Source organism: Acinetobacter sp. S54, assembly GCF_016624945.1.
Lineage (GTDB): Bacteria > Pseudomonadota > Gammaproteobacteria > Pseudomonadales > Moraxellaceae > Acinetobacter.
The window spans coordinates 1-115,343 of record NZ_JACVUI010000005.1 but is presented as its reverse complement, the minus strand read 5'-3'; the positions used below and the strand labels follow the sequence as shown (position 1 = coordinate 115,343).

General features: G+C 39.6%; 111 protein-coding genes, 1 rRNA gene and 1 other RNA gene (1 of these 113 running past the window's edge). 42 read left to right on the top strand and 71 right to left on the bottom strand.

All coding sequences use genetic code 11. The features are described 5' to 3' along the window. The 17 genes from IAE20_RS09945 to IAE20_RS09865 all read left to right on the top strand — a co-directional run. A protein-coding gene (locus IAE20_RS09945; protein WP_200482228.1) for a DUF3102 domain-containing protein crosses the window boundary here: on the top strand, positions 1–193 show its end. The gene continues 692 nt to the left of window position 1, outside the view; only the last 193 of its 885 coding nucleotides appear in the window; its start codon lies beyond the left edge, outside the window; its stop codon occupies positions 191–193. 2 nt (positions 194–195) lie between these two features. Further along, a complete protein-coding gene (locus IAE20_RS09940) occupies positions 196–1,935 on the top strand; it encodes a DDE-type integrase/transposase/recombinase (RefSeq protein WP_200482227.1) in 1,740 nt (579 codons plus the stop codon). A gap of 3 nt (positions 1,936–1,938) precedes the next feature. Then, entirely contained in the window at positions 1,939–3,117 is a 1,179-nt protein-coding gene (locus IAE20_RS09935) for an ExeA family protein (protein WP_227610977.1), read from the top strand. Between the two features lie 85 nt (positions 3,118–3,202). After that, positions 3,203–3,421, top strand: a complete 219-nt coding sequence (locus tag IAE20_RS09930) for a TraR/DksA C4-type zinc finger protein (protein WP_200482226.1) — start codon at positions 3,203–3,205, stop codon at positions 3,419–3,421. Between the two features lie 4 nt (positions 3,422–3,425). Beyond that, positions 3,426–3,776: a hypothetical protein gene (locus IAE20_RS09925; protein ID WP_200482284.1), complete on the top strand. Its 351-nt coding sequence runs from the start codon at positions 3,426–3,428 to the stop codon at positions 3,774–3,776. Further along, positions 3,773–4,267: a hypothetical protein gene (locus IAE20_RS09920; RefSeq protein ID WP_200482225.1), complete on the top strand. Its 495-nt coding sequence runs from the start codon at positions 3,773–3,775 to the stop codon at positions 4,265–4,267. Before IAE20_RS09925 ends, IAE20_RS09920 begins: the two co-directional genes overlap by 4 nt. Further along, positions 4,257–4,937 (top strand): DUF2752 domain-containing protein, encoded by a 681-nt coding sequence (locus IAE20_RS09915; RefSeq protein ID WP_200482224.1) that lies wholly within the window; start codon positions 4,257–4,259, stop codon positions 4,935–4,937. Before IAE20_RS09920 ends, IAE20_RS09915 begins: the two co-directional genes overlap by 11 nt. Continuing rightward, positions 4,937–5,440 carry a host-nuclease inhibitor Gam family protein gene (locus IAE20_RS09910; protein ID WP_200482223.1) on the top strand — a complete coding sequence of 168 codons (504 nt, stop codon included), beginning with the start codon at positions 4,937–4,939 and terminating at the stop codon, positions 5,438–5,440. Before IAE20_RS09915 ends, IAE20_RS09910 begins: the two co-directional genes overlap by 1 nt. Before the next feature lie 26 nt (positions 5,441–5,466). Then, positions 5,467–5,739: an HU family DNA-binding protein gene (locus tag IAE20_RS09905; RefSeq protein ID WP_200482222.1), complete on the top strand. Its 273-nt coding sequence runs from the start codon at positions 5,467–5,469 to the stop codon at positions 5,737–5,739. Next, positions 5,739–5,981: a hypothetical protein gene (locus IAE20_RS09900; RefSeq protein WP_200482221.1), complete on the top strand. Its 243-nt coding sequence runs from the start codon at positions 5,739–5,741 to the stop codon at positions 5,979–5,981. The genes IAE20_RS09905 and IAE20_RS09900 overlap by 1 nt, the downstream gene beginning before the upstream one ends. After that, an RNA gene (locus IAE20_RS09895) (hammerhead ribozyme type II) lies at positions 5,981–6,049 on the top strand. Before IAE20_RS09900 ends, IAE20_RS09895 begins: the two co-directional genes overlap by 1 nt. Before the next feature lie 5 nt (positions 6,050–6,054). Next, positions 6,055–6,366, top strand: a complete 312-nt coding sequence (locus tag IAE20_RS09890) for a hypothetical protein (protein WP_200482220.1) — start codon at positions 6,055–6,057, stop codon at positions 6,364–6,366. Continuing rightward, a complete protein-coding gene (locus IAE20_RS09885; RefSeq protein WP_200482219.1) occupies positions 6,367–6,516 on the top strand; it encodes a hypothetical protein in 150 nt (49 codons plus the stop codon). It abuts the gene before it with no gap. Positions 6,517–6,577: 61 nt separating this feature from the next. Further along, positions 6,578–7,300, top strand: coding sequence for a DUF2786 domain-containing protein (locus IAE20_RS09880; RefSeq protein WP_200482218.1), 723 nt, complete (start codon positions 6,578–6,580; stop codon positions 7,298–7,300). After that, positions 7,297–7,524: a hypothetical protein gene (locus tag IAE20_RS09875; RefSeq protein WP_200482217.1), complete on the top strand. Its 228-nt coding sequence runs from the start codon at positions 7,297–7,299 to the stop codon at positions 7,522–7,524. Before IAE20_RS09880 ends, IAE20_RS09875 begins: the two co-directional genes overlap by 4 nt. Next, entirely contained in the window at positions 7,524–7,970 is a 447-nt protein-coding gene (locus tag IAE20_RS09870) for a gp16 family protein (protein ID WP_200482216.1), read from the top strand. The genes IAE20_RS09875 and IAE20_RS09870 overlap by 1 nt, the downstream gene beginning before the upstream one ends. Before the next feature lie 20 nt (positions 7,971–7,990). After that, a complete protein-coding gene (locus IAE20_RS09865) occupies positions 7,991–8,440 on the top strand; it encodes a Mor transcription activator family protein (RefSeq protein WP_200482215.1) in 450 nt (149 codons plus the stop codon). A 252-nt stretch (positions 8,441–8,692) separates the two neighbouring features. Here the strand turns inward: IAE20_RS09865 and IAE20_RS09860 are convergent, their stop codons facing one another. The 11 genes from IAE20_RS09860 to IAE20_RS09810 all read right to left on the bottom strand — a co-directional run bounded on the left by IAE20_RS09860 (position 8,693) and on the right by IAE20_RS09810 (position 23,871). Then, positions 8,693–9,679, bottom strand: a complete 987-nt coding sequence (locus IAE20_RS09860) for an AraC family transcriptional regulator (RefSeq protein WP_200461015.1) — start codon at positions 9,677–9,679, stop codon at positions 8,693–8,695. Between the two features lie 303 nt (positions 9,680–9,982). Next, complete coding sequence (locus tag IAE20_RS09855) at positions 9,983–10,909, bottom strand: DUF6160 family protein (protein ID WP_200461014.1); 927 nt, start codon at positions 10,907–10,909, stop codon at positions 9,983–9,985. Between the two features lie 95 nt (positions 10,910–11,004). Continuing rightward, on the bottom strand, positions 11,005–12,342 hold the full coding sequence (locus IAE20_RS09850) for a hypothetical protein (RefSeq protein ID WP_200461013.1): 1,338 nt from the start codon (positions 12,340–12,342) through the stop codon (positions 11,005–11,007). A gap of 10 nt (positions 12,343–12,352) precedes the next feature. Beyond that, positions 12,353–14,710, bottom strand: a complete 2,358-nt coding sequence (locus tag IAE20_RS09845; RefSeq protein ID WP_413784493.1) for a DUF6160 family protein — start codon at positions 14,708–14,710, stop codon at positions 12,353–12,355. Positions 14,711–14,750: 40 nt separating this feature from the next. Then, a complete protein-coding gene (locus IAE20_RS09840; protein WP_200461011.1) occupies positions 14,751–15,395 on the bottom strand; it encodes a hypothetical protein in 645 nt (214 codons plus the stop codon). A gap of 11 nt (positions 15,396–15,406) precedes the next feature. Beyond that, the gene (locus IAE20_RS09835; RefSeq protein WP_200461010.1) at positions 15,407–16,822 is read right to left on the bottom strand and encodes a hypothetical protein; all 1,416 of its coding nucleotides are present in this window, start codon (positions 16,820–16,822) and stop codon (positions 15,407–15,409) included. A gap of 258 nt (positions 16,823–17,080) precedes the next feature. Further along, a complete protein-coding gene (locus IAE20_RS09830) occupies positions 17,081–18,382 on the bottom strand; it encodes a hypothetical protein (protein WP_200461009.1) in 1,302 nt (433 codons plus the stop codon). Positions 18,383–18,595: 213 nt separating this feature from the next. Next, positions 18,596–19,984, bottom strand: coding sequence for a hypothetical protein (locus IAE20_RS09825; protein WP_200461008.1), 1,389 nt, complete (start codon positions 19,982–19,984; stop codon positions 18,596–18,598). Between the two features lie 806 nt (positions 19,985–20,790). Further along, on the bottom strand, positions 20,791–22,344 hold the full coding sequence (locus tag IAE20_RS09820) for a hypothetical protein (RefSeq protein WP_200461007.1): 1,554 nt from the start codon (positions 22,342–22,344) through the stop codon (positions 20,791–20,793). A 262-nt stretch (positions 22,345–22,606) separates the two neighbouring features. Further along, the gene (dcd, locus tag IAE20_RS09815) at positions 22,607–23,176 is read right to left on the bottom strand and encodes a dCTP deaminase (RefSeq protein WP_200461006.1); all 570 of its coding nucleotides are present in this window, start codon (positions 23,174–23,176) and stop codon (positions 22,607–22,609) included. 101 nt (positions 23,177–23,277) lie between these two features. Then, positions 23,278–23,871 (bottom strand): LysE family translocator, encoded by a 594-nt coding sequence (locus IAE20_RS09810; protein WP_200461005.1) that lies wholly within the window; start codon positions 23,869–23,871, stop codon positions 23,278–23,280. 457 nt (positions 23,872–24,328) lie between these two features. Here IAE20_RS09810 and IAE20_RS09805 point away from each other — a divergent pair, with 457 nt between their 5' ends. After that, on the top strand, positions 24,329–24,910 hold the full coding sequence (locus IAE20_RS09805; protein WP_200461004.1) for a DUF2062 domain-containing protein: 582 nt from the start codon (positions 24,329–24,331) through the stop codon (positions 24,908–24,910). Between the two features lie 3 nt (positions 24,911–24,913). On the opposite strand, the gene IAE20_RS09800 is transcribed toward IAE20_RS09805, so the two are convergent. From IAE20_RS09800 to IAE20_RS09790, 3 genes are all read right to left on the bottom strand, one after another. Then, positions 24,914–25,816 carry a 5'-methylthioadenosine/S-adenosylhomocysteine nucleosidase gene (locus tag IAE20_RS09800; RefSeq protein ID WP_413784492.1) on the bottom strand — a complete coding sequence of 301 codons (903 nt, stop codon included), beginning with the start codon at positions 25,814–25,816 and terminating at the stop codon, positions 24,914–24,916. A gap of 86 nt (positions 25,817–25,902) precedes the next feature. After that, on the bottom strand, positions 25,903–27,129 hold the full coding sequence (gene apbC, locus IAE20_RS09795; RefSeq protein ID WP_200461002.1) for an iron-sulfur cluster carrier protein ApbC: 1,227 nt from the start codon (positions 27,127–27,129) through the stop codon (positions 25,903–25,905). A 178-nt stretch (positions 27,130–27,307) separates the two neighbouring features. Beyond that, positions 27,308–27,772 carry a hypothetical protein gene (locus IAE20_RS09790; RefSeq protein WP_200482517.1) on the bottom strand — a complete coding sequence of 155 codons (465 nt, stop codon included), beginning with the start codon at positions 27,770–27,772 and terminating at the stop codon, positions 27,308–27,310. A gap of 657 nt (positions 27,773–28,429) precedes the next feature. Here IAE20_RS09790 and metG point away from each other — a divergent pair. Both metG and IAE20_RS09780 read left to right on the top strand, forming a co-directional pair. Next, entirely contained in the window at positions 28,430–30,496 is a 2,067-nt protein-coding gene (gene metG / locus IAE20_RS09785) for a methionine--tRNA ligase (protein ID WP_227611072.1), read from the top strand. Positions 30,497–30,610: 114 nt separating this feature from the next. Next, on the top strand, positions 30,611–31,579 hold the full coding sequence (locus IAE20_RS09780) for an MBL fold metallo-hydrolase (RefSeq protein ID WP_200482516.1): 969 nt from the start codon (positions 30,611–30,613) through the stop codon (positions 31,577–31,579). 95 nt (positions 31,580–31,674) lie between these two features. On the opposite strand, the gene IAE20_RS09775 is transcribed toward IAE20_RS09780, so the two are convergent. After that, complete coding sequence (locus IAE20_RS09775; protein ID WP_200460999.1) at positions 31,675–32,433, bottom strand: alpha/beta fold hydrolase; 759 nt, start codon at positions 32,431–32,433, stop codon at positions 31,675–31,677. Continuing rightward, on the bottom strand, positions 32,426–33,376 hold the full coding sequence (locus IAE20_RS09770; RefSeq protein WP_200460998.1) for an isopenicillin N synthase family dioxygenase: 951 nt from the start codon (positions 33,374–33,376) through the stop codon (positions 32,426–32,428). The genes IAE20_RS09775 and IAE20_RS09770 overlap by 8 nt, the downstream gene beginning before the upstream one ends. A gap of 192 nt (positions 33,377–33,568) precedes the next feature. On the opposite strand from IAE20_RS09770, the gene IAE20_RS09765 reads away from it, so the two are divergent. Both IAE20_RS09765 and IAE20_RS09760 read left to right on the top strand, forming a co-directional pair. Continuing rightward, the gene (locus tag IAE20_RS09765) at positions 33,569–34,939 is read left to right on the top strand and encodes a nucleobase:cation symporter-2 family protein (RefSeq protein ID WP_200460997.1); all 1,371 of its coding nucleotides are present in this window, start codon (positions 33,569–33,571) and stop codon (positions 34,937–34,939) included. A 208-nt stretch (positions 34,940–35,147) separates the two neighbouring features. After that, positions 35,148–36,500 (top strand): 8-oxoguanine deaminase, encoded by a 1,353-nt coding sequence (locus tag IAE20_RS09760; RefSeq protein WP_227611056.1) that lies wholly within the window; start codon positions 35,148–35,150, stop codon positions 36,498–36,500. Positions 36,501–36,541: 41 nt separating this feature from the next. Here the strand turns inward: IAE20_RS09760 and IAE20_RS09755 are convergent, their stop codons facing one another. Next, positions 36,542–36,736, bottom strand: a complete 195-nt coding sequence (locus IAE20_RS09755; RefSeq protein ID WP_200460996.1) for an NF038215 family lipoprotein — start codon at positions 36,734–36,736, stop codon at positions 36,542–36,544. A gap of 177 nt (positions 36,737–36,913) precedes the next feature. Between IAE20_RS09755 and IAE20_RS09750 the strand changes: the two genes are divergently transcribed. After that, positions 36,914–37,372, top strand: coding sequence for a DIP1984 family protein (locus IAE20_RS09750; protein ID WP_200460995.1), 459 nt, complete (start codon positions 36,914–36,916; stop codon positions 37,370–37,372). 207 nt (positions 37,373–37,579) lie between these two features. On the opposite strand, the gene IAE20_RS09745 is transcribed toward IAE20_RS09750, so the two are convergent. Further along, on the bottom strand, positions 37,580–38,170 hold the full coding sequence (locus tag IAE20_RS09745) for a LysE family translocator (RefSeq protein ID WP_200461065.1): 591 nt from the start codon (positions 38,168–38,170) through the stop codon (positions 37,580–37,582). A 79-nt stretch (positions 38,171–38,249) separates the two neighbouring features. Next, positions 38,250–39,014 carry a class I SAM-dependent methyltransferase gene (locus IAE20_RS09740; RefSeq protein ID WP_200460994.1) on the bottom strand — a complete coding sequence of 255 codons (765 nt, stop codon included), beginning with the start codon at positions 39,012–39,014 and terminating at the stop codon, positions 38,250–38,252. 179 nt (positions 39,015–39,193) lie between these two features. On the opposite strand from IAE20_RS09740, the gene IAE20_RS09735 reads away from it, so the two are divergent. The 5 genes from IAE20_RS09735 to IAE20_RS09715 all read left to right on the top strand — a co-directional run bounded on the left by IAE20_RS09735 (position 39,194) and on the right by IAE20_RS09715 (position 44,769). Next, positions 39,194–39,763: a TetR/AcrR family transcriptional regulator gene (locus tag IAE20_RS09735; protein ID WP_200461064.1), complete on the top strand. Its 570-nt coding sequence runs from the start codon at positions 39,194–39,196 to the stop codon at positions 39,761–39,763. Beyond that, a complete protein-coding gene (locus tag IAE20_RS09730; protein WP_200460993.1) occupies positions 39,756–41,414 on the top strand; it encodes an MFS transporter in 1,659 nt (552 codons plus the stop codon). Before IAE20_RS09735 ends, IAE20_RS09730 begins: the two co-directional genes overlap by 8 nt. A 23-nt stretch (positions 41,415–41,437) precedes the next feature. Beyond that, complete coding sequence (locus IAE20_RS09725) at positions 41,438–42,607, top strand: HlyD family secretion protein (RefSeq protein WP_200460992.1); 1,170 nt, start codon at positions 41,438–41,440, stop codon at positions 42,605–42,607. 62 nt (positions 42,608–42,669) lie between these two features. Then, on the top strand, positions 42,670–43,542 hold the full coding sequence (locus tag IAE20_RS09720; protein ID WP_200482515.1) for a 1-aminocyclopropane-1-carboxylate deaminase/D-cysteine desulfhydrase: 873 nt from the start codon (positions 42,670–42,672) through the stop codon (positions 43,540–43,542). A 30-nt stretch (positions 43,543–43,572) separates the two neighbouring features. Further along, complete coding sequence (locus IAE20_RS09715; RefSeq protein ID WP_200460990.1) at positions 43,573–44,769, top strand: NAD(P)/FAD-dependent oxidoreductase; 1,197 nt, start codon at positions 43,573–43,575, stop codon at positions 44,767–44,769. A 2-nt stretch (positions 44,770–44,771) separates the two neighbouring features. On the opposite strand, the gene IAE20_RS09710 is transcribed toward IAE20_RS09715, so the two are convergent. From IAE20_RS09710 to IAE20_RS09700, 3 genes are all read right to left on the bottom strand, one after another. Further along, positions 44,772–44,945, bottom strand: a complete 174-nt coding sequence (locus tag IAE20_RS09710) for a hypothetical protein (protein WP_200460989.1) — start codon at positions 44,943–44,945, stop codon at positions 44,772–44,774. A 101-nt stretch (positions 44,946–45,046) separates the two neighbouring features. Next, on the bottom strand, positions 45,047–46,720 hold the full coding sequence (locus IAE20_RS09705; RefSeq protein WP_200461063.1) for a mechanosensitive ion channel: 1,674 nt from the start codon (positions 46,718–46,720) through the stop codon (positions 45,047–45,049). A 225-nt stretch (positions 46,721–46,945) separates the two neighbouring features. After that, positions 46,946–47,182: a hypothetical protein gene (locus tag IAE20_RS09700; RefSeq protein WP_200460988.1), complete on the bottom strand. Its 237-nt coding sequence runs from the start codon at positions 47,180–47,182 to the stop codon at positions 46,946–46,948. A 153-nt stretch (positions 47,183–47,335) separates the two neighbouring features. On the opposite strand from IAE20_RS09700, the gene IAE20_RS09695 reads away from it, so the two are divergent. Continuing rightward, positions 47,336–47,758, top strand: coding sequence for a hypothetical protein (locus tag IAE20_RS09695; protein ID WP_200460987.1), 423 nt, complete (start codon positions 47,336–47,338; stop codon positions 47,756–47,758). A 116-nt stretch (positions 47,759–47,874) separates the two neighbouring features. On the opposite strand, the gene IAE20_RS09690 is transcribed toward IAE20_RS09695, so the two are convergent. Next, positions 47,875–48,636 (bottom strand): ferredoxin--NADP reductase, encoded by a 762-nt coding sequence (locus tag IAE20_RS09690; protein ID WP_200460986.1) that lies wholly within the window; start codon positions 48,634–48,636, stop codon positions 47,875–47,877. Between the two features lie 84 nt (positions 48,637–48,720). Between IAE20_RS09690 and gigC the strand changes: the two genes are divergently transcribed. Continuing rightward, positions 48,721–49,608, top strand: a complete 888-nt coding sequence (gene gigC, locus IAE20_RS09685; RefSeq protein ID WP_200460985.1) for a LysR family transcriptional regulator — start codon at positions 48,721–48,723, stop codon at positions 49,606–49,608. A gap of 62 nt (positions 49,609–49,670) precedes the next feature. Here the strand turns inward: gigC and IAE20_RS09680 are convergent, their stop codons facing one another. The 16 genes from IAE20_RS09680 to ndhC form a co-directional block, all read right to left on the bottom strand. Further along, a complete protein-coding gene (locus IAE20_RS09680; RefSeq protein WP_200460984.1) occupies positions 49,671–51,791 on the bottom strand; it encodes a TonB-dependent receptor in 2,121 nt (706 codons plus the stop codon). A 141-nt stretch (positions 51,792–51,932) separates the two neighbouring features. Then, entirely contained in the window at positions 51,933–54,110 is a 2,178-nt protein-coding gene (locus IAE20_RS09675; protein WP_200482514.1) for a TonB-dependent siderophore receptor, read from the bottom strand. 277 nt (positions 54,111–54,387) lie between these two features. After that, complete coding sequence (gene upp, locus IAE20_RS09670) at positions 54,388–55,023, bottom strand: uracil phosphoribosyltransferase (protein ID WP_200460982.1); 636 nt, start codon at positions 55,021–55,023, stop codon at positions 54,388–54,390. Between the two features lie 106 nt (positions 55,024–55,129). Beyond that, complete coding sequence (gene nuoN / locus IAE20_RS09665) at positions 55,130–56,626, bottom strand: NADH-quinone oxidoreductase subunit NuoN (RefSeq protein WP_200460981.1); 1,497 nt, start codon at positions 56,624–56,626, stop codon at positions 55,130–55,132. A gap of 3 nt (positions 56,627–56,629) precedes the next feature. After that, positions 56,630–58,237, bottom strand: coding sequence for an NADH-quinone oxidoreductase subunit M (gene nuoM / locus IAE20_RS09660; RefSeq protein ID WP_200460980.1), 1,608 nt, complete (start codon positions 58,235–58,237; stop codon positions 56,630–56,632). A 1-nt stretch (position 58,238) separates the two neighbouring features. After that, positions 58,239–60,134 (bottom strand): NADH-quinone oxidoreductase subunit L, encoded by a 1,896-nt coding sequence (gene nuoL, locus IAE20_RS09655; RefSeq protein ID WP_200460979.1) that lies wholly within the window; start codon positions 60,132–60,134, stop codon positions 58,239–58,241. After that, a complete protein-coding gene (gene nuoK, locus IAE20_RS09650) occupies positions 60,131–60,439 on the bottom strand; it encodes an NADH-quinone oxidoreductase subunit NuoK (protein ID WP_004987386.1) in 309 nt (102 codons plus the stop codon). Before nuoK ends, nuoL begins: the two co-directional genes overlap by 4 nt. 2 nt (positions 60,440–60,441) lie before the next feature. Further along, positions 60,442–60,957: an NADH-quinone oxidoreductase subunit J gene (nuoJ, locus tag IAE20_RS09645; protein ID WP_200461062.1), complete on the bottom strand. Its 516-nt coding sequence runs from the start codon at positions 60,955–60,957 to the stop codon at positions 60,442–60,444. After that, the gene (gene nuoI / locus IAE20_RS09640; RefSeq protein WP_004987388.1) at positions 60,957–61,499 is read right to left on the bottom strand and encodes an NADH-quinone oxidoreductase subunit NuoI; all 543 of its coding nucleotides are present in this window, start codon (positions 61,497–61,499) and stop codon (positions 60,957–60,959) included. The genes nuoJ and nuoI overlap by 1 nt, the downstream gene beginning before the upstream one ends. 18 nt (positions 61,500–61,517) lie before the next feature. After that, positions 61,518–62,534: an NADH-quinone oxidoreductase subunit NuoH gene (gene nuoH, locus IAE20_RS09635; protein WP_200460978.1), complete on the bottom strand. Its 1,017-nt coding sequence runs from the start codon at positions 62,532–62,534 to the stop codon at positions 61,518–61,520. A gap of 3 nt (positions 62,535–62,537) precedes the next feature. Continuing rightward, positions 62,538–65,219: an NADH-quinone oxidoreductase subunit NuoG gene (gene nuoG, locus IAE20_RS09630; RefSeq protein WP_200460977.1), complete on the bottom strand. Its 2,682-nt coding sequence runs from the start codon at positions 65,217–65,219 to the stop codon at positions 62,538–62,540. Positions 65,220–65,230: 11 nt separating this feature from the next. Continuing rightward, positions 65,231–66,562 carry an NADH-quinone oxidoreductase subunit NuoF gene (gene nuoF, locus IAE20_RS09625; protein ID WP_200482513.1) on the bottom strand — a complete coding sequence of 444 codons (1,332 nt, stop codon included), beginning with the start codon at positions 66,560–66,562 and terminating at the stop codon, positions 65,231–65,233. Further along, complete coding sequence (nuoE, locus tag IAE20_RS09620; RefSeq protein ID WP_200460975.1) at positions 66,559–67,068, bottom strand: NADH-quinone oxidoreductase subunit NuoE; 510 nt, start codon at positions 67,066–67,068, stop codon at positions 66,559–66,561. Before nuoE ends, nuoF begins: the two co-directional genes overlap by 4 nt. A gap of 12 nt (positions 67,069–67,080) precedes the next feature. Next, a complete protein-coding gene (gene nuoC / locus IAE20_RS09615; RefSeq protein ID WP_200482512.1) occupies positions 67,081–68,868 on the bottom strand; it encodes an NADH-quinone oxidoreductase subunit C/D in 1,788 nt (595 codons plus the stop codon). A gap of 86 nt (positions 68,869–68,954) precedes the next feature. Continuing rightward, complete coding sequence (locus tag IAE20_RS09610) at positions 68,955–69,632, bottom strand: NuoB/complex I 20 kDa subunit family protein (protein WP_004987404.1); 678 nt, start codon at positions 69,630–69,632, stop codon at positions 68,955–68,957. Between the two features lie 6 nt (positions 69,633–69,638). Beyond that, positions 69,639–70,190 carry an NADH-quinone oxidoreductase subunit A gene (ndhC, locus tag IAE20_RS09605; RefSeq protein WP_200460973.1) on the bottom strand — a complete coding sequence of 184 codons (552 nt, stop codon included), beginning with the start codon at positions 70,188–70,190 and terminating at the stop codon, positions 69,639–69,641. A 693-nt stretch (positions 70,191–70,883) separates the two neighbouring features. Between ndhC and IAE20_RS09600 the strand changes: the two genes are divergently transcribed. Continuing rightward, the gene (locus IAE20_RS09600; protein WP_200460972.1) at positions 70,884–71,240 is read left to right on the top strand and encodes a hypothetical protein; all 357 of its coding nucleotides are present in this window, start codon (positions 70,884–70,886) and stop codon (positions 71,238–71,240) included. 23 nt (positions 71,241–71,263) lie between these two features. Here the strand turns inward: IAE20_RS09600 and bfmS are convergent, their stop codons facing one another. Further along, entirely contained in the window at positions 71,264–72,925 is a 1,662-nt protein-coding gene (gene bfmS / locus IAE20_RS09595; RefSeq protein ID WP_200460971.1) for a sensor histidine kinase BfmS, read from the bottom strand. A gap of 47 nt (positions 72,926–72,972) precedes the next feature. Further along, the gene (bfmR, locus tag IAE20_RS09590; RefSeq protein WP_004881343.1) at positions 72,973–73,689 is read right to left on the bottom strand and encodes a response regulator transcription factor BfmR; all 717 of its coding nucleotides are present in this window, start codon (positions 73,687–73,689) and stop codon (positions 72,973–72,975) included. Positions 73,690–74,236: 547 nt separating this feature from the next. Here bfmR and IAE20_RS09585 point away from each other — a divergent pair. From IAE20_RS09585 to add, 6 genes are all read left to right on the top strand, one after another. Then, complete coding sequence (locus IAE20_RS09585) at positions 74,237–77,059, top strand: ribonucleoside-diphosphate reductase subunit alpha (RefSeq protein WP_200460970.1); 2,823 nt, start codon at positions 74,237–74,239, stop codon at positions 77,057–77,059. A gap of 180 nt (positions 77,060–77,239) precedes the next feature. Continuing rightward, complete coding sequence (locus tag IAE20_RS16865; protein WP_265092547.1) at positions 77,240–77,365, top strand: hypothetical protein; 126 nt, start codon at positions 77,240–77,242, stop codon at positions 77,363–77,365. 60 nt (positions 77,366–77,425) lie between these two features. Then, positions 77,426–77,557, top strand: coding sequence for a preprotein translocase subunit YajC (locus tag IAE20_RS09580; protein ID WP_200461061.1), 132 nt, complete (start codon positions 77,426–77,428; stop codon positions 77,555–77,557). A 141-nt stretch (positions 77,558–77,698) separates the two neighbouring features. Further along, positions 77,699–78,982: a ribonucleotide-diphosphate reductase subunit beta gene (locus tag IAE20_RS09575; RefSeq protein WP_200460969.1), complete on the top strand. Its 1,284-nt coding sequence runs from the start codon at positions 77,699–77,701 to the stop codon at positions 78,980–78,982. A gap of 504 nt (positions 78,983–79,486) precedes the next feature. Beyond that, positions 79,487–80,767: a carbohydrate porin gene (locus IAE20_RS09570; RefSeq protein ID WP_200460968.1), complete on the top strand. Its 1,281-nt coding sequence runs from the start codon at positions 79,487–79,489 to the stop codon at positions 80,765–80,767. 169 nt (positions 80,768–80,936) lie between these two features. Further along, positions 80,937–81,953, top strand: a complete 1,017-nt coding sequence (add, locus tag IAE20_RS09565; RefSeq protein ID WP_200460967.1) for an adenosine deaminase — start codon at positions 80,937–80,939, stop codon at positions 81,951–81,953. 59 nt (positions 81,954–82,012) lie between these two features. Here the strand turns inward: add and IAE20_RS09560 are convergent, their stop codons facing one another. The 9 genes from IAE20_RS09560 to rpe all read right to left on the bottom strand — a co-directional run bounded on the left by IAE20_RS09560 (position 82,013) and on the right by rpe (position 89,558). Next, entirely contained in the window at positions 82,013–82,642 is a 630-nt protein-coding gene (locus IAE20_RS09560; protein WP_200460966.1) for a nuclease-related domain-containing protein, read from the bottom strand. Between the two features lie 43 nt (positions 82,643–82,685). Next, positions 82,686–83,171 carry a methylated-DNA--[protein]-cysteine S-methyltransferase gene (locus IAE20_RS09555; protein ID WP_200482511.1) on the bottom strand — a complete coding sequence of 162 codons (486 nt, stop codon included), beginning with the start codon at positions 83,169–83,171 and terminating at the stop codon, positions 82,686–82,688. Between the two features lie 11 nt (positions 83,172–83,182). Continuing rightward, entirely contained in the window at positions 83,183–83,503 is a 321-nt protein-coding gene (locus IAE20_RS09550) for a DMT family transporter (protein ID WP_200460965.1), read from the bottom strand. A 126-nt stretch (positions 83,504–83,629) separates the two neighbouring features. Then, positions 83,630–84,181, bottom strand: a complete 552-nt coding sequence (locus tag IAE20_RS09545; protein WP_200482510.1) for a hypothetical protein — start codon at positions 84,179–84,181, stop codon at positions 83,630–83,632. Between the two features lie 18 nt (positions 84,182–84,199). Further along, positions 84,200–85,144, bottom strand: a complete 945-nt coding sequence (locus tag IAE20_RS09540) for a hypothetical protein (RefSeq protein ID WP_200460963.1) — start codon at positions 85,142–85,144, stop codon at positions 84,200–84,202. Between the two features lie 82 nt (positions 85,145–85,226). Continuing rightward, a complete protein-coding gene (locus IAE20_RS09535) occupies positions 85,227–85,928 on the bottom strand; it encodes a copper resistance protein B (protein ID WP_227611063.1) in 702 nt (233 codons plus the stop codon). A 163-nt stretch (positions 85,929–86,091) separates the two neighbouring features. After that, positions 86,092–87,945 carry a copper resistance system multicopper oxidase gene (locus IAE20_RS09530; RefSeq protein WP_200482509.1) on the bottom strand — a complete coding sequence of 618 codons (1,854 nt, stop codon included), beginning with the start codon at positions 87,943–87,945 and terminating at the stop codon, positions 86,092–86,094. Positions 87,946–87,991: 46 nt separating this feature from the next. Continuing rightward, positions 87,992–88,522: a hypothetical protein gene (locus IAE20_RS09525; protein ID WP_227611053.1), complete on the bottom strand. Its 531-nt coding sequence runs from the start codon at positions 88,520–88,522 to the stop codon at positions 87,992–87,994. 349 nt (positions 88,523–88,871) lie between these two features. Further along, a complete protein-coding gene (gene rpe / locus IAE20_RS09520; protein WP_200460960.1) occupies positions 88,872–89,558 on the bottom strand; it encodes a ribulose-phosphate 3-epimerase in 687 nt (228 codons plus the stop codon). Between the two features lie 194 nt (positions 89,559–89,752). Here rpe and IAE20_RS09515 point away from each other — a divergent pair, with 194 nt between their 5' ends. Beyond that, a complete protein-coding gene (locus IAE20_RS09515; RefSeq protein WP_200460959.1) occupies positions 89,753–90,028 on the top strand; it encodes a DUF2218 domain-containing protein in 276 nt (91 codons plus the stop codon). 72 nt (positions 90,029–90,100) lie between these two features. Here IAE20_RS09515 and fghA read toward each other — a convergent pair whose 3' ends face one another. From fghA to IAE20_RS09480, 7 genes are all read right to left on the bottom strand, one after another. Further along, on the bottom strand, positions 90,101–90,940 hold the full coding sequence (gene fghA, locus IAE20_RS09510; RefSeq protein ID WP_200482508.1) for an S-formylglutathione hydrolase: 840 nt from the start codon (positions 90,938–90,940) through the stop codon (positions 90,101–90,103). Continuing rightward, entirely contained in the window at positions 90,909–92,342 is a 1,434-nt protein-coding gene (locus tag IAE20_RS09505; RefSeq protein WP_200460957.1) for a C13 family peptidase, read from the bottom strand. The genes fghA and IAE20_RS09505 overlap by 32 nt, the downstream gene beginning before the upstream one ends. Before the next feature lie 119 nt (positions 92,343–92,461). Next, positions 92,462–93,262: a class I SAM-dependent methyltransferase gene (locus tag IAE20_RS09500; protein ID WP_200460956.1), complete on the bottom strand. Its 801-nt coding sequence runs from the start codon at positions 93,260–93,262 to the stop codon at positions 92,462–92,464. A 22-nt stretch (positions 93,263–93,284) separates the two neighbouring features. After that, positions 93,285–94,109: an undecaprenyl-diphosphate phosphatase gene (locus IAE20_RS09495; RefSeq protein ID WP_200460955.1), complete on the bottom strand. Its 825-nt coding sequence runs from the start codon at positions 94,107–94,109 to the stop codon at positions 93,285–93,287. 8 nt (positions 94,110–94,117) lie between these two features. Continuing rightward, a complete protein-coding gene (gene tsaB, locus IAE20_RS09490; RefSeq protein ID WP_200460954.1) occupies positions 94,118–94,789 on the bottom strand; it encodes a tRNA (adenosine(37)-N6)-threonylcarbamoyltransferase complex dimerization subunit type 1 TsaB in 672 nt (223 codons plus the stop codon). A 124-nt stretch (positions 94,790–94,913) separates the two neighbouring features. Further along, positions 94,914–95,444 carry a gamma carbonic anhydrase family protein gene (locus tag IAE20_RS09485; protein WP_200461059.1) on the bottom strand — a complete coding sequence of 177 codons (531 nt, stop codon included), beginning with the start codon at positions 95,442–95,444 and terminating at the stop codon, positions 94,914–94,916. 31 nt (positions 95,445–95,475) lie between these two features. Continuing rightward, positions 95,476–96,081 carry a CoA pyrophosphatase gene (locus tag IAE20_RS09480; protein WP_200460953.1) on the bottom strand — a complete coding sequence of 202 codons (606 nt, stop codon included), beginning with the start codon at positions 96,079–96,081 and terminating at the stop codon, positions 95,476–95,478. Between the two features lie 122 nt (positions 96,082–96,203). Between IAE20_RS09480 and IAE20_RS09475 the strand changes: the two genes are divergently transcribed. Beyond that, positions 96,204–96,752, top strand: a complete 549-nt coding sequence (locus IAE20_RS09475; RefSeq protein ID WP_200460952.1) for an NUDIX hydrolase — start codon at positions 96,204–96,206, stop codon at positions 96,750–96,752. A 75-nt stretch (positions 96,753–96,827) separates the two neighbouring features. Here the strand turns inward: IAE20_RS09475 and IAE20_RS09470 are convergent, their stop codons facing one another. The 6 genes from IAE20_RS09470 to IAE20_RS09445 all read right to left on the bottom strand — a co-directional run bounded on the left by IAE20_RS09470 (position 96,828) and on the right by IAE20_RS09445 (position 104,870). Further along, positions 96,828–98,753: a hypothetical protein gene (locus IAE20_RS09470; protein WP_200460951.1), complete on the bottom strand. Its 1,926-nt coding sequence runs from the start codon at positions 98,751–98,753 to the stop codon at positions 96,828–96,830. Between the two features lie 20 nt (positions 98,754–98,773). Next, entirely contained in the window at positions 98,774–100,039 is a 1,266-nt protein-coding gene (filE, locus tag IAE20_RS09465) for a putative pilus assembly protein FilE (RefSeq protein WP_227611051.1), read from the bottom strand. 2 nt (positions 100,040–100,041) lie between these two features. Then, complete coding sequence (locus tag IAE20_RS09460; protein WP_200460949.1) at positions 100,042–101,706, bottom strand: OmpP1/FadL family transporter; 1,665 nt, start codon at positions 101,704–101,706, stop codon at positions 100,042–100,044. A 14-nt stretch (positions 101,707–101,720) separates the two neighbouring features. Then, positions 101,721–102,887 (bottom strand): hypothetical protein, encoded by a 1,167-nt coding sequence (locus tag IAE20_RS09455; protein WP_413784491.1) that lies wholly within the window; start codon positions 102,885–102,887, stop codon positions 101,721–101,723. A 29-nt stretch (positions 102,888–102,916) separates the two neighbouring features. Then, positions 102,917–103,750, bottom strand: coding sequence for a C39 family peptidase (locus IAE20_RS09450; protein WP_200460948.1), 834 nt, complete (start codon positions 103,748–103,750; stop codon positions 102,917–102,919). Positions 103,751–103,967: 217 nt separating this feature from the next. After that, entirely contained in the window at positions 103,968–104,870 is a 903-nt protein-coding gene (locus tag IAE20_RS09445) for a DUF6160 family protein (protein WP_200460947.1), read from the bottom strand. A 263-nt stretch (positions 104,871–105,133) separates the two neighbouring features. On the opposite strand from IAE20_RS09445, the gene pabB reads away from it, so the two are divergent. Beyond that, a complete protein-coding gene (gene pabB / locus IAE20_RS09440) occupies positions 105,134–106,465 on the top strand; it encodes an aminodeoxychorismate synthase component I (RefSeq protein WP_200460946.1) in 1,332 nt (443 codons plus the stop codon). A gap of 21 nt (positions 106,466–106,486) precedes the next feature. Here pabB and hisC read toward each other — a convergent pair whose 3' ends face one another. Both hisC and hisD read right to left on the bottom strand, forming a co-directional pair. Beyond that, positions 106,487–107,569: a histidinol-phosphate transaminase gene (gene hisC / locus IAE20_RS09435; protein ID WP_200460945.1), complete on the bottom strand. Its 1,083-nt coding sequence runs from the start codon at positions 107,567–107,569 to the stop codon at positions 106,487–106,489. Positions 107,570–107,731: 162 nt separating this feature from the next. Continuing rightward, positions 107,732–109,048, bottom strand: coding sequence for a histidinol dehydrogenase (gene hisD, locus IAE20_RS09430; protein WP_200460944.1), 1,317 nt, complete (start codon positions 109,046–109,048; stop codon positions 107,732–107,734). A 245-nt stretch (positions 109,049–109,293) separates the two neighbouring features. On the opposite strand from hisD, the gene IAE20_RS09425 reads away from it, so the two are divergent. Together IAE20_RS09425 and IAE20_RS09420 are read left to right on the top strand one after the other, a co-directional pair. After that, entirely contained in the window at positions 109,294–109,725 is a 432-nt protein-coding gene (locus tag IAE20_RS09425; protein WP_200460943.1) for a carboxymuconolactone decarboxylase family protein, read from the top strand. Between the two features lie 5 nt (positions 109,726–109,730). Continuing rightward, entirely contained in the window at positions 109,731–110,603 is an 873-nt protein-coding gene (locus tag IAE20_RS09420; RefSeq protein WP_200460942.1) for a sigma-70 family RNA polymerase sigma factor, read from the top strand. 45 nt (positions 110,604–110,648) lie between these two features. On the opposite strand, the gene hisG is transcribed toward IAE20_RS09420, so the two are convergent. The 6 genes from hisG to rrf all read right to left on the bottom strand — a co-directional run bounded on the left by hisG (position 110,649) and on the right by rrf (position 115,251). Beyond that, complete coding sequence (gene hisG / locus IAE20_RS09415) at positions 110,649–111,338, bottom strand: ATP phosphoribosyltransferase (RefSeq protein ID WP_200460941.1); 690 nt, start codon at positions 111,336–111,338, stop codon at positions 110,649–110,651. After that, entirely contained in the window at positions 111,338–112,594 is a 1,257-nt protein-coding gene (murA, locus tag IAE20_RS09410; protein ID WP_200460940.1) for a UDP-N-acetylglucosamine 1-carboxyvinyltransferase, read from the bottom strand. The genes hisG and murA overlap by 1 nt, the downstream gene beginning before the upstream one ends. Positions 112,595–112,600: 6 nt before the next feature. After that, complete coding sequence (gene ibaG / locus IAE20_RS09405) at positions 112,601–112,852, bottom strand: BolA family iron metabolism protein IbaG (protein WP_200460939.1); 252 nt, start codon at positions 112,850–112,852, stop codon at positions 112,601–112,603. 133 nt (positions 112,853–112,985) lie between these two features. Then, positions 112,986–113,324, bottom strand: a complete 339-nt coding sequence (gene hpf / locus IAE20_RS09400) for a ribosome hibernation-promoting factor, HPF/YfiA family (protein WP_200460938.1) — start codon at positions 113,322–113,324, stop codon at positions 112,986–112,988. A 167-nt stretch (positions 113,325–113,491) separates the two neighbouring features. Beyond that, positions 113,492–114,940 carry an RNA polymerase factor sigma-54 gene (locus tag IAE20_RS09395; RefSeq protein WP_200460937.1) on the bottom strand — a complete coding sequence of 483 codons (1,449 nt, stop codon included), beginning with the start codon at positions 114,938–114,940 and terminating at the stop codon, positions 113,492–113,494. A 196-nt stretch (positions 114,941–115,136) separates the two neighbouring features. Next, positions 115,137–115,251: ribosomal RNA gene (gene rrf, locus IAE20_RS09390) — 5S ribosomal RNA — on the bottom strand. Positions 115,252–115,343: the final 92 nt, after the last annotated feature.

Below are 115,343 nucleotides of genomic sequence, written 5' to 3'. Positions count from 1 at the left end.
CACAGCCATTGAAGAACATGGCTTATACAACATACAAGAACAACTTGAAGCCAATGTTGTCGCTGCATTTCAGCAAATCGCACAAACTAGTGTAGACCTTGGTATTCAGATTGATTTTGAAGCAATGGTCAATCCTGAGTGGATGTCAGTCAGCCAAACTCAACTCGATCCAGCATCAGAATTGGAGTCTTAATCATGACGACTCCAAACTTAGCAAAACAAGACTATATACGTGATATTGCAGCCAAACTTACTGCTGCTAAGTTTGGTGAGAAAGCTGACATCGTTAAAACTGCATGTGAGACTTTAAAAATCAGTCGTCCACAGCTTTACCGTGAATTAGAAATAGTTGGATTCAAGTCAGAGCGTAAACAACGTTCAGATAAAGGCAAATCAGTAGTTTCTGCCGAAGTTGCCGAGCAGATCGGCGGTATGGTGCATGTTGCCACCCGTGCCAATGGTAAAAAAACGTTACCCGTCACTACCGCTTTGGAAATCTTGGTGGCCGATGGTAAAGCGCCTAAAGTTTCTGCTGCAACCGTTGCACGCGTCATGAAACAAAACATGTGTCATCCAAAGCAACTGGCGACACCGACAGCGCACACTCAGCAAAAGTCATTGCATCCGAACCATGTTATGCAAATTGATGCCTCAGTTTGTGTCCTGTTTTATTTACCACGCGGTGGTATGCAGGTCATGGACGAGAAAAAGTTCTACAAAAACAAACCTGCGAATATTAAGAAAATCGAAAATGACCGTGTGATTCGCTATGTCATTACCGATCATTTTAGTGGCTCGATTTATGTTGAATATGTTTACGGTAGTGAAAGCTCAGAAAATCTGATTCAGACATTTTTAAACTGCATCCAAAAACGTTCGGTTCAAGAACCGATGCATGGTGTGCCTTTTATTCTGTATGCAGATAAAGGTTCAGCCAACACCGCAGGCTTGTTTACCAATCTATTAGATCGCCTTGATGTGACATTTATTCCACATGCCACAAGCAACTCACGTGCAAAGGGTTCAGTTGAAAATGGTCAGAATATTGTCGAAACCCAATTTGAAGGTCGTCTTCGTTTTATGGAGATTGGCAATATTGGTCAGCTTAATGCAGCAGCTGAACAATGGCGCATGATGTGGAACGAAACCAAGATTCATAGCCGTACTCGACGTACTCGTAATGCAGTTTGGCAAACCATTTCACCACAACAACTTCGCATAGCACCACCTTTGGAACTCTGCCAAGAGCTACTTAGCACAACACCAGTCGAGCGTACTGTCACAGGCAACCTCACAGTTAGCTACAGCATTAAAGGTTATGGTCAACATGACTATGACGTGCGCCATATCGATGGTGTCTATCCAAAAGCCAAGCTCAAAATCGTGGTCAATCCATACCGTGCGCCAGCCATTGATGTACTCATCATTAACCAACATGGTGAAGAAATTGCCATCACTTGTGAACCGATGCAAACCGATTGGGTCGGCTTTAGAGATGATGCAACCATTATTGGTGAAATACCAACAGCGATGCCACAAAGTTCTATCGATGCCAAGCGTAAAAGCATTCTTAAGAAAGCTTATGACGCAGACACATTGGAACAAGTCGACAAAGCCATTGCAAAAAAACATACCGCCTATAAAGGCCAAGTCGATGTCATGGCAGATGTCAAAGCAGTAGAAGTTCCAACCTATATCACCCGTGCTGGCGAACAAATGACGACACCACAGCAACGTCGCCAAGCAGCACCAGTCACCATTTTTGAAGCAGCAAAAGAAATCCGTGGTCTAGTCGGTGATCTTTGGTCACCCGACCACTACAAAGCGCTGCAAATGACCTATCCAGATGGACAAGTTCCAGCAGATGTAATTCGAGAAATCGCCAATGAAATTAAAACACCTAAGCGTCCTACGCTCAAAGTTGTGGGGGGATAAAACATGTCACCAAAAATCAAGACATTAAAAGAACTTATTGAGGAAACGGGTTGCAGTCAAGTCGAAATTGCAAAGCTTATTGGGCTATCAAGCGCAGCACTAAGTTTGTTGATTCATAAAGCGATTTTTCCAAAACGAACTAAAAATGTTCAACACCTCATTACAGACATTTTAGTAAACAAAGGCATCGAACAAACCAGCATTGATGCTGCCTTTGCCTTACTCAAACCAATACCAACAGTTTCAGCCCAACGCGAGAATGCTAAAGAGGAAGAAGAAATCATGCTACTGGCAAAACAAACATTGACCAAAGAAGCCAGAAAGGCTTTTGGTTTACTTTCTAACCCATTCACTGGTGAAGTTCAGTCGCATGATGAGCTTTTTCTCAATGACGACATTAACTATGTTCGTCAAGCCATGTACCAAACTGCCAAGCTCGGTGGCTTTGTGGCTGTAAGTGGTGAATCTGGGTCAGGCAAGACAACCTTGCGCCTTGATCTTGAAGATCGGATTCAACGTGAACATTTACCGATCATCATGATTGAACCGTACATCATTGGTACAGAAGATAATGACATCAAAGGCAAAACCCTCAAATCTGGTCATATTGCCGAGTCAATTATTGAAACTATTTCAAGCGGTCAGGAACGTCCGTTGCGCTCGGCTGAAGCGCGATTTCGCCAAGTCCATAATCTTCTTAAAGAGTCATCACTCGCAGGCAATAGTCATGTGATCTTGATTGAAGAAGCCCACAGCCTTCCAATCCCAACATTGAAGCACCTTAAACGCTTCTTTGAACTGAAAAGCGGTTTTAAAAATCTGGTTTCGATCATCCTGATCGGTCAAACCGAACTTGCCAACAAACTTTCAGAGCGTAATCCGCATGTGCGCGAAGTCGTTCAACGCTGTGAAAACATCACGCTTGAACCACTGACCAGCACAGGTCTTGAGCAGTACTTACAGCATCGCATCAAAGCTACGGATAAAAAGTTATCAGACATCATCACAGAAGACGGCATCTATGCGATTGCAGAACGTCTGACTCAAGCCAATGGCAACGGCAAAGTTGAGCGTTCACTTTTATATCCGCTGGCTGTGGGCAACTTGATCACAGGTGCAATGAATGCCACAGCTGAATTGGGCGCACCTGTGATTGACCGTCACGTGATCATGGGAGTGTGATCAATGACCCTAAAAAATGTACTTGTTTTGAATTTTTGGTTCGCAGCTGCTGCGGTTGTGCTGATCAGTTCAATGGGAGGTTGTCATGGCTGATTTTGCAGATATTGCTGAACAACTCAGCGAAGAACAACTTCAACAATCACTTGCTAATCGTGCGCAGTTTACAGCGCACAGCTACTACGAATGTGAAGACTGCGGCGTCGATATTCCAGAACAGCGCAGAAAAATTGGCGGTGTCACACGCTGCACCGAATGTCAAACCTGTTTTGAAGCACAAAACAGAAACTTCAGAGTCAGAGGATAAGTCGATGAAAATTGAACTGATTGAACAATTTAAAACTGCTTTTACAGATTCTCTTGTTTATGCAGACCTTGCGACTGAGTACACATCATTTGAAATTTTTGAAATCAATAATGGCAAGTTTGAGCTAGAAGCGGTTCAACAGGCTTATCAAAACTGGTCTAAACAAAATACGGTAGATGAAAAACGCGCCCACTTTGCCAAGGATTTAGACAAGTTGGTCAGCGGTGATTATGTGCTTGTACCTAAGAAACCTACTGCTGAAATGGAAAGAGCTGGCATGAGTGCTGGTGGCGGCTTTTTAACATGCCATGTTTTTAAAGCGATGTGTGCAGCCGCTCAAGGGGCAACTGTATGAAAAAAACACTGAAGTTCACTGAGGAATTGCATCAAGCGATTTTGGATGGTGAAAAATTTCAAACTCGTCGAGTGATTAAACCCGAGTCAAACGGAACAATTATTGGATGGGGTGGCGATGGTATTGCAATTGAAGAAATTCCAACGGATTTACTAGATACCCAACATGTTCGCACAGTCATATGTCCATATATGGATGGCGATGTTGTTTGGGCAAATGGCAAAACAGCATTAAAAATTACAAGTATCCGTGTTGCTTGTTTACATGACATTTCACATGAGGATGCGATTGCTGAAGGATGCGTCAAATATGGGCCTTTTGATGAATATCGTGGCGCGCCACATCCTCAGGCATGTATGCGTTTTCGCGCATATAGAAACCCTAAAGATGCCTTTAAAAATTTATGGGAACACATAAACGGCAGTGATTCATGGAAAGAAAATCCGTGGGTTTGGGTGATCTCTTTTAAGGTGCTCGGCCATGAAGACTAATTGCCCAACATGCGGAAGTACCACCAGCCTTGATGCCTTACTTGCTTTTAGTGAAGCATCAAAGGCATTTGCAGCTGCTGTTAAATTACACGGCAAACTTGGTACGCCATTAATTAACTATTTAGGTCTATTCCGTTCTCAAAATCGCGCTTTGAAGTTTGAACGTGCTTTAAATCTCTTAAATGAAATTACACCACAAATTCAATCTAAGCAGATCCAGTTCAATCGCCAGACTTTTCCTGCGCCAGAGTCTGCTTGGGTATGGGCAATTAATATCATGCTTGAACGTCGTGATCGTGGTGAATTGGATACCCCCCTTCAAAATCACAACTATTTATATAAGGTCATTACCTCATACAAACCAGACCAACATGTTGCACCAGTTGCTAAAACTTGGACAAAAGAGCAACCACCTTTAGTCACTGAAAAATCTCTCTATGAACGTGAGCAAGAACTTAAGGCACATGAGCGTCTCAAAACTGAACCCGCAGCAGTATCAATGGCTGATCTGGTTGCCAAAGCAAACGCGGACAAGCCTAAAACCAACCGCACTTTAAACAATATTCCACAGTCTCAGGTTTTTGCTCACGTCACAAAAAACCGTCGTGAAAATGAGACCCACAACCAATGTTTTGAACGCCTATTGGCAGAACAGGAGCAATCAAACTAATGGCACGTACAAGTTTAAAAGAGCCTCAACTACAAAGTTGGGAGGCAGTTGACCAGACCCTAGCACAGTTAGCCGACCTCAAGCGCGACATCGCACTTGAAGACGCTGCCTGCAATGAACAGGTCGATCAAATTAAAAATCAAGCTAAAGAAAAAATGGCTCCACTTTTGGAACGAGTCAAAGCCCATGAACTTCAACTGAAGGAGTTTTGTGACCACCGTAAAACCGAATTTACCAAAGTCAAAACCAAAAAATTGACACATGGTTCTGTTGGTTATCGTCTATCAACCACAGTGTCAATTCCAGACCCAATTTTTACATGCCAAGTATTAAAGCAGCTTCAGCTAGAAGAATGCATTCGTACAAAAATCGAACCTGATAAGGAGGCAATTAAACAACTTACACCAGAGCAACTCGCCGAAATAGGCGCAACTGTGAAACCCAAAAATAGCTTTGGCTATGAAATTGAAACCGTTGACCCAGCTGCAACAGCAGCACATTGAATCTTAAATAACAGGAAATTTTACCCATGAATAAGTCAGAACTTATTAACCACATCGCAACAACCGCAGGCTTAACCAAAGCACAAGCAACAGCTGCTCTTCAGGCAGTTGAAACAGGTGTGATTGACACCTTGGCAAATGGCGGAGAAGTCGCCTTGGTCGGCTTCGGTACATTCAGCGTAAAAGACCGCGCTGCGCGTACAGGCCGCAACCCTAAAACTGGCGAAGAACTACAAATTGCGGCAAGCAAAGTACCTTCTTTTAAAGCAGGTAAAGCATTTAAAGAGGCGGTGAACTAATGTCAACGATAGATATTAATGATTTTTGCACACAGTTACGCAAAGGTGAGCTGGATGAGCAAATCTCTGATTTAGAGGAAATAGCTCAAGAGCAGCTTGAATATAACCACCCTCTTAAACCACAAACAGTTGCTGAACAACATTTTTGGGGGAATTACAACGTTAAAGCGGTTGAGCTTTTTAAGCAATTAAAGGCGCACATAGAAAGTGGTGAACGTGCTGTAGATGAGTTTGAAGCATGAAGCGAAACATAGGCATTAGTGCCTATGTCTGCCAGTCGTCGTTGACTGGTACTGACGAGCAGCGGAGAAGAATATGGGTGTTAAAAAATTAGTGACAATAACTGTTCAGGCTCAGATTGAAATAGAGCTTGCTGAATGGGCATCAAATCCAACACCAGAAGATATCGAAGGAGTATGCGACTGTGGATACTACGTCGAAAATTCTGATGATATTTACAAGACAGCAGCAAGACTCGTACTTAACGGTTATGCCAGATCAAATAGCGACGTTTTTGGAGTAATTCACCCTTCATGGAAAAAGGACTCAATAGAAAATTCAGAAAATGAGTCCTTTTATGACATTGAAGATATTGAAATTGAAGATTTTAAAGTGGAGGCACGCTAAATGAAAAAATGTACTTTAGGCAATCGCCATAAATGGAAATTTATCAAAAATTTAGAAATCACTAGAGTTTCTGCCCACACAGCTAGTTTTCACTTGAAAGGTTTTTATCAATGTGAATGTGGTGCAAAAAAATATGGTGAACATCAATGATTGAAATTGAAGATTTAGAGAATTTACCTGAAGACATCAAATTAAGTATTGGAGAAATTCCATGAATAAAAAAGAAGTCATTGAAAAAATTAAAAAGTGTTTGGCTTTAAGTAAATCAGCCAATCAACACGAAGCAGCTACCGCTTTGCGTCAGGCGCAAGCATTAATGGAGAAGTACAACATCGATGCAGATGATGCTGAATTACTAGGTATTGTCGAAAATCAGATTTTTGGTAGTGGCGCACATAAACCACCTGTATTTGAAACCTTACTGGCTCAATCCATCGCTAAACTTATGGGGTGCAAAGTGTTTTTAAGCTATACAGTAAAGCGTTCAGCTTCAGGTGCGAAAGTCTCAGCAATATGGACATTTGTTGGCTTCGATCCAGCATCAGAAATTGCAAGTTATGCATTTGATGTTTTATTCCGCCAATTGAAAAAGGCACGTGCAACATTTATCAGCACAACTTTAAAGCGCGTAACTATTCGCGCTAATAAGATTAAACGTGCTGATCTATTTTGTGAGGGTTGGGTTTTAGAAGCTTCAGAGCAAGCACGTCGTATCAAACCAGACATGGAAAAATTGAAACAGATTGACGCATATCTCAGTAAAACGACAGAGCTAAAAAAATTTGAGCCTAAAAACCGTAATGAGAAAACCAATAAAAACTCATCGCGTAGCTTAAATGATTTTTGGGCAGGTCGTGAGGCTGGTAAAGATGCACAAATCAATCATGGGATGAATGCAGGTCAACAGTTTGAAAAGTTGGGAGCAGGATCATGACCGAAATTATGAATTGCTTGAGTGTATTAGCTTTGTTTGCTGTATTTGCAATCGGTTTGGTGACTTGCTGCACTGAAGCTAAAAAAGCGTGGTCTGCACGAAAAATTACTGGTCAAACTGTTTTTGAACGTAAAGCTTATGGTCTTAAAGCTGGATCATCCTTGTGTCTCGCAGTACTGGCTTTGATGGGACTTGCTGATGCAGCTAAAGGAGTATTCTGGTAATGGCTAAATTCAATAAAAAATCCAAACTGATCCAGCTTATTCATGTGGGCAAGACTCAACTAGGTCTGGACGACGAGCTTTACCGTGAAATTTTAGAAAGCTGCACAGGTAAAATCAGCTCAAAACAACTATCGATCCCACAGCTTGAAGCTGTGCTGGATCGTATGAAACAACTTGGCTTTGTGGTCGATTCAAAGCCTAAATCTGAAGTTAAAAATCTGGCCAACGATCCACAAAGCAAATTAATCCGCCACCTATGGCTACAACTTCATGAAGCTGGTCAAGTTCGTAACAGTAGCGAAAAAGCTCTGGCTAAATTTGTTGAAAATAAAGTAGATGTCAGCGCACTTCAGTTTCTGAGCAGCAAGCATGCAGACATGATCATTACTCACTTACGCCAATGGTGCAAACGTTGCGGCATTGAACGCCTAGAACCAATCGAATAATAAATCTAAGGAGGCTTAAAATGTCATATCGTCCACACATTACTGATGCACAGCAAGTTTTTACAGACGAAGAAATCATTTCGCTTATGCCTAAAAATTTTGCATTCATTGCAAAGTTAGTGGGCATTCCTCAAGCCTTAAATTTAATTGATACCTATGGCGGTACTAGCATTTTTATCCCGCATAAACATGCTTTAGGCATTCAGCATGATATTGCTGGAGTAATAGGCCTAAATAAGCTCCAGTTGCTTGCAGAGCAACTGGGGAATAACACCATTGAAATTCCAATGGGACGGCCTATTACAATGGCTATGCGTAACCGCATGATCCGTGATATGTCAGATAAGAAAATTTCTAAACCAAAAATCGCTCGCAAATTTGGCATAACCATGCGTAGAATACGATCAATTGTGAATAATGATGAAAAGCTAAAATTTCACGAGGATCATAATCTGGATTTGTTTGATTAAAAAAGCGGACTTTTCCAGCCCGCTTTTTTTCTTCATAATATGAAAAAGCCTTTCAAATTTCATCCCACTTAATCCCAGCTTATCCCACCAAATCCCACAATTATCTCAAAATTCTCTATTACTTATATTATTAGGTATCAGTCCATGCACCTATCCAGAGTTACTCTAGCGCACGTAGTGAATGATTTATTTCAGGAACTTAATCTGGATATTCAGCTATCAGAAGGCAGTAACAGCTTGCCTTTATTCTAATCACAATTTTCGACGCTTGGTGTCACTTGGGCTTTCACCAAACTCTTCACGATACGCACTCGAAAAACGGCCTAAATGTGTAAACCCCCAATCATAAGCAAGCTTTGAAATTGAAATTTTTTGATCTTCAACGGCCCGATTTAACACTTTATAAACCTGTTGCAAACGATATTTACGCAAATAGGACATCGGGCTCATGCCATAAAACTGTTGAAATTCATCATGCAACTTTGATTTAGATATGCCCACAAACCCATATAGATCTTCTATAGTCAGATCCTCACAGGCATGTTCTACGATAAAAGCTTCAACTTTCTTAAGATACGCAGGAATATATTGACCTGATAATGCCTTTAAAGCCGCAGAATAATTATTTTCCTGCGATAAAAGTAAAGCCTTAATAATAAAATTTTCATAATCCTCAGATAACATCTGTAAACCATAAAAATGATGATACTGCGACTTGAGCTGTAAAAAATTTTGAATATTACTCCACCACGTCCCGATCAGCTGTTCTGAATCAAGATGCATTTCTGGATTAAAAATAACAGGCTTATCAACCGGTTGTTTCAGCAAATCAGCTAAAACTACATGTAAACTTTTTTCTGGAATAACAACCTGTAATTTTTTGCAGTCTTTATCTATCACCAGATCTTGCCATTCAGCGTTGGAAACGATCAATCCACTTTTCTCATTTGAAAGGTAATGAACACCGGCCTTGGTTAAAGTTTGCTGTCCATGAATAGGCAGGCTAATACTATACGCCTTTAAATGAGAAATATTGATGGCAACGTTCGCACCATAGCTAATTGTACCTATTGCCAATTTTTTATGCGGTAAGCGCATCCCATCATAATGGAAATTGAGAGTATCGCGAGATATGGTATCCAGACGATGTTCGCCACAAATATTTGACATTAAACTCTGTGCAAAATCTGCTTCACATGAGCGATGGCTTAAATCCATTTCTTGGCTGAGTGGGCCCATAACCTTTCACCTAGCTAATTTACGTACTATCCCTGATAAAGCAAAATGTCTGCCATAATAACCCTAAATTTTTATTCTTTTGATTTTCACTCATCCACTATATTCAATGAATATACTTTAAATCCTAAATCCCAAGATAACTGAGTATCAGAAATGATTCAATCAAGTTTAGCCAAATCTTCTATTCATCTTAAATAGCAGCTCAAAAACTTTATGGGATAGAATACCGTTATAAATTTCTTTAGCTATTATTCAATGGTATAAATATACGTTCAATTTATAACAAAATAAATCAACGAACTGCTACATACCACTGATTTTTACTTTTAAATCAGTAACAGATGCCCCTACTGCACCGATATTACCGATCGGGCCATTTTGTATACCATTAAAAACAGTAGAACTACTCTGCCCAGTCGTACCTAAGGTGACCGTACTTAAACTTGCATCCAATTTACTTGAAGTACCCGTGTTTCCAAATACAAAACCACCTGATTCTATACCTGCATAAAAGTTATTTAGTAAGAAACCATTGGTTGTATCATTTGCTTTTAAAGCCACTGTAAAAGAAGCACCAGCACCTGAATTATCTGAAATGAGTGTAATCGGACACCCCCCACTACAAATAGAGCCAATGGCGCCGCCAAACTGGATCATATGCCCCTGCGGAGCATTGCCGAGCTGAATATTCATTTTTGGCGAATTACCAGAAATAAAATTTACATTAACACTACTACCAACCCGTATTAACTCTTTGATATCACTATTTAGACTAGTTCCAGTAAATATAGATTTGGAGCTACTTATACTCGAAGTTGAATTAGTTCCCACTAAATAAATTGAAAATGGTGAAAGCGTTAGACCTGTAATTTGATTGGCAAATGAAATAGCTAGATTTGCAAATGCTTTATTATTGGCACCAGCATCTGTATCTACCACGATATTAAAAGTCGGAGAATTATTAGCGCCGCTAAAGTTAAGTGTTACTGGGGTATTGGTTGTACTCGCGAGGGTCATTCCAGCCCGAGATCCATAAGATGTATTGGCAATACCATTGGTATCAATCAGAGAAATCTGATTAAACTGGACTTTACTCATGCCTACACCAATGTTAATCCCGTCCTGTCCTGTCGTTGCTGAAAGACTTTGGTCATCCATTGGCTGCATAGCCATAATCATAGGTGCAAAGCATATTAAACTTATACATCCCAGTATTTTATTTTTTTTCATTGTCCTAATCCTTAAGACAAATACAATTTGGTTACTTCTTACACATACTACAGTAATTGAAGTAGTGTGTAAGTTTTTATCCGACTAAAGGCTGATCAACAAAACTTCAAACTTCCATAACAGTTTGGTTTAAAATTTTGACCTGTTAAGGTTAGATTTGTAAGAGGAAAGTCTAGTGTTGTAGTCATAGGAACATTACCTACTACCAGATCAGATCCTCCAACACAACCAGTCAAAAGATTACCACAATTACGTGGATTATTAGTTAAATCAGCATTAATACCAGCAATCGTTTGCTGTAGTACCGCATTGGTAATAGCTACTTGAGTTGTAGGGCTAAGACTTCCGAGTTCAACTTGATCTTCCATAGCCAACCACCATCCTTTTTGTGAAGCAGCAGCAGCTCCAGGCCAAAGCACAGCGCTCTTTTGTAAGGATAAAGAAGCAGGATTTTGTAGGTATAATGCATGTATTAATCCCAAGTTTTGATTAACTGTAATATCTGTTTTCAGACCAGTAATATTACCGGTAACATTTTTATTCAGATTTAAAAATCCAGCTACCGTAGCAACTAAGTTTCCTGAAAAGTCTATACGTTCAACAGTTCCACTACCTTTTAAATTAACTGTAGTTAATCTATTTCCAGAAACTACAGTAGAACCTATTGTAAATGGAGCATTTGTTGAAGATAGATTTAGATTATAGTCTTTAGAGGAATACGATATATTATAACAAGGGTCCAAAAAACCATCTTTACAAGTTGTTCCTGAGCTACTGCCTAATAATCGACCTTGCACTATACCATTTATTGCCATATTCGTATCATTATAAGTCATGGTGCGGGCTCCTGTTGTTGCAACCCCACTTGCTTCTTTTGTCTTCATATATCCACTGAATCTATTTAATCCATTTGGTGTAGATGAATTTTCTGTTCCTAATGTTAAAAGACCTTCAATTTGCTCTGCGCTTAAACGAAAGCCTAAAACTTCCCGAGTTGCAGCACTACCAGGATTTTTAATAGCAAATTGAATAAAAGGATTGGTAATCTTAGCTGAAGAAGATGTTCTATCATTGGATGTGTAATTATAATTAATTGTACCATCAGAGTTTTTGGGCAATCCACTTAATGCTAGATTATCAATATCCAAATCACATGCCCCTGCACCATTATCCCCCCCACAGCCTAATTGTAATTTTTTAATATTTGCATTTAACTCAACAATAGCTTCCATACCTAATTTATAAAAGCCTAAATTGCTCTGATTGTAGGTATTACCAAGACTGTCTGTTAAATTCGTCCCTTGTTGATATTGTAAGGTTAATAAACCTTGGCCAACTTCTTTGGATAATTCATGATCGGAAAGAGCAGTAAGTTCATTTCCATGGGTATAGGGGGTTAAAATTAACAATAGTACTAATAATTTTTTATTCATTTTACTCTCCCTAAAAAGTCCCATCCCTTGGCGTGATTTTCATTTCGCTTGTCAAACGTCCACCTGTAATTGCAAGCTCCCCTAAACGCTGCGCACTCCCTACCGTTCCGCTCACTGAAGGATAGAAGTCTACATTCTTAACACGAAAAACCTCAGCGGCAGTTTTATTCGGATTAAAGTTAAAACCCAAATTAAAGCCAACGTTATTACTATTCACAACTATTTTATTATCAAACGCTACTGTGCCAACAATATTATCCAAACCCATCGTTGAACCATCGATAGGATCAACAAGCTGAATTGAGTTATTTTGAGTTTTATCTAATTCCAATAGACCGATAAAGTTAAGTGCATTTTTATCTTCTTTAGGAGTGCCATCGCTATTGTAGTCTGAAGCAGCTAAAGAAAGAGGAATAATGGAAAAGTTAGCTTGGCCTGCGAGCCTTAACTTAATAGCAGCCAATACATCATAATTTTTGGTAAAACTATCAGAAGAAGCATAGCATCCACCACTCGTTGGACACGTCTTATATTTCGCTCCTGGTAAATAACCTGCTGCTAACTGAGCTGACATTGCCATAAGCAGTTTAGGCATACTGACATTAATTCTACCATTCTCAAAGCCCATACTACCTGTACCATTGAGTAGCATGTCAATGTTCCTCAAACCAACATAATAATCTGTTGGGTTATTATTATCGTTGGCATTTTTTCCACCATCAATTAAGATAATTGACGTTGTTTTTGAGCCATCTGTGCTTACGCCTTGAGTACTAATAGAACCACTAAATCCAATGCGTTCAGAACCACTGACTGCTGTTTTTTGAATAACACCATTATTATAAGCAACCAAGTAATCACCACTGGTTGCTCCATTACTTAAACGTGGACTAAATGCAAAGTTAGCATTTAAATTATAAATAGGTAGACCCAAGCCCCACTGTGTTGTTCCAGAAACGTTATTAACGACACTATTTGCATCCGTATAAATAAATTGTCCACGGCGAGACAATGCTGAAAAATTCATACCACGTATCGCCAACACCGTATAAGGGGTATTATTAGACGAGAGTGTTTGAATATAATCTGCGGCGGTCACTAATCTATTGGTATCTACAGAGTTCCCTAAATAAGTTGAAGTGAGCGCAGTATTGGTTGGCAGGGTAATTTGGTTAGCATTTACTAGATTGAAATATATACCATCCATGCTTAAACCAGCATGATCACTATTTAGCGCGACTCCAGAAGTCGTTTCTGTACCTGTCATATTTTTACGTGTCAACAAAGGAGTAATGTTGGCGAATCGTAATCCGTAGGTTTGATTCCCCGCTCCGCCCAATTCCAAACTCGTTGCCTCCACTCCTGACAAATTATCACGATCACTTGTGAATTCACCATTTAGACGAAATGCAAGACCAGTATCACCAGCAATTGAGTTACCATTTGTCACACCTAAAATAGTCGATGCAGTGTCTTTAGTACCGCGTAACTGCAATACACCATTGATCATACGACCATTAGCACCAGCACGTATTACTCCTTTTGCAGAATTAGCATTGAGAGTTGTTCCACTGCTTGCCACATTCGGTTGCACCATAAATTCTAGATTTAAACCAGATTTTCCATTTGCATCTCTTTTAAAATCAACATAACCAATGTCGGTTGCACCACTTCCTGAAACAGGATTGGTTCTTAAAACCAGACCTTCTGTTGGGTCAACATACATGTAGCCTTTGGCGCCAAAATTAAAATTAAAATCATTCATAATGAGTGCATTATAAGATGTACCTACATCTTTTTGGCTTAACCCAATATCTAGACCTTTAATACCTAAATCTAGTGAAGAAAATCCTGTTTTACTAAATAGTCCATCCGCAGTGGTTATATGCATGGTTAATGGGGTATTTGCAGTGTTTTGTATAGTTACTTTTCCAAATGATGCCGCATTAGAACAAGTAGTCATCGAATCGGATGTCTTACACAGCGTAAATTTGTCTGCCTGCACGGTTCCCAAATTAGCAGCAACGTCCAAATCAAGCCCAGTTTTACTGCCATTTGATAAACTTCCCGCATTCATTTTAAGCGTGATATTAGGCTGGGAAGGGTTTGCGGACGTTATTTTAACGCCAGTTAAACTCGCTCTTAAGCTATCTTGTGTACTGGCTGCTGTAGAACTTCCTGTTTTATCATCCCAATAAATCTGATCAAATCCAACTGAACCATAACCAACTTCGGCTACTATCCCATCCTGCCCATCAACTGCTCGCATATCGCTATCATTCATTGCTTGCATGGCATAACTATTTTGCATAGAAAATAAAATGCTACAGGTAAGAACCTTCAAGAGAAATTTTTTTTGTCTATCCATTTTAGCTGTCATTTTCAAACTCCCTTTTTTTATTTTTTACTCAACAACGTGGATGAGTTGAATCACAACTAAAAATCATGACTTTGCCGTTCAATGCAAGGTTTCCTGTCAGTTTCATTCCTGTGAAACCGACCTCTCTTCCATTGTCATATCCACTAACAGTATATATACCGTTTGAATATGAGTTTACATTAGCAGTTCCCCCAGATGTATTTGCCAAATAACCCGCTTTATCATCGCCTGTACCATTATCGGTTTCAATGGACATTGTATCAAAGCCAAAATTACGAAAGAGTATAGGACTGTCATATTTTGCGCCCAGCTGGATTGCTGGTTTTACGACCCCCACTCCACTTTTATTGTTATATTGTAAATCAACACCATCCAACCCTAATTTTTGAATATTAATTGTGCCCTGAACACCTTTGAAGACAAGCCATTGTCTATTTCCAGCGGCCTCCGTTCCTCTGTTATTAAAGTTTAATGCTAAACGACAATATCTCAAATCTGAACACAGAGTTGAATCAAACTGTCCGGTTGATGTTTGATTCAAAGTAACTTTTAAAGAAAGATCAGCACCAGCTTGACCTTCTATCTTTTGCAATTCGGTGTTATTCAATTGTTCGAGTGCAGCATGACTCTGTAATGAAATTAGAAATGCCAAACTCAATAAAATTTTTTGCATGTTTGACCCCTTTACAAACCTTTGGTCGTAATTTTCATATGCTGAATAAGCACACCATCTATTGCAGCGGATCCCAAATTAACCGCTGTACCAGTACCATCTTTAAAAGTAATACCTTTTGCTGTTGCTGAGGTATCAGCGGTAATTGATTTTGTGGTGGTGCTATATGCCACATCTCCCACTGTAATACTGCTGTGAGTTGGATTACGGGTTGTTGTACCCGAAGTTCCACATTCAAATTGACTACAAGTAGACCCCAGATAGGTCGTGCTACTGGTATTGCTATAGTCTGTATAAATCTGATTATAGACAGCCGCTACATTGGGTATACGAGTTACTTCTAAGACAATATTTTTCCCATCATCAGCCACACCTAAAATCACAGGTTGGTATAAGCTCCCCAATGCCAAGTTTATATGTGCATTATATAAATATAGGCCTTCCAATGAGTTAAAAATAGGAACCACACCACCATCTATTGCCGGGGTATTTAATAAATTATTTAAATTTGGGCTTGCAGTAGTTTCTTGAGTACTGAGTCGTAAAACACCATTATCATTGGTGGTATTTTTTTGTGTAGTGCCACTTGTAGTTATGGAACTTAAAGTATTAAATCTTAATAAAGCAGCTAGACCCAACGTATTATTATAACTAGTGACTGTAGAACCATCGAGCGTTTGGAATAATTTTAGATTACTACCATTGACACTTAAACCATTCCACACACCTTGTAAACGAATTCTATTCGCCCGCATATTTGTGCTATTAGTCTTACAATCCGCAGAACCATTTAGACAAAATTCTGCGGCATTCCCTTCTACTTTACTTGGATCCCGAACAAATGCGTCCGCCCATAAACCTAATTTGAGATTATAATCATCACTCGTACCGCTACTATCATACAAAGGTGCTTCATAAGTAAGATAACTTACATTTTTATTTGTTCCTGCAAAATTAGGAATATTGGATGCTGTTAATACTTTTAAAATCCATGGATTTGCCGCTGTACCCCAGCTTGAAATATTGGTTCCGCTATAGCGCGTATTTACATTATTATCATTCTTGGATAATGCTAAACCATATAGATAAATATCCGCTTTACCTATCTTGTTGGCTGCTGTCTGGTTATAAGTCTGTATGGTGGAGCTCAAAGGACCTACAGGCACAATATGCAAGTAACCGGTGCCTGGATTACTGTTATCAGAAATATCCGTTTTTGATATAGATGTACTGGTAGTACTCGTTGCACCATTTAATTGGAAAGAAAAATCAGTAGGTAATAAGGCAATTCCTTCACCTGTAGTTTGACTTAGATTTTCATCAGAAATTTCTTGCAACGCAAAACAAGATTGGCTTAAACATAAGCCTATTACACTTGCTAGAACGGTTTTCTTTAAATTTACCGTATAAGTAATTGCCGTCATCATTGACCATCCTTTTATACGATGCTCCGCACCATATTTCTTTTTCTATAAAATCCTTTAACTTAAGCAATCCAAGCTTAAGAGAAAAATATTGGCATCTTTTGCCAACTTTTACTCAATTTCTATTATGCGCATTAATTACGCAAATGCAAAAAAAAACATGTAAAAAAAAACTTTTCCGACAAATGAAAATATTAAAAAGCCAACCATTTGCTATAAATGATTGGCTTTTTTTAGATATGAAAAATTAAATAAAATGACTTAACAAAATTTTAAACTACCATAACAGTTAGGCGTAAAAGTCTGATTTGCAAGCACCAAATTTGTCAATCCCATTGATACAGCAGAGGAGTTTGATAAATTAACTGCGCCTGTATTAATGGTACCAGCCAAACAACTTGTCGCAAGAACTCCGCAGTTAATTGGATTATTTGTTAAATAATTGCTGACTTGACTTAATGTCTGTTTTACTACATCCGAAGTAATAGTGACAGTGTTAGCAGGCGTAACATCCCCAATATCAATTGGGTTTGAGAGCTCTAACCACCATCCTGTCTGAGCGGTGGATTTAGCATCAGGCCAAATTAAATTTTGCTTCTGCATGGATAATGATGCTGCAGTTCCGTTCAAATTTACTTTATGAAAATATCCCAAATCTTCACTTACAGCTACGTTAACACCTAAATTATTTACGGTGCCGCTTAATGTACCTGAAATTGAAATAGGTATAAAACCATAGACTTTCGCATCTGCATCGACCGTTCCACCTAACTGAATACCACTTACAACGGCAGTACCTGTTAAATTTGCACTTGTAATGCGTTTACCCGTTATAACTTGAGAAGGAAGCGAAAGAGAACCCGAGGCCGAGCTTAAAGTTAGATTATAATTTGAAGAAGTGAAATCAGCAGTAATAAGACCACTTGAACTTTTAATTTTACCAGTAATTGCCTGATTTAAACTACTTTGAGTTAATCCTGAATTTACAGCACCTGTGCTTACAGTACCAGTGGTATCCTTTGTAACCATATAGCCACTAAAGGAGTTTATGCCACTTTTAGCGTCTCCATTTTCCAAGCCAAAAGTAAGTAATCCTTGTATAGATTCAGCACTTAAACGAAATCCAGCCACCTCACGTGTAGAAGCTGAATTCGGATTCTTAATGGCAAATTGAATAAACGGATTAGTAATGGTAGCGGATGAACTTGCCCTGCCTGTACTTGTATCGGCTACTCCGCTTAGACTTAGATAATCAATATCAATATCACATGCACCCGCACCATTTACGCCGCCACAGCCTAATTGTAATTTTTTGATATTCGCATTTAAATCAACCTGAGCTTCCATCCCTAATTTATAAAAGCCAATATTACTCCCTGTATTCTGATTTTGTGAATCTGTTGGGGAAATATAGGAAAGTGTCATCAATCCTTGCCCTTCTATATTCCTCATTTCTCCATCATTTAAAGAAACAATAGCGGCATGAGTATATGAAAAAAAAGAAAGTAGACTGAAAGACAGAAAAGAGAGCGTGATTGCTCTCTGGTTTTTATTTTTCTTCATCTTGAGATTTCCTTGTAACTCATTTGACTTGCCTGTCATTTGAAGAAGAATAGTACTCTATGAGTTTTTTCGACTCATAGCCGTACATTTAACAATCAATTCAAGATTAAATGACCAAACAAAAACTAGATACATTGATTCACAAAAAAACAAATATGATGGAGAAAGAATGAAGACCGATGAACGTTAAATACAGCCCGTGATTTTACAAAATTAGCAGAATTTTAAATTTCCATAACAATTGGGAGTAAAGCCTTGTTTAGCCAATTGTAGATTATTTAAAGTCATACTCGCATGCGGTGCATGTTCTAAATCAACCGTACCGACAGGAATAGTATTTCCAGCTAAACAATTGATGGCCAGTATCGCACCACAATCGACGGGTTGCTTGTTCGTTAAATAGTCACCTACCTGAGTCATAACTTCATTTAATGTAGATTGGGGAATATCAACTTTAAGCGACGGGTCAATTTTTCCAATGTCAATTGGATTAGAGAACTCTAACCACCATCCTTTTTGAGCAACAGAAACCCCTTGAGTCCATTGGATATCTTGAGATTGTAAAGATAGTGAAGCTGCTGTTCCATTTAAACTTGCCTTATGAAAAAAGCCCAGCCCTTCATTTATCGTAGCATCAACTGTTAAATTTTTAATTGTTCCAGTTGCTTGCTTATTCAAATTTAATAGACCTGCGACCTGAGCAACAATATTTCCGGATAAGTCAATATTATGCACAACTGCTGAAGCCTGTAGAACAGCAGTATTAATACGTTTACCCGTAATAGGTTGCTGTTTCAGAATCAAATCTCCTTTTAAAATATTACTTCCTGTCTCTTGATCTCTAAGATTTAAATTATAACTTGTGGTTTTAAACGGTAAATTACCTGCAAATAAAAGACAGCAAGCATTACCACTAATTGCATTATAACCATCGGACTGTTTAAGTTGTCCCCTTGCTTCTTCTCCACTTACAAGACTAGTTCCATAACCGTTTACTAAAGCAGTTCCTGTTGTAGGAGCAACTTGCATGTAACCGCTTAAAGAATTAATACCATTCGGTTGCCCTGTATTTTCTGTACCAAATGTAATGAGTCCTATCGCTTTTTCAGCACTCAAATTAATTCCTACAACTTGTCGTGTTGCAGCAGTATTGGGGTTTTTAATGGCAAATTGGATAAATGGATTAGTTAAAACCGCTGAAGATCCTGCTCTTGCGTTACGATCAATAGCTGTATCTGTATTAGAAGTTGCAGAGTTTCCCAAGCCACTTAAACTTAAATTATCAATATCAATGTCACAATTACCTGCCCCATTTGCTCCCCCACACCCTAATTGAAGTTTCTTAATATTAACGTTCAATTCCAGATCAGCTTCAAGTCCAAGTTTATAAAAGCCGATGTTACTATTGGGGTCACGTTTTCTTTCTAGGTTTGCCGGGTCGGTAGGAGCAATATAAGATAAATTCATTAATGCCTGCCCTTGTATTTGAGCAAGTTCACTATCGTCCATAGGAACTAATGTTACTTCCGATTTTGCCTGAGTACTTAAAGCAAACCACACTAAAATACCCAAAACAAAAAACCGAAGTTGGTAATTCTGCATGTTATAATTCCTCTTACATCCTTATAAAAGTATCAACTTTTATATCCATTACTTTTTGTTTTTTATAAAAGTAATCATACTTTTATTTTTAAATAACCAACCAAACAACTTATAAAGTTGAGCTCCTATTTAATCAAACATACTAAAATTACTGATAGCAAATACAATCAAAATAAATAGAAGAATGGAATTTTATGCTACTAGAATCGCTTTACTCATTAATTTATTTTAGAAATATTATTACTTATAGAAATTTTATAAGAAATTAAATTAATAAAAATCAATATTTAAACTATGTATCCACCTATCAGATTTACTCCTATATACGCTAAAATTTTATTTTATCACTTTCACTCAGTAACATTAATAATACACTGTAATTTAAATACACTAAAATTTTTCAACTGTTCATTTATTAAATCAAATAACTCAAGTTTTTCGATAAAATTAATCAACTCTAGTTAAGTATTTAATTCTTAAAAACATAAAATTATCAAAATATCTTTGGTATTAAGTACTTAATCATGAAATTAATTCCATAAAACATAAAAAGATTATATCATTTTATAAAATCAAATCTCTTTAAATGTACTAACACTGACAGCATGAGTACAGAAAATATTTAAAATAATAAGCTAAATAATTGTTATATAATTTAAATACACAAAAATTTTTCTTAATTTATCATTTAAGATTTTTTCAAATGTGACAAGCTAAAGAAAAAACATTTTTTTATACTTTAGCTTGTATATTGATAACACATTCTCATTTAGAGCAAGCACTTAGCTAAAATCTCGAGCAATAATCTAACAAAATTTTAGACTACCATAGCAGTTGCTTTTTATATATTGGGAGGTTAATTGTAAGTTATTTAAAGTAAGATTTGCAGTTTGACTACTTACATCAATATTGAGTTTCTTTTCAATTGGGCTATTTGCAACAGCTCCCAAAGCCTGACCAAAATCAACAGAAATATCAGATCCAGTCATTAGCGCCTGAGTTACAAAACCTGCAACCTGCGGTAATACAGCCGAAATATCTGCTTTATTTGTAGAGGTCAAATAACCTAAATCAATCGGATCTTTAAAAGACAACCACCACCCTTTTTGTGCAATATCATCACTATTTGCCCCAGGCCAACGCAAGACCTGACTCTGTAATGCTAAATAACCTCCGGTTCCTCTAAGTGGAATATTATGAAACATATTTAATGCTTCAGCAAAAGTTACGTTTAAATTTAAGCCATTTAAACTAGAGCCCGAAGCCATCTTAAATTTCGCAGTAGACACGAAGCATATAATAATTCTCACACAGCTCGAACTGTCACCATTAGGAGATACACTTTGTCCTGCTGAATAAGCTGCATAATCAATCAAATCCACGCCTAATTGATTTACATAACTACTTGTTGCGACATTACCACAAGCGGCAGCACTTGCTCGATCTGAACGTGCACAATCTAAGGGAATACTAGAGATAGCGACATTAATATTATTAACTATCGCTGCTGTCATACGATTGCCTGTAATAACTGAAGTCGTATTTTTAGTAAATGGCACTGTCATGCTGGGTACCGAAATACCTTGCGTATCACTAGTATGAGCAGATGTATAACTAACAAAATCACGTGAACCAAAGACCCCTAAGTCCAACTTACCTGCAATTGCTTGACATGTTCCATTTGCCCCTCCCACTTTTGCCGCACACCCATCACTACCCGCTGCACCAAAAGTTGACGCTTGTGTTGACACTTCCCCTTTTAACGCAGCTAACTGTAAATAACCACTCAAACTTTGAATACCATCCGTAGAAGACAACGAATTGTTATTATCCAATCCAAGACTTAATAAGCCCTCTATAGCTTCAGCACTCAAACGGAAACCAACCATTTGACGCGTGGAAGCAGTTTGTGGATTTTTTATAGCAAATTCAAAAAAAGGATTTGTAATTTGTGCACTCGTTGATGCACGGGGATTTGTAAAAGTAGGGCTACCCAATTGAGTGCCACTTGCTACGGTGCCATCATTTAAACCACTAAGTGAAACGTTTTTGATGTCGATATCACAAGTATTGGCACCATTTGCGCCGCCACAACCTAATTGTAGATTAGCAATATTTGCATTTAGCTCAACTTTTGCTTCCATTCCCAATCTATAGAAACCAATATTGCTACTACTGTCTCTTATTTTCTCCAGATTCGTACTATCATTTGGAGCAATATAAGATAAGCTCATTAAAGCCTGACCTTCTGTAGCTGCAAGTTCTGAATCAGACATTGTGATCAGACCACTAGCTGCATGTAAACTACCAACACTAGCAGTTGCACATACAGCAAGCAGTAGAGATATAAATTTTGTCATACCGATATCCATATCCTTTAAAACAATATAACAATTTGTTTTTATTTACTTATTCAAAAAATAGTATGTGTATCTCAATGACAATAAATATCTCTACACATTAAAACACAAATATTTTTAACTATTTTACAACATAAAAACCTAAAAAAATCCATCATTCATCGGTTTGTTACGAAAGTTATGCAACTGGACTAATAAAAATGTTGCTTATTGAAAATAAAAAAACGGCTTAAATTAAGCCGTTTTTACACAAAGTTTTGATTTAAGCTTTTGGCAGCGTCACGCCCACTTGCCCCTGATATTTGCCACCACGATCTTTATATGACGTTTCACAGACTTCATCACTTTCAAAAAATAGCATTTGCGCTACACCTTCTCCTGCATAAATACGTGCAGGTAAATTGGTGGTATTAGAAAATTCAAGAGTTACATGACCTTCCCACTCAGGTTCTAGTGGAGTTACGTTTACAATGATTCCGCAACGTGCGTAAGTCGATTTACCTAAACAAATGGTTAATACATTGCGAGGAATGCGGAAATACTCAACAGTACGCGCCAACGCAAAAGAATTCGGAGGAATGATGCAAACATCTGACTCAATATCGATAAAACTCTTTTCATCAAAGTTTTTTGGATCAACAATGGCAGAATGAACGTTGGTAAAAACTTTAAACTCAGGAGCGCAACGCACGTCGTACCCATAGCTTGACACGCCATAGGAGATCAGTTTTTCGCCTTGTTTATTAAAACGAACCTGATTTTCAGCATACGGTTCAATCATGCCGTGTTTTTCGCTCATCTCGCGAATCCAGCGATCAGACTTAATTGCCATTTGTTTATCCCAATACTTAAGATTTTACTGTCGGCTACTTTAACGTAATTCAACTCTAATGAAAATCATTCGATGAAATGAACAACGTATTGACAGCAAATTTAAAACTTTAAAATTGCAGAATAACTTAGTGGAATAGAAAAGCTAACGAGAACCAAAGACGCCGTACGCTGTAAGTTACGGGCATTAAGCCAATAAATTTTATTAGATGCAAGCAAAGAACCAATAAAAATCCAGAATACTGCAATCGGTAAAATCATAGCTAAAAAAGCCAAAATATGAACTAAATACGTTTGCATATTTATCCATGCACTGGCTGGAAAAATAGCCGAAGCAAATAACAAAGCTTTAGGATTCAATAAAGTTGCGCAGAATAACTCGCGGGGACGAATTGTAGGCTGATTTAAATTTAATTCGATATCAGCAGTGCGCCATAATTTAATCGCAAGATACAAGATATAAAATGCGCTTAAAAGTTTTAAGATCGTGGGCAAAAGTGCAAATGTTTTGGCGACATGATCAATCATCATCCCCCACGTGCTGATTGCAATAATATAACCAATGGCTTCAGCTGGAATAAGTTTAATTGAACGACGCACGCCCATCTGTATACCAGATGATGCCAATAAAGTATTAGTTGGGCCGGGAGTGAGAAGCAGTGCAGCCACAAGGCCGACAAAAATCCATGAAATCATAAAATGACCTCACCATGTAATTTCGCCAGACTAATCCAAACTGTTGAAAGAAGCAAAATAAACTTGAATAAGCCTTTGAAAAAATAATCAGAAATTTTTAAAAAGATTATAAAATCACGTAATTAATTGATTAGACTGCGGAGTCAATATTTTATGAGAAATCCTTTCGATTAACTTTTAATGTAAAACAGTCTAAGTACATGATAGCAATACGCTTATTTTTTAATCTTGAATTTTGGCACAAAGGCCTAACATATATAGGGAATTGACTTCGGACAGGTTAAGGCGTAATTTATAACCATCAGTCTTTAGTGTTTTCTTTTTAACCCATACTTAAATCTTGTTTTAAGCTTTGGCTAAGTTTTCACTCTCACTATGTCTGTATTAGAAACTTATAATCAATCTAGTTCATTGATTTATAAGATATACACAGGCAACATTCTCCGAACATCAGTCTATGGCAAAGCAATTTTTTCAATCCTGGCTTCCTTCTCCACAGAAAGTCTCCAGCCTGAAATTTATGCGGATTTTTGGTCAAAAAACCTTAAATCCTGTGCTTTGGTATGTCAATCGCAAATCCATTGCTAAAGCAGTCTTTATTGGAACATTTTTTGGATTACTGCCTATTCCATTTCATAGCATTTTTATTGTAGCCGCTATTTTATATTTTGAAGTAAATTTACCTTTAGGCTTGGCACTGGCCTGGCTAAGTAATCCTTTTACTCTTGTCCCGATTTTGTATATTGGTTTTTGGATTGGCTCACAAATTTTTCATGTACACATGATCAATAAAGAAATGATGTTGGGCGTATTACACCAGATTTGTAATTGGGTCAAACACTTTGGGCATGGTCATATTGATCTGAGTCTTGCCAAAATTTTAATGTCCGGGTTAGTTATAGAAGCTTTTGTTGTCGCTGTGCTTTTATATCTTCTCACTGAAATTTTTTGGCGTTTAAGTGTCTACCGTCATTGGAAAAAACGTAAGACAAATCACGTTAAATCTTTATCGATTACCCATCACAAGACCACATCTTAATTTTTATTGATATTGGCTTTTCATATATTCTTCGGCGACCTGTAGTACAAAATCCTGACACGCTTCTCCGGTCCCTACATCGTATCCTCCTTGATTGACCATATGATTGGATACCACTCGAATACTCATAAATGGAACTTTAAATTGACTGGCAATTTGTGCCACTGATGCAGCTTCCATTTCTTCAACAGACGTTCCATAGTGATTATAAAAAAAATGGATACGATCGAGTTCACTATTCCAGACATCAGCTGAACCAATCGTTCCTTCAACCACTTTACCTTTGGTGTAAAAATGTTGAATACGATGAGCCGCTGCCATTAATTTAGGATCTGCCTCAAACCTACGAATGGCAATGGGTTCTGGATCCGTTTCATCTTCAGGCAATACGTCAAATGCTTCAATCCAGTCAAGTGTGCTTGATCCCTTTCCAACAAGTTTCGATGGCGTTTTAAATGCGCCGATATTGATGGAATATTTGCCTAAAACAATGTCGTAAACATTTAATTTAGGATCATGTCCCCCCGATGTTCCCTGATTAATGATCGCAATTGGATGATAACGTTCTATGGCAATCGCCGTTGCAGCAGCAGAGTTGCTCATGCCCATCCGTGTTTTAGAAATAATCATAGGATAACCTTGATAACTTCCTCGCCAAAACGTCCAACCACCGATGGTTTCAATCAAAACATTATTTAGTTTGGATGCCATACGTTCGGATTCGACGGGTAAGGCTCCCTGAATAATAATCGGTGCTAATTGTTGTTCTAGTTTATGATGATTCATAACCGAATATCCTTTCTTACACAGCTTGGTGAGAGGAAAACATATAAAATCGCAGCAGGGCGCATTTTTAAAGGATTTTTCCGAAATATTTTTATTCGATAAATATTTAGCAATTCTCATACCATGCTATATCTTAAAAATGTGTTGTATTTATATCTAAAATAAAGCCTGAAATCTTATGTTTTCAGGCTTTTGAATAAGGGTGCTTAAAAAATTCGTTTATCATCACGCTGACGTTGGGGTTGTTTTTGTAGCTGCTGCCACACTGCATCTGCGATTTTGATATAACTCTCAGCCGTATCATCCATTGCAATGACACTCGGTTTACCAATATCTGCATTTTCACGAATTTGCACATTTAAAGGTAATCGACCCAATAGAGGAATGTGATATTGAGCAGACAGTTTATCCCCCCCCCCTACCCCAAAGATTTGTTCTTCATAACCACAATTTGAACAAATATGGGTCGACATATTTTCAATTACGCCCAAAACAGGAATATTCACTCGGTTAAACAATTCGATACCCTTGGTTGCATCCATAAGTGCAACATTTTGTGGTGTAGTGACAATCACTGCACCCGTCACAGGAATACGTTGTGCCAGTGTGAGTTGAATATCGCCAGTACCCGGTGGCATATCAATAACCAATACATCCAGATCTGGCCATAAGGTTTGGTTGAACAATTGCATCAATGCCCCAGTCGCTTTTGGCCCACGCCATGCCACAGGTGTATTATGGTCACCTGTAAGATGGCCAATTGAAAGTACCGCCATACCATAAGCATCTAACGGAACAAAATGTTCATTTTCAATCATAGGAGTTTTGCCAGCATTGCCCAACATAGTTGGAATGCTAGGCCCATAAATATCGGCATCCAAAACCCCAACTTTAAGCCCTCGTTGCTGTAAAGCTAATGCAAGATTTACTGTTGTCGTTGATTTTCCTACCCCACCCTTACCAGACGATACGACAATCACATTCTTAATACGCGGATGCGCAGCGACATCACGCTGTTTAGGTGCAGCTTTTTGAATAGGTGGATTATTCGGATCATTTGTGATTTGGGCAGAAGCATCAACAACTGGAGGTAAGTGTGTAGCTGGGGCGAAGTTATGAGTATTGTGTGATTGATCCTGTCCCAACTTCGCTGATTTTTGCTGGATAACATGTAAATTCAGTTCTTCGATTCCACATTTGTATAATGCAGCCGCAAGATCATCATGGATTTGTTGTAGATGATCAGCTTCTTGCGGATAGGTATTAATCGTTAACTGTAATATACGACCTTCAACATTGACCTGCGTAATTCGATCTTTAAGAAAGTATTCAGATTGTGGAAGCTGGTAGTGCTGTAAAATGGTCTGGATTTCTTCTTCTTTTACCTCTTGCGCAGGTGAAAAAGCTGATTTTAATGAAGAAAGCCACGACATATATTTTACTCCATATATGGAATTTTAAACTGAACGACTGATAGTTTAGCAGTATTATTTTATAGGCGCGTACTTGATTTTACTGATATGGTTTGAATAAATATTTTATAAACAAACTGCCCATATCAATATGAGCAGTTATTTAAGACAATTTCGTCATGTGGGAGATAGACGAACATTAGGTTTTATCGTCGCCCTTAATTTTGTGAAGCACATCAGTTGCACTTTTTTTAAGCTCATCAAATTTGTGGCTAGCCTGAGCTTTTAATTCATCAAACTTTTCCGCAGCATCATGTTTAAGTTCATTCGCTTTCAATTTAGCTTCATCTAGTTTATGACTAGCTTCCGTTTTAAACTGATCATATTTTTCCTGAGCATCCTGTTTGGTCTCATCCCATTTGTTTTTAGCCTGATCAATCTTTTCATCGGTGGAGGCTTTATTTTCAGCATAGTGTTCAGATGCATCATTTTTTAAGTCATCCAACGCTTTTTCGCCTTTCAGTTTAGCTTCTTCGGCTTTATGCTTAAGATTGTCCAACGCTTTTTCACCTTCGATTTTCGCTTCTTGCGCTTTGTATTTAGCTTCATCACCAAGCTCACTTGCTTTGGCTTTTAAATCATCGAGTTTATTTTCAGTTGTCATTATTTCGCCCTCATTGTTGATTTTAAAATTTTAGGAACATGCTCAGTTGCACGGTTCAATGTGATTGAATCTAATTTAGTTATACATGGGTTTAGATTTTTTTTAAGTGAAAACTGCAATTTGAAACAAAGCACATACAGGATGTATCTAAGCTTTTTCGAGTATAAATAATGCATACAAAGCTTAAAATCTTATCGGTTCGATTTAGTCATTTTTACAATAGAATATTCACTTATCAGTTAAAATATTTAGAACTTAAAACCGTGAGTACCGATCCGCTATACGACTGTCATTAAGAAAAAAAATTATCCACTTGAGTGATGAAAAAATGACTAAAAAGGGAAAATATCTGTCTGGCTTTTTCGGCATTTTTTAACCATAAAAACCACGATTCAGAATGATGGATGGAAGCAGCAGAATAATGGATCAAAAACTACCCATTAAGTTACTTTGAAAAGCAGTTGAGATTAAAAAACTTATTTTAGCTCAAAAGTAAATATTTCCATTTTAACTCCCTTAACCAAGTTAAACCTATAAACCCATGATTAAAATATATTTTTTACTTCTTACTTATTAATTCCAACACGGGACAAATCTTGCTTTGTTTTCCCCTGCTCAGTTAGAATCATTGACCTTCTGATGAATACGAATGAGAGAATGAAATCCGTGCGTAAAATTTTAGTCACCAACGCTCTTCCTTATGCCAATGGCCCGATCCATATGGGTCACTTACTCGGTTATATCCAAGCGGATATCTGGGTTCGTGCCATGCGCGCTATGGGACATGACGTGACTTATGTCTGCGCGGATGATGCTCATGGCACAGCGATTATGCTACGTGCTGAAGCCAATGGAATTACACCAGAACAGCAAATTGCCAATGTCCAAAAAGAACATGAACGGGATTTTGCTGGTTTTGGTATCAGTTTTGATCATTATGATTCGACACATAGCGAGACTAATAAATCCCGCTCTCAGGAAATTTATTTAAAAAACCGTGATGCTGACAATATCGCTATTCGCCCTGTAACCCAACTTTTTGATCCTGAAAAACAGATGTTTTTATCGGATCGATTTATTAAGGGTACGTGTCCTAAATGTAAATCACCGGATCAATACGGCGATAGCTGTGAAGTATGTGGTACGACCTATAATGCGACTGAATTAATCGATCCACGTTCGACTCTAAGTGGTGCAACACCTATAGAAAAATCTTCAGATCATTATTTTTTTAAGCTACCCAATTTTTCTGAATATTTACAAAAATGGACGCGAGACACAGGCCGTTTGCCTGTATCTATTGCAAATAAACTGGATGAATGGTTTGAAGCAGGTCTAGCAGATTGGGACATTTCCCGTGACGCACCCTATTTCGGTTTTGAAATTCCGGATGCTCCCAACAAATATTTTTATGTGTGGGTCGATGCACCGATTGGCTATATGTCAAGTTTTGAAAATTACATCAAAACTAAACGTCCCGATTTAAATTTTGATGATTACTGGAAAAAAGACAGTGAAAATGAGGTTTATCACTTCATTGGTAAGGACATTGTTTATTTTCATGCTTTATTCTGGCCTGCTATGCTCGAAGGCGCAAACTACCGTACCCCTACTGGTTTGTTTGTGAATGGATTCCTGACTGTAAACGGTCAAAAAATGTCGAAATCGCGTGGCACGTTTATTAAGGCAGAAACCTATCTGGAACATTTGAACCCAGAATATCTACGCTATTACTTTGCATCTAAGCTTTCTGACAAAGTTGAAGATTCAGATTTAAATCTGGATGATTTTATTCAGAAAGTAAACTCAGATCTGGTGGGCAAAGTCGTAAACATTGCGAGCCGTTGTGCTAAGTTTATCAATAAAGACTTTAATCACACTTTGTCAGGGAATTGCGCTGAATTAGAGCTGGTACAAAGCTTTATTGATGCAGGTGATTCCATTGCCAAAGCTTATGAAGAGCGTGAATTTAGCGCGGCAATTCGTGAGATTATGTCGTTGGCAGATCGTGCAAATCAGTATATTGATGAGAAAAAACCTTGGGCCTTAGCTAAAATTGAAGGCGAAGAACAGCAGGTTCATGATGTATGTTCTGTCGGGATTAATCTGTTCCGTCAATTAGCAATTTATCTGGCGCCAGTGTTACCAAAACTTGCAAACGAAGTTCAAACGTTTTTACAACTTGAAAGTTTTGATTTTGCATCTCGTAAACAGGTCTTAGTAAATCACGAAATTGCTCAGTTTGAGCCATTGATGCAACGTGTTGATCCAAAAGCTGTGACTGCAATGGTGGATGCATCAAAAGATTCTTTAGCTGCTGCCGAAGCACCAAAAGCAGAGAAGAAAAAAGAAAAGAACGTTGTGGATAAAAAGCCTGAGCCTAAAGTGGGTGAAGCAGAAATTATCGGCATTGAAGATTTTATGAAAATTGATCTTCGTGTGGCAGAAGTTTTAGATGCTGCAACTGTTGAAGGTTCTGACAAACTTCTGCAACTGACTTTAAATGTCGGCGAGGCTGAACCACGTAATGTGTTTAGTGGTATCCGCGGTTCTTATGCACCAGAGGACTTAAAAGGTAAACTGGTAGTGATGGTAGCAAACCTCGCGCCTCGTAAAATGCGTTTTGGTATTTCAAATGGAATGGTACTGGCTGCGGGAAATAGCGAAGCAATTTTTGTGATTTCGCCTGATAGCGGTGCAAAACCTGGCGATAAAGTTTCTTAAGATTTAGTTTTAAACAAAAAGCCTTTACACCCGTGTAGGGGCTTTTTTACTTTTCATCTTTACGATTACATGCTAAAAAATAAACAAATCAACTAGATTAGCGAATATTTATAAATGAATAAAACACTTGCATTAGCTTTGTTAGGCTCAAGTTTCTTCAGTTTTTCAGCATTAGCAGTCAGTCCACAAATACCAGCTCAGCAACAAAAACAGGTGGCAGGTTTTTATCAATATCAAGCAGGTGATGTACAAATTACGGCGCTTCTCGATGGTACAAACTTTATGTCACCTGCCCTTTTTAAAGACATTTCGCAGAAGCAAGTGCTTGAAATTTTAAAAAAATATTATGCGGATCAAGCTAAAGGTGTGCAAACTTCCATCAACGCATTTCTTGTCAATACAGGGAAATCTTTGGTATTAGTGGATAGTGGTGCTGCAAGCTGTTTTGGACCACATCTGGGTTCGATTATGAAAAATTTAATTGCTTCAGGATACAAGCCTGAACAAGTCGACACGATTTTACTGACTCATTTACATCCAGATCATGTTTGTGGCATTAGCAAAGATGGAGTCGCAAATTTTCCAAATGCTACAGTATACGTATCACAAGATGAAGTTGATTATTGGCTAAAACCAGATCAAGTTAAAAAATTACCTAAAGAAAAACAGGATGGTTATTTAAATACAGTCAAAATGATTCAACAAGCGGTCGCACCCTATCAAGCTAAACAGCGTTTTAAAACTTATAAACTTGGCGATGAAATTCAAGGGTTTAAAGTAATTAATACCGCGGGTCATACACCGGGGCATTTTAGCTATGAGCTCAAAACTAAAGATGAAACGGTAGTTTTTATTGGTGATATTGTGCATTCTCATACGGTGCAATTTGATCAGCCTACAACAGCAATTGAATATGATATAGATCCCAAACAAGCCGTCCAAACCCGCTTAAAACAGTTTGCCAATTTTGCTAAAAATGGCCAGACCATTGCTGCTCCACATTTACCATTTCCAGGAATTGGACATATTTATTCGGCAGATGGTAAAAGCTATCAATGGGTTCCTATACATTTCAAAGATTGATTTATTATTTTTGCCTCAACACGCATCTTTCTAAGCATGTGATGCTGACAGGGAAATCAATTCACGATATTGATTTTCCTGTCAGGCGATCTGCTTTATGCGTAAATAGTTTCAGTAAATCTCTGATTGAGCTTTTCCACCAACAATTTTGGCTGAACTGCTTGCGGCACATGTCCTGTGCGCATGGTAATCACCTGTAAATTTTTGGGTTGCAACTGTTGCATCAAACGCTGCATATTAATCGATAAAGACTGATCATAGACGGCTTCCACATAAATACGAGGAACTGTACCAAAGCGCTCAAATGTTAAAGTGGGTTTTAAATCGCGCCCAGTTTCAGGCTGTGGTCTAAGTTTATCAATTAAGTGTTCTGCTAAAACAGCCTCACAATCTTGCAAAAAGATTTTTTTTGCACCTTCATGACTCACAATGCTATAGCCCTCTTCAGTAAACGTCAGATAAGGTGAAATTCCTGCAAAATCCTCATCTGGAAAATATTGTTCGCACAGTTTTTTAAAATCTAGAAAACTCATTTCAGAAGGCAGCATCATTCCAACTAAATAGACTAGGCTTTTAATTAAGTCAGGGATTCGTTCTGCCACTGCTGAAATGGTTAAACCACCCCCACTATGTCCGAGTAGTACCACTGGCTCTCCAATCTGTTGAATCGCCTCTACCACGAACTCACAATAAGAAGTTTGATTGGCAGGAAATTGTATTTTGGTATTCCAACCATTATCAGGTAAATCAAGTGCGTGTACAGTCCAGCCTGTTTGTTCCAATAATGGCTTAATCAAATCAAATGACCAACTGCCCTGCCACGCGCCATGTACCAATACTATATGTTTAGCCATAGGTTCTCCGGTACATTTCAATATGATGCTGTTCCACTGTAGTCGGTGCAAATAGTGCAGGTTCCTTTTCAGTTTTACAGTTGGGTAAACATTCCACTTGATAATCTGGATTACCACCAAAGAAAAAAGGAACGGAATATCGTTGCTTACCTGATTTATTAATCACCCGATGCAAAGTTGATTTAAAATGATTATTCGTCCAACGTGCGATTAAATCCCCTAGATTGATGACATACGTCCCTTCAATCGGCGGAGCATCGATCCAGCTTTCACTATTTTTATCCCACACTTGCAGTCCTCCTTGCTGATCTTGAAGCAATAAGGTTAATGCCCCAAAATCAGTATGTGCGCCGCACCCTTTTTCATTTGGTTCAGGGTTAGCAGGCTGAGGTGGATAATGCAGTAACCGCAAAGTCACGAGAGCATCCTGACAGAAATCATCAAAGTAATTTTCTGCTAGTGACAACGACAATGCCAAACCTCGCATGAGATATTTTGCCAATACTTCAAGTTCAGCCTGATAATGCTGCATAGTGTTTGCAAATTCAGGAAACTGTTCAGGCCATTGATTTGGTCCGTGATTAAAACGCTTTGCTAAAACAGCCTGACTGTCTAATGCATATTCGCGTCCTGCATAGAAACCTTCTTTTAAATCTGCGGGAGTTCCTGCTTCTAGCGTTTGATTTTTTAAAGGTTCATAACCACGATTGGCAATTGAATTTTTCTTATGTACTTTTTCTTTTTCATCCATCGATAAATCAAAGAATTGTCTGCTTTGTTCAAAGACCACCTGCTGTAACGCTGTAGAAATTCCATGATTTGAAATATAAAAGAAGCCTTTATCTTGGCAGGCTTGTTTCATTTGTTGTGCTACTGCCTGACGGTCTTGCAAATCTGAACTAAATAGACCTGATACATCAATCACAGGAATTGAAACACGCATAGCTTACTCCATCATCTAGACTTATTTATTGCTCTGACTCAGTCCAGATTGAGCAATTGCTGTGCCACGAATAGAGACTGTCTCTGTTATATGTATTTTCATATTTTTAAATTTATGTTTATTTAAATAATTAGAAGATGGCATGCATGTTGCAAATTTTACCCTGTCACACAAAGTTAAAAGGGTTTTGATATGCACAGTGAATCTAAAGCAACCTCTCCTGAACATGAACATCTTGGAGTGGGTAAAAACTTAACCTATGGTTTTCAGCACGTACTGACTATGTATGGTGGTCTGATTGCTGCACCATTAGTTGTAGGTCTTGGTATTGGGTTATCTCAGGCAGATATCGGTCTACTGATCACTGCGTCAATTCTGGTTGCTGGCTTGGCAACTTTGCTACAGACACTTGGCTTTAAATGGTTTGGTTCAAAACTGCCTATCGTACAAGGGACATCTTTTGCTGCCGTGGCGAGTATGATCGCGATTGGATCAAATGGAGGAAGTTTCCAGTCCATTCTTGGTGCAATTATGGTCAGTTCTGTTTTTGGAATCATTATTGCACCATTTTTTTCCAAAATCGTGCGTTTCTTCCCGCCAATCGTGACAGGTTCCATTATTGCCATTATTGGAATCTCACTGCTGCCTGTGGCAATACGTTGGATTATGGGCGGTAACCCCAAAGCAGAAAACTGGGGTTCTATTGAAAACTTAGGCTTAGCCACCTTAACTTTAGTATTTCTGTTGTTATTGACTAAGTTTGGTTCGGCAGCGATTAAACGTTTAGCCGTTTTACTGTCTATCGTGTTTGGTGCGGTTTTCGCATTTGCTTTAGGCTTGGCTGATTTCTCTAAAGTCGGTGACGGCGCATGGATGGCATTTCCTAATATTTTAGGTTTTGGTATGCCTGTATTTGAGTGGCCTGCGATTTTATCAATGTGTATTGTCACCATTGTCATTTTGACAGAAACCACAGCAAGCCTTTTAGCCATTGGTGAGATTGTGGATACCAAAGTAGATAATCATCGTATCGCGGATGGTTTACGTGCAGATATGCTTTCCTCAGCACTTGCGCCTTTTTTTGGAGCATTCATGCAATGTGCATTTGTACAAAACGTGGGCTTGGTTGCTATTACAGGCGTTAAAAGTCGTTTTGTGGTCGCCACGGCGGGAGGTATCTTAGTAGTACTTGGCTTGCTGCCTGTATTTGGTCGTTTGGTGGCTTCTATTCCAATGCCTGTATTGGGTGGTGCCGGTTTAGTGCTATTTGGTAGTGTTGCGGTCAGTGGAATTCGTACCTTATCTAAAGTAGATTATCAAATCCAATCCAATTTAATTATTGTGGCTGTTTCACTTGCCTCAGGTCTGATTCCCTTGATTAGTCCAGAATTTTTCCACGCAATGCCAAGTGCAATTCAAACGCTATTCCATTCAGGTATCAGTATTACCTGTATCATGGCAGTTCTGCTTAACCTGTTCTTTAATCACTTAAATGTAGGGAAAGAAGTGGTTTTAAAACAGGCATTAAATGAAAATCCATCCACGATTCAAAACCGTTCTTAATTGAATTAAAAAAATAATCCTTCAAACTTTGTGGAATGCCAGTCAATTCATGTGACTGGCATTTAAATTTTTAGATATATAAAGCGAATTAAAACACTTTTATCTTCTTTATATCTTTTTATGTATATCAATTATATCCACGCTCAAAATCGTACAAATTGGTACATGCATTGCTTTTCTCACATCAATCAATCAATGAGAAATCAACATGTCACGTCTCTGGATCAAGCACCCTCTTGCGATTTTTACCGCAAATCAACATGATGGAAGTCATGGCATAGTCATTGAAGATGGCAAAATTGTCGAACTCGTTGCTCAAGGTAAAATACCGACTCATCCGATTGACCACGTCTTTGATGCACGAGAGTGTGTGGTCATTCCAGGGCTAATTAACTCACATCATCATTTTTATCAAACACTTACTCGAGCATGGGCTCCTGTAGTCAATACTCCGTTGTTTCCGTGGTTAAAAAATTTATATCCAGTTTGGGCAAAACTTACCCCTGAACAGTTGCATCTTGCAACACAGGTGGCTTTAGCAGAATTGGTCATGTCTGGCTGTACCTTTGCCGCTGATCATCATTATTTATTTCCACAACAATTAACAGATGCGATTGATATACAAGTACAAGCCGCCCAGATGTTAGGTATTCGTGTAATGCTCACACGCGGTTCAATGAGTCTGGGAGAAGAATCAGGCGGTTTACCTCCTCAGCATACCGTGCAGCAAATGGATCAAATTTTGCTGGATTCAGAACGTCTGGTGCAAAAATATCATCAACGTGATGCAACTGCGATGGTTAATATTGCACTTGCCCCGTGTTCTCCATTTTCAGTCACCCCAGAAATTATGCGCGAAAGTGCAGCAATGGCAGAGCGTCTGGATGTACGCCTACATACCCACCTCGCAGAAACATTAGATGAAGAAGCATTTTGTCTAGAGATGTTTGGAATGAGAACGGTAGACTATCTGGAAAGTGTAGGCTGGTTAAATGATCGAACATGGCTCGCGCATGGCATCCATTTTAATACTGAAGAAATACAGCGTTTAGGCGGTGCAGAAGTTGGTATTTGTCACTGCCCCCATTCCAATATGCGGCTCGCGTCTGGCATTTGCCCCACTTTAGATTTAATGCGGGCTGGTGCAAATATTGGTTTAGGCGTAGACGGTTCTGCTTCTGGAGACGCTTCAAATCTAATTCTGGAAACCCGCCAAGCTCTGTATTTACAGCGTTTAAAATACGGTGCAGAAAAAATCACGCCAGAACTGGCACTCGGCTGGGCAACAAAAGGCTCAGCAAAACTTCTAGGGCGTCATCAACATCTTGGAGAAATAACGGTGGGTCATCAAGCCGACTTTGCATTTTATAAACTAGATGAACTAAAATTTTCAGGAAGCCATGATCCAATTGCCGCTTTATTACTGTGTGGTGCAGATCAAGCTGAACATGTTATGGTCGGTGGCAAATGGATCGTCAAAGATCGACAATTACTTCATATTGATATAGAGAAGTTACAAGCTGAACATCGTAAAGCAGCCAAGAAATTATTAGCGGCTTAAGCGCATTCTCAGAGACTTTTAAAAAGTCTCTTTTCCTCAGTTTAATGACTGGTCTCTTTTACTTCAATGTTATTGGCCAATAATGGCTGCAGTTTGAAATCTTTCTCATATACTGGCATTCCCGCAATACTCATACTGCGAGCTGCTTTCGGAGGCTGCACATTATCTTTGAAGTCACACCCCATCAAACCAGCACCTGAACTCACGACAAAGACATATAGAAATATCCTTTTCATATGACCACCTGATTGTTCTGATTATTTTTAAAGTCAGCTTAGCACAAACTGATTAAAGCATGAGCAAAAAAGCATTTCAAATTATATAATTCACATGCAGATTTATACGCTCTGAAACGGACAGAGATTTTTTTTCATTCTATGATCATGTTATTTAGACCAAGATACTGAGTTATTATGAAACTTGCCGAAGCATTATTGCTTAGAAGTGATTTACAGAAAAAACTTCTTTCCTTGCAACAACGTATTCAAAAGAATGTTTTAGTGCAAGATGGCGACACACCCAGTGAAGATCCTAAACAATTACTACAAGAAGCTGTCATGGTGAACAGACAATTATTTCAACTTATTCAAAAAATCCATCAGACCAATGCACAAGCTCAGGCCAACAATGGAAAACCGTTGCTGGATATTCTTAATCAGCGTGATCAGTTGACGGCTGAACATCGGATTATTCAGCAAGCCATAGACAATACTCAAAAAGATACAGACCGCTACAGCGTTCGTGAAATTAAATGGATCAAAGCAATTTCTGTTTCAGAACTACAAAAACAAGCCGATGGAATCAGCCAAAATTTACGTTTAATCAATCTTGAAATTCAGGCATCCAATTGGCAGATAGACTTAATTGAATAATCTGGATATGATGAATCTGGGCATATTGGGCGAGTACACGACCTTTTTATACGGTTTGTAAGGTCTAAAATTCACAAACCGTCTGATAGAGGTAGTGCGCCTGCTTCGCCAAATTTTTACATTTTAGGCGCAGCACATTGCATCTATGATCTATTATTATTTACTGATGACGACCATGTACTGACAATATGCCCACCCATTTTTAACTTAACGACTTGAGAAAATTAGCTTTAAACCAAGTACCGTCACGATTCCACCAGTGACTCGATCAATTAAAGTTTTGCCTTTTACATACGCACGACGTGGTTTTTCAGAAGATAAAAGTAAAGCCACCAGCGAGTACCAGCCTGCATCAATCACAAAACAGATCACTGGTAAGGCAATATAATAATAATTTGGAATTTCTTTAGGCAACAACGCCGTAAACACACTGGCCAATACTACTGCAATTTTGGGATTACTCAGCTGGGTAATCAAGCCATAACGATAAGCGCTTTTATAGGTCATACTTTGTTGCTGCTTGGCATCCATTTCAATCGGAGATTTGGCATGTTTGATAATTTTATAAGCCAGCCAAAGTAAATAGAGTCCACCACCAATTTTTAGCATTAGATAAGCCGATGGCACTGCCAATAAGATCGCCTGTAAGCCCATAACTGCCAACAGACCAAAAATCGCGGCACCCGTCCCTGTTCCTAAAGCGGTAAATAAACCATGCTTACGTGATTTCCCGATTGAGTTCTGGGCGACATAAATAAAGCTTGGACCAGGACTAATTGCGCCTAGCATCAATGCCATGGCAATAGAAAACAAAGGTAGTAAACTATCCACGTGTGTATCCTGTGCTTAAATCATCGTAAACATGAATTTTAGCGCATTAGTCGGGCTTTGTAAGAACCAAATACAATACTTCACTTTGAAATGAACCATCCGATTGGATTTGATAGTAATTTTTTACCATATCCGATACCTTTTTTTGTAAATAATGTAATGTAGCTACTGCTTCAGGCGGTGTATTCATTCGTTCAACCCAGCTTTTAAAATCCAGTTTCAAACTTTGTTTCTCTACCTGCTCAATTTTAAATCCCGCACTTTCTGCAAAATTCATCCACTCTGCAAGTGAATAATCTCGTACATGGCTCGGATCGCGAATGATTTCTATACTCTGTAAAAATGTATCAAGTACAGGTTGCTGATTTCCCAAAATATCAATAAAAATGACTTTGCCACGAGGTTTAAGTACCCGATAAATTTCATTCATGGCTTGAGGGACATTTTGCCAATGGTGCGCTGAATAACGGCTCACTACTGCACATAAGCTCTGATCTGCAAAAGCAAGGTTTTCCGCTGCGCCTTGTTGTCCTGTGACATTATTTAGACCGCGTTCTTTAGCTTGCTCAACCACCAACCCCACCATTTCAGCAGTCAAATCATAAGCGATGACTTGCTCAACATACGGTGCGATATGATAAGTAACATGTCCTGCACCACAGCCCAAATCCAGAACACGTTTGAATGACTGCTTCTCTAAAGTTTTACAGATTTTTTCAAATTCAATACCTTGCGCGTGTACCTGACTATTTAAATAAGCTGATGACTTATCTTGATATTGTTGTTGATTAACGTCATGTTGCGTTGTCATATTCGAGTTCTCTGTAATTCAATTAATCTAGCTTAGTCCTAATCATTTAAAAAATAAAATAATGTATTTTTAAATAATTAATAACATTTAGTTATAATTACAATTTGATAAAAATTCCACTGGAAAATCGGACAAAAATGTCCGTAAAATATGCTGATCAAATTCAACTTACAGTACTTATGAGTAAACATGTCAAACGCGCAGCTAAAAATCGGGAAGACCTACTCGATGCAGCGGTTGAAATGTTTAAAATTCATGGTATGAATGTACCGTTACAAGTCATTATTGATCATGCGGGCGTTGGCCGTGCGACTTTTTATCGAAATTTTACTGATCGTAAAGCTTTAGTTTATGCTCTGCTCGAACAAGCGGTTTTACATCTGGAACTTCGTGCCGAACAATATCGCCCATTTGATGATGGTTTAATTCGACTCATTAAAAGTCATGTTTATAATTTAAATAATTTGTCCGCTTTGATGGAATATTGGCGAGTATTGGATCGTAACGATGAAGTGCTGATTCCGTTAGTGCAGCATCACCAGTTAATCGTGCAACCGCTGATTGATCAGGCGATTGTCAAACAAATTTGTCGTCCTGATTTTAATTTTGAAGATTATCGCAGTATTGTTTCCATGCTATCTTCCTCTTTTCGCGGACATGATGAAACTGAAAGAGTTCGATTTGCCAATCGTGCAGTCGACTTATTACTTAATGGCATCTGTTTAAACGGGGGGGCATATCATGGCTGATCATCCTCGTTATCTGGAAACCCCTCCTGACTGGACAGATGATGAACGCCCTGTTCTACCAGGTTCTCCCCCCTCCATTGAACATCCCTCTCATAAAAGATATCTATATTTTATTATTGGTACTTTTATTGCGTTGACCGCAGGTCTAAGTAATGGGTTTATCACAGCTAATTTACCGCAATTACAAGGTGAATATGGCTTAACACCCATTGAAAGTGCATGGCTTCCTGCCGCCTATGTTATGGCAAATGTCAGCTCTAATCTGATCTTGTTCAAAGCCAGACAACAATATGGTTTACGTATTTTCACAGAAATCGGGCTGCTGGCTTTTATCGCAGTAATGATTCTGCACATCTTTGTACAGAATTATCATATGGCTATTTTTGTACGTTTTATTAGCGGTATGGTCGCGGCTCCTCTTAGCTCTTTGGGCATGTATTACATCATGCAGGGTTTTACCAAAGAACATCGATTGAGAGGGCTATATATTGGCTTTGGTTTTGGTCAACTGGGTGTGCCACTGGCATGGATTATTTCGCCTGCATTGGTCACAGTAAATGACTGGACGGTTTTATATACTTTTGAGTTAGGTTTAGCAATTTGTTGCTACGCCATGGTGGTCTCGCTTAAATTGCCACGCAGTTTGCGTATAGCGGTTTTTGAACGCCAAGATATATTTACTTTTTTATTGCTGGCGCCGGGTTTTGCCTGTATTTGTGCAGTTTTAACACAAGGGCCTTTGCTGTGGTGGTTTGATTCACCATGGTTGGCGTATGTGTTGATGACTGGTTTTATACTGTTGGTCTTTGGTTTTATTTATGAACACCACCGGAGTAATCCTCTCATTATGACCCGATGGCTGGGTACCTTTGGGGTGATTCGGTTTGTATTCGGTGCTTTATGTCTGCGCTTTTTGCTTTCAGAACAAAGCTATGCTGCTGTTAATTTTCTAAAAACCATGGGCATGGGTCCAGATCAATTTGTCGGATTATATAGCGTTATCTTTTTTGGTATGTTGGCAGGTGTATTGTTTAGTGCGGTTACATTTTCCAGAGAAAGAACATTATTACATCTGGTACTGGCTTCTTTTCTAATTCTGGTTGCCAGTAAACTGGACGCGCATTTGACTAGTGATATCCGCCCACAGAACTTCTATCATAGCCAGTTTCTCATTGCATTTGCCAATGGGCTATTTATTGGTCCCCTGCTTTTGGTCGGATTTGGACGTGCCTTGAAAGAAAGTCCCGCGCATGTCGTAACTTTTATTGTGCTGTTTTCTGCAACCCAAAACTTTGGTGGTTTGATTGGATCATCATTTTATAACACCTATCAAAAGCGCCAGACTCAAGTTTATCAAATGGATATCAATAGTAATCTTGAACAAACAGACCCAACTGTAGATCAGCGATTAAAACAATATCAAGCAAAATTTAGCCCCAATATTACCGATCCACTTCAGGATCAATTACAGGCAACCAAAACCTTAGCGCAAACAGCAAACCGTGAAGCACAGGTACGTGCCTATAATGATGTGATTAATTTTAATAGCATCGTGGCGATTGTGTTATTTCTTTGGGGATTATGCAATATTATCTGGAGCAAGTATCTCGCCTATCGGGAGAAACTTGCAACCTCATCGACATCATCCTGATTTGGAGTGTTTGAGTATAATTTATGAGTGAAGAGCAAAAACCCAACACATCGAATAAACCAGATTCGAATGATACAGCTCAGGCGCCTACTAGTGCAGCCTCATCTGCAATGTCTCAGCCTACTCCGCTTAAACCTGTGCAACGAGTTGGGAAACTTATTCCCACCAAGAAATCGACACTGGCCATTATGTTGGTCGTACTATTGGTTGGTGTGGGACTGATTATGTGGGCATGGCGAATTGGGCCATTTCATACCGTAATCGAACAAACTGACAATAGTTATGTTAAAGGCAAGACTACGGTGCTTTCCTCACAAATTAATGGTTATATCAAAGATGTGCTAGTTAAAGATTTTGACTACGTCAAAAAAGGTCAACCGTTGATGCACATTGATGCCACCACTTATGACCAAAAAGTGACTCAGGCACAATCAGCTGTTGAACAAGCCAAAAATAATCTGACGAACCAAACTCAGACTATCGCCCAGCGACAAGCAGACATTGCTGCTGCTCAAGCTAAAGTTGATCAAGCACAAGCGCAATATGATTTGTCGGTGACACAACTGAATCGTTACCAACAGCTAGGTGATAGTGGTGCAGCCTCTAAATCAGAGAGTGATAAAGCAGCCGCTGATGTAAAAAATAATCTAGCATTACTCAAACAGGCCGAAGCCAATGTCAATGTCGCACAGGAAGCTTTAAAAACAGCGCAAGTTGCACAAACAGGTTTGGAAGCACAAGTCACGAATGCACAAGCGCAATTGGATCAGGCAACGACCACCAAAGACTATAGTGTAATTACTGCGCCGATGGATGGACAATTAGGCGAAGTAAATCCACGTGTTGGTCAATATGTCGCAGCTGGTTCACAATTATTGTATTTAATTCCACAACAAACATGGGTCATTGCTAATTTTAAAGAAACTCAAATCGCCAATATGAACATTGGTCAGAGTGCAACATTTACAGTGGATGCACTTAATCATCAAAAATTTACAGGGCATGTTGAACAGATTTCTCCAGCAGCTGGTTCAGAATTTAGTGTGCTAAAAGCAGACAATGCAACCGGAAACTTTACCAAAGTAGTTCAACGAATTTCAGTACGTATTGCGATTGATCCAGATCAAAAAGGACTAGAACGCTTACGTCCGGGTATGTCTGTAATTACATCTGTTGATACTTCCTCAAAATAATCCCATCTTTTTTGGTGGTCAGTGTTTTATACTCTTGATCACCGAAAATTATCATTTTTAATATGTTTGATTCCCTTGCCCATCCTATTTCTTATCAAAATCTAATCGATTACAACGCTATAAAACTGGATATCAAACGTCTAGATCTCATCCATCCACAAATTTCAGGCAATAAATTTTATAAACTGAAATATAACTTACAGCATGCAAAAGAGCTTGGGTTGGATACTATCATTACCTTTGGGGGTGCATTTTCCAATCATATTGCTGCAACTGCTTATGCAGCCCATTATTTTGGCTTTAAAAGTATTGGAATTATTCGTGGTGAAGAACTTGCTCATCAAACCCTAAATCCAACCCTGGCGACTGCCTGTCAGTTTGGGATGCAATTGCAATTTATCAATCGGCAGGAGTATCGCAATAAAGAGCAATCAGATTTTATTGATAAATTACGGCGACATTTCCCAACGGCTTATATTATTCCTGAAGGAGGAACCAATGCCCTTGCCATTCAGGGTTGCAAAGAGATTTTGACTGCGAAAGATCGTCAAAATTATGATGTGATTTGTTGCGCTGTGGGTACAGGCGGAACAATTACAGGGCTTATTGAAGCAAGTGATGCTCATCAAACCATATTGGGTTTTTCTGCACTGAAAGGTGATTTTTTACAACAACAGGTTGCCAGTCTCACACACAAAATGAATTGGAATATTCTGGAGGATTATTGTTTTGGAGGATATGCCAAGACTTCAATTCAATTGCTTGACTTTATTCAATCTTTTGAAAAAACGTATCAGATTCCTTTAGAACCAATTTATACGGGGAAAATGCTCTTTGGTGTTTTTGAATTAATTGAACAGGGACATTTTGCTGCTAATACCCGAATTTTAGTGATTCATAGTGGTGGATTACAGGGCAGACAAAATCTTTTATAATGTCGCGCTTTTATATCGCTGAGTATGTTTATGTCCATGCAGTATGATGTCATTGTTTTAGGCGCAGGTGCGTCTGGACTGATGCTGGCCGCGCAGGCTGCACGGCGTGGACGCAAGGTTTTAGTGGTCGAAAAAGCCAATAAAGTGGGTAAAAAAATTCTGATGTCTGGTGGTGGTAAATGTAATTTTACTAACTTATATGTCGAGCCTGAAAATTTTATTTCACATAATCCACATTTTGTAATCTCGGCCCTATCGCGTTATAGCAACTGGGATTTTATTGGATTGGTAGGTGACTATGGGATCGCTTATGAAGAGCGAAAGCATGGGCAACTTTTTACCTTAAATGGCTCAAAAGATATTTTAAATATGCTTCTGGCTGAGTGTGAAAAAACCAAGCAAGTGACCATAAAAACAGATTGTGAAGTAAAAACAGTCAAGCAATTGCACAATCAATATTTTGAAGTCAATTCCATACTCGGCACTTTTACCTGCGAATCTCTAGTCGTTGCATCAGGTGGTCTTTCAATTCCTACTCTGGGTGGTTCTGGTATTGGCTATGAACTGGCAAAACAATTTGGTCATCAAGTTTTTGCGACTCGCGCAGGACTGGTTCCTTTTACCTTTTCTGATCAATTCAAAGAGGTCACCACTCGCTTAAGTGGGAATGCACTTGAAGCCACACTATCAAATCATCAAAATAGTTTTACCGAAGCTTTACTCTTTACTCATCGCGGTTTAAGTGGTCCGAGCTCTTTACAGCTTTCAAATTATTGGCAAGCTGGTGAGTGTTTTGAAATCAACTTTTTTCCTACGCAAAATTTAGCTGATTATTTTAAACAGAAAAAACAGCAACAACCTAAAGTATTATTACGCACGTTAGTTTCAGAATTTACGGCAAAAAGTATTGTGCAGGAACTTCAACAATTAATTTGGCCAAACTATGCAGAAACTGCAATCAGTCAACTCAGTGATACAACCTTAGAGCAAATCGCCGAACAGTTACATGGCTTTACAGTTAAACCATCAGGCACAGAAGGTTATCGTACCGCTGAAGTCACTTTAGGAGGAGTCGATACAGCCGAAATCTCATCCAAAACCATGCAAAGCCAACGTGTAGAAGGACTTTATTTTATTGGTGAGATTCTGGATGTCACTGGGCATTTGGGGGGCTATAATTTCCAGTGGGCCTGGTCATCTGCCTATGCTGCTGCACAATACGTATAAGTCTAAGGGGCTGCATCTATTTGCTCGTCTTTAATAGAAGCCGTTTCTTCTCCTGTTTGCTCTGTCTGTTCAGATTTCGGCTTGGCAAATACAAACTTATAGGCACTCACTAAAAAGCCTACGGTTATTCCCGCAATAACAATCGGTGCGATAAAACGATTGGGCTGCTTTTGCATATTGCACTCCTCTATTATTTTTATGAGTCATTCATTTTACCAGTCATTAAAGAAACGACCACTCTGGATAGAGTGGCCGATTCTGATTCAAAAATCAAAGTTTATTTAGGCAGATCGTCGGGTTTTGGAGTTAGATCATCCTCCCCCTCACCTTTAGAACCATATGGATTATTTAACGGTTTATGAGCTGGATCGACATCAAAGGTTGTCGGCACATTATGATCGGTGGCTGCTTCTTGCGGAGTCACGGGGGTTTCAACCACAACCGCCGATTGTGTTTTGGCGATTGGATTTGGCTTATTTCCTTCCGCTTTGGCTTTATCAATTAAGTCAGTCAGTACACGTTCTGCTGGTTGACGACCGCCCAAACCAAAGGCTAGAGCAAAAGCCACGGCAACAGAGCCCAATGTTAAACCAAAAGCCAAATTGACGATTGAATCGGCAATGCCCATCGCACGTAAACCCATTGCTAAAACGAGTCCCATAATCAGGATACGAACCAGATTCCCTAACCAACGTGAGCTGTTATATTCTCCACGTTGCACCACATTTGCCACGATATTAGCTAACCAGAAACCAATCACCAGAATCACTGCACCCAACAGGATATTGGCGCCAAATGCAATAAAGATAGCTATTAAATGACTAATCTGATCAAAACCTAGACGATTCGCTGCTTCTGCAACAGCAAACAGCATGGTAAAGAAAACAATTAATACACCAACCACGTGTGAGATTTTAGTCGTTCCCAAAAAACGCTGTAAATCGAATTTTGCTGGAACTTCATCCACTCCTGTGCCTGCCAGAATATCTTCAACCAGCTTTGCGACAAATCGAGATACCACGTAGGCAATAATAAGAATCAAACCAGCTGCAATAATGTTGGGAATTGCAAACATGATTTCATTAAGCATTGAAGTCGCAGGTTGCGAAATCGATTCGATTCCCAATGCTTCAAAAGCAATAATTAATGCTGTAATGAAGATTAAAGCAAAGACCAATGAACCGAATACATTACTCACATTACTGTTTTTAAACAGGCCAATTTTCTCAGCTTGTGCTTGTAGTCCCACACTATTAACCAAACCTTCAATAATGCCACGTACAATTTTTGCCAGAATATAACCGACAAAAATAATCACGCCTGCAATAAAGATATTTGGAAGATACCCAACAACGTCAGCCACCATCGCTTGTACAGGTAACAGTAGCCCTGAAAGACCTAAAATCGAAAGGACAATTGGCAAAAATAAAAGCAGAATCAACCAATACACAATATCTGCAATGTTTTCACTGAGTGGTCGTACTCCAACCTCTGTACTTAATTTTTCATCCAGTTGAGTTTTTGATAATACTTTGGACAGTCCAGCCCGTACCAAACGCGCCAATATCCAACCAACAAAAGCAACCACAGCCGCAGCAATGATATTTGGAACAAAAACTAATACTTGAGTGATCATGGCGCTAAATGGACCACTAACACTATAAATATTTAGGACATTTAAAGCAGCAATGAGCGCAATAATCAGAACAAACCAAAATACAAACCTTGAAATGATCGATTCAAAATCTGGTGCTTTACCTGTTGCTGAAGATAAATGACGATTGGTTCCGATTAAATTTAATAATTTTTTGATGCCAGCAGCGATAATCAGCGCCAAAATCCAACCAATAATAAATACTGCAATCGCAGCGATAATGGGCTGAAACATATCCCAATAGTACATAAATCCATAATGGGCTTGAGTAGGCCCATTTCCAAAGTAATCATTCATATGTGTCATGCCCTCTTGTTATATTTTTCACGGCTTAATTAAGCTAAGCAGTAAAATGAAATAGTTTTAGGAATTGATCTCATTTGTGATATTTATCACCATATTTTGTGCTTATTTTTTATTCAAGGTGCAATATAAGAACTACTACAAAAATGATGCAAAAGATTGCAAAGAAGCCATCCAATGTAATTGGATGGCTTCTTAAAAACTTGAATAAATAGCACATTAAGACTCATGACTATTTGCTGTCGAATTGTTCGGTGTCGCAGGCTCTGCATTTGGATTTGGATGGTTAGGCGGTGCATCACTCGCATCTGGCTTTTGATCCGCCACCATATACACAATAAGTGCTATCAGAAAAATACCGACAATCGCCAATATATAAACAGGTAAACGGCGTTTCTTTTCAGTTTCTTCCGGCGTTGATGTATGTGGTGATGGTTTATTGAAATCATGTGTCATTGGATTCCCCTCTTTTTATTTTCCATGTTTCTTATCATAACAAGCACTTATGTAGCATTGTGTGACAAAGCATAGCGCTATCGTGTTCTTTGTTTCTGCGTTGTATATAAAAGTGGGCTATAATAGCCCACCCATTTTTTTACTTAGGTCTTTATGTCGTATCGTCAGCAAAATGTTACTCTGGATTTAGACACTGACGTCACACATGAATGTTCTTTACATTACACTCGTGATGAGCATCTGATCGGCATCATTAATTTTAATAAATCCAGCTATAGCCTGAAATGGGGTGATCTGGAATACTTTAGACGTCGCACTGAAGAATTTTCAGTGATGCCCTTTCCAGATTGTATCAATGCTATGATCATTGATATTCGCAACGTTAATTCATTTCTGGACAATGAAGTTCCGATTCTGCCATGGCGATTACTGGAAGAAGAATGTCCAATTCGTCTAGTTGTTCCCCAAGAACGTCTTGAACATTACGCAGGTTTTTTTGAGCCCACATGGCTCAATACGGATCTAGATACAGCAATTCAGGAACTACGTGAATTCATGGATATGTTTGTGCATTAAAACCATATTCTTGAGTGCATTGGGTTCTGAGTTATCTTAAATCATCAATAAATTTTTTATTTTGTACAATTTTTACAGTACCTTAGTCACCCTTGTGCTGTTTTAGTCACCCCTCATTACCAATAATTTTCGACTGCAATATTGCCTTCGCCACGGCGATTCATACTTAAACCACGACGTTTTAATGCTTCTTTAGTATCTTCGACCATTTGAGGATTACCACAAAGCATGACATGACTCGTTGCAGGATTCAGCGAATATCCAATGACTTTTTCCAGTTCCCCATTTTCAATTAAGACAGGTAAACGCTCATGTAACTCAGCATGAGGATCACGGGTAATGACTGGAATAAACTTAAAACCAGTATGCCCTTCGCCAAAACTAGCAGCAATCTCGTGTATACGATCAACATAAGCCAGTTCAGAAGCTGTACGAACACTATAGACTAAATTAATCTGCGAATAATTTTGCCATGTTGCAAAATCCTGCAACATTGAAAGAAAAGGCGCCAGCCCTGTACCCGTTGCTAATAGCCATAAATCTTGAGGTAAAGGTAATTGATAACGGGCCAATGTCAAAAAACCATAGGGAATTTTTTCTAAATAAAGTTCATCGTCTACTTTTAGATGTTGCAGGTTTGACGTAAATGCACCATTTGGAACAACAATTGAAAAAAACTCCAGTGTTTCATCAAAGGGTGATGACACAACAGAATAAGCACGTACCACTAAATCATCACCGACTTTTAATCCAATTCTGGCAAACTGACCAGCGGTAAACTTAAAATGTGCTGGGCGTGTCATGGTAAAACTGAATAAATTGGTAGCCCAACGATGTACGGATAAAACTCTCTCTACGCTAAATTTCTCAATTGACATAATTTCAACATGGCACGACAGGGTATGCTCATGTTAGCATGACAGCAGAAATTATGACTACTTTTCAAGGGTAAGGCTTGATTCATGCGCATGACATTACGTCAGTTGGCTGTCTTTGTGGCAGTCGCTCAAGAGGGAACAGTAACAAAAGCCAGCGATGCAGTACGTCTCACTCAAAGTGCTGCCAGTATGGCACTGGCCGATCTTGAAGATGGATTAGGTGCTCCACTATTTGATCGTCTAGGTAAACGTCTACAACTGAATGATTTAGGGCGGTTTTTACTTCCTCAGGCCTTGGAAATTTTGGGTCGTTGTGAAGCTTTTGAACAAGCCGCCAAAGGTGAATTACAAAGTATAGATCTGCGTTTAGGCGCAACGTTGACCATCAGCGATTATTTAATACCAGATCTAATGGCAGATTTTCTTCAAATTCATCCGCAGGCCCATTTACAGTTGCAAGTAGGCAATACACGCCAGATGATTGAAGCAGTGAATCAATTTCAGCTTGATCTGGCATTGATCGAAGGTTCATGTCATTTACCCCAACTACAATGCATTCATTGGCGTAATGATGAACTTGCTGTGTGCTGTTCACCCGAACACCCCTTGGCGAAATTAGGTCGGCCTTTAACGCCTCAGGATTTTTTAAACGTAGAATGGATTTTACGCGAAGAGGGTTCAGGTACACGTGAAGTGTTTGATAATGCTATTTTGCAGGATGTTCCTGATGCCAATATACGTTTGACATTGGGTCATAATGAAGCAATTTTAAAAATAGTAGCAGGCGGTTTGGGTATGTCTTGTATTTCCCGACTGGCCATTGAACCTTTGATTGAGAAAGGTCAACTGGTGATTTTAGAAACTCCTTTCTGGGAGTTAACCCGTCCGCTGCATGTTTTGGTGCATCGTCAAAAATATCAGGGGCCAGGTTTAAAGGCGTTTATGCAGTTTTGTGAGAATCGTGTAAATTAAATGTTCTAGATCAGGCAATAAAAAACTCTTCATTAAGAAGAGTTTTTTATTGCGATAATTATTTAGAAATCAAATGTTACGCCGAGTTTATAAGTTCGCGCTTCACCAATAATAGCGTAGTTGTCATTAAACACACCCGCCCAATACTTTTTATTCGCGATATTATCTACATTTGCTCTAAATGTGGTATCTACTCCGCCTACTTTGACTTTATAGCTTGCACCCAAATCAAAGATCGTATAGTCAGGCAGTTTAAGAGTATTGGTGCTGTTTAAATATTGATCGCCCACGTGAGTAACACGCGTATTTACATTTACACCTTCGAGTACAGGAATAGCATAATCCAAACCTAGAGATGCTGTAAATTTAGGGATGCCGTAGATCGTATTACCTTGGTTAGTTAGAGCTTTTTTATATTCAGCATCAATATATGCTAAATTACCAATTACATTTAAACCATCAATAATGTTTCCTGAGAAAGACCATTCAATACCACGACTACGCGTTTCAGCATCATCTGTCGTAATTTGAGTTTTTCCATTTGCATCAGCGCTCGCAAATTTAGTTGTCATCAGGTCTGGTTTTTCGATTTGATACAATGCAAGAGTATTTAACCATGAACCTAATTGATATTTCGCTCCAAATTCATACTGTTTAGTCTGAAAAGGGGCAAACGTCTTTCTGTAATTCACATCTGTTGCATAAAGAGTGTCTGACAAATCTTTGCCTTGAGACAATCCTTCTACATAACTACCATAAAGTGAAAAATTCTCTCCAAAAGGTTTAACTACAATACCAACACTTGGTGAAACTTTGTCATCACTGTATTTAGTATTTGTGGTTAACGCTTTAATATCCATGTCTTGATAACGTGCTCCTAAAATTAGTTGCAATTTATCATCCAGCATAGAGAGTTGATCCGTCAGCGTGTAACTAACATACGTGTTATCAGCGTAAGGTACAATGACTGGATAGGCAGATGGCATCATGCCATTCGTACTAGGATTATATAAATTAGTATTGAAATTAGAGCTTGTAGCAGCTTTATGCTGACTGTACTCACGAGATAAATAATCTGCACGTAGCCCTAATGTATGCTTAATAAAACCTGTTTCAAATTTACCTTCAAAACCAGTATTTGCAGCAAAATCATGTTCCTTTGATCCTACACGATAGTACTGTGAGGTTGCATCACCAGTAGCCGCATTTTGTACAATCATACGTGTACCGAAAAGATGACCCGCGTATTCTTTTTCAGCATACCCAGTTCCAGCAAAAACTTTCCAATTAGGGGTAAACTTATACTCTCCTGATAATCCCACGTATTCACTATTTTGTTGACCGTGAATATTAGAAAAGTAGTTACTATCCCCTGCTGGCGCGGCAATTACTTGTTTAATTGTCCCCATAGAAACCATGGCTGGTGAACCATTATCACGTTTGTCACGTAAAGCATAAGCATCAAAATTAATTTTTAACTTATCGGTTGTATAGTCAAGGGCAATAACACCTGAAGCATTCTTATCTTCCATTCCCTCAATAATATGTTCACCTTGGCCATAAGATGCGCTGGCACGAGCACCAAATTCTTTATTTTCACCAAAACGGCGGGCTACATCAAAACCCGATTTATAATAACCACCATCTTCGTACATCGCTGAAACTTGAGTAAGGTCTTTATTCGCACGCTTAGTCTGAGCCATTACAACTCCGCCCACACTCCCTGCTGGTGCCATACCTGCTACCAATGCATTGGGGCCTTTAAGCAAAGAAACAGAATCAAGGATATCTGTTGGAATACGTCCTGTCGGAGCCATTCCAAATAAACCATTAAGGTTATAATCCTCAAAGCCTACAGAAAAACCACGAATCTGCACATTTTCATTTAAGTGTCCAGCATTTGTTGTTTCACGAATACTTGGATCATTTCGAAGTACTTCTGAAACAGTCGAGGCTTGTTGATCCTGAATTAACTTATCCGAATATGTCGTTACAGAGAATGGGGTATCTATAGTTGATTTTTCACCCAAACTTCCTAAATTAGATTTTTTCTTTAATTTTCCAGAAGCATAGTTATCTTGTTGATCCGCTTTAACAGTGATAGTCGGCAGCACAACATTTTCTTCTGCAAAAGCAAAAGCTGGAAGTGCGATAAGAGACAAAAATAATATATTCTTTTTCACGTTATTTCCCCATAAAAATTGGGGGCAATTATATAAGATAAAATCCTAAATGAGAATAAAAATGATTACGAATTAAAATATCTTTTCTTTTTTTCTAAACAGCAGCACGTAAAAAAGTTGCTGCTGTCTAGTTGAATTATTTTAGAACTTATAATTCAAGGACACAATGTAGGTACGTGGATCACCATAAGTTCCATTTGATACATTCAGATGGTATTCTTCATCGCCCACGTTATTAACATTAAGACCTAAAGCAAAATCACGGGTTACTTGGTATTTCGCCATCAAATCTATTACTGCAAAAGAATCTTGTCTATTTGCATCGTAAGCAGTACCAGATAAAGTTGCATCTACGATTTCACTTTGCCATCTAATGCCCCCGCCCAGTTTAAGCCTCTGATCAAGAACTGGCAGATTGTAAGTTGTATAAAGTTTAAATTGTTGTTTTGGATAATCACGATTGATAGTTTGGCCAACCGATGTGGTTTTGGCATAGGTATAACCCGTCTGGATGTTCCAATGAGGAAGAATTTGCCCATTTGCCTCTATTTCAAAACCTTCTGTTTTGGCTTTTACGCCCTCATAAATACTTTCTCCAATATGCGGACCATCAGCAAAACTGCCTACATAGTTTGCAAAATCCTTGAGATTGGATTGAAAGTAAGCAGCAGATAAATTTAGCTGATTCTCATAAAAGGCTGCTTTTAAACCGCCTTCATAGCTATCCCCTTGAACAGGCTCTAATACCGAATAATCCGCATTTCGCTCAGCTTGCGGCATAAAAATATTGGTGTAACTTACATAGGCAGTAAGATATGAGGTCAAATCGAATGTCAGCCCTGCGTAAGGCGAAGCTTTATCTTTTGAAAAATCAGCTGTCGATTCGCTGGCAGTGGTTTCTTTATAGTCATAACCTAAACCACGCACACCTAATATAAGGTGCAATCTATCTGTCGGATTTAAACGTGTTGCCGCATAGTAGCCATATTGCGACATATCAGTTGTATTTGTTTTTCCAGTCGTATTATACAACGTTGCTGGAACAGGAATATAACCGTTCCACGTATCCAGATTTACCCAATCTGAGCCAATCGCTCGATCATAATAAGGGTCATCTGCTTGCACATTTTGATAGCTCACACCAACCATCATCTGCTGTTCACGACCCAAAAGCTGATAAGGCCCTGACGCAGAAATATCCAGACCATGTAACTCTGGATGAAGTTTCTGGTAACCAGCCGTCACTCGGCCTGTATTATCTACATAATTTGCGGTACGTCCTGGATTTGAACCGACAACAGCATAAACCGCATCAGTATCCTGCGTTAAATAATTATAGTTAGTCTGTACTTTCCAGCCATTATCAAAGCGATGTTCCAATTCAATAAATGCATTAATCGTATCAACATTCCCATAAGCCCAACGTGCTGCTGAGTTATCTTCTCGATCGCGAGTACTCAAGACACCATTACTATAATTGGTAAATGCATGCACACTTAAACCTTTAGATTTGGCTCGTTGATATAAAGCACCCACGTTTAGAGTCGTGTTAGCGTCTAAATCAGCTCCCAAAGTGGTATAGAATAATCCAGAATGAGAATCTCCCCAATTCATAAATGAATCGTAGTCATCATAAGAGATGACTGTGCGACCGCGCACTGTTCCAGATTCATTCAACGGTGTTTGAGCGTCTACAATTGTACGAAAACCCGCCCATTTATCATCAAATGAAGACGTACTTAAGTTGAGACTCCCTGTAGATACTTTTGACGTTGCAAGCTTTCTATTTAAATTAATTGATGCACTTGGATATCCCACTCCAGAAGTTAATCCTGTTGCACCTTTTACTACAGTAACATTTTCATAAATCGAGGGATCCAGCGTACTCATCGACATACCTGTTCGACCCGTTGTTACTGGTGTTGAAATCACGCCATCAATCAAGAAATTATTTACTTTGGAGCCTCGTGCATAATAACTTGCATATTCTCCACCTGTCCCTACAGCGCCAGCAGCACCATAACGCTGTTGATAAATACCTGGTGTTTGATCTAGCACTTCGCTCAGTGCTTTTAGTTGTTGATCTTGTATTTGCTCGGCAGTAATTACACTTACTGACTGTGGCGTATCTTTAAGTGCCAAATCCATTTTTGTAGCAGCATTGGTCTTTTTTACCGTATAACCGTGTTGATCCTGCCCCTCGGCTTTCAGTTTGATTATAGGTAAAACATCATCAGCATGAAGAAAACTGCTGCTTGCTGCCATGAACATCATGACTGAAATTATTTGTGCTAATTTTTTGGGTTGAGTATTAAACATTTAAGTACCCCTGTATAAAATTAGCGCAATACTATAGCAATTAATAACGATTATCACTAACATTATTCATATTATCTCCACAATTGTGATTGTATTTTTTTATGTAATTTGATTAAAAAATAGTTATTTTCACTGAATGTTTATTAAAAATTTAAGGTTTTTTTAATTTTTATAAAAAAATTTTTCAACAAGGTTTATGCCCATCAATTAAATAATAGTGACGGTCATCATTATTCACATAAAAAAGCCACCAAAAATGGTGGCCCGTAGTAGGATTTTAATCTTTTTGTACACTTCCAAAGATTTTATCTCCCGCATCTCCCAACCCAGGTACAATATAACCTTGGGCATTAAGACCCTCATCAATAGAAGCCGTATAAATTTCAACTTCAGGATGCAATTCCTGCACTTTTTTGACGCCTTCAGGGGCAGCAACGAGAACCATAACCCGTATATCTTTACATCCACTGGCTTTAAGGACATCAATAGCTGCAACTAAAGAACTACCAGTCGCTAGCATTGGATCAATAATCATAGCAATACGATTCGCGACATCAGGAACTAATTTTTTATAATAAGTACGCGCCTGTAAAGTTTCTTCATCACGCTCTAGTCCCAATACACTTACTTTGGCACTAGGAATCAGGTTAAGTACGCCTTCTAGCATACCAATACCTGCACGTAAAATCGGAACAATCGTAATTTTTTTACCCGCAATGCGTTGAGTTGTTACTTTACCAGCCCAACCATCAACATCATGATCAACCAGTTGTAAATCTTTCGTCGCTTCATAGGTCAGAAGCATCGTAACTTCTTGCGCAAGTTCACGAAAATTTTTTGTGCTGATATCCGAACGACGCAATAAGCCAAGTTTATGACGAATCAGAGGATGACGGATTTCTTGAATGGGCACGGGAGAACACCTAAAACAACATTAAACTTTTTATATTATAAAGAATTTTGCTCACGAAAATTAAAAAACCTCCACGAATGGAGGCTTTTTTTGTTAAAACTTAAACTTAGTGTTGTTGAGATAACACAAAATGTAAAGGAGATAAAATCTCGCCTTCTAACGCCAGTTTAATCACTGGATCTGGATAGATACCAATAATTAAGACCAGTGCAGCTGCAGCCAAGACCATGATACCACCTACTTTTTGGCCCCAATGCTTATCCGCATCGATACGTGGCACATCTGGCGGCGTCATATACATGACTACCATAACGCGTAAGTAATAATACAGACCAATACCACTACCCACGATAATCATCGCGGCAAGGAACCAGTGCTGGGTGGTTACCGCAGCCATTACGACAAGAAATTTACCAATGAAGCCAGCGGTCAATGGAATACCAGCCAAAGACAACATCATTACAGTTAAGGTTGCGGTTAATACTGGACGACGCCAGAATAAACCACGATAGTCAGCCAGACTTTCTGCTTCATCAACATTATTGTAGGGGCTAGACATCAAAGCAACTGCACCAAACGCACCAATTGTCGTCAATACATAAGTCACAACATAAACGGTAACGCTACCCAAACTCGCATAGGTCATGCTAATAAGCGCAATCAACAAATAACCAAAATGAGCAATGGATGAATAACCCAAAATACGCTTCAGATTTACTTGACGAACAGCCAACAAGTTACCCACTAAAATCGATAGTACCGCAATAACCGTTAAAATCGTAACCAGTGAATCAACGAGGATTGCACCTGAAGTCAACATATAACGAACAAAGAGACCAATCGTTGCTACCTTGGCAGCGGATGCCAAAAAAGTAGCCATAGGGGCTGGCGCACCTGCATAAACATCTGGTGTCCATTTATGAAATGGTGCCAATGAAAGCTTGAATGCAACAGCAAAGATAATCAGAGCCAGGCCTAAAATCACCATTGGCTGGCGAATAGCATTAAATAGTGCCTGTACAGAATCATAGAATGACAATGAACCTGTATATGAATATATATATGCCATACCCATCAATAGCATCGCAGATGCAGTGGCCGAAAGTACAAGATACTTCACCCCTGCTTCTAGTGAACGACTACGTTGATAAGTGTATGCAAGCATGCCATAAACTGGAATCGACATTAACTCAAGACTAATGAAGAAAGAAGCATAATGCGCACTTGCAACCATCAGCATTGCACCTGATACCGAAATCAGAAGCAACAAATAGAGTTCTTCGCGATTATCTTTGTAGGTTTCAATATAAGCATGTGACAAAGTACAACATGCAAGTGAAGCCACAATAATGAGTAATTGGTAGATCAGCGTAAACGGATCTACCATAAACATTCCCATGACATTGGAAGGCACAAAATGCCCCCCAAACATCGTGAAGAGAATATAAGCTGCTGCAAGATTTAGACCCACCACCGAAGCCGTTGCAATTAAATTATGGTTACGTTTAATTGCAATCAGGATCATCACGACAACTGCAGTCAAAGCCACAATCATCACAGGTGCCAAAGGCATGAGCTGAGAAAAAGACATTGTGAAGTTCATGATTTATTGGATCTCCACATTACTAAGCTGAGTCGCTGCTTGCTGAGTCAGATCAACCGCAGGTTGTATAGGACTATAGCTATTGGCTAACCATTGCATGCTTGAGTGAGACATGTCGAGGAAAGTTTGAGGGTAAAGACCTAACCAGACTAAACCAATCAAACAGATCATTAGAATACTCAATTCACGCAAATTCAAATCTTTGAGTGGTTGAGTATAATGCTGTTTTTGTTCAGGATTTGGTTCACCAAACAATGCGCGGTGAATTAAAATCAGACCATATAAACCTGCTAATACAAGGCTAACCGCAGCGAGGATCGTGAATACAGGATATTTGTTGAATGAACCCATAAGGATCAGGAATTCACCAATAAAGTTACCAAGTCCTGGGATACCAACCAAAGCAGCCACAAAGCACATCAGGAAGAACGGTAAATATTGAAGCTGTCCGCGCAGACCACCCATCAAACGCAAGTCACGCGTATGCAAACGTTCATACACTTGACCAGACATAATGAATAAAGCCGCAGATGATAAGCCATGTGCCAGCATCATGATCATAAGACCCTGATACGTCAGGATATTACCTGCATAGATTGCCAGAAGTACGAAGCCCATATGCGAAATAGAGGTATAAGCAAGCAAACGTTTCATATCTGTTTGCTGATACGCACACCACGCACCATAGAAGATACCAATCAAACCAAAAACAATCGCGATATCTGCAAACTGTGCAGAAGCCGCTGGGAAGAATGGAATCACAAAGCGCAGTAAACCATAAGCAGCGGTTTTAATCAAAATACCTGCCAAATCGACAGAACCCGCTGTAGGGGCTTGAGCATGTGCATCGGGTAACCAGCCATGTAATGGAAATACTGGCAACTTAACCGCGAAACCAATAAACATACACACCATAAAGGCATAAGCAACAGCTGGTGCTTGCTGATCAAGAGTATTAGCAACTGCAAGCAAGTAGTTATAATCAAATCCGATTGAACCCGTCATCATGTAGCCATAAACCACAAGACCCAGAATACCAATCAGCATGATTAAACCTGCAATCTGGGTATAAAGGAAGAATTTGGTTGCCGCGTAGACACGTGAACGACCATTTGAACCTTTATGACCCCAAAGTGCGATCAGGAAGTAGATTGGAACCAGCATCATCTCCCAAAAGAAGAAGAATAGGAACAAATCAACCGCAAGGAAAACCCCGATTACCCCACCTAATGACCACAATAGGTTTAAGTGGAAGAACCCGACATTTTTTTGGATTTCGCCCCAAGAACAACCGACTGCTAACACACCTAGCAATGCAGTTAATCCCACCATTAACAGAGAAAGTCCATCAACAGCAAGGTGAATGTTAATCCCTAAAGTTTGAATCCAAGGAAGATTAAACTCCGCTGACCACGTTGGAACTCTAGCACCTAGTTCATAATGAAATTGGCCGCTTTGCCACAATGCAAGCGTCAACCCCAAAGTCACTAACATACCAATTAACGCAATCCAGCGCGGTAAATGCTGATCAAGCTTATCGACCAGCCAGCAAATAAAACCAGCAATGAAAGGAATTAAAATCAGCGCGGGTAAAATTAAATTGTTTTCCATTTTATTTCCCCACCACTTGAATAACGATAAGGATCATCAACAGTACCACTATACCAAGCGACATGCTGGATGCGTATTCACGCAATGAACCCGTTTGACGTGAACTGGTAAAGCTATTACCACCTTTCACCAGTGCAGGAAGCACCAGCCACAGTCCATCAATTGGATCACGACCTACAAGTTTCGCAATAAACAGATAAGGTTTTACAAACACGATGTTATACAGCGCATCGAAACCAAATGCAGTACGGCAAATATGCGCCAATCCTGCACCTAAACTGGTTTGAGCAAAAGATTTCACCCCAGCATAAGCAAATACAAACAATAAGATACCGACAATTAACCCTACAATCGCGACACCGCTTGCCAAATGCTCAGCATGAGAAACTGCAGCTTCCAAATTTTCTGGAATCATAAATGCAGGAATATTAGCGCTGCTTAATAGCTTCAATACTGGAGCTTGTAAGAAATAACCAAAACCAGTTGATAAGAATGCAAGAATCGCCAAAGGTCCCCAGTAAGTCACGCCATGAATAGCATGCGCTTCTGTTTTCTCTTCGCCAAAGAATACCACCCAGATTAAACGGAAGGTATAGATTGACGTTAAGAAGGCACCAGCAACACCTACCCAGTACAACGTATGGTAAAGCGGTAAGTTTGCAATTGTCGATTGTGCATATACTGCACCTAGAATTGCATCTTTAGAGAAGAAACCTACTGTCACGATTGGGAGCGCCGCAAGCGCACCACCACCGATCACGAAACACCAGAATACAAATGGAATCTTCTTACGTAAACCACCCATTTTGAAGATATTTTGTTCGTGATGACACGCCAGAATCACCGCACCAGATGACAAGAATAATAAAGCTTTAAAGAACGCATGTGCCAACATGTGGAACAGACCCGCTTGATAAGCTTCTGCACCCACAGCCATAAACATATAGCCCAACTGACTCATAGTTGAGTAAGCTAGAATACGCTTGATATCGGTTTGAACCAGCGCTGCAAAACCTGCTACCAACAACGTTACTGCACCTGTAATTGAAATGAACTGCATTACCGCAGGTGCCATTTCAATCACTGTATGCATACGGCTTGTCAAATAAACACCCGCTGTTACCATCGTTGCAGCGTGGATCAATGCTGAAACAGGTGTTGGGCCTGCCATTGCATCTGCTAACCATGTTTGCAATGGAATCTGTGCAGATTTACCCGCGGCACCCAAGAACAACATCAACGCTGTCCAAATCGAAAGTGATGAACTTTGTGTCATCACCGTTGCAGCATTTTCAACGATGTATTGAGTATTTAACGTACCAAACTGTTGATAAAGCAGAAATAATGCGATTAGTAAAAATACGTCACCAATACGCGTTACGGTAAATGCTTTAATAGCCGCCCAACCATTATCTGGATTTGAATAATAAAACCCAATCAATAGATATGAACACAGACCTACGCCTTCCCAACCCAGAAATAATAATGCAAGATTATCACCAAGAACCAACACCAACATGCTGGCAACAAACAGGTTGAAATACGAGAAGAAACGTGCGTAACCTTCTTCACCACGCATGTACCATGAAGCAAAGATGTGGATCAGAAAACCTACACCCGTGATCATACCTGTCATAAGTAATGACAAACCATCTAGATGCAGCGTAATACCAGGCGCAAAACCACCAACATTAAACCACGTCCAAAGATGTTGAACAAAAATAGGTTGCCCACTACTAGTAAATGCCAACCCTGCAATTAACGCAAATAATGCAGAGAGTCCAACAGAACCCACACCAATAATCGCAGCTACATTTTCAGAGAGCTTATCGCGCCCTGCCGCTAAAAGAATAAAACCGATTAGCGGAAAAAGAATCGTTAAATATAAAGTACTCATCCGCGCATCTCACTAGCAGCATCCACATCCAAATGATGGAAGCGATGGTAAAACTGAAGGACGATCGCAAGACCAATACACGCCTCTGCCGCAGCAAGGGTCAAAATCAGAATAAACATAATCTGACCATCAGGTTGTGCCCATGCACTACCAGCCAAAACAAATGCCAATGCAGCAGCATTCATCATGATCTCAAGGCTCATGAGCATAAAGAGAAGATTGCGTCGCACCATGACACCGTAAAAGCCCAGTGCAAAAAGAATGGTTGCAACAATCAAACCATGTTCTAAAGGGATATTGCCCATTGTTATTGTTCCCCTTCCGCACTTGGTTCACGTTTACCTAAGTGGAATGCTGCAACCAAGGCTGCAAGCAATAACATCGCGGCAACTTCAACCAATAATAAATAATGAGTAAAAAGTGCTTGACCGACTGCTTTTGGACCGATCACTTCACGTCCCATAACTTGCCCTGGTATTGTGTAATCACTGGATAACATCCACACCAAGATCAAACCGAGTAAGAAACTCATGAGTGCGGGAACAGCCCATGTTTCAGAGCTTAACCATTTACGTTCCTGTTCAACGGTATGCTGACCTAAATTCAGCATCATTACCACAAACACAAACAAGACCATGATTGCACCTGCATAAACGATGATTTCAAGCGCACCCGCAAATGGAGCGCCAACAATCATGAAAATACCAGCGACTGCAAGGAGTGAAACAATCAGACTAAGTAAAGCATGTACTGGATTCGCATTGGTCACCACGCGAATCGTAGAAACTATGGCCACGAGAGCCATCAAATAAAACGGCCACATCATGGTAATAAACTCCGTACATCAATAGGTGCACTTTCTTTTTGCGCCTGACCTTTACCTTTACCATCAATTGCCATACCAGCAACACGGTAGAAGTTATAGTCAGGATATTTGCCTGGCCCAGAAATCAGTAGATTTTCTTTTTCATAAACCAAGTCCTGACGTACGTACTCACCTAACTCAAAGTCAGGAGTAAGCTGAATGGCTGTCGTTGGGCAGGCTTCCTCACACATTCCACAGAAAATGCAACGCGAAAAGTTGATACGGAAAAATTCTGGATACCAGCGACCATCTTCTTTTTCTGCCTTTTGTAATGAAATACAACCGACTGGACAAGCCACCGCACACAGGTTACATGCTACACAGCGTTCTTCACCATCTGGATCACGGGTTAGAATAATACGGCCACGATAGCGAGGCGGTACAATTTCCTCTGCTGGGACTTCAGGATAAAGAATTGTGTCACGTTTACGTGTTATGTGGGTAAATACCATCCACAAAGTACGAACGATTGACCCAACTCCAGCTAGAACTTTATACATTTTGTACTCCCTGCTGTCTTAGGCCTGATTCATCAGAATCACAGCACCAGTCACGAGTAAGTTGACTAACGCCAGCGGCAAACAAATTTTCCAACCAAAGTTCATCACTTGGTCATAACGCGGACGCATTAACGAACCACGAGCCAAAATAAACATCATCATAAAAAATGCTGTTTTAATAATGAACCAGAACACAGGTGGAACAAACGGAATTTCAAGGTTAAATGGCGCGAGCCAACCACCAAAGAATAAGGTCACAATCAAGGCAGAAATCAGCACGATATTCACGTATTCTGCAACGAAGAACATCCCCCACTTCATACCACCATATTCGACATGATAACCTTCAGCCAATTCCTGTTCAGCTTCCGGCTGGTCAAATGGATGACGGTGAGTCACCGCAACACCAGCAACCACAAACACCATAAAGCCAATAAACTGAGGAATAATGAACCATACATCACGTTGTGCTTCTACGATTTCACGTAAATTAAATGAACCTGCAATCGCCACTACACCCATCAGGGAAATACCCAAAAACACTTCATAAGAAATAGTTTGAGCAGCAGAACGTAGACCACCAAGCAAGGAGTATTTGTTGTTTGATGACCAACCACCAAAAAGCACCGCATAAACTGCGATACCTGCCATTGCCATAAAGAACAATAGACCAATGCTCATATCCGCAACGCCTAGCGTTGGGCTAACTGGAATCACCATAAATGATAAAACCGCAGTTGCCATTGCAACTGCCGGTGCCATACGGAAAGTCAGTTTATCGGCAAACTTAGGTGTCCAATCTTCCTTAAACATGATCTTGAGCATGTCTGCCACAATTTGGAACATCCCACCTGGACCAACACGGTTAGGTCCATAACGGTCCTGCCAGAGAGCCAAAAGACGGCGTTCAATAAATGACATTAATGCCGCAATCAACACCACTACTAGCATAATCACAATAGCTTGAACCACTGCATAAGCAATTGGCCAATTCTCAGCCCAAAGCGGTGTTTGACGCATAATTTCTTGTTGCATGAATTACACTCCTACCGCGACTGATACAGGTTCGGCCAATGACACTGTAGGTGCCAAACCAATTGGATAACCGATATAACCCGTTGGTAAATATTCAATCACCTGTACAGGTAAGCTAACTGTAGTTTCACCTGCTTGTACTGAAATGCGTTCACCGTCTTTCAGATTTAAACGTGTTGCATCTTGTTCACCTAAAGCAAAAGTTGCTTCTGGAATACGAGACTGCATGGCTGGTGTTTTAATCGTGAATTCACCCGATGCAAAAATATGATGCATGGGTACTAAGCGGAAGCTTTCAGGATTCACTGGTGCAACTGCCGGTGCAACAAAGCTACGTGCAGGACGTTTTGGTAAACGATCAAATAAACGAATACCTGAATCACCGCCTTTTAGATGTCCCCCGACTTCATCCTGATATTTATTCCAAGATTGTGGCGAGTTCCAACCCGGTGCCCATGCAAACGGTACTAATGACGATGCTTTTTGTGGGCCGACATAGCCTTCCATTGAGAATGTTAAGGCAGAGTCAACGTCGATAGGTTGTTTAGGTTCATGCACTGAAATTGGAGCGCGAAGTGCAGTACGACCTGAATAACGACGTGGTTCACGTGCAATTTTCAAACCATGCACACGATAACCTGCATCAGGTGCAACATCCTGAATAGCTTCTAAAACAGGAACATTTTTCACAACAGATTCAATGACATCATCCAGTAAAGTCCAGTTAATTACTTTACCATTTAATCCAGTTTCAATGGCATGCAACCAGCGCCATGATTCTTTAATCGCATATTCAGGATTGTAATAACTTGGATCATAAACCTGATAGAAACGTTGTGCACGACCTTCCTGACTCACTACCGTACCATCACCTTCAGCAAAGCTTGCTGCTGAAAGCACGATATCTGCCTGTTTCACAGTTTCAGTTTCGCTGTGGTCTAATACGATTACAGTTTCCGCTTTTGCAAGTGCAGCTTTTACCTGAAGCGCAGGTAAACGACGGAATAAGTCGTTTTCCACAATTACGACAGTGTCATAATCTTGTGCAAAAGCTTGTTCCAAACTTTGTCCACCAAACAGCGCCAGACCCATTGAGTTCACTTCAGGTACGGTTAGTGTTAAACCAGCATTACCCAAATTTTGTGCAACTTGTGCAGCAGCTTCCATAATCGCTGGATCTTGTAAGCTTGTACCAGAAATCACTAATGGTTTTTTCGCAGCTTTTAAGCTATCGGCAATGCTTTGAGCAAAGGCTTTAGCATCATCGTCCAAACCATTTATGGTCTCACCTTTAACTGCAGCCGCAATTGCAAACCCAAGACGCGCAATGTCGTTTGGAGATGCAACTACTTCACCTGTCGCCACATCGGCTAAACGGGTCTGAGTCGCAGCAAGGATATAAATCGGAGATTTCTCATCCTGACCAATACGTTGTACAGGTTCTGCTAACCAATCTGGAGTACGACGATCTGCCGCCATTTGCTTGGCTTTATTTTTTGCTGCTTGACGAACAGATAGAGCCATACGTGGCGCAGTTTGCGTCAGATCTTCACCTAGAATCAATACCGCATCATAACTTTCAACTTCACGCATGTTCGGGTTATAAACACCCTCGGTTTGCATGATTGATGCAGCAAGTTCAACCAGATTCTGTTCTTTTTGTGACAATCCTGTTGAGTAGTTATCCTGTCCAACTAACTCACGTAGCGCATAGTTAGATTCAAGGCTAGCACGTGGTGAACCAATCCCCAGTACTTTTTTACCCTGAAGTTTCACAATCACTTCATCAAGTGCCTGATCCACTGAAACAGAACTTATCGCTTCACCGACACGGAACTGTGGTTGACGTGGACGATCTGAACGGTTGACATAGCCCGTACCAAAACGGCCTTTGTCACACAGGAAGTATTGATTTACTTCACCATTAAAACGGTTTTCTACGCGGCGCAATTCACCATAACGCTCACCCGGAGAAATATTACAACCAGAAGAACAGCCCTGACACACACTTGGTGCGTACTGCATATCCCATTTACGGTTATAGCGCTCTGAGTGCGTTTTATCAGTAAACACACCTGTTGGGCAAACTTCAGTCAAGTTACCTGAAAATTCAGATTCTAATGTCCCAGACTCTGGACGACCGAAGTAAACACGTGATGCATTCGCATACACACCAAAGTCTGTACCACCTGCGTAATCCTTGTAATAACGCACACAGCGATAGCAAGCGATACAACGGTTCATTTCATGTGCAATAAACGAACCTAACTCTTGGTTATAGTGGGTACGTTTAGTAAAGCGGTAGCGACGGCGGTCATGACCCGTCATCACTGTCATATCTTGTAAATGACAGTGACCACCTTCTTCACAGACTGGGCAGTCATGCGGGTGGTTCGTCATTAAAAACTCAACCACTGACTCGCGAAAATCAACTGCTTCCTTATCTTCAATTGAGATAAAGGTATTGTCAGTCGCTGGCGTCATACATGACATAACCAGACGTCCACGCGTATCTTCAGCATTTGCATACTGAGTCACCGCACATTGACGGCATGAACCAACAGAACCTAAGGATGGGTGCCAACAAAAATACGGGATGTCGATGCCTAGAGACAAACATGCTTGTAGCAAGTTTTCTGACCCATTGACTTCATATGATTTTCCATCGACATGAATTGTAGCCATAGTCGAATTCCTTAAACTTGTTCTACGTGGCTGGCTTGAGCAACAGGACGATTAGTCACTTTTGCTTCAAACTCGCTACGGAAATATTTGAGTGCGCCCATTAGCGGCTCCATCGCACCCGGCGCGTGAGCACAGAAGGTCTTACCGATCCACAACTTTTTGGTGAGTTCAGACAAATGTTCAATGTCTTCCATCTTACCTTCACCATTTTCAAGTGCTTTCAGTGCTTTGACCGCCCAAGGTAAACCATCACGGCATGGTGTACACCAGCCACACGATTCACGCGCAAAGAATTCTTCTAAATTACGCACTGCTGAAACCATACACTGGGTTTCATCAACCACCATCAATAAACAAGTTCCTAAACGTGAACCTGCTTTCATGATGCTTTCTGAATCCATCGGAAGATCAATATGTTCTGCTGCCAAGAAATCAGTTGATGCACCGCCCGGTAACCATGCTTTGAGTTTCAAACCATCACGCATACCACCCGCGTAGTCTTCAATCACTTCACGTGCAGTAGTTCCAAATGGTAACTCCCAAAGTCCTGGGAATTTAACTTTACCGGATGCGCCATAAATCTTGGTGCCCGGATCTTTAGATTTCCCCACAGATAAACCGATATACCATTCAGGACCACGCAACATGATTGCAGGTAAGTTGTTATAGGTTTCAACATTATTGACAATCGTTGGACGCCCCCAAGCCCCAGCAACCTGTGGAAATGGTGGTTTAGTACGTGGATTGGCACGACGTCCTTCCAGTGAGTTAATCAATGCAGTTTCTTCACCACAAATATAACGTCCTGCACCTGTATGAACAAACAGCTCAAAGCTCCAACCCGTGTTCAGAATATTGTTACCTAAATAACCTTTAGCACGAGCCTGTTCCAACGCCTCATTTAAGTATTGGGCAGCTTCGATATACTCACCACGAATAAAGATGTAACCTTGCGTTGCCTCTAGGGTATAAGCAGCGATTAACATACCTTCAATCAATTGGTGCGGAAGACGTTCCATCAATAAGCGGTCTTTGAAGGTACCTGGTTCCATTTCATCAGCATTACAGATTAAATAACGCGGACCACCATCATTCGGTGCCATCAACGACCATTTAATCCCTGCTGGGAAACCTGCACCACCACGACCTTTTACCGTTGCCGCCTTAATGACTTCCAAAACTTCAGCAGGTTTCATTTCAATAGCTTTTTTAAAGCCCGCATACCCTTCTAAAGCTTCATAGTCATCAGCATTGCGTACATGTTCCTGTTTGCTCAAACGCCAAGTCAGCGGATGAGTTTCTGGATTACCTTCGCCATAAATCGGTTTTGGTTCAGTATTCATACATACTTCTCCAATAACTGCTTGACCGAAGATACCTCAACCAGACCATGCGTATCTTCATCAATCATTAAAGTTGGACCCTTGTCACAATTTCCTAAACAGCAAATCGGCAATAAGGTAAAACGGCCATCTTGCGTAGTCTGACCATATTGAATGCCAAGCTCGCGCTGAAATGCTTCAGCTAAAGTTTCAGCACCCATTAAGAAACAGGCAATCGAATCACACAATAAAATTACGTGACGCCCCACGGGTTGACGGTAAATACGATTATAAAATGTCGCTACACCTTCAAGATCCGCAACACTAATGGTCAATAGCTGCGCTATTGCATTCATTTGAGCGTCATCTACCCAGCCATTACGGCGTTGTACACACTTAAGTGCATCTAATGATGCCGCACGTGGGTAAGGATAGTGATGAATGTGATGTTCAATTTCATGGATTTCATCTGCAGTCAAAATCCCTTCAACATTCACACGTGGCTTTTTATCAGTCAAAATCATCATAATGCGTACCCCTTAACGATCCACGTCGGCCATAACCACATCAATGGTTGCCAGATAAATGATCAAGTCTGAGACCAGACTTCCGTTAATCACCGAAGGAATTTGCTGCAAGTGTGTAAAGGTTGGTGTACGAATACGGGTACGATAACTCATCGTTGACTTATCGGAAGTCAAATAATAGTTAGACGCGCCTTTTACGACTTCAGCCATCACTGATGCTTCACCTGCAGGCATAACTGGCCCCCACGACACACTTAAGAAATGCGTAATCAGGGTTTCAATGTCTTGCAAGGTTTTATCTTTCGGCGGTGGTACTGCCAGAGGATGATCTGCTTTATATGCACCAGACGGCATATTATCCAGACACTGTTTAACAATTTTCAAGGACTCTTCGATTTCACGATAGTGCACCATCACACGAGCATAAGCATCGCCTTCGTATTCCAGAGGCACTTCAAAATCGTAATTTTCATAGCCACTATACGGACGATATTTACGCACATCAAAATCAATACCTGTTGCACGTAAACCAGTTCCTGTTACGCCCCAAGCTAACGCAGATTTTGCATCATATTGGGCAACATTACGTGTACGGCCTTCAAATACAGAGTTTTTCAGTGCAGCAGTATGATATTCCTTCAACCGTTTTGGCATCCATTCGAGAATATCACGAATCAGTTTTTGCCAATTATTTGGAAGATCGTGTGCCGTTCCGCCGATACGGAACCACGCAGGGTGCATACGGAAACCTGTGATCGCTTCAATTGCGTCATAGATTTTTTGACGGTCAGCAAACATATAGAATACAGGAGTCATACCCCCCGCATCCTGAATCGCCGTACCGATATACAACAAGTGGTTATTGATACGGAATAATTCAGACATCATGACACGAATACATTGCGCACGATCAGGAACGGTGATTCCAGCAAGTTGCTCTACGCCCATGACATACGGCATGTTTTGTGCGCAACCGCCTAGATAGTCAACACGGTCAGTATAAGGAATGAAAGAATGCCACGTTTGACGCTCAGCCATCTTTTCCACACCACGGTGGTGATAGCCAATATCAGGTACACAGTCTTTTACTTCTTCGCCATCCAACTGCAAAATAACACGGAATGCACCGTGTGCAGATGGATGGTTAGGGCCCAAGTTCAAGAACATAAAGTCTTCATCCGCATTACCGCGTGTTAGGCCCCAATCTTCTGGGACAAAACGAAGATGTTCTTGCTCAAAATCCTGTTTCGCCTTGTTCTGCATATACGGCGTATATTCAGTAGCACGAGCTGAGTATTCCTTGCGTAACGGATGCCCTTCCCAATAAGTTGGCAACAAAATTCGACGCAGCATAGGATGCCCTTCGAAATTGATTCCAAACATATCGTAAGCTTCACGTTCGTACCAGTTGGCATTCGGCCAAATGTTAGTCGCTGTTGGAATGTTAATATCATTCTCATTCAATGCAACTTTAATACGAATATCACTATTACGTTCTAAAGATAATAAGTGATAGAACACTGTGAAATCAGATGCAGGTAAACCATCGCGGTTATTACGCAAACGCTCATCAACTGCAGATAAGTCAAACAGCATCACATAAGGACGTGATACCGTACGCAAGTACATTAAAACTTCTTGTATACGTGCGCGCTCAACCCAGACCGTTGGAAAATCTTCAAACGTTAGTTGCACGTAAAAGTTCTCGCCAAATTTGGCTTTGAGATCTTCTACGATTGCAAATGCTGGGCGGGAATCAACTGGCGTTGATTCTGGCATAGCAATGTCAGTTTCAGCCATTGGCTTGGCTTCCTATTTAATACAAATTTTGTCAATTTTCTTGATGAACCATATCCTACGAATATGTCAAAACTTCATCGTGAAAATTATTTAATTTCATCCATAGAGCGTAAGTTTTTCACCGCAATACGTTCAGCATTTTTGCGATCGCGTTCTGGCATCATCTTTGGCTTATACACTGGCTTAAGATCATCACCAATTACGGCAGAAAGTGGACGGCGCTCTAGCTGAATCTGGTCTTGAAGTAACATGAGTGCTTGAATCAAAGCTTCAGGACGTGGTGGGCAGCCTGGGACGTACACGTCAACAGGAATAATTTTATCAACACCCTGTACAACCGAATAAATGTCGTACATACCGCCCGAGTTAGCACAGGCTCCCATAGAAATGACCCATTTTGGCTCTAGCATTTGCTCATAAAGACGTTGAATAACTGGCGCCATTTTTACAAAACAAGTTCCAGCAACAATCATTAAGTCAGCCTGACGTGGTGAAGCACGAATAACTTCAGCACCAAAACGTGACAAATCATGTACACCTGTTAATGTCGTTGCATACTCAACGTAACAGCATGAAGTACCAAAGTTAAATGGCCAGACTGAGTTTTTGCGTCCCCAGTTGACCACATTGTGCATCACATCTTCCAAACGAGTCATGAAGACATTTTTATTGACTTCTTCCTCAAGTGGATCAGTAACAATTTGGCGTTCTTGCAATGGATATTGATCAGCACTCGGATTCGCACGGGTTAATGTATATTTCATCCCGAGTTACTCCTGTTCAAATGACGTTTTAGTCGCTGAAATAGATTTCATACGACCTGAGGATTGAGCTGGAATATGACCCGTAGGATCCATAACCAACTCCTCAATAGAGTTGAAGCGGGTAATATCAGCAATATTCATATGTGCAGAACCCACTTTAGGTTTAATTCCTGCTGACTTACGGCGATCCGCAGGAGCCCAGTTTAATGCACCTACAGCAAATGCATAAACCAAAGCAATCAACAAATCGACAACGAAAATCACGACGGTAGTAAAACCAAGCCAACCCACTTCACGAACTGAGGTTGCCCATGCGTATAGATAGAGCGCTTCAAGGTCAAAAACAACGAAGAAAATTGCAACCAGATAGAACTTTGCTGACAAGCGGATACGTGCACCACCTGCGCTGACGACACCTGACTCAAATTGCTCTTGCTTCGCGCGCCCCCACGATTTACCCCCTAGGAGCAAGGGAACGGTAAGCATAAAAACGCACAGAAATGTAACACCGATCACGAAGGCAATAATTGCCCAATCGTATGGAGTAATGGCACTCATGCGGGGATAACTCCTGGCAGGCCTATTATTTAACAAAGAATGTATGTATTGGCCTTCAAATACACCAAACATAAAATTAATCCCGCCAATTGTACCTGATTTCTAATTTCTGTTGCTAGTTGAAGCACCTTAGTCTTTAGGATGATTTTTTGGACAATTTTAGAAAACATATGGCTTGAACGCCAAATCCACTGGTAGTTATCGGTTTATCAAATCAATTCTCACATTATGATTATTTTTTTCATTTTCTTACATTTTAACCAATATTTCGGACATTTTTGTCCTTATTTAAATTTTGCTCTTTCCAAATCAACGTACAATGTATTTTTCCGGATTATTTTACTATTTTTTTAAAAAATATTATCTCGTTATTCCTGACTGCACAAAACCACATCAGAATCGAGTTTTGTCGAAAATTAAAGCATTAAAAAAGACTATCTCTAACGTAAAAGAGCATGCTATTTTGAGAATAGATCAGTGATTCCCCGTGTATTCTTTTTCTTCCGATTCAAAGAGAAATCGCTATAAAGAATAAAAATATTCGGGATCATCCGATTTATGAGCAAAGGAATACACGACAAGCAGAATCAATTTTATAAATCGTTGCAATTCAGCTACATGCTTTAATTAACTTTATACACATCTGTTTTGAAGCGATGTGTATGCTAAAACAAAGAATAAGGAGTAAAATCAATGAGTCTGCAATACACCCACAAACCTAATTACTTTCTTTATGCTCAATTGCTTATTCGTCACATTCAAGAATATGTCCAGAAGCACCCCGATGCAGACAATGCCATTTTTGATTTACGTGATATTTATGATTTGTTTCGTCAGGACTTTGCATCAACCACGACGAATCTAGAGGGTATTCTCAATATCACTGATGAATATCGTGTGGAAACCATTAATGGCGACCAAAAAATCATTAGTGGATATAAAATTGATGTTGAAAATAATTTTCTTCTCATTGATTTCAATCAAGATGCTTTGATTAGTTTACGTGAAGGCAAATCATTGATCGTTCCCGATGCTACACTACAAGAATAAATATCGTACAAAAAGAAAGCACTCTATTGAGTGCTTTCTTTTTGTTTCTGCTGATTTTTTTGTTTAAGTTTTTGATTAAAGCGCTTTGCTGGCCACAACATAATAAACCGAGCGCCCCCTAGATCAGGACTCTCATCCACAGTAATTGTGCCACCAAACCAGTACGCAATTCGGCTGACGATGGATAACCCCAAACCATAACCACCCGATGCACGGGTTCGACTGTCATCTAGACGGGCAAATGCCTCAAAAACACGTTTACGATCTTCTTCGGGGATGCCAGGGCCATCATCTTCCACGCAGACAAAAGCATTGCCATCCGCCTTTATGCCACCACTCATACGCACTTTATGATCACAATGGCGCACTGCATTTCCTACCAGATTTTGCACGACACGATGTAAATAACGACGTTCTGCATCTGCAATGACATAATTTGGTGGCGGTATAAGTTCAATTTCTTTCTGAGTTTTTAACGCTTCTGTTTCAACTGCAACTTGATCCAACACATCCAGTAAGGCAATTTCTTCAAAATCCAGTGATGGAGTGCCCTGCTCTAATTTGGCATAAGTCATGATCTCATCAATCAAGGTATTTAGTGCTTCAATATCTTTATCGATCATTTCCATTTGCTGAATCCGATAATTGTAATCATCTTCTTCAGCCAACATTTCCATACCAAAACGAATTCGGGCTACAGGAGTTCTCAACTCATGGGATACGGCTCGCATCAATTCACGCTGCGCTTCTATAAGCCGCTGAATATGATCAGACATATTATTATAACTGGATGCAAGATTTGCCATTTCATCACTACCTTCAATCGGCACTCGTAATGACAAATCACCCGACTTCATACGATTCAATGCATAACGTACTTGCCGAATTTTTCGCTCCAAAGGCAAAATCAGTCCATAGACTCCCAGACTCAACAGAAACAAGCTAAATAATGTAATACCTGCTGATAACTGAAACGGCATCCAATTAAACATGGGCACTGGCCCTAAAACCAGAACCTCAGTCGGATTATTTGGCATTGGAGAAACAATTGAAATCGTGGTTCCACGTACAGTTGCACTGTCTTTATACAACATCACACTTTGATCCTGACGCAAACGACCAATTTGCTCAGAATCCAGTTGAATATCTTTGACATTTTGAATCGAAAGTGGGTAAGAAAAGTGTTTTTGAATACGGCTGATATATTCTTTTTCTTGTCCCGGATAATAAATCAGGTAATCCAAAATAAAAATAGGTAGCGCTTTCATTTGGCGCTCACCTATTTTATCGACTTTGACATAAAGAAAATGCTTATTATCTTCAGGCAAGCCGATTATCACGTAGGCAATGCTATTCTCAGCATCGTAACGGACGATAGATTTTTGTTCTTCAATACGTTTTTTTTCAGTTCTGGAAAGCTCGATTTTATTTGAGTCGACGTAATAAATAGGCAACTCAAGTAAATCAGAAGCATCTGAAATCCAGTCCAGTCTTTGTTGCTCTCCCGGTTGCCGAGCTACTCCCTCACTAATGACATATGAAATACCATCCGTCAGGGACTCACGATATTCCTGAGCACGCTGGTAATTGATGATCTGAACCAACAGGTAGCCAAACAAAGCCACCAGCATGACCAAGACCACCAAACCCGCATAAATGCGTAAGAAGATACTGTGTTTAAACACTCAATCAACCTTATAGGGAGATGTTTAACAAACAATGGATGCGTAAATTACATACCATTGGTTTCTTTTACAAACAGATAACCTTTACTACGCACAGTTTTAATACGTTTCGGGTTTTCTGGATCATCGCCAATTTTTGGACGAATACGTGAAATACGTACGTCAATTGAACGGTCTTGACCATCATATTCAATACCACGCAGACGTTCAAAAATATCTTCACGTGACAAGATACGACCTGCATTAGAGGCTAATAGCCATAATAAGTCGTATTCAGCGCTCGTGAAATCTACCAGATCACCATTTAAAGTCACTGAACGACCACCATTATCGATGACCAAATCATCAAATTCGATACGCTGTGCTACTTCATCTTCAACAGTTTTATCGGTACGACGTAATAAAGCACGAATACGCGCTAATAAAACACGTGGTTGCACAGGTTTAGCCACATAGTCATCTGCACCCATTTCCAGACCTAAAACCTGATCCATATCTTCGGTACGTGCAGTTAACATTAGAATAGGCTGATGATAATGAGGACGAACTTCACGACAAACGGTTAAACCATCTGCACCAGGTAACATCACATCAAGTACCACTAGATCGGGTTGCTCACTGATAATACGGCGGATTGCACGATTACCATCTGTTTCAACCCCAACCTCCAATCCATTACGAATTAGATATTCCTGTGTTAAACGTGCAAGACGTTCATCATCTTCAACAATAAGGATCTTGGGTAACTTTTCTTCTTGGCTCATACAATTGCCCCTGTAATATGTTTAAGTGTATCTGTTTAAAATCCGACAGATAGACATGCTTCATAGAATGCAATATACACACGTTTACATTGTAAACAAGTCCTCGTTCACCAAACTGATACACGCCAGTTGTATTTTGTTGCAAATTTATTAGCTCTTGAATTTCCAGTAATTTTATTTTTTTGCTTTAAAAATTACCATTTATCTTAATCCTTTAAATAGTACGCATAAATATTAAACAAATTATTTCCATGGGGTCACTTTAGGCATCTAAATGTTTGTTTTTTGAGTTATCCACATAGTTATCTATACGTAATTTTTCAGGACTTTGCTAAGCTATGCATCGCAGAATCAGACAGATAATGAATGAATAAAAAATTAATAAAATGTCAAGATTGATATCAGGTTAAAATTACCGTATCTTGTGTTTAAAACAAACATTAACCACTAAGTCTTGTGTTTATTCCTCAAATATCGAGCCACCATTTTCGCCCGATTCAAACGGTCCAATGAACATAACTATAGATGACAATGGAGCTATGCTGACATGAGCGTAATCACTTCAACTCCTGGCCAACTTCAGGTGATTAAACGCACTGGGGAAGTTGCTGTATTTGATGCAGAGAAAATTTCCGTTGCGATTGGTAAAGCATTTTTGGCGGTCGAGGGTCAACAGGGCGCGGATTCAAGTCGTATCCACGATCGTATTACTCAACTTACAGAAATGGTCATGAATACTTTTAACCGCCGTTTACCTTCAGGCGGTACGATTCATATTGAAGAAATTCAGGATCAGGTCGAACTTGCGCTAATGCGTACTGGTGAGCAAAAAGTTGCTCGTGCTTATGTCATCTATCGTGAGCAACGTGCTAATGCTCGGCAGCAAGCAGGTGCCAATCACCACCCGACGTTACAGATTACAGATGCCAATGGCCAACTTCAGCCTTTGGATCTGGATGCCCTTTCAGCAGAAGTTGAAAAAGCTGCTGAAGGTTTGGAGGGTATCGATGTTCAAGCCATTGTCGATGAAACCATCAAGAACCTGTATAACGGCGTAAAAGCCAGTGATATCGCCACCACCATGATGATGGCAACGCGTACCCGTATTGAACATGAGCCGAATTACACTTATGTGACTGCACGTTTATTGCGTAATGAACTGGTAGCCAAAGGTCTTGAGTTTTTAGGTCTATCTGAAGATACACTGGAAAGTGATGCGCTTGAAACTTTCTTGAAAAAAGGCGTCGATCTTGAGTTACTAGATCCAGAATTATTAAATTTTGATTTAGTCAAACTTGCCGCAGCAATTAAACCAGAACGCTCAAATCAGTTTACTTACTTAGGTTTACAAACGTTATATGACCGTTACTTCATTCACTCAGATGGTATCCGCTACGAACTTCCACAATTGTTCTTTATGCGTGTTTCCATGGGTCTGTCACTGAATGAAGCAAATCGTGAAGAACGTGCAATCGAGTTTTATGACTTATTGTCTAGTTTCGATTATATGGCTTCTACGCCGACCCTATTTAACTCAGGGACTTTACGCCCGCAGTTATCTAGTTGCTATCTAACCACAATTGGCGATGACCTATATAACATTTATGGTGCAATGCGTGACAACGCAATGCTATCAAAATGGGCTGGTGGTTTGGGGAATGACTGGACACCAGTTCGTGCCCTTAATTCGTACATTAAAGGGACCAATGGTAAATCGCAAGGCGTAGTTCCATTCCTGAAAGTGGCCAATGATACAGCTGTTGCAGTCAATCAGGGTGGTAAACGCAAAGGTGCAGTGTGTGCCTATCTTGAAACTTGGCATTTGGATATCGAAGAGTTTTTAGAGCTGCGTAAAAACACAGGTGATGATCGCCGTCGTACCCATGACATGAATACAGCTAACTGGGTGCCTGACTTATTTATGCAACGTGTCTTTGAAGATGGTGAATGGACATTGTTCACTCCTTCTGAAGTTCCTGATCTTCATGATTTAACAGGTCAGGAATTTGCAGAACGTTATGCACATTATGAAGCGATTGCTAAAGAGCAAAACTTCTTACATAAGAAAGTTCGCGCTCAGGACTTATGGCGCAAAATGCTGTCCATGCTGTTTGAAACAGGTCATCCATGGATTACGTTCAAAGACGTGTGTAACCTGCGCTCACCACAACAGCATGTCGGTGTAGTTCACTCATCGAACCTGTGTACCGAAATTACGCTGAATACTAATCAGGATGAAATCGCAGTATGTAACTTAGGTTCAATCAATCTTGTGCAACATGTACAAGGGGGTGCATTGGATCGTGAGAAACTGGCACGTACCATTAAAACAGCAGTACGTATGCTCGATAACGTCATCGACATTAACTACTATGCTGTGCCACAAGCAAAAAATTCAAACCTGAAACACCGCCCTGTCGGTATGGGAATTATGGGTTTTCAGGATGCCCTGTATGAATTAAACATGGCTTATGGTTCTGATGAAGCAGTTAATTTTGCGGATGAATCAATGGAAGTCATCAGCTACTATGCAATTCAAACATCAAGTGAACTTGCTGTGGAACGCGGTGTTTATTCAACATTTGAGGGCTCACTTTGGGATCAAGGTATTTTGCCAATCGATTCTCTGGATATTGTGGCTAAAACTCGTCCTGAACGCATGTTTGAAGTGGATCGTACTCAACGTCTGGACTGGGACACATTACGTGCCAAAGTTAAAAAAGATGGTATGCGTAACTCAAATGTGATGGCAATTGCACCGACTGCAACGATTTCCAATATTTGTGGCGTGTCTCAATCGATTGAGCCGACATTCCAGAATTTGTATGTCAAATCAAACCTGTCTGGTGAATTCACAGTGATCAACCCTTACCTTGTTCGTGCTCTGAAAGAGCGTGGTCTTTGGGATAGCGTGATGGTCAATGACTTAAAACATTTTGAAGGTTCGGTACAGAAGATTTCACGTATTCCTGAGGAATTAAAAGCCATTTTTGCAACTGCATTTGAAGTTGAGCCACGCTGGATCGTAGATGCTGCCTCACGTCGTCAAAAATGGATCGATCAAGCACAGTCATTGAACCTGTATATTGCAGGTGCAAATGGTAAGAAGCTGGACATCACGTATAAAATGGCTTGGTTACGTGGTTTAAAAACAACCTATTACCTTCGAGCTTTAGGTGCAACTTCTGCTGAGAAATCAACCATTAATACAGGTGCATTGAATGCAGTTAAAGCCACAACTGTTGCAGCACCTGCTGCGGCAGTCGCTCAGGAAATAAAACCAGAAGCAACTGAAGACGGTTTTACCCAAGCAGCCCCTGTTCCAATGGCTTGTTCAATCGATAATCCTGATTGTGAAGCTTGTCAGTAATTAAAGTATAAAAAAAAGCCCTCTAGCGTCCGTCAAAACTAACTAGAAGGCTTTTCAATCTCGAAGTGATACCAAGATGGTCACAACGGGGCTGGCATAAGATAATGCGTTAAAGATTCTACCATTGAATTTATTAACGAGCCAGTAAGAGTCATCTTGATTTGTATCAGGAGATAATAAATGGCGAATAAAGTCGCAAGAAGTGCTGTGACTGGACAATATGTAACTTTGGAATATGCAGAAAAGCACCCAAAAACTACAGTTGTTGAGAAAGTTAAGCCTACCACGAAATCATCTAAAAAATAATTTCGTAAATGTGGATCTTAATTTCGGTTAAGATTCACGATTAAATACAAAAGGTATACGATCATGTTACATCTCAGTCATAACTATACACTTGGTTTAGCTGTACTGGTCTTTGCTTTTGTTTTTTTCTACGCGCCTATGGTTTACGCTTTTTTTAAAATTCGTAAGCAACAGCGTAATCAAAATAAGTAGTGGGGATATAGGTTCTATCGAATAACTTTAGAACATCTATCGACAAAACTTAATTTTGCTTACACAGAATAAGCGTATAGTAATGGCATCTTCGTAGAAAGATGTCGATAACGATATTAACAACGAAGAGAGAATTTGATTATGTCTATCCTGAGTTGGGACGATTTCGAAGATGATTCGCAAAAACCGGCTGCACCTGAACACAAGTCTGCGCCCATCGAACCGCAAAAAGCGCCTGCTACGCCGTTGGTATCTGATGCAGAGCCATCATCGCCGCGTGTGGCAAATGTACAATCCACTGGAACCTCTACCAGTCGACCAACAGATTCAACCGATTCGGTGGCTCGAGCATCTGAATCCTTAAAAAATCTGGATATTAGCGCAGGTTTGCAAGAGATTGAAACAGGGGCCAATCGAGTACAAGTTGATGATAAAGCCATGATCAACTGTCGTGCTGACTTAAACCAGTTAGTTCCTTTCAAATATGAATGGGCTTGGCAAAAGTATCTAGATGGCTGTGCCAATCACTGGATGCCGCAAGAAGTTAATATGAACCATGATATTGCATTATGGAAATCTGAAAATGGCTTGACGGAAGATGAACGCATTATTGTTAAACGTAATCTTGGCTTCTTCTCTACAGCAGATTCACTTGTGGCAAATAATCTGGTTTTGGCGATTTATCGTCTGATCACTAACCCTGAATGCCGCCAGTATATTCTACGTCAGGCTTTTGAAGAAGCGATCCATACACATGCCTATCAATATTGTATTGAATCTTTAGGTATGGATGAAGGCGAAATCTTCAATATGTATCATGAAATTCCAAGTGTTGCCCGTAAAGCAGCATGGGGCTTAAAATATACGCAATCTTTGAGTGATCCGAAATTTGAAACAGGGACACCTGAAACCGATCAGCAGTTATTGCGCAATTTGATTGCATTTTATTGCGTACTTGAAGGGATCTTTTTCTATTGCGGCTTTACTCAGATTTTGAGTATGGGTCGTCGTAATAAAATGAATGGTGTATCTGAGCAGTTCCAGTACATCTTGCGTGATGAATCAATGCATGTGAATTTTGGGATCGACATGATTAACCAGATCAAGATCGAAAACCCGCATTTGTGGACAACCGAATTCCAGCAGGAAGTGATTCAGATGATTCTGGAAGGCACTTTGCTTGAAATCGAATATGCTCGTGACACCATGCCACGTGGTGTATTGGGAATGAACGCGGCAATGATGGAAGAATATTTAAAATTTATTTGTAACCGTCGTTTGGCACAACTTGGCTTAGCAGAACAATATCCAGGTGTAACTAACCCATTCCAATGGATGTCTGAGATGATGGATTTGCGTAAAGAGAAGAATTTCTTTGAAACGCGCGTAACAGACTATCAGACTGGCGGTGCATTAAGCTGGTAATTTTATCGTCCCGTGATAACCCAATTATTATCTAAATAAAAAAGAACTGTCTTATTTGACAGTTCTTTTTTATATTTCATGCATCTCAAAAATTAGATCAAATCAAATAGAAAAATCACACAAATGAATATCTGAAATCTAACATAAATAGTTTGATAAACTTTGCATACGATAAATGGATTTAATGAAAAAAGAGTGTCTTTTGCAAGTGACTAACTCCCTTTTACTCTCAAGCAATATAGTAAAATCAACCTGTTAATCTCATCAAAAAAAGAAACGTAAATAAATTATTCCTACTCTAAGAGATGGTTTTTGGAAATGACGAACATTTTTACATTCATTTATCTGTTAATAAGGAACATTTTAGACCATCTGTTCAATAAAACAGCATGAAAATTCAAGTGAATTTTTGTTGATTAAATTTTAAAACATGGTTAGATTTTTGAGATTCATTGTTGGTAAACAATGATGGGACAATTTTTTAAATTTATGTGGTCAAGTCAAATGAAAATTCAGGGACTGAAACAATTCAGCATTGCAAGTATTGTTATTGCACTATCCAGTTTTAATTTAAGTCATGCAGATGATGCCTTTAGTCCTCAAAGCAAATATTTGTTTGGTGACTGGAATGGTAAACGCACAGAGTTAGCCAGTCAGGGCGCAAATTTTGACGCCAATCTTTATGTCGATACAGACTATCTGGCTGATGGTGGCTACAAACCAAGAGATGGTGCAACTTTTGCCAGTCAACTTTGGTTAGGCAGTAGTCTTGATCTGGAAAAACTGTTGGGTTGGAGTGGTGTTTCAGTACGTGCCATTGTTACTGCTCGTCAGGGTCAAAGTACGAGCGCAGAAAATATTTCATACCCAGGTGCGCCGCAAATGGCCAATACTCAAGCGACTTGGGGGCGTGGCAATGTTGACTCACGTCTTACCCAGCTTTCGATTGAGAAAATTTTTGCAGATACAGGCTGGAGCGTTCGTGTAGGCCGTATGGGTATGGGATCATATTTTAACGTCATGGGCTGTGACTTCCAGAGCACGTCATTTTGTACCGCACAAAACGGTAAATGGATGGGGAACGTCTGGTACAACGAACCTGTAGCGCAATGGGCGGGTATTGTTAAATACAGATTTACGCCTGAACTTTCTGCACAAGTGGGTGCATTTGAGTTTAATCCAACCAATATCAAGGAAAATCAGGGTTGGAATTTAAAATCTGAAGAAGCTGAAGGTGTTACGGTTCCTGTTGAATTACATTACCAACCTAAACAAGGGATTAACCAGTTACCGGGAAGCTATCGTCTAGGTGTGTTTTACAACAATGCAGATAAAACACAAAACAAAGATGTGCTGACTGGCGAGCAAAAAGATCGCGCCTATGCAGGTTGGCTGACCGTAGATCAACAATTAAGTTCTATCGATGGTAGCAAACGTGGTCTATATGGATTTAGCAATATTTCTTTCCACGACAAAACCGTCAATAAAATCGATAATACCCAGCAAATTGGAATTCGCTATTTAGGTCTACTAGATGAGCACCCCAATGATATCTTGGGTTTGGGTGTTAACCGAATTCATGTTAATGACCGTTATCGCAAAGGGATTTACAATAAAGGTGCGATTAATGAAGATGCTGAATACAATATTGAGCTCAACTATTCCCACTACGTCACGCCATGGTTGATGTTACGTCCTGTAGTTCAATATGTTATTCAACCTGGTGCAACCGATAAGGTAGATAATGCATTGGTACTGGGTTTGACAACCAAAGTCATTTTTTAAAACCAGTTCAATGCTTAAAATGCTGTGAGTTTAAAACTGACAGCATTTTTATTTGATTGGTTCGTCATTTTTAAATGAATCACTAAAATTAACATCGCCTTACTTTTTTATTGGATTAATCTCTGCCAAGATAAAAATACAATAAAAGCAAAATAAAGAGGTAATGCCGATGATTTCAAGAAACCTCCCTCTCACCGATCTCCATCGACATCTGGATGGTAATATTCGCGTACAAACCATTCTGGATTTGGGTCAGCAATATCACGTTAATCTGCCTGCACAAACTGTGGAAGAATTGCGCCCACATGTACAAGTCATGGACAATCAACCTGATTTACTCAGTTTTTTAGCCAAACTAGATTGGGGGGTAAAAGTTTTGGCAAGTCTGGAGGCCTGCCATCGTATCGCTTATGAAAATATTGAAGATGCCAAACAACATGGTCTGGATTATGTCGAGCTACGTTTTTCTCCGGGCTATATGGGAATGACACATCAACTGCCTTTAGCTGGTGTTGTTGAAGCGGTGATTGATGGGGTACAGCAAGGTTGCCGTGATTTAGGAATTAAAGCCAATTTGATTGGTATTATGAGTCGCACTTTTGGACAAATAGCCTGTCAAGCTGAACTTAATGCCTTACTGACACATAAAACTCATATCACCGCACTGGATTTAGCAGGCGATGAGTTGGGGTTTCCCGGAACTCTTTTTCTAGATCAATTTAAACAGGCCCGAAATGCAGGCTGGCGTATTACCGTACATGCAGGTGAAGCAGCAGGGCCAGAAAGTATTTGGCAAGCCATACAGGAACTTGGTGCAGAACGAATCGGTCATGGAGTGAAAGCTATTCAAGATCTGAAACTTATGGATTATCTAGCTCAACATGAAATTGGGATTGAGTCGTGTATCACGTCAAATCTACAAACCAGTACCGTCAGTGCGATAGAACGACACCCGATTAAAGACTTTTTGCAACATGGCATTCTAGCAACGATCAATACCGATGACCCTGCAGTAGAAGGAATTGAGATTCAGCATGAATATCAGGTGGCGGCACCGCAGGCAGGCTTAACACAAGAGCAGATCCGAACCGCTCAGGAAAATGGCCTCAAAGTGGCTTTTTTATCGGAACAGGAAAAGCAATTATTAAAAAATCAGGCTTTGGCTCGTCAACATGAAATCGTATGATTTTGAAGACTTAAACAGATATCGTTTAAATGGCTATAAAAATGGCCATTTATTATGGTTTAATCAATCAATGCTTGTTTTTTCTGATGTAAATTCTCAATATGAACACGATTGGTTTTCCAGGATGGATCAAGTATTTCTTTTTCAATGCGATATTTAATGCGTTTTTGCTTCATAGCAGGAATAACATCTTGATTAAATTTTTTCACATGTGTAATCCAGTCTTTACCTTGACAAACATGTTCTGGCATGGCGGTTTTAAACTCACTACGTGATGTAAATACAATCACTGAGTGTAAATATTCAGGAGTAACCACATCTCCAAGAATTTGCTCCAATGCCTTTACATGCTTAAAGTTTTGATGAATTGGATTTTGAAATCGATAACTTTTCTTATAAATTTTTTGTGTCCATTGTTTCTGATTAATACTGCCAAAAATCCAGCCTGTATAGTTTTTAGTTTCGATAATAAAAATCCCATAGGGACTAATCAAAATATGATCAATTTGTGTTGTCCCGTTTTGCTCATCAGGAATTGTACAATTATTTAGCATAATATATTCTTCACCCAGATAACGCTTGGCATGATCGATGACCATACTCTCTCCCATTTTCCCCTTAAAAGTGGGTGAAGATAAATAGGCCAAAAGACCCATAATGACAATAAAAAACACAATATATAAAAACATGGAATTATCCTTATATTTTATAGGTTTAGAATATGAATCACACTTAAATATTATTCATTTCTAAGTCCAATAAAATTTCTTTTTTATCTAATCCACCTGCAAATCCAACCAATGCTCCCGCCGCTCCAATTACACGATGACAGGGCGCAATGATCGAAATAGGGTTTTTTCCATTTGCGGCACCTACGGCGCGCACCGCTTTTTCATTTCCTATTTGCTGGGCAATTTGTTTATAGCTTCGTGTTTCACCATAAGGAATGCTTAATAATGCAGCCCAGACTTGTTTCTGAAAATCAGTTCCCTCAAAATCAAGCGGAATATCAAATACTTTACGATGACCTGAAAAATATTCAATCAGCTGTTTTTGAGTATTTAATAAAATTGGATGAGAGACATCTTCAGTCAGTTCAGCTAGACGTACTCTTTTTGGATTTTCATTATCCCAAAGAATGGCAACCAAAGCCTGTTCATTCGCCACTAATTTCAGCTGCCCTACAGGTGAAGACATATAAAGATACGATAATTGCATATGAACTGCCTTTAAGTAGGAGATGACAATTTCATCAATACAAGACCTGAAACAATTAAAATCGCAGCCGTCATTCGCATTGCGCCCATAGGTTCATGCAAAATCAGAATACCAACGATAAAAGATCCAATTGCGCCAATTCCAGTCCAGACTGTATAAGCCGTGCCGAGTGGCAAGCTCCGCATTGAAATTGATAATAATATGACACTCAAAACCATAAATATAACGGTAATGATACTTGGCACCAAACGGGTAAAACCTTCTGACATTTTCATTGAATATGCCCAAATGACTTCAAAAAGTCCCGCCAGAATTAAGATTGCCCAAGCCATTTTATTCTCCATGATCAGGCGTCAGGTCGGCCTGACATTTTTTCCCTCATATGGGGGAGGTCGTTCCTCCAAGACAGTGATTATAATCAATTTATGTGACATGACCAATTCGAGTCGGTTAAATTTCTAAGACTCACGCCAGATCATTTGGTCAACTCGCATCAATTCACATGCCCCGTCACCTGTATCTTCACGTGATAAAGAACTTCGCCAACGCCAACCATCACTGGATTGAATTTCAATTAATGTGCCTTTGAAGAAAATTAAATCATCTTTTTTTATTTGTTGTATTTGTTTAGCAATCTCTGGAGTGGCTGGAACCAGATGCATATTGGCACTATGTTTATTGATTTCACTCAGCGAAATGGGAGGAACCGAGGTAATACGCCAGTGGTACCAGCGGTTGGCTTGTGAGATATCAATCTGTTTATAAATACTCGGGTTAGCCATCTCCCCCCATCCTACCGCAATATCTGTAGGTGAAAATTGGGCTTCCCTCCCTGTATGATAGTCTTCACGTGACAAAATCCTAAACGTACCTTCATAAGGCTGTAATTCCTGAATATGGATTTGACTATTTGAACTAAACTTTTCGACATTTGGAGTAGGTTTAATCCAATTTATCCACACTCCCCATCCCACGGCTATAATCAACACAAAATACAACCATTTACGCATCGTAAATTCTCAATATTGTTATGGTTTTAAGGCTAATTTATTCAAAATAAGAATGTTAAACACTCTTAGATAAATTAAAAATATCACCAACATCGCCATGATTAAATCAATGCTGGCTTTCCCAGTGAATTGAATTAGCAATCCAGTAACAACCAATCCAGTCGCAACGGTTACATCAATATTCTGTACCAGATGACTCCAATGCAAAGGCCGATTTCTTATATAATCTTTGGCAATTAAATAACGTGATAAAATGGAAGCCGTCAGGATAATAACTCCTTGTAAAATCATGAAACTGGCTAAAGGCACGTGTGGATTATAATAACAATGTACAAGATCAACCAATAAACAGGTTGCAGCCAACAGTTCAAACCAAGCCAAGGCATGAATTAGTTTATTTCTGAGCAACGGCTCTATCGCAATAGCATTGTTAGCAACTAAATAAATGAGTGCATCCATTAAGACTAAGAGACTGATTGCAACTAAACTCAATGACGACGCCAAAATCGCCATACACAACGTCACCAGACACAACACAATATAAATGGAAGATAACCATGAAAGAATTTGTGTTGTTTTAATCACGGGTTTCAATGTTGTGGTAACTGGAACAAAGTTAGATAAGGTTTGTTGGTAATCTAAGTGTTCCAATTGTTGTTTTAATAAATCCGTAACACGCTCAACGTCACCATCATGAAAAATTGCCATATGCTGAGTTTGATGATCCATCTCAATATATTTAACCTGATGGCATTGTACTAAAGCTTTGCGCATTTCACGTTCATGCAGCATATCCAGTTTGGGAATATAGTAATAACTGACCCATTCCGACTGGATATTATCTTGTTCTGAAAAATCATATTCATCATCTGTAAATAAATCGACGTCTGCGTGTAACTCCCTTTGAGATTGAAAAAAAGCATTAGAAAGCAGAAAGCGTTGGTACTGTTGTTTTAGGCTCATTGACGCACCAGATCAGATGCAAAAAGAATGTCATCAGGTTAGTTATGATGACATTCTATACAGCTTTATTTTGATGAATCAATTAAAACTTGAAACTAATCCCTGCGCCATAGCGCCAACCCGATTCTGAATTCGTTGCGACTTGATGACTGGTTTGGCGATCACCTTTTTCATGCCGATAAGCAATATCAATGAATGGCATCACTTTTTTACTGATTTCATAACGAGTTTGAATACCCGTTTGTAAGGATGTTAATCCCGCTTTTTGAGCATAATCTGATTCATCCCGAATCAGAATGTCTGCTTTGATATAAGGTTGAGTAATTAACTTTTGCGTAAGCAGAATATCACGCTCAGTTTCTAGACTTAAACTTATATGTTGATCTTGTCCTATATAAAGATAGGCATCGGTTTCAAAGAAATACGGAGCTAATCCATGTAAACCAAATGCAGCATCAATCGCCTCCTGACGATACACATCAACGGCTTTATTACGATAACGTAATCCTGCTTGAACATCCCAAAACTCAGCAATATTTCGGCTATATAAAGCTGAAATAGCATAATCGGCTTTCTCACTTTCTGACTTTTCACTATGAGCTTTAATGAAAAGCTTATTTTCATCTGTACCCACCCACGTTTCCAGCTCAGTAGTAAACTCACCCTGCCCGTGCTTATCCACTCGCCACTGATGATCCAGTTTAGTTGCCTGATAAAGTTGCCCGCCATGTTCCCGACGATGATCATGATCTGAATGATCGTCAGAAAATACATTTGAGTGCATTTTATCTACTGTCGTTACAATCTTCTTTTCAGGTATTGGTATTTTAGAATGATCTTGAACATCTGACATAGCCATGTCAGGCATCATCATGTCATCTCCTTCATGAGCAAAAGTCCATGAACTCATCATAAATCCCGTTGAGAATATCAATGCAGTCATCAATTTAGTGGTGTGCATGTTGACCTCCTTGAACGGGTTTTACGGTATTTGCGGATGAAATATCAGGTAATTCATCTTTATCGACTTTAGCCACGATCAATTTATTCATCATGCCTGCCGACATGTGGTACAACAAATGACAATGAATCGCCCATTCGCCGAGTTCATCTGCGGTCAAAAGTACGCTCACAGTTTTACCCGGTGGCACAATAATGGTGTGTTTATTCGGAAGATTCTGTGAAGATTGGCCATTTTCCAGTTGTACAAACATTCCATGCAAATGCATCGGGTGCGCCATCATGCTGTCATTAATAAATTTAAGACGAATACGTTCTCCATATTTGACTACCAAAGGCGTGGCCTCATTATATTTTTTACCATTCATCGTCCAAATATAACGTTCCATATTTCCGCCTAAACGGATCACTAATTCTTTTGTTGGCTGACGAGTATCTGGTTGAGGCGCCAAAGATTGCAAATCCTGATATTGCAATGCTTTTAAACCTATAGGCGTTGAAGCGTTTGCCCAACCTTGTACCGTTTGCGTTGACTGGGGTATAGATGACTGATTCGATGTCTCATGCTGCATCATTCCCTGATGATTCATTTGATCATGCGATATGCCATGTCCCATCTGCTGATGCGACATGACATCATCATGCAGATGTTCTGGCATTTCAGACATCGATGAAGAGGGTGCAGATGTATGTTGCATTTTCTCTGGCATATGCATCGGCATAGAAGAATGATCTGAAAGTTTTGAATTTTCAGACATGTTGGCATGTCCCATGTCTTGCATGCTAAGTAATGCGCGTGGTCGTGCAACTGGAATGGCAATGTGCTGAGGTGCAGGCGTAGCCCCATTTTGCAGACTTGCCAATGCAAAACCGCTACGATCAATCGATTCAGCCTGTATCTGATAATGTGGGGCCGTCGGCTCAACGATCACATCATAAGTTTCAGCCGTACCAATCCGAAATTCATCGACCGCAACAGGTTTCACAGGCTGGCCATCTGCACTCACGACCATCATTTTCAAATTGGGAATGCGTACATCAAAAAATGACATGGCAGATGCGTTAATAAAACGTAATCGGACTTTTTCACCCGATGTAAATGCTCCACTCCAGTTCTGGTCAGGGGTCTTGCCGTTGACCAAAAAAGTATAGCCTGTGACATCAGATAAATCGGTTTTAAGCATCCGCATCTGATTCCACATTTTGCGATCTTGCCAGGTGGCTTTCAGACCGTGATGTTTGAACTGCTGAAAGACATCGCCTAATGTTTCACGCTGATTTTGATAATATTCGGCCGACTTTTTCAGATTTTTCATGAGTGTTTCACTCGATGAATCATGAAAATCCGACAACATCACCACATAATCACGCTCAGTCTGTTCTTGCGCTGTAAGTGGTTGCTTATTCTTTGGATAAACAATAAAGGCCCCATATAAGCCATCTTGCTCTTGTCCCTTACTATGCGCGTGATACCAATACGTCCCGTTTTGACGCACTTTAAACTGGTATTCAAATGAACCATCAGGTTTAATTCCCTGAAACCCATTAAACCCAGGTACACCATCCATAATGCCGGGTAGTAATAAACCATGCCAATGAATCGAAGAATCCTGATGCTTCAGGCTATTATGAACATGAATAACCGCTTCATCTCCTTCTTCAAATTCAAGCTTGGGTGCTGGAAACTGACCATTCACCGTAATTCGCTGAACTGATTTGCCTGTGACATTGACTGTTTGTTGTGCAATATCCAAATAATATTCCTTCACCGCAGCCAGACAGAACGGAGAAACAGTAAAACACAGTCCTGTAAAAAGAACATTTCTTAATAAAATAGACATGACTAACCTCAAAATTTAAAACGTGATGTTTAGCTTGATTTTGAGATTAGACTTTTGGCGGCCTGAGAATTTCGTGCCAAAAACCAGCAAGATGCTGAACCTTATAATCAGGATGGGATGCTATGTTTGCAGCAAATACAACTGGTTGGGGTAATGCCGGACTCACATGCTCAACATAACTATTTAAATTTTGACAATGCAACTGATGACAGTCCTGACAGGATTGTAAGATCGCAGAGGAATGTAATGACGTCTTCTGGTGACAATGCACCATGCTTTCATTTGTTTTTTTTAAATCATTCTGTACTGTTGCATGTTGCATATTTCTGGAATGACATGGCGATATATTTGAAGCATGCTGCATTGTATGAACCGCATTTTGCATCATTCCTGCATGCATATTTTTGACAGAAGCAACAGCCACACCACTCCAGCTCATGATAAAAACCATAAGCAACACAAACCATGTTTGCCTGCGCTGAAGTTGATACAACCCTAAAATCCCCTCAAGTACATCTTTCATACCATTAAGCGGAATAGCATACCCAAGTTTATGTATAGATACAAATACGCGCAATTTTTCCTAAAGAAATCATTATTCCTTTTTCTATTTATTTCTGATCAGTTTCTACTTTTTAAACAAAACTCGTGAGATGTATCACAGACTAAAAGTAAAACAAAATAAACGACTTAAAATGCATAAAAAGAAATCGAATTGATTTCTTTTTATGCAAATTTCATGGATTTTTTAAACGATTGATATTATTTTGATTATTCTATCAGCAGCTTATCCACCGCGTTATCAACATAGTTATCCAGAGAGTTATAAACAAAGTTATCCACATCTACCTAAAATAAAGCAACGCTTTATTTTGAGGGCAATACCCAGTTTTACTGTGTATAAAAATATCGTGTTGAACGCAGAATTAAACCTGTTGTGCACCGACTTTAGCCAATTCAGTACGCATTTCGTCAATCACAACTTTATAATCTGGTTTGCCAAAAATAGCAGATCCAGCCACAAACATATCAGCACCAGCTTCCGCAATTTCACGGATATTGGCTGGTCCTACGCCACCGTCTACTTCCAAACGAATTTCACGTCCACTGGCATCAATAATCTGACGAGCTTGACGTAATTTTTCCAATGTCATTGGAATAAATTTTTGACCACCAAAGCCTGGGTTTACACTCATTAATAGGATCTGATCAACTTTATCCAGTACATAATCCAAATAATGTAACGGCGTGGCAGGATTAAATACTAAACCAGCTTTGGCTCCCCCCGCCTTAATCAACTGTAAGGAACGATCAATATGATCTGAAGCCTCGGGATGAAAAGTAATAATATCAGCACCCGCTTCAATAAAATCCCCAATCATACGATCAACTGGCGAAACCATTAAATGTACATCGATCGGCGCTTTGATCCCATAATTCTTCAAAGCCTTACATATCCCAGCACCAAACGTTAAATTGGGTACATAGTGATTATCCATGACATCGAAATGCACCACATCTGCGCCGGCCTCCAAAACTTTTTCAACATCTTCACCTAAACGTGCAAAATCAGCAGAAAGAATAGATGGTGCAATTAAATAAGGCTTGGACATGCGGGACCTGGCAGATAGCAAACAAAATGTGATTATAGCAAAAAGTGCCTTTACTGTGGGTCACACACTTCATTTGAATCTATAATCATTTGCAAAAAAGTAACACTCCCAATGATTTTATCTATCATTTTCAAGCGTACATTCGTTAGGATAACTCCTATCTTCTAAAGCATCTTCCCAAGGAAAATCAAGATATGCAAAGCTCAACCTCTATTGCAACAACAGAAGCACGACGGATTGCAAAACGTTTACTCAACCATTGGAAACATAAATTTGAAGTCGCTGAAACAGAACATGACTTTAAAATCTTTATGCCGACTGCGACCGTTACATTGACGCCTCTTGAACAAACATTGGAGGTTCTGATTCGTGCTGAGAATGAAGACACTATTCGTCTGGAAGGGGTGGTACTAGATCACCTTAACCGAATGGCACAACAGGAATTTGAGGCAAACTGGACACATCAATAAATTTATGTACGACTACTGACTAATAAAATGAAATCCAAATTCATGGATTTCATTTTTAACATGCTGAATCGCTTATATACGCTCGAGTTGCACGGCATGAAACTGTAGATGATCATCGATAAAGCTTTGAATAAAATAATAGCCATGATCATATCCAGCATGTTGTCTTAAACTCAGTTTTTGCCCAACATTACTACAGGCTTTTTGGAATAGCTCAGGATTTAACTGACTATAAAATTGATCGTCTAAACCTTGATCGATTAAAATTTCAGAGAATAACGCGCCTTTTTGTTCAATTAATGCCGTGGCGTCATGCTGGTTCCATAAACTGCGATCATCGCCCAAATAATGGGAAAATGCCTTTTCACCCCAAGGGCATTGGCTTGGTGCACAAATAGGAGCAAATGCTGAAACCGATTTGAATTTTTCAGGGTATTTTAGTGCGAGTGTCAGTGCCCCGTGCCCTCCCATACTGTGACCAAAAATTCCCATTTGACCTTGGATGACAGGAAATTGCGTCTCAATTAAGGGATAAAGCTCATCGATCAAATAACGTTCCATTTGATAATGTGCTGCCCATGGCATCTGTGTCGCATTAATATAAAACCCAGCTCCCAGCCCCAAATCCCAACTGTCACCTTTGGCAACGTCTTCACCACGTGGAGAAGTATCTGGAGTGATAATAATAAGATCAAGTTGAGCAGCCAAACGCTGTGCATGTGCCTTAATTGCAAAGGTCTCTTCAGTACAGGTTAAGCCTGCAAGATAAAATAAAACTCCACACTTTTCACCATTCAACGCTACAGGCGGCAAAAACACACCAAATTTGCTCATGCCATTCAATGCTTCTGATTGGCATTGATAAATACGCTGTTCACCCTCAAAGCAACGATTTTTTTGCAACATTTCCATGGTTTTTTTCCTCATGTTTGGCAGCGGTGGTTTGGGGTAGATTTTGTTGAGGGAATAAATGCTGTTCCAATTGTGGCAGCATGAGTTCCATATTTTTACCAATTACCCATTGTGGTTCAGAGGGTTCAAAGCCCTGAGCTGATTCCCACGTCGCAACAGTTTCCTGAGCTTGTTTGAATGCATCTTTCATTGAATGCTGGTCACGCATGGCCTGATCAAAAAAAGCGCGACCAAAATAGGTGTAATCCGCTTCATTGGTACAGCCAAAAGACTGACGATCAGCAGCAGAGGCTGTGATAATCAAGGTATCAGGAGATTGTAATGCAGGAATAAAACTTCCCGAAAAACAGGATGAAATCACTATCACACGCCAGCGAATACCTGATTTATCTAGCGTCTCACGAAGCCATTTTGGATCGACTTGATTTAAATCCAGAGGCGCATTTTCGATTTCAAATTCATTGGGTCCGCCGTGCGATGTCATATATAAAAACAATACATCACTTTCTTTATTCATTTGCTGGCCAATACGACGCAAGGCAATGGTCATACTGGTTTGTGATGCAATCGGAACCTCAGTACGAGTATCAGGATTATTAATTAACATCATAGAACGGCCAAAAGTGCCAAAACGTGTATCAAACTGCTCCTTGATACGCATAATTTCCGACTTAAACACATCCTGATAACTAGCACCCGCAACACCAAGAAAATACCAGTGGCTTTGAGCAAACTCACCATATTGAATCTGCTCAAGTGACTTATTTAATAAACGACTTTGGGCATAAAAAGCATTTTCTGCAAATGTTGGGGCAACATCTTCAACTTTCCAGATGGGCTGACTGCGCACAGAACCTTGCCAAACGACTAATGTCACCAGCGTGGCAATCATGATTAATGCACGCTCCCACCACGGCCATTTTAATTCACGCGAAAAAACCCAAACCACTGCCAGACTTTGCCAGACAAACAACACCATAAATAATGTAGGTAAATAGTCGTAGGTAAAATAAGGTAGATAATCTAACTGTCCAAGGAACTGAATAAAACTTTGTAGCAAGGCAATATTGGTATCCAATACCAACCATAAAATTGTCGGCACCAACATCAAGCGGGAATTGTTAGTACGTTGTGACAGAAAAATTCCGACAATTAAGGCAAGAAAAGGCCAAAGCGCATAACTGACCAAACCTTGAGAATTAAACTCACCATTCTGACCTGCAACCAGCCAACTAAATAAAGTATTGGCTGCACCGCCAAGTACACCCCAGACTAAAAGCTGAAAAATCGAAGGATGGACAATTTGCAAACAACGTCTCGACCCTAAAAATAACCACATGCCAGCAATTTGGTTACTTTTGAAATCATGCCAAAAATTGATGGAAGGTTTAAGGTCGATCATAAAAAATTATTCAGGAGTAATAATGCATAATCAGTTTATGCTGGTGTGAAATTATATCAATAATGCTTTTATCTATATAACAAATATTTGCTGATTATTGAAGCAATGATCACAATTCATCACAGAGCAAGCTGGAAATATGCATCGAAACGACATGCGTCACCCAGCCATTGATGATCAGGAGTTTGCGCATTGAGAAAAATAGCATGTCTTGGACGTTTCACAATAACTCGTTTAGCCACTTGTTGGGCCAAAGGTAGCAATGAATCCCCCAAATCCATTTCACCTTGTTCAGGTAAAAGTAAATGCAAAAGTTGCATTTGTTTTTTTACCTGTGCCTGTTTTTTTACAGTGTGTTGATGCTGATCACGCTGTGGAAACATAGGATCCAGATAAATCACATCCACTTGCTGATCATGCTCAATACATGACTGTAAATAATGTGCAGAATCAGCAAATACCAATACGATTCGATCCACGACTTTCGCCAAGAACATATCTGATCGCGCCTGCTGCTGCGCATCTTCAAGTAAAGTAAATAAAATTGGATGACGTTCAAGCAAGGTTACCTGTGCACCCAAATGAGCCATTAGCAAACTATCGTGACCTAAACCTGCTGTTGCATCGATCAATTGAGGAGCTTCACTCAACTGACAGGCACGAGCAATCATTTCAGATTTAATGCTGGCACGTTTTAAACGAGAGATTTCAGCTTTCCAGTCTGGCTGCATTTTCATGCCATTGGCACATAACCAGAGACTGTGTTCATCAACACAAAGTGCCAAGTCTGGATGCTGTCTGAAAAAACGTGCATTGAGTTGTTCAACTTCACACAACTCAATGTCCACACCTCGTTCACACAAGACTTGCTGATAGTGTTGTGCAGATTTTAGCTCTGAGGCGGTGAAAAATAATTGCATGATGATTGATTCAAACTCCCTATTACCAAAGTTTCCAGCCAGTAAATGCAAAAAGTAAGATAATCAAACCAGAAACAATTCGATACCATGCAAAAATCATAAAATCACGTTTAGCAACATAAGCCACCAAAGCACGGATCAATAACAATGCTGAAATGAATGAAACTAACAAACCCACAACTAGAACTACCCAATCCTGTTGTCCCTGAAATACATCATGGCTCTGATATAGATCAAGCAACCCTGCACCAATAATTACAGGAATACCCAAAAAGAAAGAAAATTCGGTTGCTGCTTTACGTGATACACCTAAAAACATAGCTCCAATAATAGTCGCACCAGAACGGGATGTTCCTGGAATCAGAGACAATACCTGAATTAACCCAATCCAGATTGCTTCTTTTAGACTGATATTTTCAACTTCAACTGCATTCACCTTCGGCGGATTTTTCTCAATCCACATAATGATTAAGCCACCAATAATCAATCCCATGGCAACTGCAACATCGTTGAATAATAAATCTTTAACTGTTTGTCCAAATGTCAGACCAACCAATACAATCGGTATAGATGCGACAATCAGACTAATCGCCAAATGACGGCCCTTGGCTTCACCTGTCACCATGCCAGTAGCAGCACCCCAAAGACGTGACCAATACTCATAAATAACTGCAGCAATTGCACCCATCTGAATTGCGACAACAAAAACTGCACTTTTCTCAGGCGTCCAGAAATTCAATAATTCAGAGGTTAAAATTAAGTGTCCAGTGCTAGAGATGGGAAGGAATTCAGTAATGCCCTCCACGATTCCCATAATCGCTGCTTTTAATAGCAGTAAAAGATCCATAATTTATCCTAGTTCGACTTACCTTGTTCTGCAATTTTTTTCCAAGCATTATCCCTTAAATACACAGGTAATGCCTGCTCCGCACTGACCCAACACTTCTGTTTAGCATAATGTCGAGCAAGTAACGCAATATCACGTGCGGATGGACTCAGGCTACTTGACGGTTCAGAAACAGAAGAAGAAATAAGCTTGGCACCTGAACCTACACACGTAAATTGAGCATAGGACTGTGCCAACTCATAATTTAAAAGTTGTTCTTGGCCGTGGAGTTGCATAATGCCATCTTCATCACAACTAAAATTGGCTAGATATACTTCCTGCATGCGTGCATCCAGAATCGCCGTTACCTGACTCAGTTGTAACTCACGATAAGCTGCTTGCGCCAAAGCCTGTAAAGTAGAAACAGGAATCACAGGTAAATCATTAGCCCATGCCAATGCTTGAGTCACCGCGGCATTAATACGGACGCCACTAAATGATCCAGGCCCACGACTAAATGCGATTGCGGTTAAATCGCTATAGCTGATTTGTGCCTGTTGCAAAGCCTGTTCAATCATGGGCAAAATGGTACGTGTTTGAGCCTTAGCCTGCGTATCCATTTGAAAAAAAAGCTCATTTGACTGATCAATCAAGCAAACAGAACAATGATCATTTGCCGTTTCCAATGCCAGCACATTCATGCAACTTCACGCCATTATCTATTTAAAAAACGTTGGCTATCATACTCTAGAACCTATATTTAGGCGAGATTTTCAATTTTACTGATACAAAAAATCTCATCTGTAACAGTTCACTCAGTAGATGTTATTTAAAGGAAAAAGGGTGTAATTGCATAAATCGCTTATAGTGCTCCGCATAATGTAAGGCACTCAGACGTAATTTTGCTGCTCCAAAATCATCTAGAGTTTTCACAATTTTACCGGGGGAGCCCATCACGACAGAATTATCTGGAATTACCTTGCCTTCTGGGATCAAAGCATTTGCACCAATAATACAATTTTTGCCAATTACCGCATGATTCAACACCACCGCATTGATACCAATTAGACTATTTTCACCAATCGTACAGCCATGCAACATGGCTTGATGTCCAACCGTCACATAGTCACCAATATTGAGTTCAACACCTGCATCAGTATGCAGTACGGCATTTTCCTGAATATTGGTAAAGTGCCCTAAACGAATTGGACTATTATCAGCGCGAATTACTGCGCCAAACCAAACACTAACCTGTTGACCCAGTTCAACTTGACCAATGACAGTAGCATTGTCTGCAATCCATCCATCCCAAGGTTCAATCAATGCTTTTGGTGAATGTCCTTCAAAGCTATACATCATAATGACAACATCCTGTTGTTTTTTCGAATTAAAATTTACGGGGTTGAAAATTAGGAGAATTTAAAAGGAAAGGCCAGTCTTTTTGATAATCCAATCCATAATGAAACAATGCAATCAGCATTCTTGCCGTCAATCCCCAAATGACTTCATTTTCCACTTGTAAACTGGGAAAATACAATGATTGATGCGCGTATTTCACTTCATAAGGGGTTGCTGGTACAGTGAGCAATTGATTTAAAGACGCAAAAAAGATCCGATCAATTTCTGTCGGCTGTGCAATCAGCTCAACAGTGGGAGGAATCAATCCCACAACGGGTTTCACCAACATACCGCTACGTGCGCGTTGCATTGGTAAATCGCCAATCAACTCAACATCAAAAGGATTCAGCGCCGTCTCCTCCTGAGCTTCTCTTAATGCGACCACAATATTACTGGTATCACCGGCATCACGCTTTCCTCCAGGAAATGACACTTCACCCGCATGATTGGTTAATTGAGTCGAACGGCGCGTCAACAAAACCTTTGGATTTTGTTCATTGGTAATCGCAATTAACACCGCCGCCTGTGCAGGCGAAGTACGTTTTGAAAAACGTAAGCGTTGCTGCAAAAGATGCGTGAGTTGCTGCTCTACCATGCTTTTCTCTCTATATTCTTCTCCTTGTCATCATAGCCGAAAAATCTAGTCGTTCGTATAGAAATGATGCGAAAGTCCAAAATTTCAGTTATGCTGAGGCATCTTTTTAGCTGATGATCATTATGAGTTTTTGCACCGTTTGTGGACATGAAACTGAAGATAAAATTCCGTTGGGCGATCATCAGATTCGTCGTGTGTGTACACATTGTGGATATATTCATTATGAAAATCCAAAACTGATTTGTGGAGCTTTAGCCATCTGGGAAAATAAAGTCTTATTATGTCGTCGTGCTATCGAGCCTCGTTATGGGTTATGGACACTTCCAGCAGGATACATGGAATTATTTGAGACGATGGAACAAGGGGCTGCACGTGAAACTCGCGAAGAAGCCGAAGCTGAAATTGATATTGAACAATTATATTGCACATACAATATTCCACGAATTGGACAAATCTATGTGCTTTTTAAAGCAACACTAAAAGATGGCGTTTTTGGTGCAGGTGAAGAAAGTATTGAATGTCGTTTATTTGAAGAAGATGAAATTCCATGGGATGAGTTGGCTTTTCCAAGCGTAGAACGAACATTAAGACATTATTTTGAAGATCGAAAAATTCAACACTATCCTGTACATCTGGAAACATTAGGTACACGGTTAGATCATACTGGATAGTTTTTCACTTATTATTAGTTTAAATAAAAAAACAGGGGAATCATCACGATTACCCTGTTTTAATTTTAGACTGAATTACTTCTGTTTAATGGTGTAACAACTTGGTAATTCAATCGCCAATGTTCCATTTACCCGTTTTGCCAACTCTTTTTGTACGTCTGTTGGGGCTGGTGAAACATCCTTGATATTATTATAAACTTTTTGATAAGCCGCATGAATATTAATCCAGTTGGCTTGCTCATTACTAAAGTTTGTAATATTTATGCCTCGAGCAGTATTATGATCTGTTAAAAGATTGTGTAAATTAATTTTCACACCGCCCGAACTCAGAACTTGAGCAGTTCCACTAGAAGTCGCCGTAACAGATAAACTCTGGTTAAGTCCCAAAATCACCCCTTCTAACAGGCCAAATTTAGTATTAGTCAAAATCATACGGATAGTTAATGATTTATCAGTTGTATCATAATTACCAGTACCCGTCGTTCCTACCCTAAATTGTTGAACCCCATTACTATCTATCATGGTATCAGGGTTAACTGTTGCACATGTGCCTGACATATCATTAGCAGTCGCATCGGGTTTAATATCCGAACGAATATCACCATTTTCATCAATCACAATTCCCAGTTTTACATCTTTAACTGTCGTATCGCTAAATTTTACAATCAAAGTTGCATACATTGGGAATACATAATATTCACCCGTTTTGACATTCTTTTGGGTTGTCAGGATCTTTTTGTCCAGATAGGTAATTGGATTGGTTTTAGAAATATCAATAGTCCCATCAAACTGCTCTGGACTAAATTGCTGTGTCCATTTACCGTAGCTTGCAGAATCACCCGTACTATAACCAGTGGCCTGTTTATAAACAGCTTCTGTGCCAGGTACGATATAACCGTTGATTAAACGACCTTGTGTAATGCGTAAAGGATCACCACTTTGATCTGCCATAGAGAACACAAATGGGGTGCTTGCTAACTTTTTAGTTAAAGGATTAATCCAGTTAGTCTGTGCTTCGGCATTCATTTTCTTCGGTGCGATTTTACTAATGAGCGTTAAACGTTTTAAAGAATCGCTAATAACTGTTCCTTCACTGGTCTTATCATCAGGTTTGCCTTTCCATTGCAAACCATAACCAAATGTATGACCTGTACGATCAGAGAGCAAATACATATTACCAATAATTTCATTACCTAACAGGCTCTTGCCATGAAAGCCTTCAATGTACTGCTGATCAACGCCACTTTCAGCGGGCAACGGCCATGGTAAAAAATCAGATTGGAAACTGCCTGCATTTTGCATATTGAGCATTTTGGTAACAATATCAAATGCCGTCTGGTCATCAACCACAGAAACATCTACCCATGGTTTCAAAATTGCAGGATAGCTACCATCTTTAAAATTCGTCACATCAATCGATTGACTGATATTTTTTAGGTTACTCTTATAGTCTTCATCTAATTCTATTGGTTGAAGATCACCAATTGCATTTTTCTCGTTAACGGCTCCAGCAGCCTGAAAAATTTTAACTAAAGCCATGGCGACTTTAATCGTTTCATCATTTTGATCCAGACTGGCAGGCGCTTTACCAACCATTGCAGTTGCAATATCTACTAAGGAAATCGGAGCATCTGAAATTTTTAAAGAGGTGATTGTTTTTAAATCAACCGCACCTAACGTTATTTGTTTGTCCGTTCCTTGCCCTTTTATAGAAAAAGTTGCTGTATCACCCAACTTACATGCACCTGAAACAGCATTTGAACTATTTTGAGTAATAAAGTGGTTAGTGGTATCACTGCTACAGTCAAAATTTAACCCAGCTACAGGATAATCAAAAACAAATTCCAAACAATCATCAGAAGTGGCAGAACAACTAGTACTTGCTGTAACACCCGTACTACTCGGTGGGTCGACATTAATATTTCCGCCTTCACCACCACATCCACTTAAAGCAGCCATAAGAGCTGTTAAGGTGAAAGGAATTAATATTTGTTTTTTCATAATACAATCACTTTAATTGCCTAACGGATCGCCGTTAATTTTATTTGTCCCTGATTTGATAAAGCTTTTTCCTGAACATCTAATGCTGAAGCCAAAGGCGTCAACAAAATATAAGATGTTTGATCTGGAAGTCTTATCGTTCCTTCAATTGCAGCATGTTGTAACATAGTGGCGGGAAATTCCTGATTTTTATAACCACTTACGCCCTCAAGTATGCATCCGTTCCGATCCAGAAATACCACGAAAGGCCAATAGAACGTAGGATTTTGTTCTGTCGTGGCATACGAAGTAAGTTTCATCTGCTTTAATGGTGCAGAAAGTTTTACAACATCGTAATCAAAAATATCTTTTAGTGGTTTTCTTGGCCATAACCCAATTTGCTTTTCAACATTAAATAGTTTGGCGTCCTTTATCTTTTTATCAGTAAAGCATGCTGTTGCCAAACTTTCTACCACTTGTTCCTTAGGCATTCGATAATAAGTTGAAGATAGGGCCAGCACCTCCTCTTCCTTTTCATTTTGATTCTTTTTCAGCATTGTTTGTAAAAAAGATTTACTGACCCCTTTTTCACGTTGCTCGGGCTGCATACGAACTGCACCCAACCGAGCATCCACAATCCCTTCTGGCATCATGTAAAAGCGCTTTTTACCTTCAAGATTGAACTCTTTATCTTCCAGATATTCGCTATCGATATATTTTTCGCCGTTTACTTCCACAATATGCTCATCTGTTTCAGTGACGGGTGATGATTGATCCGTTGCGTTTGAATAAACATTTGACTGAACTTTCTGAGTTGGAGGCAATGTTGTTGCTTTTGTCACAGGCTGAGGCTGAGGCTGAGGCTGAGGCTGAGGCTGAATATAACGCGATTGCTCAGAGTTTACTTTATTTTCTTTTTTTTGCTGTGATGGAATCTGGGCAGGAATTACTACTTTTGACTCAGGAGAATTCTTAGGCTGAATATTGGCTTCTGACAAGGTCTCCGTAACATGTTGTTGTGTTGTATGACCTGATTTTTCCTGTAAAGAATCCTGTTTTACAGACTGGGGCTGAACCATTTGAATAGGTTGAGACTGTTTTGATTCAACTGCCTTGGGCGTATCAGTCTCGCTCACTATTTTCTGGTTGGTCGTCTTTTTCTGTTGCGTTGGATCACGAGGAATAACTAGAGGACGACCATCAGGACCAATAATAGTAAAAAAGTCGGCAGCATATGCCGTTGGCCCTGTTCCTATTGAAAACAGCACCAACGATAAATAGCCAATTGATTTCTTACTTTTAAACATATTTACCATCTTGTTCTGTAGTTAATCCCTAAAATAGTCACTTGCGTATTGGTACGAACATTCAAGCCGGCATAAGGGTTTAAGATTAAATTATCAACCCCTGTTGCATTTGATAAACTACTGGTATTGGCAGGAATGTTATCTCGGCTACGTAAAAATGCTAGAGTTAAGTCGATGTCAGTATCAGCATCAAACCGATAACCCAATCCCAAACCAAATAATTGCGCATTATTGATTGGAATTAAGGTATTTCGTTTGTCATCTGGTGTTGCAGATGAACGTGGTTCATATCCAGCACGCAGTTTTAGACGATCTGTTGCAGAATACTCTATCCCTATTCCCCAACTCCATGGAGATGTGAATTTTAAAGGGACGCCCAAAGAACTATCAGTCGCACTGCTGGCCAAAAGTTTTGCAATTTTAAGTGCTGAAACTTGTCGGTCAAATTCAAATCGGAACTGATCCCATTGTTTATAATCTGTCCAGCCCACATCAAAATTGATTTGTAAGTCTGGTAAAATTTTATATTTGATCCCCGCCTGAAAATGCGCTGGATATTTTAAATCCATTGAGACTAAACCAGATTCGCTCGCAGGAATATAAGATGGGAATCCTAAAATAGCTGCAAAAATTTGTCCCGTTGCAGACGAATTTAATGCACGAATTAACTCACGCGGTGCATTGGCATTATCGACATAATATTTACCTTTCAAACGCATTTTACTTTCGCTTTGATACACCATACCAAAAGCAAAATCATCTGTTGGCTCCCACATTAATCCCAAGTTATAACTTGGAGTTAAAGATTGTTCCATCGTCGCTTTTAATTGTCCGAACTTACCAAATGGATTGAGGCCTTCATTGGCATTACATAAACCCAAAAGTAAAAGATCAGTAATAATATCTGAGTTATCACGAAATGGTGAGCAGACCACATCATCAACCATACGCAATACACCAATGAGTTCATTGGGAAAACGTAAGTCGGTTTTTAAAGACATGGCCTGATAAGACATGCCCAATGATGCCCCAAGTGACAATTCATCATTCACCTGAAAAGCAAATGAAGGTGATAAATAAGTTATACGCTCAAATGCAACCTGTTGCCCCATAAAGTTGCCAGGATTACCGTTTTCAGAACCATAACCCACGATCAACGGTGCATAAATTGCTGTTGCATAAGTTACTTTTGAACCTGGTGGTTTGTATGCAATACCCGCCGTTGGTGCAGCAATAGGAACGCCTTCACCCAAATCCACCATTTTCTTTAAGATAGGCACATAAATACTGGCATATTCAACATCTGCATTCACTGTACCTTTAAAGTCGGTACATAAACTCGATGGATTTTCAGGCGCGTCATTACACACTAAAGGATCGTCTGAATAGCCAAATACGTTATAACCCGCGGGGGCAGATAGATCACGTTTTACGTTAAAGTTTGCAACAATTCCTTGTACATCCGTTTGCAAACCTTCAATTTTAGCCAGTCCCGCAGGGTTAAAGTGAATTGCACTAATTCCTGGAGGATCAGCAGTAACCGCATTCCCCAATGATAATGAACGAATATCAACCGATAAGTTTTGTCCAAGTTGCGCAAAAGCCACACTTGAAAAGCCCGTTAAAAAAATTGCAGCAGCTAACGGGCGTAGTCTCAGGTATAACATACCGACTACTCCCTTTAATTACGAATTTTTTTAGCAAAACCGATAATATCCAATGGGAAAGACAGCCCCAGTGAGACATCAGGTGCATCTTCAGTTAACCCTATTCCCAAGGTCCCATTCACAATAGTATCCGGTGAAACACGAACACCTAAGGCAATCGAAAAAGTCGCACTGGTCTGGTCTGCTGGCTTATAAGTCTCACCAGTATTGTAGGTAAATTCACTCTCAGTATTGAAACTTTGCTGATAAGACATCGTCAAAGAGACATCATAGTTAAACGAATAAGCAAAACCGAAAGCAAAACCACCACTAATGCCTGGATCAAACTCATCAATAATTCGCGTACCACGAACCTGATTTAGACCAGTTTCCTTGAAGCCATAATTTGCCGAAACTGAAGCGAATAATACAACTGGATCAATATATTTACGTGTACTTGCGCCAATACCAGCCGAATAATACCCTTTACCTGTTGATAAATCCTTGGTTGGATTCACTTCATACGGACTGTCGCCTGTTTTAGTAGAGATATTACCAAATAGAATCAGAGGTAAACGCCCTGCTTTTAGAGGAAAGGGTTCCCAACGTGCACCAAATGAAATATCACCTAATCCTGCTGTGGTGGTATCTTTTAAATTATCTGACTTGGCAACAAAAGGAAGAGAAGTGGATAATGTCAGGTTATCACGTAGACCATATTGCAAAGTAAATGTATTAGTCAGAGTATGAGTCGCATCTTCATCAACTCTTAACTGTGCAACACTGCCATCTTGAATCGCAAGGTTAAGTTGACTATCTCGATAGTAAGTATAATCGATATCATAATAAGTCGAGATCTCACCTCTTTTGATCAAAGAGTATTGACGCTCATTTGAAGTAAATACTTCTTGCAGGTTACTTTCCTGTGTTGCGTCACCCTCTTGCTTTTGCAATGCTTCTGCTGCACTTGCTGGCTGTGCTGAAGCCGCATGTGCTGGGGCAACTGGAGCAGGTTCAATCGCAGGCGCATCCCCAGGTTGTACTGCTGTTGCATTTGGATCTGGTTCAGTAAATGCAGTTGCGGGTTCTGATGTTGCTGGCACATCCTGTGCTTTTACATCTGCTGCATATACACCACCCACCATAAAGATTTGAATACTGACTGCAAGTAGAGTTTTATTCATCCATTGAGCTCTCATCATCTAATTCCCACCACTTATTTTTTTTCTGACTATTTACGCTTGTAATACAGGCGCATAAAAGTATTAATGTTCTGACCATAAGTATCTGATTCTTTATTTAAATCAGGGCCTCTGCGTACAGTCGATGCTCTATCTGCAATCTTTTCCATATAGAAAGTTGGGTATTGAATATCAACTAATGCATATTTATTGACTGTTGCATCTTCCACATGGCGCATATCAGAATCTTGTAATGCCAACAAATTCTGTCTTTGGGCTTCTGGAACATTGATTAAGAATAAAGTATTGTTTTCCCAAATCTCTTTAAATCTTTCCTGATCAAAACTGATATTCCCCAAAGCAGGGTCAGCGACATAAACACGCCCATTTTTATAAGCTTTGTAAACTACGAAATGTTTAAAACCTGCATAGGAAATTGGAACAATTGCAGGTTGTCCCTGTTTAATCAGGTCAGAAAATTCCCCACGATAACCACCACTTTCCAACCCTAGTGCAGTCACAAAACGTTTCATATCCAGTAATGAAAAGCTGCGACGTTCTACGATGCGGTTATATTCACCAAAGCGCAATAATCCGTTCATGGTTTGCTGCTCGGTTAAACGAGTACCCACATAACCATTTAAAAGCGTTGTTAACGCTGCTGAACCACAACTATAGTCATAAGCTTGGCGTACAATGCCACGGAATTGATCTTCAACCGCGGGTTTAATATTAACCTGTTCACGGTGAAAACGAGTGAATGAAGGTTCACGTGAATCGAGAACCTCTGTATAGTTGACAGTACCTGGCGGCTTTTCCTTTATATCAAAGGCTTGAGTCGCAAAGTAATAGATCAGTGCCGACCCCAATGTAATCTCTAACATAATCTGACTTTTCTACTTTTGGCATCTGATGCCCTTACGTTGGTATTATTTTTAGAGTAAGCACTCTACGTTCCTTGTCTGTTGAAGATACCTTTTTTTATAAAAAAATACAGCTTTTTTTTTATTTTTTTGACGGAATGCGTCTTTTTTTGTAAACAATGTAAATAAAAAGACGCGCATAAATGCGCGTCTTTTTAATGATTGATACTAAACTAAATTAGTGACCAGTAATGGTGATTTGCGAGCCAGCAGTACCGTTAAGACCGTAATAGGTTCTTAGGCCGCTTACTTCAACATCACCAATTGAACCAGCAGCTGCACTACCTAAATGAACGCCTTTGATATAGATGTTATTACCCGTTGCATCATTAGAGGTAATTTTTAAACCACCTGTTGTAACACTTACAGATGCATCCAATGCCAAATCAGAGCTACCTACAGATGCAACTTTGATGCTATCCAATACGATATCACCACCGCCATTTGTACTGCCATCATGAATAGAAAGATTAGATAATTCTAAACCACCTTGCATAGTAGAGTTCAATTTGATCATTGCACCTTGAGGAGCAGAACCTAACTGAATATTCGCATCCATTACACCAGTAGTAATTGTTAAGCCATTTAAGATTTTATTGTAGCTAGAACCACCTTCTACACCACGTACAACAGCTCCAGTTGTGTAATCATTACTTTTATCAACGCCAATTTCACCCACTTTGATTACCAAGCCAGATACTTGAGCACCGACATTTAAGAAAGCACCGTTTGTACCAGCATCTGTATCGATAGTTAAATCAGCAAGGTTATGAGAAGCTAAAAGAGAACTTGTATTTGCTGTAATCTCAACACCATGAGCCACAGTACCATTTGTACCATCACCATTTGCTTTGATCACAATTGCACCAGCTTCACCAGTACCGCCATTCGCTGTTGCCAAACCATCATTATCATGAATAGCCAATTGATCAATTGTTACTTTAGAAATACCGATACCGATATTCAAGCCATCCTGACCCGTGGTAGAGCTAAGCGCAGCATCATCCATAGACTGCATTGCCATTGCATTTGCACTGATCGCGATTGAAGAAACCAAAGCTAGTTTAGTAAACATTTTCATTCCGTACTCTCCCAAGAGCATTTATTTTTTTTGGTTTTCACTACTCTATGTTTCTATGGTTTTTTGAATTTCCCCAGCAGAAACGTCCTATCCATGAGTAGCTGAATTTGCCTCTCCTAAATTACAGCTCTGTTAATTTTTGTTCAACTGTTGTTGATCAAATTTGATCAACAACCCGATAAACGGTTCATCAACTTATGTCTGTTGAAGTTCTGTAGTAAAATCACACCTTCTACTCTATTCATGATTTTAGGCTTGCCTCAGTGAAGTTTTTTTGTAAAATAAATCAAGATATTAGCTCTACCTCTGAAATACTGTCAAAACTTCACACCATGAGTGGACTGGTTTTTTTGAAAGATCAAAATTATCCTGTTATTGCATTTAACCCTAACCATTATTTAATTTATAAGAATAATCAATTTAGTTTTTTTAAAATAAATTCAGAAAAGCAGTATGAAATGATGGATGAGTTCGCTATTGACAGCTTACTTCAATTTGATTCATCACAGAATCATCCTGTTTTTACACAATTTCAGGGAGGCTATATTGGCTTTGTTTCTTATGATTATGCGGCGAAACAATTTACCTCAGTTCGAGAACGTCCCCAACCTGCTTTTTACTTGGGGCGATATGAAAGTTTTTTAAAACAGCAAGAGGATGGCTGGTATTTTTATAGTCATGCGGATGATGCCGAACAGCAATTTATTCAACTAAGAACATTACTTTCTCAACCCATAACAATTGAAGAACTTGAATTAACTCAAGCCTGTCATCCGCGTTGGTCAAAATCAGAATACGCGAACGCTTTTCAACAGATTCAAAATTATATTGTGGCAGGTGATTGCTACCAAATTAATTTAACTCAGGAATTTACCGCAAAGGGCCAAGGTTCATTATTAAGCCGTGCAGAATCTCTGTGGAATTTGACGGATGCACCTTATGCTGGCTATTTAAAACTAGATGATTTTGAGTTACTCAGTTGCTCTCCAGAACTCTTTATCGAATTTAAGCAACAACAACTCATTACTCGTCCGATTAAAGGCACAATGCCACGTTTTGCTGATCCTGATCTAGATGCAGCATCAAAACAAAAACTACAGAACTCGGAAAAAGATCAGGCAGAAAATGTCATGATTGTTGATTTATTGCGCAATGATCTAAGCATTCATGCAGAAACGGGTTCAGTAAAAACCACCAAGCTATTTGAAATTGAAAGCTTTAATCAAGTTCATCATATGGTGAGTGAAATTGAGGCTCAATTAAAATCTGAGGTAAATCCATTTGATGTCTTGATGTCGGCGCTTCCGGGTGGCTCAATCACTGGAGCACCCAAAATTCGTGCCATGCAAATTATTGAAGAACTTGAGGGTGGTTCACGCGGCGCCTATTGTGGCTCACTCGGTTACTTTAACTTTGATGGTTCAGGGCGCTGGAATATTTTAATTCGCAGTATTCAAAAATTTCAGGATGAGCTTTCCATCTGGGCTGGCGGTGGAATCACTATTGCCTCGGACTGTGAGGCTGAATATCAAGAGTGTTTCGATAAAATTTCTGCCATGCTAAATTTACTCAATACATGGCAGATTAAAAATTAAAAACTTCGGTCAGACTTCACTTTAGATTAGGCTTGTTAAAGTATCAACTAGCCGTTGGTTTTGTTCATCTGTACCAATGGTAATCCGCAAATATTGATCAATCCGCGGTTTATTAAAATAACGGACAATAACGCCCTGTTCACGTAATTGTGTTGCCAATTCTGCCGCAGCATGGGCTGGATGTGTAGCAAAAATAAAATTGGCTTTCGATGGCAATACTTGAAAACCAATCGATTGTAATTGCTCAACCAACACATCCCGACTTTGGATAACTTTTTGACATTGCGCCTCAAAATAGGCTTGATCTTCAAAAGAAGCGACAGCTGCGGCAATGGCAAAACGATCAATGGGATAAGAATTGAAGCTATTTTTAACTGCTTCAAGCGCTGCAATTAAATGTGCCTGAGCAATCGCAAATCCCACCCGTAAACCAGCCAATGAGCGTGATTTGGACGTGGTTTGACAGACCACTAAATTGTCATATAGATTGACTAAACTCACCGCAGATTCTGCACCAAAGTCTACATAAGCTTCGTCAATAACTACGACATGATCAGGATTGCTTTTTAAAATTTGCTCAATTTTTTCAAGAGACAACGCGATACTGGTGGGGGCATTCGGATTGGTAATAATAATGCCGCCATTGTCCTGCTTATAATCTTCTACCACAATCTCAAAGTTTTCATTGAGTGGAATCTGTTGAGTTTTTACTGCAAAGAACTGACTATAAACTGGATAAAAACTATAAGTGATATCCGGATATAGAATCGGTTTATCCTGAATAAAAAAAGCTTTAAAAATGTGCGCTAGAACTTCATCCGAACCATTACCAACAAAAACCTGCTCAACTGCGACATTTTGCTGCGTAGCAATGGCCTGTTTCAGCTGGCTAGCATCAGGATCAGGATATAAACGTAAGGCATCAGCTTGATGATTGAGCACTGCCTGCACAGCATCAACTACTTTTGGTGAAGGGGGATAAGGATTTTCATTGGTATTTAATTTGAGTAAATTCTGGATTTTTGGCTGTTCGCCTGGTGTATAGGGTTCTAATTCACGAACCTCTGGACTCCAGAAACGCATTTGTTGATTGCTAATTTTCATCTTGATATTCATTCCGTTTCATCAAAACCGCCTCGCTTTTTTCATCTTAATTGATTACGACACCTAACATCACAAGCAGAATCAAGTGCTAAAGCAAGTCAATTTTTAAATTTTACTTTTTTCATCTCTTTAAAAAGGGCTGAATTTTCAGCCCCTCGATCTTTAAATATTTGTTTCAGGACAATAACGATAACGTGCAGAACGAGCATGGGCATCCAGATTTTCCTGTTGTGCCAATATGTCTGCGGTTTTTGCCAACGTTTTGACGCCCTCTTGTGAGCACATAATCAAGCTGGAACGTTTCTGAAAGTCATATACACCAAGCGGTGAAGAAAAACGTGCCGTACCTGATGTGGGTAGAACATGATTCGGCCCTGCACAATAGTCACCAATTGCTTCTGGCGTAAAACGTCCCATAAAAATTGCACCTGCATGGCGAATATCCTGACTCATTGCTTCTGCATCATCCAGACAAAGCTCTAAATGCTCTGGCGCAACCTGATTAATCAGTTCAATTGCTTCTGCCCGATCTTTGACCAGAACCAATGCCCCACGATTAGCAATCGAGGTACGCGCAATATCTGCTTTAGGCAATGCAACTAAATGCTCTTCTACAGCCTGAGCGACATCTTCAAGTAGTTTTTCATCTGGAGTAATAAAAATCGCTTGGGCTACGGTATCATGTTCGGCTTGAGATAAAAGATCCATTGCTAGCCACTTGGCATTATTCTGACCTTCAGCATAAACCAAAATTTCTGAGGGCCCTGCGATCATATCAATTCCGACCTGACCAAAGACCGCACGTTTTGCAGCAGCAACAAAACGGTTACCTGGTCCAGTAATTTTATCGACAGCTGGAATAGTTTGAGTACCATACGCTAATGCGGCTACGGCTTGGGCACCGCCAATAGTAAAAATACGAGTCACCCCAGCCAAATATGCCGCCGCTAAAACTAATGGATTAAGTTCGCCATTGGGAGCAGGAACGACCATAATAATTTCAGGAACACCTGCGACATGTGCAGGCAAAGCATTCATGAGTACCGACGATGGATAAGAGGCTAATCCACCTGGCACATAAATTCCAACACGATCCAGCGGTGTAACTTTCTGACCTAACGTATTCCCCAGATCATCAACATAAGTCCAACCTTCCTGCTTTTGTGCCTGATGAAAAGTACGGATACGTTTTGCGGCAAGTTCTAATGCTTCACGAATTTCAACACTTAAACCATCAAATGCAGTTTTAAGCTGTGTTTGAGTCAGTTCTAAGTCAGAGAATTGATGCGCTGGATGTCGATCGAACTGTTGCGTTAATTTAAGCACATGATCATCACCATGCTGACGTACATCAGCAATAATTTGATCTACAGTTTGTATTAATTGAGGATCATTAACCGTTTCAAATGCTAAAAGTTCAGCAAATGTCTGTTTAAAATTTTGATCCTGAGTCGATAAACGTCGCATCAATTTACCCACAAGGCGAAAAAGAGAACGCTAAGTTTACTCTTTTTCAGTACGCTTGTGGGCACAATGTAGGCTAAAAAAATCAATGGGAAAGAATGAGTTCTTCGATCACCCCGTCATTCTACTTTTATTTGCTTAATCAGAATATTTAAGCAACAAGAACAAAAAGTTAAAAATTATTTTACTTCCCGTGTCACAAAGCAAAAGGATGACTCGTCAAATAGGTACCTATTTTGATTTTAATCAGGAACACGACAATGACGACGCTCAATATTCATCCTAAAAAACATTTACCAGAATCAATTCATTATCTCTATCAGGTTCATCAAAATATTCTCGACTTGGACCTGATTGCTCGCTCGCTTTATCATCTTGTTCTACTACGCGCCTCGCAAATCTATGGCTGTGCTTTTTGTGTGAAGATGCATATTTCAGAAGCCTTGGCAGATGGTGAAGTACAATCACGCTTGGATCGTTTGGTGGTATGGCGACATTGCAATGATTACACTGATCAGGAAAAAGCAGCCCTAGCCTGGGTTGAAGCATTGACCACTTTACATGCGCTCACCGATTATGAACCGTTACGCTTGACCCTGTTAAAACATTTCAGTGAAGCACAAATTTCAGCTTTAACTTTACTCATTGGCATGATTAATTTATGGAACCGCATTGCAATTTCACAGCATTAACGTCTATGAAAACGTCAGACATGATAAGCCAACATGATTTAAATCTTTTTGAGGCAAGCCGAACGTTTCTGTTCGGCCTTGCTTACCGACTGTTAGGCACAACCAGTGATGCTGAAGATGTCTTGCAGGATATCTTTATAAAATGGCAACAGCAAACTAAACAAGATATTATCAATCCTCAAGCTTGGCTGACGACAGTATGCACACGTCACTGCATCGATTTACTCCGTGCTCACCATCGAGCTAGAACTGAATATACCGGAACATGGTTACCTGAACCCTATCATCATATAGAAACGCCCTCGATCGAATCCGACTATACACTCTCTACGGCCTTCCTTTTGGTTCTTGAAAAGCTCTCAGTCAAAGAACGGGCAGCTTATTTATTACATGACATCTTTAATCTTGACTATGTTGAAATTTCGGAAATCCTCCAGGAGCAACAAAGTAATTGTCGACAACTGGTAACCCGTAGCAGAAAACGTATCTCAGATGAACCGAATGTTCTCTCAAATCATCCTACTCAGCAGCAAGTCAAATTACTCAATGCATTCAAAGTCGCCATTCATTCACATGATCTAGATCAATTAACACAATTACTCAGTGAAGATATCCAATTTGCAGCAGATGGCGGTGGTAAGGTCTCAGCGATTCGGCAGCCTTTCATCGGCCAACCTGCTATATTACGTTTCTTTGAACGCTTGCTTTTTAAGGCGTGGAGTGAACTCTCTTGGGAAATGTGCCATCTCAATGGCGGTGTCGGTTTTAAACTCTATGACTCAAACCATTGTTGTGTCATGGTACTGACTTTCGCATTCAATGATCAACAACAACTGCAAAGTATCTATTCTTTACGTAATCCAGAAAAACTCAAATAAAAAGGCCAACCAAAGCTGACCTTTTTATTCAATTTTATCTAAAACTTAGTTTTGACGTGCTTTAACTGCTTGTTCGACTTGTGACAAGATCGGATCGAGTAATGCCTGTTTTCGTTTAAAACTAGCTTTATTCACAATCAAGCGTGAAGATACTTTCATAATCTCATCAAGAGGTTCCAAGCCATTGGCACGCAAGGTATTCCCAGTGTCAACTACATCTACGATATAATCGCCTAACCCCACTAAAGGTGCCAACTCCATAGAACCATATAATTTAATCACATCAACTTGTTCACCCAAGCTCGCATAATATTGACGCGTTAAATTAACATACTTGGTCGCAATTTTTAAACGGCCTTGCGGACGTTGCATACCGACTTTACCCGCCGTCATTAATTTACAGTTGGCAATTTTAAGGTCTAGCAATTCATAAACATGTTGTGCGCCATGTTCCATCAACACATCTTTACCAGCCACGCCAATATCTGCAGCACCATTTTCAACATACGTAGGAACATCAGAAGCCCGCAAAATTAAAATACGAACTTGCTTATGTGTAGTAGGAAAAATTAATTTGCGTGACTTTTCGGGATCTTCAAGCAAATTAATGCCCGCTGCTTCCAGTAAAGGTAAAGTTTCTTTTAAAATTCGACCTTTACTAAGTGCCAATGTTAAACCATGATCAAAATTTCCCATGACGTTAAAGTTTGGGTCATCGTTTCTCATATCATTCATTAACTGACTCGCTTAATTTTCGCGCCTAAACCTTGCAATTTTTGTTCAATATTTTCATAACCGCGATCAATATGATAAATACGGTCAATCAGAGTATCGCCTTCTGCAACTAACGCAGCCAGAACCAAAGAGAAAGACGCGCGCAGATCCGTCGCCATCACAGGCGCTGCCTGTAAAGTATCGACTCCAGTCACGACCGCATCATTGCCTTCAACCTGAATATTAGCCCCCATACGCGCAAGTTCTGGCACATGCATAAAACGATTTTCAAAAATCGTTTCAGAAATTGTTGCAAAACCACGGCCAATTACATTTACAGCCATTAACTGAGCTTGCATGTCGGTTGGAAATTCGGGATGCGGTAAAGTTCTAAAACTCACGGCTTTAGGGCGTTTCCCTTGCATATCTAGTTCGATCCAGTCATCACCACGGGTCACTTCTGCACCCATTTCTTCAAACTTATCGAGTACTGATTCTAGTAACCTTGGATCAGTATGCGTGGTCTTAATACGGCCACCAGTAATAGCCGCTGCTGCCAGGTAAGAACCTGTTTCAATTCGATCTGCAACAACTGCATATTCACAGCCGTGTAAACTCTCAACACCTGTAATCGTAAGTGTATCTGTGTCGATACCTTCAATTTTTGCGCCCATTTTCACGAGCATATTGGCTAAGTCGGTAATCTCAGGTTCACGTGCAGCATTACGTAGGATGGTGACGCCCTCAGCTAGGACCGCTGCCATCAAAATATTTTCAGTCCCACCAACAGTCACCATATCAAAGGTAATATCTGCCCCTTTTAAACGACCATCGACTGTGGCATGTACATAACCATTTTCTACATTGATATGCGCGCCTAAAGCTTCCAAAGCTTTTAAATGTTGATCGACAGGTCTTGACCCAATAGCACAACCACCCGGTAAAGAAACCTGAGCATTACCATAACGTGCTAACAAAGGACCAAGCACCAAAATCGAAGCCCGCATGGTTTTAACTAATTCATACGGAGCAAACTGATTAGATAAAGTTGAAGTATCTGCCTTTACCGTATCACCTTCATATTCCATAGTGATGCCTAAACCAGCAATCAACTTCACTAATGTGTTTACATCTTTTAGATTTGGAACATTCGTGAGTGTAATTGGAGAGTCTGCCAAAATCATGGCAGCCAATAAAGGCAAAGCAGCATTTTTGGCCCCTGAAATACGTACCTCACCCTCAAGCTTAACACCGCCCGTAATTAAAAATTTATCCATTAATTATTATGCTCCGAAAAGGCTTGCTTTGCGCCATTCGGCTTTGGTCATTGCCCGAATTGTAACTGCATGGACTGCGCCACTTGCAATATAAGAATTTAAAGGTGAATAAACGGCCTGCTGACGAGCAACAGTACGTTTCCCTTCAAATTGGTCATCTACAATACGCAGGTCAAATTTTCCCGCCTGACCAGTGACAGCCACTTCCGCATCTGGAAAAGCTTCTTGTAAAATTTGAGTGAGCTGCTCACTATTCATTGCTAGACCTCATATACAAGCGTAGGCGTAAAAACGCATTATTTTACTATAAATCATCGATATAATTCAGCACATGTTGATATTTTACAAATAAAAAAAGAGGCTAATGATTAGCCTCTTTTAAAGAAAAAAACTACATATCAACAATGAGTTGCTGATAATTACACTGCATTTTACGATGTTTTTGTAATTGGCGTTTTAATTTTTCAGTCAGTTTTTTAATCGACATATACATGTCATCCGCTGAAGCTTGAGCAAAAAGCTCAACACCAGGTAATCTTACAATTGCCTCTGCAATATGATTTGCACTTCCTTTATGCGTTCTTTTATCAATTTGATGATCTTTGGAAAGCTTAACCTGCATACTATTGACCTGATCCAGATGTTTGGTCAATTGATCAAACTTGGTTTTAATACTGTTTTCAATTGCAGGGGTAATAACTAAATGATGTCCACGAATTGTTATTTGCATAATTCTATCCCTCACCTTCTTTCAGGATATAAAGTCATAGCCAAGACAATCTAATGACAAAACAGAATTCTGCATCACAATCATTAAATCATTTGAGCTACTCCTTTGGTGAAAAAAAATTCATTATTTTGCAACAATGAATCTCTAGAATAGTCATACTTTAAAAATCAGATCAAGACTTTTCGTTCAGAAGATGAAGGAATATGTAACGATTCGCGATATTTTGCCACTGTTCGACGGGCGACATCGATACCTTCTTCTTTTAATAATTCTGCAATCGCATTATCCGACAAAGGCTTACGCGGATTTTCTGCTGAAATCATTTTTTTAATACGGGCACGAATAGCAGTTGAAGAGCATTCCCCCCCCGATGTGGTCCCCACGTGGCTTGAAAAAAAGTATTTAAGTTCAAATAAGCCACGTGGCGTTAACATATATTTATTGGTGGTGACCCTTGAAACAGTAGATTCATGTAACTCAACTTCTTCTGCAACATCACGCAGTACTAGGGGTTTCATGCCTTCGGCACCAATTTCAAAAAAAGTACGCTGATGTTCCACAATGCAAGTTGCGACTTTTAATAACGTTTTATGGCGCTCATCAATACTCTTAATAAAATTTTTAGCTTCTAACATTTGATTACGCAAATAAAGATTTTCGTCACTCTGGTCCGCTCGACGAATCATATTAGAGTAAAAAGAATTAATTCTTAGCTTTGGCAAAACATCCGGATTTAATTGAACTTGCCAGCTATTGTCTTTTTTATTTACTACGACATCAGGAATTTGATAATCAAACTCCTGATTTTGAAAATCCGCGCCCGGATAAGGTTTGAGGGTCTTTAATAACCCGATTGCCTCTTTTAACTGATTCATCGTTAGACCTGAAGCTTTTAAAAGCTTATTCAAATCATTGGCTATGAACAGCTCATAATATTGCAATAAACTTAATGCTTCTTTTCTTAATGGCGTATTCACATCCATTACATCTAATTGAATTTTTAAACATTCAGCCAAATTAACCGATGCCACACCGACTGGATCAAGCCGTTGTATATATTTAAGTACGACCAGAATTTCGTCATGCTCAATTTCTTCATCATAATCTGCCTCAGCAAGCAAATGCTGCGCTGCCAATAAAATCTCTTCAACTTCAGCATCAAGAAAGCCCTTTTCATCCAGACAATCAATAATGCAATAAGCAATCAACTTATCTACTGTAGAAAAATGCAGTAAATTCACTTGCTCTAAAATATGTTCTTTTAAAGTATGATGAGCTTGACGATTATCTTCACGTTCTTCAAATTCTGGTGAAGCTAAAGCTGTTGATTGATGTGTATAAACATCATCCCAATCTGTATCGACAGGAAGATCATTTGGTAAATGATCTGCATTCAAATCCTGTGTTAAATCATTGGTATCTTTAGTGTCTAAATGAGTTAGGCTTTCTGTACTACTTTCATCTTCTATTTTTTCAAGCAATGGATTACTATCAAGTTGTATTTGAATTTCTTGTTCAAGTTCCAGACTAGACAGCTGCAATAAACGAATTGCTTGTTGTAATTGAGGCGTAAGCGACAAACTATTCGCAACTTTCAATCCAACAGATAACTTCATAAATCGACATCCCAACTATACTTACAAAGCAAAAAATGTGCCTACAAAGTTATTTATAGCATAAGTTTTAACGATATCCTACACAAACCATATGATTGAATAACATTTCATAATTATTTTAAATTCGTGAGATATTTCATAGTACTATGTAAAAAAGAAGCCCCGCCACTGGCTAGTGACGGGGCTTATATTTAAAAGCTGGCGATGACTTACTCTCACATGGCTAACGCCACACTACCATCAGCGCGAAGAGGTTTCACTTCTGAGTTCGGGAAGGGATCAGGTGGTTCACTCTTGCTATTGTCGCCAGCAAACTGTTGTGGTGTTTTCGGGTCTTATCTACATTTATTTTTCATGTATGCCTTACTTAACAACCAAAGAACGATTAACGGATTGGAATTGA

Coding starts and splice junctions, on each gene's coding strand:
- nuoL (WP_200460979.1), bottom strand. CDS start 60,134: ATGAGTACTTTATATTTAACGATTCTTTTTCCGCTAATCGGTTTTATT.
- IAE20_RS09800 (WP_413784492.1), bottom strand. CDS start 25,816: ATGAGAATTGCTAAATATTTATCGAATAAAAATATTTCGGAAAAATCC.
- IAE20_RS09560 (WP_200460966.1), bottom strand. CDS start 82,642: ATGTTTTTATATATTGTGTTTTTTATTGTCATTATGGGTCTTTTGGCC.
- IAE20_RS09830 (WP_200461009.1), bottom strand. CDS start 18,382: ATGAAGAAAAATAAAAACCAGAGAGCAATCACGCTCTCTTTTCTGTCT.
- filE (WP_227611051.1), bottom strand. CDS start 100,039: ATGTTTAAAAGTAAGAAATCAATTGGCTATTTATCGTTGGTGCTGTTT.
- IAE20_RS09710 (WP_200460989.1), bottom strand. CDS start 44,945: ATGCAAAAGCAGCCCAATCGTTTTATCGCACCGATTGTTATTGCGGGA.
- nuoJ (WP_200461062.1), bottom strand. CDS start 60,957: ATGTGGCCGTTTTATTTGATGGCTCTCGTGGCCATAGTTTCTACGATT.
- IAE20_RS09485 (WP_200461059.1), bottom strand. CDS start 95,444: ATGTATAGCTTTGAAGGACATTCACCAAAAGCATTGATTGAACCTTGG.
- IAE20_RS09445 (WP_200460947.1), bottom strand. CDS start 104,870: ATGAAAATGTTTACTAAACTAGCTTTGGTTTCTTCAATCGCGATCAGT.
- metG (WP_227611072.1), top strand. CDS start 28,430: ATGAAATCCGTGCGTAAAATTTTAGTCACCAACGCTCTTCCTTATGCC.
- tsaB (WP_200460954.1), bottom strand. CDS start 94,789: ATGAATGTGCTGGCATTGGAAACGGCAAATGATCATTGTTCTGTTTGC.
- IAE20_RS09455 (WP_413784491.1), bottom strand. CDS start 102,887: ATGATGAGAGCTCAATGGATGAATAAAACTCTACTTGCAGTCAGTATT.
- IAE20_RS09860 (WP_200461015.1), bottom strand. CDS start 9,679: ATGGGCCCACTCAGCCAAGAAATGGATTTAAGCCATCGCTCATGTGAA.
- IAE20_RS09600 (WP_200460972.1), top strand. CDS start 70,884: ATGAGTCTGCAATACACCCACAAACCTAATTACTTTCTTTATGCTCAA.
- IAE20_RS09875 (WP_200482217.1), top strand. CDS start 7,297: ATGACCGAAATTATGAATTGCTTGAGTGTATTAGCTTTGTTTGCTGTA.
- IAE20_RS09865 (WP_200482215.1), top strand. CDS start 7,991: ATGTCATATCGTCCACACATTACTGATGCACAGCAAGTTTTTACAGAC.
- IAE20_RS09540 (WP_200460963.1), bottom strand. CDS start 85,144: ATGAGCCTAAAACAACAGTACCAACGCTTTCTGCTTTCTAATGCTTTT.
- IAE20_RS09555 (WP_200482511.1), bottom strand. CDS start 83,171: ATGCAATTATCGTATCTTTATATGTCTTCACCTGTAGGGCAGCTGAAA.
- nuoG (WP_200460977.1), bottom strand. CDS start 65,219: ATGGCTACAATTCATGTCGATGGAAAATCATATGAAGTCAATGGGTCA.
- IAE20_RS09825 (WP_200461008.1), bottom strand. CDS start 19,984: ATGCAGAATTACCAACTTCGGTTTTTTGTTTTGGGTATTTTAGTGTGG.
- IAE20_RS09700 (WP_200460988.1), bottom strand. CDS start 47,182: ATGACACATGATTTCAATAAACCATCACCACATACATCAACGCCGGAA.
- IAE20_RS09495 (WP_200460955.1), bottom strand. CDS start 94,109: ATGGATCTTTTACTGCTATTAAAAGCAGCGATTATGGGAATCGTGGAG.
- IAE20_RS09940 (WP_200482227.1), top strand. CDS start 196: ATGACGACTCCAAACTTAGCAAAACAAGACTATATACGTGATATTGCA.
- IAE20_RS09450 (WP_200460948.1), bottom strand. CDS start 103,750: ATGTTAGAGATTACATTGGGGTCGGCACTGATCTATTACTTTGCGACT.
- dcd (WP_200461006.1), bottom strand. CDS start 23,176: ATGGCAATTAAGTCTGATCGCTGGATTCGCGAGATGAGCGAAAAACAC.
- IAE20_RS09810 (WP_200461005.1), bottom strand. CDS start 23,871: ATGATTTCATGGATTTTTGTCGGCCTTGTGGCTGCACTGCTTCTCACT.
- IAE20_RS09915 (WP_200482224.1), top strand. CDS start 4,257: ATGAAGACTAATTGCCCAACATGCGGAAGTACCACCAGCCTTGATGCC.
- IAE20_RS09535 (WP_227611063.1), bottom strand. CDS start 85,928: ATGCACTCAAATGTATTTTCTGACGATCATTCAGATCATGATCATCGT.
- ndhC (WP_200460973.1), bottom strand. CDS start 70,190: ATGAGTGCCATTACTCCATACGATTGGGCAATTATTGCCTTCGTGATC.
- IAE20_RS09880 (WP_200482218.1), top strand. CDS start 6,578: ATGAATAAAAAAGAAGTCATTGAAAAAATTAAAAAGTGTTTGGCTTTA.
- IAE20_RS09760 (WP_227611056.1), top strand. CDS start 35,148: ATGTCACGTCTCTGGATCAAGCACCCTCTTGCGATTTTTACCGCAAAT.
- IAE20_RS09675 (WP_200482514.1), bottom strand. CDS start 54,110: ATGTTTAATACTCAACCCAAAAAATTAGCACAAATAATTTCAGTCATG.
- nuoF (WP_200482513.1), bottom strand. CDS start 66,562: ATGAATACTGAACCAAAACCGATTTATGGCGAAGGTAATCCAGAAACT.
- IAE20_RS16865 (WP_265092547.1), top strand. CDS start 77,240: ATGGCGAATAAAGTCGCAAGAAGTGCTGTGACTGGACAATATGTAACT.
- rpe (WP_200460960.1), bottom strand. CDS start 89,558: ATGTCCAAGCCTTATTTAATTGCACCATCTATTCTTTCTGCTGATTTT.
- nuoH (WP_200460978.1), bottom strand. CDS start 62,534: ATGCAACAAGAAATTATGCGTCAAACACCGCTTTGGGCTGAGAATTGG.
- nuoN (WP_200460981.1), bottom strand. CDS start 56,626: ATGAACTTCACAATGTCTTTTTCTCAGCTCATGCCTTTGGCACCTGTG.
- IAE20_RS09730 (WP_200460993.1), top strand. CDS start 39,756: ATGGCTGATCATCCTCGTTATCTGGAAACCCCTCCTGACTGGACAGAT.
- IAE20_RS09725 (WP_200460992.1), top strand. CDS start 41,438: ATGAGTGAAGAGCAAAAACCCAACACATCGAATAAACCAGATTCGAAT.
- IAE20_RS09705 (WP_200461063.1), bottom strand. CDS start 46,720: ATGAATGATTACTTTGGAAATGGGCCTACTCAAGCCCATTATGGATTT.
- IAE20_RS09740 (WP_200460994.1), bottom strand. CDS start 39,014: ATGACAACGCAACATGACGTTAATCAACAACAATATCAAGATAAGTCA.
- IAE20_RS09910 (WP_200482223.1), top strand. CDS start 4,937: ATGGCACGTACAAGTTTAAAAGAGCCTCAACTACAAAGTTGGGAGGCA.
- IAE20_RS09530 (WP_200482509.1), bottom strand. CDS start 87,945: ATGTCTATTTTATTAAGAAATGTTCTTTTTACAGGACTGTGTTTTACT.
- IAE20_RS09695 (WP_200460987.1), top strand. CDS start 47,336: ATGTCGTATCGTCAGCAAAATGTTACTCTGGATTTAGACACTGACGTC.
- IAE20_RS09790 (WP_200482517.1), bottom strand. CDS start 27,772: ATGACAACTGAAAATAAACTCGATGATTTAAAAGCCAAAGCAAGTGAG.
- bfmR (WP_004881343.1), bottom strand. CDS start 73,689: ATGAGCCAAGAAGAAAAGTTACCCAAGATCCTTATTGTTGAAGATGAT.
- IAE20_RS09755 (WP_200460996.1), bottom strand. CDS start 36,736: ATGAAAAGGATATTTCTATATGTCTTTGTCGTGAGTTCAGGTGCTGGT.
- ibaG (WP_200460939.1), bottom strand. CDS start 112,852: ATGAATAGTGAGCAGCTCACTCAAATTTTACAAGAAGCTTTTCCAGAT.
- IAE20_RS09480 (WP_200460953.1), bottom strand. CDS start 96,081: ATGGTAGAGCAGCAACTCACGCATCTTTTGCAGCAACGCTTACGTTTT.
- IAE20_RS09885 (WP_200482219.1), top strand. CDS start 6,367: ATGAAAAAATGTACTTTAGGCAATCGCCATAAATGGAAATTTATCAAA.
- IAE20_RS09780 (WP_200482516.1), top strand. CDS start 30,611: ATGAATAAAACACTTGCATTAGCTTTGTTAGGCTCAAGTTTCTTCAGT.
- IAE20_RS09850 (WP_200461013.1), bottom strand. CDS start 12,342: ATGAATAAAAAATTATTAGTACTATTGTTAATTTTAACCCCCTATACC.
- IAE20_RS09840 (WP_200461011.1), bottom strand. CDS start 15,395: ATGCAAAAAATTTTATTGAGTTTGGCATTTCTAATTTCATTACAGAGT.
- IAE20_RS09470 (WP_200460951.1), bottom strand. CDS start 98,753: ATGAAAAAACAAATATTAATTCCTTTCACCTTAACAGCTCTTATGGCT.
- IAE20_RS09505 (WP_200460957.1), bottom strand. CDS start 92,342: ATGATCGACCTTAAACCTTCCATCAATTTTTGGCATGATTTCAAAAGT.
- nuoK (WP_004987386.1), bottom strand. CDS start 60,439: ATGGGCAATATCCCTTTAGAACATGGTTTGATTGTTGCAACCATTCTT.
- IAE20_RS09775 (WP_200460999.1), bottom strand. CDS start 32,433: ATGGCTAAACATATAGTATTGGTACATGGCGCGTGGCAGGGCAGTTGG.
- IAE20_RS09475 (WP_200460952.1), top strand. CDS start 96,204: ATGAGTTTTTGCACCGTTTGTGGACATGAAACTGAAGATAAAATTCCG.
- nuoE (WP_200460975.1), bottom strand. CDS start 67,068: ATGATGATTTTGACTGATAAAAAGCCACGTGTGAATGTTGAAGGGATT.
- IAE20_RS09890 (WP_200482220.1), top strand. CDS start 6,055: ATGGGTGTTAAAAAATTAGTGACAATAACTGTTCAGGCTCAGATTGAA.
- IAE20_RS09715 (WP_200460990.1), top strand. CDS start 43,573: ATGTCCATGCAGTATGATGTCATTGTTTTAGGCGCAGGTGCGTCTGGA.
- IAE20_RS09515 (WP_200460959.1), top strand. CDS start 89,753: ATGCAAAGCTCAACCTCTATTGCAACAACAGAAGCACGACGGATTGCA.
- IAE20_RS09805 (WP_200461004.1), top strand. CDS start 24,329: ATGGCAAAGCAATTTTTTCAATCCTGGCTTCCTTCTCCACAGAAAGTC.
- IAE20_RS09690 (WP_200460986.1), bottom strand. CDS start 48,636: ATGTCAATTGAGAAATTTAGCGTAGAGAGAGTTTTATCCGTACATCGT.
- add (WP_200460967.1), top strand. CDS start 80,937: ATGATTTCAAGAAACCTCCCTCTCACCGATCTCCATCGACATCTGGAT.
- IAE20_RS09925 (WP_200482284.1), top strand. CDS start 3,426: ATGAAAATTGAACTGATTGAACAATTTAAAACTGCTTTTACAGATTCT.
- gigC (WP_200460985.1), top strand. CDS start 48,721: ATGCGCATGACATTACGTCAGTTGGCTGTCTTTGTGGCAGTCGCTCAA.
- nuoC (WP_200482512.1), bottom strand. CDS start 68,868: ATGGCTGAAACTGACATTGCTATGCCAGAATCAACGCCAGTTGATTCC.
- hisC (WP_200460945.1), bottom strand. CDS start 107,569: ATGAAAATTAGCAATCAACAAATGCGTTTCTGGAGTCCAGAGGTTCGT.
- IAE20_RS09735 (WP_200461064.1), top strand. CDS start 39,194: ATGAGTAAACATGTCAAACGCGCAGCTAAAAATCGGGAAGACCTACTC.
- IAE20_RS09930 (WP_200482226.1), top strand. CDS start 3,203: ATGGCTGATTTTGCAGATATTGCTGAACAACTCAGCGAAGAACAACTT.
- IAE20_RS09545 (WP_200482510.1), bottom strand. CDS start 84,181: ATGCGTAAATGGTTGTATTTTGTGTTGATTATAGCCGTGGGATGGGGA.
- IAE20_RS09905 (WP_200482222.1), top strand. CDS start 5,467: ATGAATAAGTCAGAACTTATTAACCACATCGCAACAACCGCAGGCTTA.
- IAE20_RS09575 (WP_200460969.1), top strand. CDS start 77,699: ATGTCTATCCTGAGTTGGGACGATTTCGAAGATGATTCGCAAAAACCG.
- IAE20_RS09570 (WP_200460968.1), top strand. CDS start 79,487: ATGAAAATTCAGGGACTGAAACAATTCAGCATTGCAAGTATTGTTATT.
- nuoI (WP_004987388.1), bottom strand. CDS start 61,499: ATGTATAAAGTTCTAGCTGGAGTTGGGTCAATCGTTCGTACTTTGTGG.
- IAE20_RS09870 (WP_200482216.1), top strand. CDS start 7,524: ATGGCTAAATTCAATAAAAAATCCAAACTGATCCAGCTTATTCATGTG.
- IAE20_RS09500 (WP_200460956.1), bottom strand. CDS start 93,262: ATGCAATTATTTTTCACCGCCTCAGAGCTAAAATCTGCACAACACTAT.
- IAE20_RS09745 (WP_200461065.1), bottom strand. CDS start 38,170: ATGGCATTGATGCTAGGCGCAATTAGTCCTGGTCCAAGCTTTATTTAT.
- IAE20_RS09855 (WP_200461014.1), bottom strand. CDS start 10,909: ATGAAAAAAAATAAAATACTGGGATGTATAAGTTTAATATGCTTTGCA.
- IAE20_RS09425 (WP_200460943.1), top strand. CDS start 109,294: ATGACGACGCTCAATATTCATCCTAAAAAACATTTACCAGAATCAATT.
- IAE20_RS09750 (WP_200460995.1), top strand. CDS start 36,914: ATGAAACTTGCCGAAGCATTATTGCTTAGAAGTGATTTACAGAAAAAA.
- IAE20_RS09610 (WP_004987404.1), bottom strand. CDS start 69,632: ATGAAATATACATTAACCCGTGCGAATCCGAGTGCTGATCAATATCCA.
- fghA (WP_200482508.1), bottom strand. CDS start 90,940: ATGGAAATGTTGCAAAAAAATCGTTGCTTTGAGGGTGAACAGCGTATT.
- murA (WP_200460940.1), bottom strand. CDS start 112,594: ATGGATAAATTTTTAATTACGGGCGGTGTTAAGCTTGAGGGTGAGGTA.
- IAE20_RS09820 (WP_200461007.1), bottom strand. CDS start 22,344: ATGACAAAATTTATATCTCTACTGCTTGCTGTATGTGCAACTGCTAGT.
- IAE20_RS09460 (WP_200460949.1), bottom strand. CDS start 101,706: ATGTTATACCTGAGACTACGCCCGTTAGCTGCTGCAATTTTTTTAACG.
- IAE20_RS09550 (WP_200460965.1), bottom strand. CDS start 83,503: ATGGCTTGGGCAATCTTAATTCTGGCGGGACTTTTTGAAGTCATTTGG.
- IAE20_RS09765 (WP_200460997.1), top strand. CDS start 33,569: ATGCACAGTGAATCTAAAGCAACCTCTCCTGAACATGAACATCTTGGA.
- IAE20_RS09845 (WP_413784493.1), bottom strand. CDS start 14,710: ATGGATAGACAAAAAAAATTTCTCTTGAAGGTTCTTACCTGTAGCATT.
- nuoM (WP_200460980.1), bottom strand. CDS start 58,237: ATGGAAAACAATTTAATTTTACCCGCGCTGATTTTAATTCCTTTCATT.
- IAE20_RS09770 (WP_200460998.1), bottom strand. CDS start 33,376: ATGCGTGTTTCAATTCCTGTGATTGATGTATCAGGTCTATTTAGTTCA.
- hisG (WP_200460941.1), bottom strand. CDS start 111,338: ATGAATGATATGAGAAACGATGACCCAAACTTTAACGTCATGGGAAAT.
- apbC (WP_200461002.1), bottom strand. CDS start 27,129: ATGTCGTGGCTTTCTTCATTAAAATCAGCTTTTTCACCTGCGCAAGAG.
- IAE20_RS09720 (WP_200482515.1), top strand. CDS start 42,670: ATGTTTGATTCCCTTGCCCATCCTATTTCTTATCAAAATCTAATCGAT.
- IAE20_RS09920 (WP_200482225.1), top strand. CDS start 3,773: ATGAAAAAAACACTGAAGTTCACTGAGGAATTGCATCAAGCGATTTTG.
- IAE20_RS09835 (WP_200461010.1), bottom strand. CDS start 16,822: ATGATGACGGCAATTACTTATACGGTAAATTTAAAGAAAACCGTTCTA.
- hpf (WP_200460938.1), bottom strand. CDS start 113,324: ATGCAAATAACAATTCGTGGACATCATTTAGTTATTACCCCTGCAATT.
- IAE20_RS09900 (WP_200482221.1), top strand. CDS start 5,739: ATGTCAACGATAGATATTAATGATTTTTGCACACAGTTACGCAAAGGT.
- IAE20_RS09395 (WP_200460937.1), bottom strand. CDS start 114,940: ATGAAGTTATCTGTTGGATTGAAAGTTGCGAATAGTTTGTCGCTTACG.
- IAE20_RS09935 (WP_227610977.1), top strand. CDS start 1,939: ATGTCACCAAAAATCAAGACATTAAAAGAACTTATTGAGGAAACGGGT.
- IAE20_RS09420 (WP_200460942.1), top strand. CDS start 109,731: ATGAAAACGTCAGACATGATAAGCCAACATGATTTAAATCTTTTTGAG.
- IAE20_RS09585 (WP_200460970.1), top strand. CDS start 74,237: ATGAGCGTAATCACTTCAACTCCTGGCCAACTTCAGGTGATTAAACGC.